Origin of the sequence: Microlunatus antarcticus (assembly GCF_014193425.1) — a bacterium.
Taxonomy (GTDB): Bacteria; Actinomycetota; Actinomycetes; order Propionibacteriales; family Propionibacteriaceae; genus Microlunatus; species Microlunatus antarcticus.
In genome coordinates this window covers 796,652-909,295 of sequence record NZ_JACHZG010000001.1, presented here as the reverse complement: position 1 = coordinate 909,295, position 112,644 = coordinate 796,652, and the positions used below count along the sequence as shown (strand labels likewise).

At 72.9% G+C, this 112,644-nt stretch carries 111 protein-coding genes, 1 tRNA gene and 1 pseudogene (2 of these 113 only partly in view); 40 read left to right on the top strand and 73 right to left on the bottom strand.

From position 1 onward, the window contains the following. Window positions 1–337 carry the start of an SDR family NAD(P)-dependent oxidoreductase gene (locus FHX39_RS04220; protein ID WP_183336935.1) on the bottom strand. It extends 398 nt beyond the left edge of the window, so only the first 337 of its 735 coding nucleotides appear in the window; its start codon is at window positions 335–337; the stop codon falls past the left edge of the window. 138 nt (window positions 338–475) lie between these two features. On the opposite strand from FHX39_RS04220, the gene FHX39_RS04215 reads away from it, so the two are divergent. Beyond that, a complete protein-coding gene (locus FHX39_RS04215; protein WP_183336934.1) occupies window positions 476–1,069 on the top strand; it encodes a TetR/AcrR family transcriptional regulator in 594 nt (197 codons plus the stop codon). Here FHX39_RS04215 and FHX39_RS04210 read toward each other — a convergent pair. The 5 genes from FHX39_RS04210 to FHX39_RS04190 all read right to left on the bottom strand — a co-directional run bounded on the left by FHX39_RS04210 (window position 1,066) and on the right by FHX39_RS04190 (window position 5,619). Then, window positions 1,066–1,443, bottom strand: coding sequence for a hypothetical protein (locus FHX39_RS04210; RefSeq protein WP_183336933.1), 378 nt, complete (start codon window positions 1,441–1,443; stop codon window positions 1,066–1,068). The genes FHX39_RS04215 and FHX39_RS04210 overlap by 4 nt on opposite strands. A 138-nt stretch (window positions 1,444–1,581) precedes the next feature. After that, window positions 1,582–2,514 (bottom strand): carbohydrate ABC transporter permease, encoded by a 933-nt coding sequence (locus FHX39_RS04205; RefSeq protein WP_408631479.1) that lies wholly within the window; start codon window positions 2,512–2,514, stop codon window positions 1,582–1,584. After that, window positions 2,514–3,596: a carbohydrate ABC transporter permease gene (locus FHX39_RS04200; RefSeq protein WP_183336932.1), complete on the bottom strand. Its 1,083-nt coding sequence runs from the start codon at window positions 3,594–3,596 to the stop codon at window positions 2,514–2,516. Before FHX39_RS04200 ends, FHX39_RS04205 begins: the two co-directional genes overlap by 1 nt. 82 nt (window positions 3,597–3,678) lie before the next feature. Next, window positions 3,679–4,968: an ABC transporter substrate-binding protein gene (locus tag FHX39_RS04195; protein ID WP_183336931.1), complete on the bottom strand. Its 1,290-nt coding sequence runs from the start codon at window positions 4,966–4,968 to the stop codon at window positions 3,679–3,681. Window positions 4,969–5,298: 330 nt separating this feature from the next. Continuing rightward, window positions 5,299–5,619, bottom strand: a complete 321-nt coding sequence (locus FHX39_RS04190) for a DUF3618 domain-containing protein (RefSeq protein WP_183336930.1) — start codon at window positions 5,617–5,619, stop codon at window positions 5,299–5,301. A gap of 101 nt (window positions 5,620–5,720) precedes the next feature. On the opposite strand from FHX39_RS04190, the gene bcp reads away from it, so the two are divergent. Next, window positions 5,721–6,197, top strand: coding sequence for a thioredoxin-dependent thiol peroxidase (gene bcp / locus FHX39_RS04185; protein WP_183336929.1), 477 nt, complete (start codon window positions 5,721–5,723; stop codon window positions 6,195–6,197). A gap of 38 nt (window positions 6,198–6,235) precedes the next feature. Continuing rightward, a tRNA-Leu gene (locus FHX39_RS04180) sits at window positions 6,236–6,317 on the top strand. Here FHX39_RS04180 and FHX39_RS04175 read toward each other — a convergent pair. From FHX39_RS04175 to FHX39_RS04125, 11 genes are all read right to left on the bottom strand, one after another. After that, window positions 6,268–6,777 carry a dihydrofolate reductase gene (locus tag FHX39_RS04175; protein WP_332836931.1) on the bottom strand — a complete coding sequence of 170 codons (510 nt, stop codon included), beginning with the start codon at window positions 6,775–6,777 and terminating at the stop codon, window positions 6,268–6,270. The two genes, FHX39_RS04180 and FHX39_RS04175, sit on opposite strands and share 50 nt — an antisense overlap. 55 nt (window positions 6,778–6,832) lie before the next feature. After that, window positions 6,833–7,627 (bottom strand): thymidylate synthase, encoded by a 795-nt coding sequence (locus FHX39_RS04170; RefSeq protein WP_183336928.1) that lies wholly within the window; start codon window positions 7,625–7,627, stop codon window positions 6,833–6,835. Further along, entirely contained in the window at window positions 7,624–8,259 is a 636-nt protein-coding gene (locus FHX39_RS04165; protein WP_183336927.1) for a non-canonical purine NTP pyrophosphatase, read from the bottom strand. The genes FHX39_RS04170 and FHX39_RS04165 overlap by 4 nt, the downstream gene beginning before the upstream one ends. Window positions 8,260–8,261: 2 nt before the next feature. After that, window positions 8,262–8,984, bottom strand: coding sequence for a ribonuclease PH (gene rph, locus FHX39_RS04160; RefSeq protein WP_183336926.1), 723 nt, complete (start codon window positions 8,982–8,984; stop codon window positions 8,262–8,264). A gap of 57 nt (window positions 8,985–9,041) precedes the next feature. Continuing rightward, window positions 9,042–9,851: an MBL fold metallo-hydrolase gene (locus FHX39_RS04155; RefSeq protein WP_183336925.1), complete on the bottom strand. Its 810-nt coding sequence runs from the start codon at window positions 9,849–9,851 to the stop codon at window positions 9,042–9,044. Beyond that, window positions 9,851–10,657, bottom strand: a complete 807-nt coding sequence (gene murI / locus FHX39_RS04150) for a glutamate racemase (RefSeq protein WP_183336924.1) — start codon at window positions 10,655–10,657, stop codon at window positions 9,851–9,853. The genes FHX39_RS04155 and murI overlap by 1 nt, the downstream gene beginning before the upstream one ends. Before the next feature lie 36 nt (window positions 10,658–10,693). Continuing rightward, the gene (locus FHX39_RS04145) at window positions 10,694–11,137 is read right to left on the bottom strand and encodes a VOC family protein (protein ID WP_183336923.1); all 444 of its coding nucleotides are present in this window, start codon (window positions 11,135–11,137) and stop codon (window positions 10,694–10,696) included. A gap of 79 nt (window positions 11,138–11,216) precedes the next feature. Continuing rightward, window positions 11,217–12,167 (bottom strand): PLP-dependent cysteine synthase family protein, encoded by a 951-nt coding sequence (locus FHX39_RS04140; protein WP_183340893.1) that lies wholly within the window; start codon window positions 12,165–12,167, stop codon window positions 11,217–11,219. Beyond that, on the bottom strand, window positions 12,164–12,454 hold the full coding sequence (locus FHX39_RS04135) for a MoaD/ThiS family protein (RefSeq protein WP_183336922.1): 291 nt from the start codon (window positions 12,452–12,454) through the stop codon (window positions 12,164–12,166). Before FHX39_RS04135 ends, FHX39_RS04140 begins: the two co-directional genes overlap by 4 nt. 71 nt (window positions 12,455–12,525) lie before the next feature. After that, the gene (locus tag FHX39_RS04130) at window positions 12,526–12,972 is read right to left on the bottom strand and encodes a M67 family metallopeptidase (protein ID WP_332836658.1); all 447 of its coding nucleotides are present in this window, start codon (window positions 12,970–12,972) and stop codon (window positions 12,526–12,528) included. Between the two features lie 10 nt (window positions 12,973–12,982). After that, window positions 12,983–14,041 (bottom strand): LLM class flavin-dependent oxidoreductase, encoded by a 1,059-nt coding sequence (locus FHX39_RS04125; protein WP_183336921.1) that lies wholly within the window; start codon window positions 14,039–14,041, stop codon window positions 12,983–12,985. A 61-nt stretch (window positions 14,042–14,102) separates the two neighbouring features. Here FHX39_RS04125 and FHX39_RS04120 point away from each other — a divergent pair, with 61 nt between their 5' ends. From FHX39_RS04120 to FHX39_RS04110, 3 genes are read left to right on the top strand one after another with little or no spacing between them, the layout of a single operon-like run. Next, the gene (locus FHX39_RS04120; protein ID WP_183336920.1) at window positions 14,103–14,585 is read left to right on the top strand and encodes a hypothetical protein; all 483 of its coding nucleotides are present in this window, start codon (window positions 14,103–14,105) and stop codon (window positions 14,583–14,585) included. Between the two features lie 25 nt (window positions 14,586–14,610). Next, on the top strand, window positions 14,611–15,435 hold the full coding sequence (locus FHX39_RS04115; RefSeq protein WP_183336919.1) for an MBL fold metallo-hydrolase: 825 nt from the start codon (window positions 14,611–14,613) through the stop codon (window positions 15,433–15,435). A 32-nt stretch (window positions 15,436–15,467) separates the two neighbouring features. After that, a complete protein-coding gene (locus FHX39_RS04110) occupies window positions 15,468–16,904 on the top strand; it encodes a carotenoid oxygenase family protein (protein WP_183336918.1) in 1,437 nt (478 codons plus the stop codon). A gap of 1 nt (window position 16,905) precedes the next feature. Here the strand turns inward: FHX39_RS04110 and FHX39_RS04105 are convergent, their stop codons facing one another. Then, a complete protein-coding gene (locus tag FHX39_RS04105) occupies window positions 16,906–17,349 on the bottom strand; it encodes a hypothetical protein (RefSeq protein WP_183336917.1) in 444 nt (147 codons plus the stop codon). 120 nt (window positions 17,350–17,469) lie between these two features. Between FHX39_RS04105 and FHX39_RS04100 the strand changes: the two genes are divergently transcribed. After that, the gene (locus FHX39_RS04100; RefSeq protein ID WP_183336916.1) at window positions 17,470–18,480 is read left to right on the top strand and encodes a Rossmann-fold NAD(P)-binding domain-containing protein; all 1,011 of its coding nucleotides are present in this window, start codon (window positions 17,470–17,472) and stop codon (window positions 18,478–18,480) included. Window positions 18,481–18,558: 78 nt separating this feature from the next. After that, on the top strand, window positions 18,559–19,917 hold the full coding sequence (locus tag FHX39_RS04095) for an esterase-like activity of phytase family protein (protein WP_183336915.1): 1,359 nt from the start codon (window positions 18,559–18,561) through the stop codon (window positions 19,915–19,917). Here FHX39_RS04095 and FHX39_RS04090 read toward each other — a convergent pair. Beyond that, window positions 19,901–20,794, bottom strand: a complete 894-nt coding sequence (locus FHX39_RS04090; protein WP_183336914.1) for a LysR family transcriptional regulator — start codon at window positions 20,792–20,794, stop codon at window positions 19,901–19,903. The two genes, FHX39_RS04095 and FHX39_RS04090, sit on opposite strands and share 17 nt — an antisense overlap. A gap of 83 nt (window positions 20,795–20,877) precedes the next feature. Here FHX39_RS04090 and FHX39_RS04085 point away from each other — a divergent pair, with 83 nt between their 5' ends. Next, window positions 20,878–21,771, top strand: coding sequence for an EamA family transporter (locus tag FHX39_RS04085; protein WP_332836657.1), 894 nt, complete (start codon window positions 20,878–20,880; stop codon window positions 21,769–21,771). A gap of 118 nt (window positions 21,772–21,889) precedes the next feature. Here FHX39_RS04085 and FHX39_RS04080 read toward each other — a convergent pair whose 3' ends face one another. From FHX39_RS04080 to clpS, 6 genes and pseudogenes are all read right to left on the bottom strand, one after another. After that, window positions 21,890–22,714, bottom strand: coding sequence for a carbohydrate ABC transporter permease (locus tag FHX39_RS04080; RefSeq protein ID WP_183336913.1), 825 nt, complete (start codon window positions 22,712–22,714; stop codon window positions 21,890–21,892). Next, entirely contained in the window at window positions 22,711–23,640 is a 930-nt protein-coding gene (locus FHX39_RS04075; RefSeq protein ID WP_198423255.1) for a carbohydrate ABC transporter permease, read from the bottom strand. Before FHX39_RS04075 ends, FHX39_RS04080 begins: the two co-directional genes overlap by 4 nt. After that, window positions 23,637–24,941 (bottom strand): ABC transporter substrate-binding protein, encoded by a 1,305-nt coding sequence (locus tag FHX39_RS04070; RefSeq protein ID WP_183336912.1) that lies wholly within the window; start codon window positions 24,939–24,941, stop codon window positions 23,637–23,639. Before FHX39_RS04070 ends, FHX39_RS04075 begins: the two co-directional genes overlap by 4 nt. A 44-nt stretch (window positions 24,942–24,985) precedes the next feature. Beyond that, window positions 24,986–25,456: pseudogene (locus tag FHX39_RS21990) on the bottom strand (NUDIX domain-containing protein). 43 nt (window positions 25,457–25,499) lie between these two features. Beyond that, entirely contained in the window at window positions 25,500–26,075 is a 576-nt protein-coding gene (locus tag FHX39_RS04060) for a DUF2017 domain-containing protein (protein ID WP_183336911.1), read from the bottom strand. Between the two features lie 15 nt (window positions 26,076–26,090). Continuing rightward, window positions 26,091–26,408, bottom strand: coding sequence for an ATP-dependent Clp protease adapter ClpS (gene clpS, locus FHX39_RS04055; protein WP_332836656.1), 318 nt, complete (start codon window positions 26,406–26,408; stop codon window positions 26,091–26,093). A gap of 100 nt (window positions 26,409–26,508) precedes the next feature. Between clpS and FHX39_RS04050 the strand changes: the two genes are divergently transcribed. Genes FHX39_RS04050 through FHX39_RS04030 form a run of 5 tightly spaced genes read left to right on the top strand, consistent with a single transcriptional unit; the run spans window position 26,509 to window position 30,130 of the window. Further along, window positions 26,509–27,897 carry a nicotinate phosphoribosyltransferase gene (locus FHX39_RS04050; protein ID WP_269778588.1) on the top strand — a complete coding sequence of 463 codons (1,389 nt, stop codon included), beginning with the start codon at window positions 26,509–26,511 and terminating at the stop codon, window positions 27,895–27,897. Beyond that, complete coding sequence (locus FHX39_RS04045; RefSeq protein WP_183336908.1) at window positions 27,894–28,502, top strand: isochorismatase family protein; 609 nt, start codon at window positions 27,894–27,896, stop codon at window positions 28,500–28,502. Before FHX39_RS04050 ends, FHX39_RS04045 begins: the two co-directional genes overlap by 4 nt. Window positions 28,503–28,505: 3 nt before the next feature. Further along, window positions 28,506–29,108 carry a maleylpyruvate isomerase N-terminal domain-containing protein gene (locus tag FHX39_RS04040; protein WP_183336907.1) on the top strand — a complete coding sequence of 201 codons (603 nt, stop codon included), beginning with the start codon at window positions 28,506–28,508 and terminating at the stop codon, window positions 29,106–29,108. A 49-nt stretch (window positions 29,109–29,157) separates the two neighbouring features. Continuing rightward, entirely contained in the window at window positions 29,158–29,385 is a 228-nt protein-coding gene (locus FHX39_RS04035) for a hypothetical protein (protein ID WP_183336906.1), read from the top strand. 10 nt (window positions 29,386–29,395) lie between these two features. Further along, a complete protein-coding gene (locus FHX39_RS04030) occupies window positions 29,396–30,130 on the top strand; it encodes a hypothetical protein (RefSeq protein ID WP_183336905.1) in 735 nt (244 codons plus the stop codon). 69 nt (window positions 30,131–30,199) lie between these two features. Here the strand turns inward: FHX39_RS04030 and FHX39_RS04025 are convergent, their stop codons facing one another. After that, on the bottom strand, window positions 30,200–31,081 hold the full coding sequence (locus FHX39_RS04025; RefSeq protein WP_183336904.1) for an RDD family protein: 882 nt from the start codon (window positions 31,079–31,081) through the stop codon (window positions 30,200–30,202). A gap of 389 nt (window positions 31,082–31,470) precedes the next feature. Here FHX39_RS04025 and FHX39_RS04020 point away from each other — a divergent pair, with 389 nt between their 5' ends. The 4 genes from FHX39_RS04020 to FHX39_RS04005 all read left to right on the top strand — a co-directional run bounded on the left by FHX39_RS04020 (window position 31,471) and on the right by FHX39_RS04005 (window position 36,374). Then, window positions 31,471–32,847: an extracellular solute-binding protein gene (locus tag FHX39_RS04020; RefSeq protein ID WP_183336903.1), complete on the top strand. Its 1,377-nt coding sequence runs from the start codon at window positions 31,471–31,473 to the stop codon at window positions 32,845–32,847. 146 nt (window positions 32,848–32,993) lie between these two features. Next, on the top strand, window positions 32,994–33,959 hold the full coding sequence (locus FHX39_RS04015; protein ID WP_183336902.1) for a carbohydrate ABC transporter permease: 966 nt from the start codon (window positions 32,994–32,996) through the stop codon (window positions 33,957–33,959). Window position 33,960: 1 nt separating this feature from the next. Next, complete coding sequence (locus FHX39_RS04010; RefSeq protein ID WP_183336901.1) at window positions 33,961–34,866, top strand: carbohydrate ABC transporter permease; 906 nt, start codon at window positions 33,961–33,963, stop codon at window positions 34,864–34,866. Beyond that, window positions 34,863–36,374, top strand: a complete 1,512-nt coding sequence (locus tag FHX39_RS04005; RefSeq protein ID WP_183336900.1) for a mannitol dehydrogenase family protein — start codon at window positions 34,863–34,865, stop codon at window positions 36,372–36,374. Before FHX39_RS04010 ends, FHX39_RS04005 begins: the two co-directional genes overlap by 4 nt. 19 nt (window positions 36,375–36,393) lie before the next feature. Here FHX39_RS04005 and FHX39_RS04000 read toward each other — a convergent pair whose 3' ends face one another. Together FHX39_RS04000 and FHX39_RS03995 are read right to left on the bottom strand one after the other, a co-directional pair. Beyond that, complete coding sequence (locus FHX39_RS04000; RefSeq protein WP_183336899.1) at window positions 36,394–38,148, bottom strand: DEAD/DEAH box helicase; 1,755 nt, start codon at window positions 38,146–38,148, stop codon at window positions 36,394–36,396. A gap of 22 nt (window positions 38,149–38,170) precedes the next feature. Then, complete coding sequence (locus FHX39_RS03995; protein WP_183336898.1) at window positions 38,171–39,574, bottom strand: MFS transporter; 1,404 nt, start codon at window positions 39,572–39,574, stop codon at window positions 38,171–38,173. 71 nt (window positions 39,575–39,645) lie between these two features. On the opposite strand from FHX39_RS03995, the gene FHX39_RS03990 reads away from it, so the two are divergent. Further along, entirely contained in the window at window positions 39,646–39,945 is a 300-nt protein-coding gene (locus FHX39_RS03990) for a DUF3039 domain-containing protein (RefSeq protein ID WP_183336897.1), read from the top strand. 357 nt (window positions 39,946–40,302) lie between these two features. On the opposite strand, the gene FHX39_RS21655 is transcribed toward FHX39_RS03990, so the two are convergent. Then, on the bottom strand, window positions 40,303–40,437 hold the full coding sequence (locus FHX39_RS21655) for a hypothetical protein (protein WP_269778507.1): 135 nt from the start codon (window positions 40,435–40,437) through the stop codon (window positions 40,303–40,305). A 288-nt stretch (window positions 40,438–40,725) separates the two neighbouring features. Between FHX39_RS21655 and FHX39_RS03985 the strand changes: the two genes are divergently transcribed. Then, the gene (locus FHX39_RS03985; protein WP_183336896.1) at window positions 40,726–41,259 is read left to right on the top strand and encodes a SixA phosphatase family protein; all 534 of its coding nucleotides are present in this window, start codon (window positions 40,726–40,728) and stop codon (window positions 41,257–41,259) included. An 18-nt stretch (window positions 41,260–41,277) separates the two neighbouring features. Here the strand turns inward: FHX39_RS03985 and FHX39_RS21985 are convergent, their stop codons facing one another. The 3 genes from FHX39_RS21985 to FHX39_RS03970 are packed head-to-tail and all read right to left on the bottom strand — an operon-like array spanning window position 41,278 to window position 48,182. Next, on the bottom strand, window positions 41,278–42,153 hold the full coding sequence (locus FHX39_RS21985; RefSeq protein WP_183336895.1) for a transglutaminase family protein: 876 nt from the start codon (window positions 42,151–42,153) through the stop codon (window positions 41,278–41,280). Further along, window positions 42,150–44,852 (bottom strand): circularly permuted type 2 ATP-grasp protein, encoded by a 2,703-nt coding sequence (locus FHX39_RS03975; protein WP_183336894.1) that lies wholly within the window; start codon window positions 44,850–44,852, stop codon window positions 42,150–42,152. Before FHX39_RS03975 ends, FHX39_RS21985 begins: the two co-directional genes overlap by 4 nt. 12 nt (window positions 44,853–44,864) lie before the next feature. Next, window positions 44,865–48,182: a transglutaminase family protein gene (locus FHX39_RS03970; protein ID WP_183336893.1), complete on the bottom strand. Its 3,318-nt coding sequence runs from the start codon at window positions 48,180–48,182 to the stop codon at window positions 44,865–44,867. 255 nt (window positions 48,183–48,437) lie between these two features. On the opposite strand from FHX39_RS03970, the gene FHX39_RS03965 reads away from it, so the two are divergent. The 4 genes from FHX39_RS03965 (at window position 48,438) to FHX39_RS03950 (ending at window position 55,622) form a co-directional block, all read left to right on the top strand. Continuing rightward, window positions 48,438–50,018 carry an amino acid permease gene (locus tag FHX39_RS03965; protein WP_198423253.1) on the top strand — a complete coding sequence of 527 codons (1,581 nt, stop codon included), beginning with the start codon at window positions 48,438–48,440 and terminating at the stop codon, window positions 50,016–50,018. A gap of 67 nt (window positions 50,019–50,085) precedes the next feature. Next, window positions 50,086–50,946: a glutamate ABC transporter substrate-binding protein gene (locus tag FHX39_RS03960; RefSeq protein ID WP_332836655.1), complete on the top strand. Its 861-nt coding sequence runs from the start codon at window positions 50,086–50,088 to the stop codon at window positions 50,944–50,946. Window positions 50,947–51,126: 180 nt separating this feature from the next. Continuing rightward, window positions 51,127–53,739, top strand: a complete 2,613-nt coding sequence (locus FHX39_RS03955) for a PQQ-dependent sugar dehydrogenase (RefSeq protein WP_183336892.1) — start codon at window positions 51,127–51,129, stop codon at window positions 53,737–53,739. A 38-nt stretch (window positions 53,740–53,777) separates the two neighbouring features. Beyond that, window positions 53,778–55,622 carry a putative nucleotidyltransferase substrate binding domain-containing protein gene (locus tag FHX39_RS03950; RefSeq protein WP_183336891.1) on the top strand — a complete coding sequence of 615 codons (1,845 nt, stop codon included), beginning with the start codon at window positions 53,778–53,780 and terminating at the stop codon, window positions 55,620–55,622. A 316-nt stretch (window positions 55,623–55,938) separates the two neighbouring features. Here FHX39_RS03950 and ahcY read toward each other — a convergent pair whose 3' ends face one another. The 3 genes from ahcY to FHX39_RS03935 are packed head-to-tail and all read right to left on the bottom strand — an operon-like array spanning window position 55,939 to window position 59,007. Next, window positions 55,939–57,375, bottom strand: a complete 1,437-nt coding sequence (gene ahcY, locus FHX39_RS03945; protein ID WP_183336890.1) for an adenosylhomocysteinase — start codon at window positions 57,373–57,375, stop codon at window positions 55,939–55,941. A gap of 53 nt (window positions 57,376–57,428) precedes the next feature. Then, entirely contained in the window at window positions 57,429–58,412 is a 984-nt protein-coding gene (locus FHX39_RS03940; protein ID WP_183336889.1) for a cation diffusion facilitator family transporter, read from the bottom strand. A 13-nt stretch (window positions 58,413–58,425) separates the two neighbouring features. Then, window positions 58,426–59,007, bottom strand: a complete 582-nt coding sequence (locus FHX39_RS03935) for a TetR/AcrR family transcriptional regulator (RefSeq protein WP_183336888.1) — start codon at window positions 59,005–59,007, stop codon at window positions 58,426–58,428. A 79-nt stretch (window positions 59,008–59,086) separates the two neighbouring features. On the opposite strand from FHX39_RS03935, the gene FHX39_RS03930 reads away from it, so the two are divergent. After that, window positions 59,087–60,190 carry a saccharopine dehydrogenase NADP-binding domain-containing protein gene (locus FHX39_RS03930; RefSeq protein ID WP_183336887.1) on the top strand — a complete coding sequence of 368 codons (1,104 nt, stop codon included), beginning with the start codon at window positions 59,087–59,089 and terminating at the stop codon, window positions 60,188–60,190. Next, the gene (locus tag FHX39_RS03925) at window positions 60,187–61,266 is read left to right on the top strand and encodes a zinc-binding alcohol dehydrogenase family protein (protein WP_183336886.1); all 1,080 of its coding nucleotides are present in this window, start codon (window positions 60,187–60,189) and stop codon (window positions 61,264–61,266) included. The genes FHX39_RS03930 and FHX39_RS03925 overlap by 4 nt, the downstream gene beginning before the upstream one ends. Here the strand turns inward: FHX39_RS03925 and FHX39_RS03920 are convergent. From FHX39_RS03920 to FHX39_RS03905, 4 genes are all read right to left on the bottom strand, one after another. After that, on the bottom strand, window positions 61,235–62,260 hold the full coding sequence (locus FHX39_RS03920; protein ID WP_183336885.1) for an SIS domain-containing protein: 1,026 nt from the start codon (window positions 62,258–62,260) through the stop codon (window positions 61,235–61,237). The two genes, FHX39_RS03925 and FHX39_RS03920, sit on opposite strands and share 32 nt — an antisense overlap. Before the next feature lie 33 nt (window positions 62,261–62,293). Further along, window positions 62,294–62,491 (bottom strand): Trm112 family protein, encoded by a 198-nt coding sequence (locus tag FHX39_RS03915; RefSeq protein WP_183336884.1) that lies wholly within the window; start codon window positions 62,489–62,491, stop codon window positions 62,294–62,296. Window positions 62,492–62,556: 65 nt separating this feature from the next. Next, window positions 62,557–63,921 (bottom strand): phosphohexomutase domain-containing protein, encoded by a 1,365-nt coding sequence (gene manB / locus FHX39_RS03910; protein WP_183336883.1) that lies wholly within the window; start codon window positions 63,919–63,921, stop codon window positions 62,557–62,559. Window positions 63,922–63,948: 27 nt separating this feature from the next. Continuing rightward, window positions 63,949–64,317 carry a DUF3499 domain-containing protein gene (locus tag FHX39_RS03905; protein ID WP_183336882.1) on the bottom strand — a complete coding sequence of 123 codons (369 nt, stop codon included), beginning with the start codon at window positions 64,315–64,317 and terminating at the stop codon, window positions 63,949–63,951. A 77-nt stretch (window positions 64,318–64,394) separates the two neighbouring features. On the opposite strand from FHX39_RS03905, the gene FHX39_RS03900 reads away from it, so the two are divergent. Beyond that, entirely contained in the window at window positions 64,395–64,835 is a 441-nt protein-coding gene (locus FHX39_RS03900) for a metallopeptidase family protein (RefSeq protein ID WP_183336881.1), read from the top strand. Between the two features lie 175 nt (window positions 64,836–65,010). Here the strand turns inward: FHX39_RS03900 and FHX39_RS20935 are convergent, their stop codons facing one another. The 4 genes from FHX39_RS20935 to FHX39_RS03880 form a co-directional block, all read right to left on the bottom strand. Then, window positions 65,011–66,840 (bottom strand): DUF5719 family protein, encoded by a 1,830-nt coding sequence (locus FHX39_RS20935; protein WP_183336880.1) that lies wholly within the window; start codon window positions 66,838–66,840, stop codon window positions 65,011–65,013. Next, the gene (locus FHX39_RS03890) at window positions 66,837–70,202 is read right to left on the bottom strand and encodes a glycosyltransferase (protein ID WP_183336879.1); all 3,366 of its coding nucleotides are present in this window, start codon (window positions 70,200–70,202) and stop codon (window positions 66,837–66,839) included. Before FHX39_RS03890 ends, FHX39_RS20935 begins: the two co-directional genes overlap by 4 nt. 121 nt (window positions 70,203–70,323) lie before the next feature. Next, window positions 70,324–70,581: a WhiB family transcriptional regulator gene (locus FHX39_RS03885; RefSeq protein WP_198423589.1), complete on the bottom strand. Its 258-nt coding sequence runs from the start codon at window positions 70,579–70,581 to the stop codon at window positions 70,324–70,326. 309 nt (window positions 70,582–70,890) lie between these two features. Continuing rightward, window positions 70,891–71,595: a hypothetical protein gene (locus tag FHX39_RS03880; RefSeq protein ID WP_183336877.1), complete on the bottom strand. Its 705-nt coding sequence runs from the start codon at window positions 71,593–71,595 to the stop codon at window positions 70,891–70,893. Between the two features lie 49 nt (window positions 71,596–71,644). Between FHX39_RS03880 and cofD the strand changes: the two genes are divergently transcribed. From cofD to FHX39_RS03865, 3 genes are all read left to right on the top strand, one after another. Further along, window positions 71,645–72,637, top strand: a complete 993-nt coding sequence (gene cofD / locus FHX39_RS03875) for a 2-phospho-L-lactate transferase (RefSeq protein WP_183336876.1) — start codon at window positions 71,645–71,647, stop codon at window positions 72,635–72,637. Continuing rightward, window positions 72,634–73,551 (top strand): coenzyme F420-0:L-glutamate ligase, encoded by a 918-nt coding sequence (locus FHX39_RS03870; RefSeq protein ID WP_183336875.1) that lies wholly within the window; start codon window positions 72,634–72,636, stop codon window positions 73,549–73,551. Before cofD ends, FHX39_RS03870 begins: the two co-directional genes overlap by 4 nt. A 113-nt stretch (window positions 73,552–73,664) precedes the next feature. Then, entirely contained in the window at window positions 73,665–74,480 is an 816-nt protein-coding gene (locus tag FHX39_RS03865; protein WP_183336874.1) for a DUF3105 domain-containing protein, read from the top strand. 123 nt (window positions 74,481–74,603) lie between these two features. Here the strand turns inward: FHX39_RS03865 and FHX39_RS03860 are convergent, their stop codons facing one another. Next, complete coding sequence (locus FHX39_RS03860) at window positions 74,604–75,683, bottom strand: mannose-1-phosphate guanylyltransferase (RefSeq protein WP_183336873.1); 1,080 nt, start codon at window positions 75,681–75,683, stop codon at window positions 74,604–74,606. Window positions 75,684–75,772: 89 nt separating this feature from the next. Here FHX39_RS03860 and FHX39_RS03855 point away from each other — a divergent pair, with 89 nt between their 5' ends. Continuing rightward, window positions 75,773–76,489, top strand: coding sequence for a TIGR03089 family protein (locus tag FHX39_RS03855; RefSeq protein WP_183336872.1), 717 nt, complete (start codon window positions 75,773–75,775; stop codon window positions 76,487–76,489). 22 nt (window positions 76,490–76,511) lie between these two features. Here FHX39_RS03855 and FHX39_RS03850 read toward each other — a convergent pair whose 3' ends face one another. After that, window positions 76,512–76,769, bottom strand: a complete 258-nt coding sequence (locus tag FHX39_RS03850) for a hypothetical protein (protein ID WP_183336871.1) — start codon at window positions 76,767–76,769, stop codon at window positions 76,512–76,514. A gap of 87 nt (window positions 76,770–76,856) precedes the next feature. Here FHX39_RS03850 and FHX39_RS20930 point away from each other — a divergent pair, with 87 nt between their 5' ends. Next, on the top strand, window positions 76,857–77,225 hold the full coding sequence (locus FHX39_RS20930) for a TfoX/Sxy family protein (protein WP_183336870.1): 369 nt from the start codon (window positions 76,857–76,859) through the stop codon (window positions 77,223–77,225). 111 nt (window positions 77,226–77,336) lie between these two features. On the opposite strand, the gene FHX39_RS03840 is transcribed toward FHX39_RS20930, so the two are convergent. From FHX39_RS03840 to FHX39_RS03785, 12 genes are all read right to left on the bottom strand, one after another. Continuing rightward, a complete protein-coding gene (locus tag FHX39_RS03840) occupies window positions 77,337–78,830 on the bottom strand; it encodes a CoA-acylating methylmalonate-semialdehyde dehydrogenase (RefSeq protein ID WP_183336869.1) in 1,494 nt (497 codons plus the stop codon). 34 nt (window positions 78,831–78,864) lie between these two features. Next, window positions 78,865–79,758, bottom strand: coding sequence for a sugar phosphate isomerase/epimerase family protein (locus tag FHX39_RS03835; protein WP_183336868.1), 894 nt, complete (start codon window positions 79,756–79,758; stop codon window positions 78,865–78,867). 22 nt (window positions 79,759–79,780) lie between these two features. Next, window positions 79,781–80,782, bottom strand: a complete 1,002-nt coding sequence (locus tag FHX39_RS03830; protein WP_183336867.1) for a Gfo/Idh/MocA family protein — start codon at window positions 80,780–80,782, stop codon at window positions 79,781–79,783. After that, window positions 80,779–81,696 carry a TIM barrel protein gene (locus tag FHX39_RS03825; protein WP_183336866.1) on the bottom strand — a complete coding sequence of 306 codons (918 nt, stop codon included), beginning with the start codon at window positions 81,694–81,696 and terminating at the stop codon, window positions 80,779–80,781. Before FHX39_RS03825 ends, FHX39_RS03830 begins: the two co-directional genes overlap by 4 nt. 69 nt (window positions 81,697–81,765) lie before the next feature. Continuing rightward, entirely contained in the window at window positions 81,766–83,670 is a 1,905-nt protein-coding gene (gene iolD, locus FHX39_RS03820; RefSeq protein ID WP_183336865.1) for a 3D-(3,5/4)-trihydroxycyclohexane-1,2-dione acylhydrolase (decyclizing), read from the bottom strand. Further along, window positions 83,667–84,548 carry a 5-deoxy-glucuronate isomerase gene (iolB, locus tag FHX39_RS03815; protein ID WP_183336864.1) on the bottom strand — a complete coding sequence of 294 codons (882 nt, stop codon included), beginning with the start codon at window positions 84,546–84,548 and terminating at the stop codon, window positions 83,667–83,669. Before iolB ends, iolD begins: the two co-directional genes overlap by 4 nt. After that, window positions 84,545–85,426, bottom strand: coding sequence for a Cgl0159 family (beta/alpha)8-fold protein (locus FHX39_RS03810; RefSeq protein WP_456299347.1), 882 nt, complete (start codon window positions 85,424–85,426; stop codon window positions 84,545–84,547). The genes iolB and FHX39_RS03810 overlap by 4 nt, the downstream gene beginning before the upstream one ends. A 62-nt stretch (window positions 85,427–85,488) precedes the next feature. Next, window positions 85,489–86,535, bottom strand: coding sequence for a 5-dehydro-2-deoxygluconokinase (gene iolC / locus FHX39_RS03805; RefSeq protein ID WP_183336863.1), 1,047 nt, complete (start codon window positions 86,533–86,535; stop codon window positions 85,489–85,491). 136 nt (window positions 86,536–86,671) lie between these two features. Further along, a complete protein-coding gene (locus FHX39_RS03800; protein ID WP_183336862.1) occupies window positions 86,672–87,061 on the bottom strand; it encodes a tautomerase family protein in 390 nt (129 codons plus the stop codon). Window positions 87,062–87,116: 55 nt separating this feature from the next. Then, the gene (locus FHX39_RS03795; protein WP_183336861.1) at window positions 87,117–87,710 is read right to left on the bottom strand and encodes a hypothetical protein; all 594 of its coding nucleotides are present in this window, start codon (window positions 87,708–87,710) and stop codon (window positions 87,117–87,119) included. A 151-nt stretch (window positions 87,711–87,861) separates the two neighbouring features. Next, window positions 87,862–88,860 (bottom strand): glycosyltransferase family 2 protein, encoded by a 999-nt coding sequence (locus tag FHX39_RS03790; protein WP_183336860.1) that lies wholly within the window; start codon window positions 88,858–88,860, stop codon window positions 87,862–87,864. A 34-nt stretch (window positions 88,861–88,894) separates the two neighbouring features. After that, window positions 88,895–90,430, bottom strand: a complete 1,536-nt coding sequence (locus FHX39_RS03785) for an LCP family protein (RefSeq protein WP_332836654.1) — start codon at window positions 90,428–90,430, stop codon at window positions 88,895–88,897. 173 nt (window positions 90,431–90,603) lie between these two features. Between FHX39_RS03785 and FHX39_RS03780 the strand changes: the two genes are divergently transcribed. After that, the gene (locus FHX39_RS03780) at window positions 90,604–91,887 is read left to right on the top strand and encodes an LCP family protein (protein ID WP_183336859.1); all 1,284 of its coding nucleotides are present in this window, start codon (window positions 90,604–90,606) and stop codon (window positions 91,885–91,887) included. A gap of 36 nt (window positions 91,888–91,923) precedes the next feature. Here FHX39_RS03780 and FHX39_RS03775 read toward each other — a convergent pair whose 3' ends face one another. From FHX39_RS03775 to FHX39_RS03745, 7 genes are all read right to left on the bottom strand, one after another. After that, complete coding sequence (locus tag FHX39_RS03775) at window positions 91,924–93,576, bottom strand: hypothetical protein (RefSeq protein ID WP_183336858.1); 1,653 nt, start codon at window positions 93,574–93,576, stop codon at window positions 91,924–91,926. A 76-nt stretch (window positions 93,577–93,652) separates the two neighbouring features. Then, on the bottom strand, window positions 93,653–95,152 hold the full coding sequence (locus FHX39_RS03770; RefSeq protein ID WP_332836653.1) for a lysyl oxidase family protein: 1,500 nt from the start codon (window positions 95,150–95,152) through the stop codon (window positions 93,653–93,655). Window positions 95,153–95,450: 298 nt separating this feature from the next. Further along, window positions 95,451–96,623, bottom strand: a complete 1,173-nt coding sequence (locus FHX39_RS03765; RefSeq protein ID WP_232530573.1) for an acyl-CoA dehydrogenase family protein — start codon at window positions 96,621–96,623, stop codon at window positions 95,451–95,453. Window positions 96,624–96,644: 21 nt separating this feature from the next. Then, window positions 96,645–97,442: an EI24 domain-containing protein gene (locus tag FHX39_RS03760; RefSeq protein WP_183336856.1), complete on the bottom strand. Its 798-nt coding sequence runs from the start codon at window positions 97,440–97,442 to the stop codon at window positions 96,645–96,647. Further along, window positions 97,423–97,935, bottom strand: a complete 513-nt coding sequence (gene purE / locus FHX39_RS03755; protein ID WP_183336855.1) for a 5-(carboxyamino)imidazole ribonucleotide mutase — start codon at window positions 97,933–97,935, stop codon at window positions 97,423–97,425. The genes FHX39_RS03760 and purE overlap by 20 nt, the downstream gene beginning before the upstream one ends. Then, on the bottom strand, window positions 97,928–99,103 hold the full coding sequence (locus FHX39_RS03750) for a 5-(carboxyamino)imidazole ribonucleotide synthase (protein ID WP_332836652.1): 1,176 nt from the start codon (window positions 99,101–99,103) through the stop codon (window positions 97,928–97,930). Before FHX39_RS03750 ends, purE begins: the two co-directional genes overlap by 8 nt. Window positions 99,104–99,137: 34 nt before the next feature. Then, window positions 99,138–100,082 carry an NADP-dependent oxidoreductase gene (locus tag FHX39_RS03745; RefSeq protein WP_198423252.1) on the bottom strand — a complete coding sequence of 315 codons (945 nt, stop codon included), beginning with the start codon at window positions 100,080–100,082 and terminating at the stop codon, window positions 99,138–99,140. Window positions 100,083–100,293: 211 nt separating this feature from the next. Here FHX39_RS03745 and FHX39_RS03740 point away from each other — a divergent pair, with 211 nt between their 5' ends. After that, window positions 100,294–101,130 carry a DUF4394 domain-containing protein gene (locus tag FHX39_RS03740; RefSeq protein WP_183336853.1) on the top strand — a complete coding sequence of 279 codons (837 nt, stop codon included), beginning with the start codon at window positions 100,294–100,296 and terminating at the stop codon, window positions 101,128–101,130. Window positions 101,131–101,178: 48 nt separating this feature from the next. On the opposite strand, the gene FHX39_RS03735 is transcribed toward FHX39_RS03740, so the two are convergent. From FHX39_RS03735 to FHX39_RS03720, 4 genes are read right to left on the bottom strand one after another with little or no spacing between them, the layout of a single operon-like run. Beyond that, entirely contained in the window at window positions 101,179–101,628 is a 450-nt protein-coding gene (locus FHX39_RS03735; protein WP_332836651.1) for a GtrA family protein, read from the bottom strand. After that, the gene (locus tag FHX39_RS03730; protein WP_183336852.1) at window positions 101,625–102,137 is read right to left on the bottom strand and encodes a PH domain-containing protein; all 513 of its coding nucleotides are present in this window, start codon (window positions 102,135–102,137) and stop codon (window positions 101,625–101,627) included. Before FHX39_RS03730 ends, FHX39_RS03735 begins: the two co-directional genes overlap by 4 nt. A 57-nt stretch (window positions 102,138–102,194) precedes the next feature. Continuing rightward, complete coding sequence (locus tag FHX39_RS03725) at window positions 102,195–102,656, bottom strand: globin domain-containing protein (protein ID WP_332836650.1); 462 nt, start codon at window positions 102,654–102,656, stop codon at window positions 102,195–102,197. Window positions 102,657–102,710: 54 nt separating this feature from the next. Beyond that, window positions 102,711–103,547 (bottom strand): biotin--[acetyl-CoA-carboxylase] ligase, encoded by an 837-nt coding sequence (locus FHX39_RS03720; protein ID WP_183336850.1) that lies wholly within the window; start codon window positions 103,545–103,547, stop codon window positions 102,711–102,713. 125 nt (window positions 103,548–103,672) lie between these two features. On the opposite strand from FHX39_RS03720, the gene FHX39_RS03715 reads away from it, so the two are divergent. The 4 genes from FHX39_RS03715 to FHX39_RS03700 are packed head-to-tail and all read left to right on the top strand — an operon-like array spanning window position 103,673 to window position 106,683. After that, window positions 103,673–105,190 (top strand): acyl-CoA carboxylase subunit beta, encoded by a 1,518-nt coding sequence (locus FHX39_RS03715; RefSeq protein ID WP_183340871.1) that lies wholly within the window; start codon window positions 103,673–103,675, stop codon window positions 105,188–105,190. Then, window positions 105,187–105,444 (top strand): acyl-CoA carboxylase subunit epsilon, encoded by a 258-nt coding sequence (locus FHX39_RS20925; protein WP_198423251.1) that lies wholly within the window; start codon window positions 105,187–105,189, stop codon window positions 105,442–105,444. Before FHX39_RS03715 ends, FHX39_RS20925 begins: the two co-directional genes overlap by 4 nt. A gap of 4 nt (window positions 105,445–105,448) precedes the next feature. Then, window positions 105,449–106,051 carry a DUF937 domain-containing protein gene (locus FHX39_RS03705; protein ID WP_183336849.1) on the top strand — a complete coding sequence of 201 codons (603 nt, stop codon included), beginning with the start codon at window positions 105,449–105,451 and terminating at the stop codon, window positions 106,049–106,051. Further along, window positions 106,048–106,683, top strand: coding sequence for a Maf family protein (locus tag FHX39_RS03700; RefSeq protein WP_183340867.1), 636 nt, complete (start codon window positions 106,048–106,050; stop codon window positions 106,681–106,683). Before FHX39_RS03705 ends, FHX39_RS03700 begins: the two co-directional genes overlap by 4 nt. A gap of 33 nt (window positions 106,684–106,716) precedes the next feature. On the opposite strand, the gene FHX39_RS03695 is transcribed toward FHX39_RS03700, so the two are convergent. Further along, entirely contained in the window at window positions 106,717–107,937 is a 1,221-nt protein-coding gene (locus FHX39_RS03695; RefSeq protein WP_332836930.1) for an Nramp family divalent metal transporter, read from the bottom strand. A gap of 132 nt (window positions 107,938–108,069) precedes the next feature. Here FHX39_RS03695 and FHX39_RS03690 point away from each other — a divergent pair, with 132 nt between their 5' ends. Together FHX39_RS03690 and FHX39_RS03685 are read left to right on the top strand one after the other, a co-directional pair. Next, window positions 108,070–109,332 (top strand): multidrug effflux MFS transporter, encoded by a 1,263-nt coding sequence (locus FHX39_RS03690; protein ID WP_332836649.1) that lies wholly within the window; start codon window positions 108,070–108,072, stop codon window positions 109,330–109,332. A gap of 153 nt (window positions 109,333–109,485) precedes the next feature. Next, window positions 109,486–110,307, top strand: coding sequence for an SDR family oxidoreductase (locus FHX39_RS03685; protein ID WP_183336848.1), 822 nt, complete (start codon window positions 109,486–109,488; stop codon window positions 110,305–110,307). Window positions 110,308–110,337: 30 nt separating this feature from the next. Here FHX39_RS03685 and FHX39_RS03680 read toward each other — a convergent pair whose 3' ends face one another. The 4 genes from FHX39_RS03680 to FHX39_RS03665 all read right to left on the bottom strand — a co-directional run. After that, window positions 110,338–110,934 carry a methylated-DNA--[protein]-cysteine S-methyltransferase gene (locus FHX39_RS03680; RefSeq protein ID WP_183336847.1) on the bottom strand — a complete coding sequence of 199 codons (597 nt, stop codon included), beginning with the start codon at window positions 110,932–110,934 and terminating at the stop codon, window positions 110,338–110,340. After that, window positions 110,931–111,566 carry a methylated-DNA--[protein]-cysteine S-methyltransferase gene (locus tag FHX39_RS03675; RefSeq protein WP_183336846.1) on the bottom strand — a complete coding sequence of 212 codons (636 nt, stop codon included), beginning with the start codon at window positions 111,564–111,566 and terminating at the stop codon, window positions 110,931–110,933. Before FHX39_RS03675 ends, FHX39_RS03680 begins: the two co-directional genes overlap by 4 nt. 108 nt (window positions 111,567–111,674) lie before the next feature. After that, window positions 111,675–112,100, bottom strand: coding sequence for a ChaB family protein (locus FHX39_RS03670; protein ID WP_183336845.1), 426 nt, complete (start codon window positions 112,098–112,100; stop codon window positions 111,675–111,677). 181 nt (window positions 112,101–112,281) lie between these two features. Continuing rightward, window positions 112,282–112,644, bottom strand: partial view of a DEAD/DEAH box helicase gene (locus FHX39_RS03665; protein ID WP_332836648.1) — the final stretch only. It continues 2,124 nt past the right edge of the window; only the last 363 of its 2,487 coding nucleotides appear in the window; its start codon lies beyond the right edge, outside the window; its stop codon occupies window positions 112,282–112,284.

The following is a 112,644-nucleotide window of genomic DNA, read 5'->3' as shown; positions in this document are numbered from 1 at the left end:
GTGCGTTGAGCGCGAAGGCCCGCTCGAACTGCTCCTCCGTGATCTCGCCGAGGGGCGCCGGCTCCCCCGTCCCCGCACTGGCCCACAGCACGTCGATCGACCCCTGCTCCCGCCGCACGGTGTCGTACAGGCGGTCGAGGTCGTCCAGGTCGGAGGCGTCGCCCTGCACGGCGGTGACGTTGCGGCCGATCAGGCGAACCGCGTCGTCCAGCGCCTCCTGCCGCCGGGCCTGGATGACGACGTGAGCCCCCTCGTCGACGAACAACCGGGCGCCCGCCAGCGCCATACCGGTCGATCCTCCGGTGATCACCGCGACCTTGCCATCGAGCTTTCCCACGAACACTCCTTCTGCAGCTGGGCGTCCGGTGCCGTCGACCCACTTATGTACACCGAACCGTTTCTTCACCGTAGCCGTCGATCGGCTGCCGGACAACTAGGTACACCGATTCGTACCCGGCACGGCTAGGCTGGGGCCGTGGACGAGGTGGAGAAGGGCCCTCTGGGGCAGCGCCGCGGCCGGGGCGCTCGTGAGCGGATCCTCGGCGCGTCGCAGGAGCTGTTCCGCGACCAGGGCATCAACCGCACCGGCATGGACCAGCTGTGCGCGACGGCCAAGGTGTCCAAGCGGACGGCGTACCAGCACTTCGGCGGCAAGGACGAGCTCGTCGCCGAGTACCTGCGCCGGTTCGACCCCGAGGTGATGTCCGGGGTGTTCGACCGCACCGACCTCACCCCGCGCGAGCGCCTCCTCGCCGCCTTCGAGCTGCCTGCGGCCACGCCCCTGTGCCCCTACATCGGGGCGGCCGTGGAGCTGCACGACCCCGGGCACCCCGCATCCGTGTACGCCCGCGACTACAAGACCGCTGTGGCCGCGCGCTTCGCCGAGACCGCCCGCGAGGCCGGCGCCGCTGATCCCGAGCAGCTCGGCGAACAGCTGGCGCTGCTCCTCGACGGAGCGGCGGCCCGCACCCGGGTCCTCGACCGTGAGTCGTTCTCGACCGCCGCCGCCATCGCCACCGTCCTGATCGACGGCGCCGTCCCCTCGCCGCCGAGCCGCCGAGCCGGCTAGAGCCCGCTGACGTCGACGACGGTCTCCTGGCCGCCGGCCCGCCGCACCTCGCAGTCGTAGTAGCCGCGGTCGGGCCCGCCGGCCCGGGTGAAGTCCACCTCCCCGGACACGTGGAAAGTGCCGTTCCGGTCGCTCCCCGCGGTCCTCGTGACGAGCGGTGGGTACCGGTCGAGGTCGATGTCGGTCGTCCCCGTGCCGAGGCGGGCCGTCACGGCCGCGTCGCACGCCTGCGTGACGGCGCGCTTGGTCGCCGCGGCCCCGAGCCCGGTCGCCAGGGCGACGGCTCCCCCGACCAGGACCAGAGCCACGACGGCGACGAGCACGACCGCCCAGACCGGGAACCGACGAGGGCGTGCAGGTGCGGGGATGCTCACCCCGACAGGCTGCTCGACCGCGCACGTCCGGGGATCCGCCGGCCCGCACCGTTGCCCGATCGTGACGCACCCGGGAACGCCGCAGGCCCGGTCACCGTGAGGTGACCGGGCCTGCGGGACGAGCGGAGGTGCGGGGTGCTACTTGACGCCGCCCGCGGTGAGGCCGGCGACGATGCGGCGCTGGAAGAGCAGCACCGCGACCAGGAGCGGCACGGTCACGATCACACCGGCGGCCATGATCGTGCCGTACGGGGTGTCGAAGCCGGTCGTGCCGGTGAACTTGCTGATCGCCACGGTGGCGGTCTGCCGGTCCTGGGCCTGCAGGAAGGTGAGCGCCAGCAGGTACTCGTTCCAGGACCCGATGAACACGATGATCGCCGTCGTGAACACGCCGGGCGCCGCGAGCGGCAGGATCACCTTGCGGAAGGCGACCCCCGGGGTGCAGCCGTCGACCATGGCGGCCTGCTCCAGCTCCACGGGGAGCTGCTTGAAGAAGGCCGTCAGGTTCCAGACCGCCAGCGGCAGCCCGAAGCTGAGCCCCGGGATGATGACGGCCTGGTAGGTGTCGATCCACCGCGGGAACCACTGGAACGGCTCCGTGCTGGAGAACATCTTCAGCAGCGGCGGGATCAGGACGACGATCGGGAACATCGAGCAGGCCATGATCAGCCAGAGGACCGCGCCCTTGCCCTTGAAGGTCAGCCGTGCCAGCGCGTACGCCGCCACGATGCCGAACAGCAGGGTGAGGATCGTCGTCGTGCCCGAGACGATCAACGAGTTGATCAGCGACCGGCCGAAGTTGTTCTGACCGGCGAAGACACCCGTGAAGTTCTGGACCGAGATCGGGTTCGGGATGAACTCCGTGCTCCGGCCCTGGCTCGGGTCGCGCAGCGCGGACACGATCATCCAGTAGAACGGCAGGATGCAGTAGAGGACGATGACCGCCATCCCGACGTAGGAGGCGACCATCCCCACCCGGGCCTTCGGGCTCTGCTTCTCCCGGGCCAGCGCCGCGACCTCGTCGGCCGAGAGCGTGCTCTGCGTCTGCGGAGGCGTGGTGGTGGTAGCCATCAGTGCGCCCCTCCCATCATCTCGAGACCGGGCGCAGCCGCGTCGGGGGCCTTGCCGTCGTTGCCGGAACCCTTCTTGCCCTTCTTCTTCTTCGGCATGCCGGTGTCACCGATCACGTCGGCGCCGAGGACCTTGACGAAGAGGAAGGCGATCAGCAGGACGTAGACGAACAGCACGATCGCGTAGGCCGCGGCGGGGCCGTACCGGGTCTGCGTCGCCTCCAGGTAGGAGAACACGGAGACCGTCTCGGTGCGGTACTTGCCGAAGCCGATCATGCCGGCGGGCAGGTCGAACATGCGCAGGGTGTCGAGGGTGCGGAAGAGCACCGCGACGACCAGCGTGGGCTTGACCAGCGGCAGCGTGATGCGCGTGAACTGCTGCCACACGGTGGCCCCGTCCACCTTGGCCGCCTCGTAGACCTCGGCCGGGATCGTCTGCAGGCCCGCGAGGGTCAGCAGGCCGATGAAGGGCGCGGTCTTCCAGGTGTCGGCGATGACGACGGCCCAGAACGAGGCCCCGGTGTCGGCGGTCCAGAGGATCTGGCTGCCGATGATCCGGTTCATGACGCCGTCGGCGTCGAAGATCAGCTTCCACATGAGGGCCGACACGATCGTCGGGATGGCCCACGGCACGAGGATGCCGGCCCGGACGAGCCCACGGCCCCGGAACGCCTTGGACATGATCAGCGCCATCGCGACGCCCAGGATCGTCTCGAGGATGACGCAGACGATCGTGATGGCCGTGGTGTTGAGGAACGCGTTGACGAAGCGGTCGTGGGTGCCGAAGGAGCCCTGGACCGGGTTCGTCCCGGCGAAGATCGACGTGAAGTTGCCGAGCCCGACGAAGCGCTCGCCGCCAGCGACCATGCCGGTGGTCGGGTCGACGCCGTTGTTGGTCTGGAAGAACGACTCCCGGATCGACATGACCACCGGGATGCCCGCCACCACGAGGATGACGAGCAGGGTCGGAGCCAGGAGGATGTACGCGAGCCGGCCCTGGCCGTCGCTCAGGGCGTTCTTCTTGTGCTTGTGACCGTCTTCCTTGACGGTCGTGACGCGTGGCTCCGCCGTGGCAGTCGCCATGCGGTCACCTCCCTTGGTGAGAAGACCCGCGGTCCCCGGCCCGGCTGAGCCGGACCGGGGACACGAAGGACGAAACCGGTTGTTACTTGATCAGCGTCTGCAGCTTGGTCTGCAGGCCCTGGAGCGCAGCGGTGGCGTCGGCCGTGCCGCCGCCCGCGCCGGTCTGGATGGCGCCGTACGCCGCGTCCTGGATGGCCAGGGTGACGTCACCGTACTCAACGGCCTTCGGGCGCGGGATCGCACCCTGGATCGACTTGAGCTGGGTCGGCATGAAGGGGAACTTCTTGACCAGGTCGGAGTCGGTGTAGAGCTTCTCCAGCGTCGGCGACTGCGAGGTCGCGAGCGTGTTCGACTTCTGGATCTCCTCCGAGGCCATGAACTTCACGAAGTCGACGGCCGTGCCCTTGTTGTCGCCGTTGGTCGTGATCGCCAGGTTGTGCCCGCCGAGGCTCGAGACGCCCGGGCCGGTGATGCCCGGCAGCGGGGCGACGTCGAACTTGCCCTTGACGACGCTGTCCTTGTCGCTCTGGGCCAGGTTGTACACGTAGCCCCAGTTGCGGTGGAAGATCAGCTGCCCGGCCTCGAACGCGGTACGACCGTTCTCCTCGCGCCAGGTGACGGCCGCCTTGGGGATGTCGCCGTTCTTGAACCAGTCGGCCAGCGTCTGCAGGCCCTTGGCCGCCTCGGGCGTCGCCACATTCGGCTTGCCGTCGTCGCCCACGATGACGCCGCCGGCGCTGTGCACGGCCTCGTCGAAGTTCACCGTGAGGCCCTCGTACTTGTCGTACTGGCCGGCGAAGCAGTCGAGCTTGCTGTTGTTCTCGCCCGCCTTGATCTTGTCGCAGTCGGCCTTCATCTCGTCGAAGGTGGTCGGCGGCGCGGTGATGCCGTACTTGTCGAGCAGGTCCTTGCGGTAGTACAGGAGCCCACCGTCCGAGGTCGACGGGTAGGCGTAGAGCTTGTTGAAGTACGTGGCGCCGGTGACGGCGGACTGCAGGAAGCCGGTCGTCGGGAACTGGTCGGCCGGCAGCGGCACGACGTAGCCCTTGGCCGCGAACTCCGAGGTCCACACGACGTCGACGCTGATGACGCTCATGGCCGGGTTCTTGATCTGGGTGTTCTGGATCATCTGCTGACGCTGCTGGTCGGCGGAGTCCGGGAGCTCGTGGAACGTGACCTGCCCGTTGGGGTGCTGCGCGTTGAACTGGGCGATCAGCTTGGGCAGGTTGCCGGAGCTGTCCTTGCCCTGCCAGTACTCGATGTTGCCCTGCTTGGAGAAGTCGACCGCCGGGGCGGAGGAACCGGTGCCGGAGCCGGTGCCGGTGCTGCTGCTGCCGCAGGCGGCGGCCACGAGCAGCGCGCTGAGGGACACGGCTGCGACGGCAGCTCGGCGCCCAGAACGTACGAAACGCATACAGGCCTCACTTCATTGTTGAGAACGCACCCGTATCGGGTGGTGTGCTGTCGAGCCACACTAGGGGCTCTGCATCACACCAGCACAAGCCGTACAACGATTTCGTCAAGATCGTTATGGAACCCGTAACACGGCGAACGGGCCCGAAGGAAGACCCGGAACCAGGCCGGATCAGAAACTATCTGCGGTCCGCCGACGTCGCCGCACTACTTAATCCTTTTAGCGACGAATCGCGCAGAAGAGCCCGGACGACGGGCCGGACGTCAGCGCCGGCGAACAGCCCAGACGTCAGCGCCGGCGACGGGCGAGGAGCGCGCGCAGCGTCAGCACCACGGTGATGGTGCCGGCGACGACCGAGGCGAGCTTGACCACGTGGTCGGTGCGGACGTCGCCGCGGGAGTTGAACAGGTAGGCGCGCGCGTCCTCCTTGCGGGCCTGCACGGCCGCCTGGATCCGCCCGACCGTGCGCTCCTTGATGCGCTTCGGGTGCACCTCGTCGATCAGCTCCGAGATGGACGCGGCGAGGCGGTCCCGGTTGGCGCCGAGATCGGCCTCGATCTCCGACTTCGACCGACTGGTGAGGCTGGGGCCGCTGGGCTGGGTCGCCACCTGTCCTCCTGACTGCTCGCGCGTGGGACCGACCGCGTCACCGCGGTGGTGCGTCGCAGCCTAGTGGTTGTCGGTGCGGCCGGGTCACTAAGGTTCGGGTCATGACGCGACTGGACGCCGGCGACCCCGCCCCCGCCTTCACCCTCCCCGACGCCGACGGCCGCGAGGTGTCGCTCGCCGACTACGCCGGCAAGCGCGTGATCGTCTACTTCTACCCCGCGGCGCTCACCCCGGGCTGCACGACGCAGGCCGTCGACTTCACCGCCGCGATCAACGACCTCGGGAACGCGGGCCTGCACGTGCTCGGCGTCTCGCCCGACGAGCAGGCCAAGCTCACGCAGTTCCGCGAGCGCCAGGCCGTCGCCTTCCCGCTCCTGTCCGACCCGGACCGGACCGTCCTGGGCGCGTACGGCGCCTTCGGGGAGAAGCTCCTCTACGGCAAGCTCGTCGAGGGCGTCATCCGCTCGACCTTCGTGGTCGACGTGGACGCCAAGGGCGCCGGGACCGTCGCCGTCGCGCAGTACAACGTGCGCGCCGCCGGCCACGTCGACAAGCTCAAGCGCGAGCTCGGCGTCTGACCGCCCGCGGGCGGCGCGCCACTAGGCTCGTCGTCCGAGCCGGAGTGGTGGAACGGTAGACACGCAGGATTTAGGTTCCTGTGCCCGCAGGGCGTGAGGGTTCGAGTCCCTTCTCCGGCACCCACCAGCCCTCGGGACGCACGTACGACACGAAGGCGTACGCCGGGGTGCCGTCGGCCTCCCCGTGCTCCTCGCGGGCCGCCTCCCGCCAGACCGCCGGGTCGACGGCCGGCAGCAGCACCGAGCCCTCCGGGTCGAGCGCGACCTCGGTGAGCTCGAGCCGGTCGAGCCGGTCCCAGGTGGCGGCGTAGACCTCGCCGCCGCCCGCGACCCAGACGGTCTCGGCCTCTCGACCGACGGCCTCGTCCAGCGCCCAGGCGATCGTCGGCGCGGTCAGCACGCCCTCGCCGCGCCACATCCGGTCTCGGGTCACGACGATCGTCGTGCGGCCCGGGAGCGGCCGCCCGATGGAGTCGTACGTCTTGCGGCCCATGACCAGCGTGTGGCCCAGCGTCAGCTGCTTGAAGCGGCGCCAGTCGGCCGGGATGCGCCAGGGGATGTCGCCGTCGGAGCCGATCACGCCGTTCCGGGCGACCGCCGCGATCCCGACCAGCGCGGGAGTGCTCACGAACGCCTCATACGGCGATCGGCGCCTTGATCCCCGGGTGCGGGTCGTAGCCCTCGATGCTGACGTCGTCGAGGGTGAAGCCGTCGATGTCGTGGACGTCGGGATTGAGCACCAGCCGCGGCAGCGGGCGGGGCTCGCGGGTCAGCTGGAGCCGGGCCTGGTCGAGGTGGTTGACGTAGAGGTGGGCGTCGCCGAGCGTGTGCACGAAGTCGCCGACCTCGAGCCCGCACACCTGCGCCACAAGGTGGGTCAGCAGGGCGTACGACGCGATGTTGAAGGGCACGCCCAGGAACACGTCGGCCGAGCGCTGGTAGAGCTGGCAGGACAGTGCGCCGTCGGCGACGTAGAACTGGAACATCGTGTGGCAGGGCGGCAGCGCCATCTCGTCGAGCTGGCCGACGTTCCAGGCGCTGACGAGGTGGCGGCGCGAGTCGGGGTTGGCCTTGATCCCGCGGATCACCTCGGCGATCTGGTCGACGTGGCGCCCGTCCGGCGTGGGCCAGGACCGCCACTGGGAGCCGTAGACGGGCCCGAGCTCACCGTCGGCGTCGGCCCACTCGTCCCAGATCGTCACCCGGTTGTCGCGCAGCCACGCGACGTTGGTCTCGCCGCGCAGGAACCACAGCAGCTCCGCGACGACCGACCGCGTGTGCACCTTCTTGGTCGTGAGCAGCGGGAAGCCCGCGCTCAGGTCGAAGCGCATCTGGTAGCCGAAGGTGCTCAGCGTCCCGGTGCCGGTCCGGTCGCCCTTGGCCACGCCGTGGTCGAGCACGTGGCGGACGAGGTCGAGGTAGGTCTTCATCCCTGCACCTCCTTCGCGAGCTCGTCGAGCAGCACCGGCACCATCGCCCGGACCGCCTGCCCGCGGTGGCTGATCCGGTCCTTGTCGGCCGGCGGCATCTCGGCCGTGGTGACCGCGTACCCGGTGGCCACGAAGAGCGGGTCGTAGCCGAACCCATTCTCACCGACCGGGGCCCGGAGCAGCCGGCCGTCCATCCGGCCCGTCGTCGTGCGCTCGCGGCCGTCGGGCAGGACGAGAGCGACGGCCGCCTCGAAGTGTCCCGTCCGGTCGGGGTCGTCGACGTCGTCGAGCTGGGCGAGCAGCAGAGCGTTGTTGCTGGCGTCGGTCGCGTCCGGGCCGGACCAGCGGGCCGACCGGACCCCGGGCATGCCGTTGAGGACGTCGACCGCCAGCCCGGAGTCGTCGGCCAGGGCCGGGAGGCCGGTCGCCGCGACGCACGCGCGCGCCTTGAGCAGCGCGTTGCCCACGAACGAGCGCTCGGTCTCCGCCGGCTCGGGGTAGGGCGGCAGGTCGCCCAGCCCGAGCACCGTGACGTCGGCGCCCGCCGAGGCGACCAGTCGCCGCAGCTCGACCAGCTTCTTCGCGTTGTTGGTGGCCAGGACGACGGTGCGTCCGGCGACGTTCGGGGCCACGCTCAGCCGGCGAGCGCCGCGCGCTGCAGCTCGGTGAGGCGCGCGGTGCCCGCGACGCCGAGGTCGAGCAGGGTGTCGAGCACCTGACGGTCGAACGGCTGCCCCTCGGCGGTGCCCTGGACCTCGATGAAGCGGCCTGTGCCGTCGGTGACGACGTTGAGGTCGATCTCGGCCACCGAGTCCTCGGAGTAGGCGAGGTCGAGCATCGGGGTCTCCCCCACCACACCGACCGAGACGGCGGCGACGGAGCCGGTGAGCGGCTCGCCGTTCAGGGCGTTGCGGTCCCGCAGCCAGCTGACCGCGTCGGCCAGGGCGACGTACGCACCGGTGATCGAGGCCGTGCGCGTGCCGCCGTCGGCCTGCAGGACGTCGCAGTCGAGGACGATCGTGTTCTCGCCGAGTGCGCGGTAGTCGATCACCGCGCGCAGGCTGCGGCCGATGAGGCGGCTGATCTCGTGCGTGCGCCCGCCGATCTTGCCCTTGACCGACTCGCGGTCGTTGCGGGTGTTCGTGGCCCGCGGCAGCATCGCGTACTCGCTGGTGACCCAGCCGAGCCCCGAGCCCTTGCGCCAGCGGGGCACGCCCTGGGTGACGCTGGCCGCGACGAGCACGCGCGTCTGGCCGAACTCCACCAGCACCGAGCCCTCGGCCTGGCCGAGCCAGCCCCGGGTGATCTTGACCTCCCGGAGCTCGTCGGGTCGGCGGCCGTCAGCGCGGGTGGTCATGGGGCCTGAGCGTAGGCGGCGCCTCCGACAGAAACCCAGCCAGACGAGGGCCCGGGGTCAGGGACCGACGTCCCAGACCCCGCCGGTGACGGCGAGCGAGACCGGGCCCGGGAAGTGGGGCCGCGCCTCCGTCAGCACCTGACGGGGCTCGTGCCACGGCGGGACGTGCGTCAGGAGCACCTCCCCGACGCCGGCCCGTCGCCCGGCGTCGGCCGCCTGCGCGCCGGTCAGGTGGACCCCGGACTGCAGGTCGGGGCCGGTCAGGAACGCCGCCTCGACGAGGAGCAGGTCGACCCCGTCCCCGTCCTCGCCGCGGGCGAGGTCGACGAGGGCGTCGCACGGGCCCGTGTCGCCGGAGAAGACCAGCGACCCCCCGCCGCTGATCGTCTCGGTGAGGCGGACCGCGTACGCGTCGACGGGGTGGTCGACCCGGGCGGTGGCCACGCGGAAGGGACCGACGGTCTGCTCCGGGGCCCAGGTGCGGTAGTCGAACCACTCCGCGATCGACGTCCCGGGCTCGGCCGGACGGTCCTCGCGCGGGGCGACCTCGTACGCGCGGGCCAGCCGCTCCCCCGCCCCGGCGGGCGCGTAGACGGGCGGGCGCGGCCAGGGCGCGGTGGCGGAGTACCGGCCGGCGACGTACGCGCCGCACAGGTCGAGGCAGTGGTCGGGGTGCAGGTGGCTGAGCGTGTAGGCGTCGATCGTGCGCGGGTCGACGTAGCGCTGGAGCGCGCCGAACGACCCGGGCCCGAGGTCGAGCACGAGGCTGAAGGTGCGGCCCTCGTACGGGGCCTGGACGAGGTAGCAGGAGGCGGGCGAGGCGGGGCCCGAGGTGGACCCGCTGCAGCCGACGACCGTGAGGCGCATCAGAAGAGCTGCTCGACGTCGCTGACCAGGCCGTTCATGAGCCGGGCCCCGAGGCGCTCGAAGGCCTCCGGGTTGCCGGTGGTCAGGAAGCGGTGGGTGCTCGCCCGCGGCTCGCCGTGCGTCAGGCCGCGGCGCGTCAGCTCGGCGTAGACGGCCTTGGCGCCCTCGTCCGCGCTCGAGACGAGCGTGACCTGGTCGCCGAGGACGAGGGAGATCACCCCGGTCAGCAGCGGGTAGTGCGTGCAGCCGAGCACGAGCGTGTCGACGCCGGCCGCTCCGCCGAGCAGGGCCAGGTACTCCTCGGCCGCCGCGAGCAGCTCGGGACCACCGGTGATGCCGGCCTCGACGAAGGGCACGAAGCGGGGGCAGGCGACCGTGGTGACGTCGATCGTCGGGGCCGCCGCGAAGGCGTCGTCGTAGGCCTGCGACGTGGCCGTGGCCTCGGTGCAGATGACCCCGACGCGACCGTTCCGGGTGGCGGCGGCGGCGCGCCGAGCCGCGGGCGAGATGACCTCGACGACGGGCACGGAGTAGCGCTCGCGGGCGTCCCGGAGCACGGCGGCGCTGGCCGCGTTGCAGGCGATCACGAGCGCCTTGACGCCCTGCTCGACGAGGTGGTCGAGGCACTCGAGCGCGTACTCGCGGACCTCCGCGATCGGCTTGTCCCCGTAGGGGCACCGGGCCGTGTCACCGAGGTAGACGATGTCCTCGTACGGCAGCAGGTCGATGACGGCCCGGGCCACCGTGAGCCCCCCGAAGCCCGAGTCGAAGATGCCGATCGGAGCCTCGGTCCCGGGTGGCGTCACGGTGGGTGATCCTAGTGGCGCGGTGCCCCGCGCAGGTCAGCCCTGGGGGCAGCAGAGCTCGAGGTTGATGTCGTCGGGGTCCTGGAGCGACAGGATGACCATCGACCCGATGTCCTGGATCTCGCCGTGCGTGACCCCGTCTTCCTTCAGCCGCTCGGCGGCCTGGTCGAGCTCGGCGCGGGTGTCCACGAGCAGGCCGAGGTGGTCCAGACCGACGCGGGTCGAGGCGAAGCGGTCGCCGGGCTCGGCCACCGGGCGCAGCCCCAGCACCTGGTCGCCGAAGGAGAAGACGACGCCGCCGTAGAACTTCGTGCGGTCCTCGCTCACGCCCGGCTGACCGAACTCGTCGGAGAAGTCGATCACCGGCTCGCGCCCGAGGAGGGTGGTGTAGAACGCCTTCGACCGGGCGATGTCGGTGACGGTCAGGCGCAGGTGGTGGATGCCGCTGGGGACGACGGGTTCGACGGATGACTGGCTCATGAACCCAGTCTGCGTCCTCCCGACGTCGTCCACCGGCGGAGTCCAGTCGCGCGCGACCTTTCTTGGGCTGAACCTGGGCCTAGGCCCAGACCTGGGTGTCCAGGTAGTCCTCGGTCGAGTCGAGGTCGGTGTTGTACGCGCCGGTCGAGAGGTACTTCCAGCCCGCGTCGCAGATGATCAGCGCGATGTCCGCGCTCTGCCCCGCCTTGACCGCCGCGGCGGCCTGAGCGAGTGCAGCGTGCACGATCGCCCCGGTGGAGAGGCCGGCGAAGATGCCCTCGCGCTCCAGCAGCTCGCGGACGCGGCGTACGGAGTCGCGGGCGCCCACAGAGAAGCGGCGGTCGATCATCGTCGCGTCGTACAGCTCGGGCACGAAGCCCTCGTCGAGGTTGCGCAGGCCGTAGACGAGCTCGCCGTAGCGGGGCTCGGCGGCGATGATCTGCACGCCCGGCTTCTGCTCGCGGAAGAACCGGCCGATACCCATCAGCGTGCCGGTCGTGCCGAGACCGGCGACGACGTGCGTCACGGTCGGCAGGTCGGCGAGGATCTCGGGGCCGGTGGTGCGGTAGTGCGCCTCGGCGTTCGCGGGGTTGCCGTACTGGTAGAGCATCACCCAGTCCGAGTGGTCCGCGGCGACCTCCTTGGCCACGCGGACCGCCTCGTTCGAGCCGCCGGCGGCCGGGGAGGACACGATCTCCGCGCCCCACATCGCCAGGATCTGCTTGCGCTCGACGGACGTGTTCTCCGGCATCACGCAGACCATCCGGTAGCCGCGGACCTTGGCCGCCATGGCCAGCGAGATCCCGGTGTTCCCGCTGGTCGGCTCGAGGATCGTCGCCCCGGGACGCAGGCGGCCGTCGGCCTCGGCCGCGCGGATCATCGCCAGCGCCGCACGGTCCTTGATCGACCCGGTGGGGTTGCGGTCCTCGAGCTTGGCCCAGAGCCGGACGTCCTCGCTCGGCGAGAGCGAGGGCAGCCCGACGAGCGGGGTGTTCCCGACGGAGTCCTCGAGGGAGGCGTAGCGCGTCAGCGCGAGCCCCCGGCGACGGCGGGGAGGACGACGACGACGTCGCCGTCGGCGACCGGCGAGCTGAGCCCGCCGCTGAAGCGGACGTCCTCGTCGTTGACGTAGACGTTCACGAAGCGACGCAGGCTGGTCGAGGTGTCACCCGCGTCCACGATGCGGCTCTTGAGCCCGGGGTGGCGGCCCTCGACGTCGTCGATGACCTCCGCGAGGGTGGTCCCCTGCCCGGAGACGGCCTTCTCGCCGCCCGTGTAGTTCCGCAGGATCGTCGGGATCCGCACCTCTACCGCCATCGCACGCACCCTTTTCTACTTGCTTCTGCTTGCCGATCAGATCCCCGAGTCGAACGCCCCGCCCCGGGGGGCTATTCCGGGTCGAGCACGTCCGCGACGTCGGCGACGAGCTCGATCTCCTCCTCGGTGACCACGCCGTCGAGGATCCGGAACGACCGGACCGACACGGGCCCGGGCTCCCTCCCCGACTCGGCGGTCGAGACCAGGACGTAGTGCGCCTGCGGCTCGGCCGCGTACGCGACGTCGGTCCGCGACGGGTAGGCCTCGGTCGCGGTGTGCGAGTGGTAGACGACGACGATCTCCTCGTCGTCGTCCCACATCTGCTTCGCCACCGCGAGCTGCTCGCTCGGGTCGAAGCGGAAGAAGGTCGGCGAGCGGTCCGCGTTGATCATCGGGATCAGCCGGACCGGGGTGTCGGAGCCCTCGGGTCCCCCGATCACCCCGCACGCCTCGTCGGGGTGGTCGGCACGGGCGTGGGCGACCATCCCGTCCACGAGGGCCTGACCGATGCGCAGCACGGGACCAAATCTAGGCGGCGGGGCGCCAGCCGAGCAGCGGTCCCAGATGCGTGGCCATGTCGGTGAGGATCTGGACGTAGTCCTCGGGCTCGAAGGTGAACGGCAGCGCGAACGCGACCTCGTCCACCTCGCGGAACGCGACGTCGGCCCGGAGCTGGGTCGCGAGCTCCTCCGACGTCCCCACCAGGTCGGGGGCGAAGAGCATCTTCGCCGGGCCCTGCGGCGTCCGGGTCCGCTCGAGCCGCGAGGCCGCGTACGCCTCGTACTTCTCGCGCTGCGCGGGGGTCGCCGAGTCCGTGGGCAGGACCACGAGGCCCTGGGAGACCCGGGCGTCGTCCCCCGCGGGGTGGGCCGCGCGGAAGGCCCGGATCTGCGCGAGCTGGAGCGCGGCGAAGTCGTAGCCGCCCTCCGGCTCGTCCTCCCCGCCCTCCCACTTGAGCACGCTGCTGGTCAGCAGGTTCATCGCGTGCTCGCCCGCCCAGGTGGCCGAGCGCAGGCTGGCGCCGCCGTACCAGAGGCGCTCGCGCAGCCCGGCCAACTGCGGCTGCACCCGGTCGGAGAACACCTCGATGCCCCGCGTCCCCGAGAACGTGCTCGCCTGCGCCCCCGACACGAAGGCCAGCAGCCGCTCGACGCGGCCGTAGCCGAAGTCCTCGACGTCGGCCGTGTCCGGGTAGAGGGAGTCGCGGACGTCGTCCCACGCCATCGGCGGGCCGACGCTGACGCCCGGGTTGAGCCGCCCGCCGGACAGCACGTCGACGGTCGCGAGGTCCTCGGCGAGGCGGAGCGGGTTCTCCCAGGCCAACGGGATGACGGCTGTGCCCAGGTCGATCCGGGAGGTGCGCTGGGAAGCGGCGGCGAGCACGGCGACGGGCGAGGAGATCCCGTGCTGCAGGTGCCGGTCGCGCAGCCACGCGCTGTCGAACCCGAGCCGCTCGCCGAGCTCGATCATCTCCAGCGTCACCGTGTGGCCGGGGCCGGGGTCGGCGGCGTCGAAGAGCCCGATGGTGAGGAAGCCGAGCCGCCGCAGCGGTCGGTCCCGGGTCGGCTCGACAGGCTCGGCAGGCATGCCCTGAACGCTATCTCGCGGCTCCCTCCGCCGGGGTGGTCGCCAGACCTAGGCTGAGGTCGTGGCCTGGGCACCCCGGTGGCTGCGCGCCCGGCCGGCGGTCCTCGTGGACCTGCCGCCCTCCGCGCCGTCGGTCGACGAGCGGGCCCGGCTGCGCCGGGTGGCCGCCGAGGCGGTGATCCTGCAGGACCGGGCCGAGGCGGTGCTGGTCGCCGTGCGCACGCACGGCCATCTCGGCACCATCGCCCCGCTGGGCGGCCCGCTCGTCCGCCGGTTCTTCGCGCTGCGCGAGGAGCTGCCGGAACGCTGCGTCGACCCGGACGACGAACGCCTCCGGAACGTCCTCGACGTCGCCCTCCACAGCCACGCGCTGGTGGTCGCGATGAGCATGGACCTCCTCGCGTACGAGTGGCGCTCCCCCCGGCTGCTCGACGTGGTCAGCCGGATCGAGGGCCTCGGGGCCGCCGGGGTGGCGCTCGACGCCGCGTACGCGGAGCTCGCGTACCCCGCCGGAGCGCGTCCCGCCCAGCCCCTGGCGGGCTGACCGCGCCGGGGGCAGACTCCCGAGCATGACCGTCTGGATCTGCCGGACCTGTGCCGTCGAGCAGCCCGACACCGTCGCCCCACCCGGGTCCTGCGCCGTCTGCAGCGACGACCGGCAGTACGTCCGTCCGGACGGCCAGCGCTGGACGTCGATGGTCGAGCTGGTGGCGGAGGGCCATCGCGGGTCGGTCGCCGAGGTCGAGCCGGGTCTGCACGGGATCACGGTCTCCCCCGGCGTCGGGATCGGGCAGCGGTCGCTCCTCGTCCGGACGCCCGCCGGGAACCTGCTGTGGGACCCGACGGGCTACGTCGACGACGCCCTCGAGGCGGCCGTCCGGGAGCTCGGCGGGGTCGCGGCGGTCGCGTCGAGCCACCCGCACATGTTCGGGGCGCAGGTCGAGTGGGGCCGGCGCTTCGACGCGCCCGTGCTGGTGCAGGACGCGGACCGGTCGTGGGTCCAGCGGGAGGACCCGTGCATCCAGGGCTGGGGCGAGTCGGTCGAGGTGCTGCCGGGCGTCACCCTGCACCGGATCGGCGGGCACTTCCCGGGCAGCGCCGTCGCGCACCTCGTCGGCGCGGACGGGTGCAACGTGCTCCTGACCGGCGACACGGTCGCCGGGACACCCGACGAGCACTGGGTCTCGTTCATGCGCAGCTTTCCCAACCAGCTTCCGCTGTCCGCCGCCGTGGTGGGCCGGGTCGCCGACCGCGTCCTCGCGCTCGACTTCGACCGGCTCCACGACAACTTCGGCGGGCGGGTCCTGGCCGACGCGCACACCTGGGTGGAACGTTCCGCGGAGCGCTACATCGGCTGGGTCCGCGGCGACTTCGACCACCTGACGGAGCCCTGACCCCCACGAGGCAGCCTGACTAGGCTCGGTCGATGGACGACTTCCGGTTCGGCCTGGCGGGGCTCGACACCGAGGTGGCGGACGTCGACCTGGAGGTCCGCGGAACGCTCCCGGCCTGGCTGCGGGGCACCCTCGTCCGCAACGGCCCGGGCCGGTTCAGTGCCCAGCCGGGCGGACGCGGCGAGCAGGCGCACCACTGGTTCGACGGCCTGGCGATGCTCCAGCGGTTCCACGTCCGGGAGGGTCGCGTCAGCTACGCGAACCGCTACGTCCGGAGCCCGGCGTGGCGCGCAGCCTCCGAGACGGGGGCGTACGCGTACGCCGAGGTGGGCACGGTCCCCACCCGGTCGTGGGCCGAGCGGGTCCGCCGCTTGGGGCGGCCGCCCGAGACCGGGACGAACGCCGTCGTGAACGTGCTGCGGATCGGTGGTCGGCACGTCGCGGTCACCGAGACGCCGGACGCGATCCCGTACGACCCGCTCACGCTCGAGACGCTCGACCCGATCGGTTACGCCGACGACCTGCCGGGCGACTGGGCCTGCGCCCACCCGCACCACGAGGCGGACCGCGGCGGGGCGGGGCGCGGAGCGCTGACCGGCTTCACGATCGAGTACGGGCGCCGCAGCACCTACCACGTGTACGAGCTCGCCGACGACAGCCTGGAGCGCCGGCTGGTGGCGAGCGTGCCGGCGGGGCGGCCGGCGTACATGCACTCGTTCGCGCTGACGCCGAGGTTCGTCGTGCTCGTGGAGTACCCGCTCGTCGCGAACGCGCTCTCGCTCCTGGCCGGGCGCTCCCTCGTCGACAGCTTCGACTGGCGCCCGTCGCTCGGCACGCGCTTCACCGTGGTCGAGCGGGCCAGCGGCGCGGTCGTGTGCCGCAGCGTCGCCCCGGCCTTCTTCTGCTACCACCAGGTCAACGCGTTCGAGGACGACGGGGCGCTGCTCGTCGACCTGCCGTCGACGCCCGGCGAGCAGGCGATGCACCAGTTCGACCTCGACGCCCTGCGCGGTCCCGGTCCGCGCACGCCGGCCGGGGAGCTGCGCCGCTACCGCGTGCCGCTCGACGGCGGGCCGGTGACCTACCGGCTGCTGAGCACGACGCCGCTCGAGTTCCCGCGGATCGCCTACGAGTCCCGGCTCGGCCGGCCCTACCGCTACGTCTTCGGCGTCGGGACGCCGGGGAGCCTGACGACCTCGTTCTCGGACCGGCTGGTCAAGGTCGACGTCGAGGACGGCAGCAGCCGGACGTGGGCGCAGCCGGGCTGCTGGCCGGGCGAGCCGGTCCTCGTCGCCGACCCGTCCGGGCACGAGGAGGACGCGGGCGTCGTGCTCTCCCTCGTCCTCGACTCCCGGACGCGTACGTCGTTCCTGCTCGTCCTCGACGCGGCCACGTTCCGCGAGGTCGCCCGGGCCAAGCTCCCGCACGCGGCACCGCTGGGGTTCCACGGGCAGTGGTACGCGGGCTGAGTCAGCACCTCGGCTCGAGCACGCCGTCCGCCTGGCAGTAGAGGGTCGGCCCACCCGGCTCCTCGGCCACGAGCGCGCGGTCGCCGGTCGTCCGCAGCACGGTCCCCCGCGGCAACCGTGTCGCCGTCCCGTCCGGCCACGCCCCTGGCGCGACCCGCCAGCCGTTCGGGTTGTCCATCTCCCCGATCGAGCAGGTGACCGTTCCGGTCGCGTCCCCCAGGACCCAGTCGGGTCCGTCGTCCACCTCGACGTACGTGCGGCCCGCCCAGGTCACGACGTCGGCGAAGTCCTCCGCCGCGTTGGTCGTCCCCCTCACCAGAGCTGGGCAGGCCGCGTCGACGACGACCGGGACCTCGCGGTGCGTGAGCCAGAAGGCGACGGACGCGGCGGCCAGGACGACGGCCGCGAGCACCACCACCAGCACCCGCCCGCGCCGTTTGGTCACGTCTCGATCGTCGTCCTCCGGTCCAGACGGCGCCAGCCCGGGCGGTGATCGTGATGGAACCGGTTCCGCCCTGCGTGAAGGCGCTGGCCACGGGCGCCGCGGGTGGGGTTCAGTCGAAGCGTGCGGATCCTGGTGCTGGGCGGGACGGCGTGGTTGAGCCGTGAGGTGGTCCGGCGGGCTCTGGCGGGCGGGAACGCGGTGACGTGCCTCGCCCGGGGCACCTCCGGCTCTCCGCCTTCGGGCGCCACATGGGTCGAGGCCGACCGGACCTCGCCCGCCGCGTACGAGGCCGTCGCATGCACGTCCTGGGACCTCGTCGTCGACGTCGCGCGCCAGCCGGGGCACGTGCGCGGGGCGGTCGGGGCGCTCGCCGGGCGCGCGGCGCACTGGGTGTTCGTGTCGTCCGGGAACGTCTACGCCGACCACCGCACGGTCGGCGCGGACGAGTCGGCGACGCTGCTGCCGCCGCTCGCGGGGGACGTCATGACGGACATGACCGTCTACGGCGAGGCCAAGGTCGCGTGCGAACGTCTCGTGCTCGACGCCCTCGGTACGGACCGTGCGCTGGTGGCGCGGGTCGGGCTGATCGGCGGTCCGGGCGACGAGTTCGACCGCACGGGGTACTGGCCGGCGCGGTTCGCGGACCCGTCCGGCAGCGACGGGTCGGTGCTGGTGCCGGACGAGCCGGACCTGCCCACGTCGGTCGTCGACGTCCGCGACCTCGCTGCGTGGCTGCTCGACGCGGGCGCTCGGCGGCTCACCGGGACGTACGACGTGGTCGGGCCCAGCCTGGGTCTGGCCGAGCACCTGGACGTCGCGCGGCGGGTGGCCGGGCACACCGGCCCGGTCCGGGCGGCGTCGCCGGCCTGGCTGCTGGAGCAGGGGGTCGAGCCGTGGATGGGGCCACGGTCGCTGCCGCTGTGGCTCGCCGACCCCGACTGGCGCGGGTTCAACGCCCGCGACGGCGCCCGGGCCCGCGCCGCGGGGCTGGTGACGCGGCCGCTGACGGAGACGCTGGCCGACACCCTCGCGTGGGAGCGGACGCGACCGCCGGACCGCGTCCGACGGGCCGGGCTGACCGCCGACGAGGAACGGGCGCTGCTGGCCGCGCTGGAGGCCACCGGCGGCTGACCGTACGGGGTCCGGGCCTCCCCGGACGTCACCTGCGGGCCACCCCACGTTCACCGAGGAGGCCTAGGTTCCCGGCTCGTGACTCCTCGTCGAACCCTCGTCCTCGGCACCCGCGCCCTCCTGGTCGGCGGCCTCACGCTGGCCGGTGCCGCGACCGCCGCCCCGGCCCAGGCCGCGCACCCCTTCGACCCCGCGAAGCAGACCTCGATCTCGCTGCGCGTCTACACCGAGAAGGTCTCGCCCATCGGCACCGCCGGCGGAGTGCGGGTCAGCGGCGACGGCTTCGGCTCGGCCGTCGCCCCCGTGCCCGGGCACAAGAACCAGGTGTACGGCCTGACCGACCGTGGCCCGAACGTCGACGGCCCGAACGACAGCAAGATCGAGCCGTTCCCGGACTTCACACCGGCCATCGGCCGGTTCACGCTGAAGGACGGCAAAGCGAGGCTGACCAAGACGATCAAGCTCCGCGCGAAGGACGGCACCCCGTACAACGGCCAGGTCGACCCGCAGGCCTCGACCGGCGAGACGATCACCGACCTGGACGGGAAGGTCCTGCCGCCCTCGAGGTACGGGTACGACTCCGAGGGCCTCGTCGCGCTGAAGGACGGCACGTTCTGGGTGTCGGACGAGTACGGGCCGTTCATCACCCACTTCTCGAAGAAGGGACGCGCGATCGCGCGGCTGTCGCCCTTCGACGGCACCCTGCCGCGCGAGCTGGCGCTGCGGACGCCGAACCGCGGCATGGAGGGGCTGACCATCACCCCGGACGGGAAGACGCTGGTCGGCATTATGCAGTCCGCCCTCACCCAGGCCGACGCGGGCAAGCCGAAGTCGGTCGCGGTCACGCGCATCGTCACGGTGGACCTCAAGACCAAGAAGACGCACGAGTACGCGTACGTCCTCGACAACCCCAAGGAGCTCGGCACCGCCGTGAGCGAGATCGGCGCGCTCTCGGCGACCCGCTTCGTCGTGGACGAGCGCGACGGTGAGTTCGGTCCCGGGGCGGTCAAGAAGCTCTACGAGGTCGACCTCGCGCCGGCGACCGACGTCGGCCCGCGCACCACCGCCGGCGCGTACGACGCGACGACCGGCGTCCGCCTCGGCGGGAAAAGCCTCGAGGCGGTCGCGGGCACCGGCGACGTCGCGGCGACGACGACCGCGCTGACCGCCGCCGGCGTGACGCCGGTGTCCAAGAAGCTCTACCTGGACCTCGGGGCGCTCACCGCCGCCACCGCACCGGGCGGGACGTTCTTCGACCACGACAAGATCGAGGGCGTGGCCGTGCTCGACGGCGGTCGCAAGATCATCGTCTCCAACGACAGCGACTTCGGGATCTCGGACAGCACGGGCGACGCGGCCCCCTTCGGGCTGGTGGCCAAGAAGCGTCCCGACGGGACCGTCGACACCGGCGAGTTCCTGGTCATCGAGCGGCACTGACCGCCAGGCGGTCGAGCAGCAGGCGCAGCGGCGCCCACTGCTCGCGCCCGAGCCGGGTGACCGCGTAGGCGGTCATCGTCACGGGCGGGTCGTCCAGCGCGAGTAGGCGGGTCCCGGGCGCCGAAGGGCGCCCGGACGGCAACAGCCCGATCCCCCGCCCCGCGACGATCAGGTCCTCGACCAGGTCGAGGCTGTCGATGCGGTGGGTGATCCGCGGGGTGAAGCCGGCCAGCGCACCGAGCGTGCCCACCGCCCGTTCGTCGGCGGTGTTGCGCGAGTTGACGATCCAGTCGTGCCCGGACCACCGCCTCAGGTCGCGGACGGGTGAGTCGGGGTCTGCACCGCTGGCGTCGGCCGGCACGGCCAGCCCCCACGCCGTCGTCCAGAGCGGGACCGCCCTCATCGTGCTCGGCAGCGGCGCCGGGGCCAGGTTGTAGTCGTAGGTCAGCGCGAGGTCCAGGTCGTCCTCGGCCAGCAGCCCGAGCGCCTCGAGCGGCTCGTGCTCCCGGACGAGGACCCGCACCTGCGGGTGGCTCGCCTCCAGCTCGGCCATGACCGGCAGCAGGCGGCTCCGGACGGCGGTCGCGAACCCGCCGACCCGCAGCGTGCCGGACGGCTCCGCCTCCGGGTCGAGGTCGGCCCGGGCCGTGTCGACTGCGGCCAGGATGGTCACGGCGTGGTCGGCCAGGCGCAGGCCGGCCGGGGTGAGGCGTACGCGGCGCCCGTCCGGCTCCACGAGCGGTGCGCCGACCTCCCGGGCCAGGGCGGCCACCTGCTGCGAGACCGTCGACGTCGTCAGCCCGTGGGTCTCGGCCACGGCCCGCATGGAGCCGAGCCGCGACAGCTCGAACAGGAGTCGGAGTCGCCGCAGGTCCATGCGGCCATTGTTCATGGAACGTGAACGGTGGGTCCGGCTCAACCACGTGGACGCGAAGGGTGCCCCCCGTCTTGACTGGGGTCGTGAGCACCACCACCTCGTACGCCGTCGCCGGCCGGACACGTTCCGGGGCGGCGATGGCGACCACCTCCATGCTCTGCGTCCAGGTCGGTCTCGCGGTGTCGGTGACCCTGATCGACCGGGTTGGTGCCGAGGGTGCGGCGTGGCTCCGGCTGGTCTGGGCGGGGGCCCTGTTCCTGGTGATCGGCCGGCCCTGGCGGCTGCGGCTCAGCCGTTCCGCCCTGGGCGCGACGGTCCTCCTCGGGGTCGCGACCGCGTCCGTCACCCTGCTCTTCATGGCCGCCGTCGCCCGGCTCCCGCTGGGCACCGCGAGCGCCCTCGAGTTCCTGGGGCCCCTCGGCGTGGCGGTCGCGCGCGGACGCGGGACGGGTCGGTTCGTCTGGCCGCTGTTCGCCGCCGTCGGCGTGCTCCTGCTGACCGAGCCCTGGGCCGGGACTGCGGACCCGGTCGGCGTGGGCTTCGCCCTCGCGGCGGCGTGCTGCTGGGCCGCGTACATCCTCCTCACCCAGCGGGTCGGCGACCAGGTGCAGGGGCTGGCCGGCCTCTCGGTCTCGATGCCGGTGGCCGCCCTCGTGGCGACGGTGACCGTCGGCCCCTCGGTGTTCGGTCGGATGACGCCCGAGCTGCTGCTGGCCGGCCTCGGCCTGGCGGTCCTGCTGCCGGTCGTGCCCTTCAGCCTGGAGATGCTCGCGCTGAGGCGCCTCAGCACCGCGGCGTTCGGCACCCTGATGTGCCTCGAACCGGCCTTCGCGCTCCTCGTCGGCCTCGTCCTGCTCGACCAGGTCCCCCGGCCGCTGGCCGTGGTGGGGATCGCCTTCGTCATCGTCGCCGGGGTAGGCGCCGAGCGGACCGGCGCGCGTGACGTCATCACGCCGGAGGCCGCCGTCAGCACCTAAGTCCGCGGCACACCTTGCTCCTCCGGGCACACCCTGCTCTCCTCGGCACACCCTGCAGGGTGTGCCGACCTGAGGACGGTGTGCCGGCAGAAGCAGGGTGTGCCGGCCGGGCCTGACGTCAGCGGAGGCCGCTCCTCGCGAACCCCTGGACGAAGTAGCGCTGGAAAACCAGGAACAGCACGACCATCGGCGTGACGTTGATCAGCGCGAACGCCATCGTCGCCCCGTAGTCCGGCCCGAACTGCCCCTGCAGGTAGAGCAGGCCGATCGGCAGGGTGAAGAGCCGGTTGTCCTGCAGCGCCACGAGCGGCCAGGCGAAGTCGTTCCAGGTGCTCAGCAGGCTCATGAAGAACAGCACCGCGACGAGCGGCTTGGACATCGGCAGGACGATCCGGGTGAACACGCGGAAGTAGCCCGCCCCGTCGATCCGGGCGGCCTCGATCAGGTCGCGCGGGATGGCGAGGATGAACTGCCGCGCCAGGAACAGCCCGAACGCCGACGCCGCGGTCGGCAGGATCACGGCCCAGTAGCTGCCGTACAAGCCCAGCACCGTGACCAGCCGGAACAGCGCGACCATGATCACCTGCACCGGCAGGGTCAGCGTCGCGAGCGCCGTGAGGAACAGCGCGTTGGACCCGCGGAACCGCAGCTGCGCGAACGCGTAGCCGCCCAGCAGGTTCACCACCACGGTGATGATCGCCGTGGTCAGCGCGATGGCGACGGAGTTGCCGAACCACGTCGCGACCGGGAAGGCCGAGAGCACGCGGGCGAAGTTCTCGGTCGTGAGCGCCCGCGGCCAGAGCCGGACGGCCGACCCCAGCAGCTCGGACCGGCTCGACAGCGCGACGACGACCATCCAGTAGAGCGGGAAGATCACCACCAGCGAGACGACGACCGCCGCGAGGAGCCGGACGACGTACGGGCCCCGCCGCGTGCGCGTCATCCGCCCACCTCGTCGCGGCTGCGGTTGGTCCGCCACTGCACGAGCGTGAAGGCCATCGCGAGCACGAGCAGCACCATCCCGATCGCCGCCGCGTAGCCCTGGTCGCGGGTGTCGAATCCGGTCTCGTACGCGTACGTCACGAGGACCGACGTGGCGTTGCGCGGCCCGCCGCCGGTGAGCACGAAGACGATGTCGAAGACCTGGAACGAGTAGATGACGTTCAAGATCAGCAGGAAGAACGTCGACGCCCCGAGCAGCGGCACGGTCAGGTGCCGGAACTGCTGCCAGCGGCCCGCGCCGTCGAGCACGGCCGCCTCGTACAGGTCGGGCCCGATCCCCTGCAGGCCAGCGAGGTAGATCAGCATGTTGAAGCCGACCCGCCACCACAGCGTCACCAGGACCACCGAGGAGAAGGCGGCCCCGCTCCCCGACTGCCAGGACACGGCGGGCAGCCCGACCGACTGCAGCAGCTTGTCGAGCACGCCGCTGTTCTCGTCGAAGACCAGGACGCCGAGCAGCGCGGTCGCCACCCCGGAGATCGCCATCGGCAGGATCAGCACCGACCGGAACACGCCCCGCGCCGGCAGCACCGAGTTGAGCAGCACGGCCGCACCGAGGCCGAGGGCCATCGACAGCGGCGTGACGAGCACCGTGAACGCCGTCGTGTTGATCAACGAGCGCCAGAAGAGCCCGTCGCCCAGCAGCCGGGCGTAGTTGTCGAGCCCGGCGAACGTCCCCGACCCGAAGCCGTCGGTGCGCTGCAGGCTGATCACGAACGCGCCGACGAGCGGCACGAACACGAAGAGCCCGAGCAGCAGCAGGTTGGGCGCGAGCAGCACGTACGCCGCCCGCGCCTCGCCGCGGATGTGGCGGGGGCGCGCTCGGGTCCCTCCTCGAGCCGCTGCTCGGCTCGCGGCCTGGGTCACTGCGCGCCGGTGGCCGCGGCGATGCCCTTGGTCAGCCCGGCGATGGTCGCCTCGGTGCTCTGCCCGCCGACGAACGCCTGCTCGAGCTGGTCCTTGAACACGGTGATGATCTTGCTCATCACCGGCGAGGCGACCTGGCCGGAGTCGCTCGCCCGCACCTGCGCGGCCTGGCCGAGGAAGACAGGGGTCGTCTCCGGACGGACGGTGAAGCTGATGCCGTTCTCGACGAGGTCCGCGCGGGTCGGCAGCAGCGACGCCGCGGTGCAGAAGCTCTTCATCGATTCGGACTCGGTGACGAAGTCGAGGAACTTCGCGGCGAGCGCAGGATCCTTCGCCTTCGCCGTGGCCACGAGCGCGTTGCCGCCGAAGTCGCTGCCCGCCCGGACGTTGCGCGGCGCGAAGGTCGTGCCCCACTCGAAGTCGGCCGTCTTGTCGGCGTCCGGGACCATGAACGCGCCGCCCCAGACCATCGCCGCGGTCTGGGAGTACCAGGTGTCGGCCGCGTACGTCGTGGACTTCACCGAGTCGTTCGCCGGGACCAGCTTGTCGGTGAAGAAGCGCTTGCTGAAGTCGATCGCCGCGCGACCCGCGTCGGAGTCGATGGCCGGGGTCTTCAGGTCCTCGCCCAGGAACCGGCCGTCAGCCTGGAAGAGCAGGCTCAGCCAGCGCGTGACCCCGTTGCCCTGCCAGTTGTAGGCCATCGGGAACTTCGAGCCCGGCAGCGAGCTGCGCAGCTTTCCGGCGACGTCCAGCAGCTGCGGCCACGTCCAGGCCTGGCCGACCTCGGTCGGCACGGACGTGACGCCCGCCGCGTCGAGGAGCGTCTTGTTGTAGAGGATCACCGAGGTGTCGGTGTGGTGCGGGACGCCGTACGGCTTGCCCGCGTTCTGCACCGCGGCCCAGGCCTGCGGGGTGAAGCGGTCGGCGAACCCGGCGGGCAGGTGCGGCGTGAGGTCGAGCAGCTGGCCGGCGCCCGCGTAGCTGCCGAACGTGTAGTACGGCACCCGGAACACGTCCGGCGGGTTGCCCGCCTGGATCTGCGCGTCGATGTTGGAGAACATCTGCTCGTACGGCACCGCGTTGAGGTTGATGGTGGTGCCGGCGTTGGCCTGCTGGAACCGGGCGATGACGTCCCGGAGCCCGGCGAGCTCGGCGTCGGTGCCCCAGGTCGTGAAGCTCAGCGTGCCCGCCTGCTGGCTGGGCTGGGAGCCGGCGGGGGCGAAACCGCCGCAGGCGGCGAGCGCCAGGGGCGCCGTGAGCGCCGCGGAACCGGCGAGGAAACGTCGACGCGAGAAGTCCATGAGCGGTGATTCTCGGGCACGGGCCGTTCCGGTTGCGGGGCCACCTACCCGGAATCCGCCAGCCGCGCCCTCAGCGTCGGCCACGCACGGGCGAAGCCGCGGTGCAGCAGGCGCCGGTCGACCTCGTCGACCGCCACCCAGCCGAGGGCCTCCGACTCCTGCTCGACCACGAGGGTCACGTCGGCGACGAGCTCGCTCAGTACCGTGGTGTAGCTCCAGCCGCCGCGGTCGTCGACGTACGGGTCGTCGAGCAGGCGGACGGCGTCGGCGGGCAGCCCGGTCTCCTCGTGGGCCTAGCGCAGCGCGGCGGCCACCGCGTCCTCGTGGCTGTCGCGGGCACCGCCGGGGATGCCCCAGGTCCCGCCGTCGGCGGTCCAGGCCGCCCGGTGCTGCAGCAGGACGAGCGGAGCGCCCGGCTCCCGCCGGTCGACGACGAGCAGGCCGGCGGCGCCGAAGAGGCCCCAGTGCCGCTGGCCCTGGGCGTCCACGACCCAGCCGTTGCCGTCGTGGAGCATCAGCGCCTCGCCCCGGACGTCACAGGCCACGTCACCGCTCGCCTCACAGGGCGCCGACCATCGTCTCCTGGGCGAAGCCGAGCCAGTCGTAGACGCTGACCATGTAGCTGCGGGGGTCGGACTCGTCGAGGTCGGCCAGCTGCTCGGCCGACTCCGCGTCGGTGACGCCGAGCCGCGTCGCGACCGCGATGCGGACGGTGGTGAGGGTGCGCAACCAGGCCTCGACGTGCTCGGGCGCGACCCGCAGGTCGGTGCTGCCCGCCCGGGTGGCGTCGAGGTCCTCCAGCACCACGCCCGCGTCGGTGACCTTCGTCGTCCGCAGCCCGCGCTCGGTGAAGCGGCGGAAGTCCGACGACGCGTCGGCGTCGTGGGGGTAGGCGTTCGGGAACATCCGGCGCAGCACCGGGTCGTCCGACACCTCGGGCTCGTCCGGGTCGACCTGGAGCCCGGCCGTCAGCGCCTCGAAGGGGTCGGCCGACGGGTCGGGGGTGGCGAAGCCCTCGGGCTCGCCGTCGGACACAAGCTCCACGACCTGGCGGACCAGCGAGGTGAGCAGCTCGACCTCGTACGGGCTGAGACCCGTGGTCAGGACGCCGCGCCTGCGGACGAACTTCTTCATGTCAGCGTCACCGGCTCAGTCGTCGGACTTGTCGAGCGTCGCCCACAACCCGTACTCGTGCATGGCGGTGACGTCACGCTCCATGGCCTCGCGGCTCCCGCTGCTCACCACGGCCTTGCCCTCGTTGTGCACCTGCATCATCAGCCGCTCGGACTTGGCCTTGGCGTAGTGGAAGTAGGTCGAGAAGACGTGCGCCACGTACGACATGAGGTTGACGGGGTCGTCCCACACGATCGTCACCCAGGGGACGTCGGGGACGACCTGCTCGAGCGGACGCTCGGCGACCGCCGTGCCCCCGGCAGGCGTCACCGCGGGCGATCCGGTCTCCGACACGGTCCCCATGATGTCAGGCCGTCCTCGTACGCTGACGCGCGTGACCGACGGCGCAGCCAGCACGACCCCGCCCGGACCCGCAGCCGGACCGGCGGCCGCGCTGGACGGCGAGGCGCGCCGCGCGCGCTTCGGCCCCCGCGAGGCGCCGACGACCGCGCTGCTCACCGACCAGTACGAGCTGACGATGCTGCGCTCGGCCCTGCAGGCGGGGACTGCGGAGCGCCACTCGGTCTTCGAGCTCTTCGGACGGCGGCTGCCGGACGGTCGCCGCTACGGCGTCGTGGCCGGCGTCGGGCGGGCCCTCCGGGCGCTGCGGCAGTTCCGCTTCGACGACGAGTCGCTCACCTTCCTCACCGAGAACGACGTCGTCGACGACCGCACGGCCACGTGGCTGGCCGGCTTCGCGTTCCGCGGACAGGTCTGGGGCTACCCCGAGGGCGAGATCTACTTCCCCGGCTCGCCGCTGCTCGTCGTCGAGGGCACCTTCGCGGAGTGCTGCGTGCTGGAGACCCTGCTGCTCAGCATCTACAACCACGACTCCGCGATCGCCTCGGCCGCCTCGCGGATGACGCTGGCCGCCGACGGGCGCCCCTGCGTCGAGATGGGGTCGCGGCGCACCCACGAGCTGGCCGCCGTGGCGGCGGCACGGGCGGCGTACGTGGCGGGCTTCGACGCCACGTCCAACCTCGAGGCCGGACGTCGCTACGGGGTGCCGACCACGGGGACGGCCGCGCACTCCTTCACCCTGCTGCACCGCGACGAGCGGGAGGCCTTCACCGCCCAGCTCGCGGCGCTCGGCGAGGGCACGACCCTGCTGGTCGACACCTACGACGTCGAGAACGCCGTCCGGACCGGTGTCGAGCTCACCGGCGGACGGCTCGGCGCGGTCCGGCTCGACTCCGGCGACCTGTCGGTGCTCGCGGTCCGCGTCCGGGGCCTGCTCGACTCTCTCGGCGCGACGAGCACCCGCATCGTGGTGACGAGCGACCTCGACGAGAACGCGATCGCCTCGCTGTCGGGCGCCCCGGTCGACAGCTACGGCGTGGGCACGGCCCTGGTCACCGGCAGCGGCCACCCGACCTCCGGCTTCGTCTACAAGCTCGTGGCCCGGGCCGACTCCGACGACCCGGACGCACCGCTGGTCGCCGTGGCGAAGAAGAGCCAGGACAAGGTGTCGGTCGGCGGCCGCAAGTGGGCGCTGCGTCGCATCGACGCGAACGGGGTCGCCGAGGCCGAGGAGATCGGGGTGGGCGAGCCGCCGGTCGACGACGGCAACGACCGGGCCCTGCTCGTGCCCCTGGTCGTGGACGGCGAGATCGTCGGCGAGGAACCGCTCGCCGCGGCCCGCGCGCGGCACGCCGCCGCCCGGGCGGAGCTGCCGATCGAGGCCCGCAAGCTGTCCAAGGGCGAGGCCGTCATCCCGACCCGCTGGAGCGGGGCCGCGGCCCCGGTCGTCAACCCCTACGCCCCGGAGGGGGACCGCGCGTGAGCACCGGGAGCACCACCTCGACCAGCAGCACCCCGACCGGCAGCACCCGTACGGCGCTGGTCGTCGTCGACGTGCAGCGCGACTTCTGCGAGGGCGGGTCGCTGGCCGTGGCCGGCGGGCTGGCCGTCGCCGCCGGGGTCAAGGAGCTGCTGGCCGGGGACCACGGCTACGACGCCGTCGTCGCGACCCGGGACCACCACATCGACCCCGCCGGGCACTTCTCCGACCACCCCGACTTCGTCGACACCTGGCCGCCCCACTGCGTGGTCGGCACCGACGGGGTCGAGTTCACCGACCCGCTCGCCACCGGTGACTTCGACGCCGTCTTCGACAAGGGCGAGTACACCGCCGCCTACTCCGGCTTCGAGGGACGGGCCGCCGACGGTGCCGGTCTCGCCGCCTGGCTGCGGGCGCACGACATCGACCGCGTCGACGTCTGCGGCATCGCCACCGACTTCTGCGTCCGGGCGACCGCGCTCGACGCCGCCCGCGAGGGCTTCTCGCCCACGGTGCTCTCCGCCCTGGTCGCCGCCGTGGCGCCCGAGCGGGTCGAGGACACGTACGCGGCCTGGCGAGCGGCGGGCGTCGGCACCCGCGAGGGCTGAGCCGTGCGGGTCGCCCACGCGGAGGGCCGGGCCGCGTTCCTCGAGGCACTCGACGGCTTCCTCGCCGCGGCGGAACCGCTCGACGACCACGCGCTCCTCGCGGCGTCGGGCTGCTGGGGCTGGTCGGTCGTCGACGTGGTGACCCACGTCCGGCTCGGGCTGGAGGAAGTCGCCGTCGCCCTGCTCGAGGTGGGCCGGACCGACCGGGCGCCCGACCTCGACGCCGCGACCTACTGGGGCAGCCTGCCGTCGGTCGGCCGCGCCGACGAGATCGCCGGGCTGCTGGCGATCCGCCGGCTCGCGTCCGCCACCCGGGCCCCGACCGGAGCCGTCGCGCCGCTGCGCACGGTGACCGCCGCGCTGTCGTCGGCGGTGGGTCGGCTGGACGACGGGGTGCTCGCCTTCCAGGCCGGGGTGCTCACCACCGGCGACCTCTGCGCCACCTGGGCGGTCGAGCTCGCCGTGCACCAGCTCGACCTGGCCCGGGAGCTCGACGTCCCCCCGCCCAGCGCCCTGGCCCTCGGGCTGGCCCGACGTACGGTCGAGGCGTCTGCCGCCGCCGGGCTGCCGCGGCCCGAGTTCGCCGGACGGGTGCCCGTCCGGTGACCAGGGACCTGTGAACCTCAGCCCCGTGACCCCCGAGAGGACCTGACCCGTGGAGATCGACCCGAAGCGACGCGCGGAGCTGGGCCAGTACGGCCGGCTCTGGCTCCTGGCGCTGCCCTGCGCGGCGGCGGGGGCGTACGTGGTGTCGCGGACCGACGACCTCGTGCTGGGGGTGCTGGCGTTCCTCGTCGCCCTGGCCGTGCTGGGCCCGTTCCTGTGGGTCTACGAGCGTCGCCGCAAGCGGCGGGACCAGGCTCCCCCGGCCCGACGTCCGTAGGGTTCCGGGCATGGACGTCTTCCGCTCGCTGCTGCACGTCGCCCCCGCCACCGGCACCGCCGTGGACGCGGCGACCTACCGGGCCCTGCTCGACCGCAGCGACGGCTGGGCCGTCGGCCCGCTGGTCGTGGGCGACGAGCGGCTCGCCGGCCTCGACCCCGACGTCGCGGTCAACGTCCTGACCAGCGGCGGCGCGGGCAGCGTGGCCGCCCTCGCCCGCCGGGCGGACGGGCTGCGGCTCGTCGCGGTGGAGACGGTGCTGCGCGACCTCGACGACCTGGCCGGCAACGCGGCCCGGGTGGTCGCGGCGGCGGCCGGGCTGCCGGACGGCGTAGAGGTGCTGGTCGGCCTCCCGGCCGGCGCCGGGCTGGTCGACGCGGTCGAGGTCGTGGAGGCCGCGGGCCTGCACGGCCGGCTCGACCTGACGGGTCACCGCGGTGCGGCCGAGCAGATGTCCGTGCTCGTCGAGGCCGACCTGCCCTTCAAGGCGACCGGTCTCGGCGCCGAGACCTTCGGCCCGTACGGCGTGGTCGCGGTCCTGATGGCCGTCGAGGCGCTCGTCGACGGCGCGGAGGCCGAGGACGCCGAGCAGCTCCTCGCCCAGCCCGACGAGACCCGCTCGCGCCTCGCGCTCGCCGCGTGGGACGACGCCACCCAGGCCCGGATCCGCCGCCGCCTGCGCGGGGTCGACGACGCCGACGTCGCGGCGACGCTGGACCGGCTCGCCGCCGCCGACCTGCTCTGAGCCACGCCGACCACTTCGTGGCCCTTCGACAGGCTCAGGGAGCGCTCTCCAGCGAGGCCGCCGACCTGCTCAGCCGCCCTGGCGCGTCCGGATCACCTGGGTGCGGGCGGCGAGGTCGTGCAGGGTCTGACGCTTCGGGTGCCACAGCGGCAGCAGGACGTCGGCGACGGTGAGGATGCGCAGGCTGAGCGCGCCGGGCAGCACCCAGAGCAGAGCGCGGACGACCACCGTCGACCACCCCAGCCGGGCCGTGGACCGGCCCTCGTCGACCGGGACCACCTTCAGCCCGCAGGCCAGCAGCCCGAGCGTCGCGCCGCGGGTCCGCAGGAACGGCAGGTGGTAGGCCATGCCGATCGCGAAGGTCACGGCCGTCACGAGCAGCTGGTCCGTGCCCGTCATCATGGCGGCGAAGTTCGGCGTCGCCGGCGGGGGCGCACCCGCCTGCGCGGCGGCCAGCGCGGCGTTCCAGAACGTGCGAACGGCACCGAGCAGGTCGCGGTAGAAGGGCAGCGTGAGCAGCCCGGACACCGTCCCGACGAGCGCGGCGTCGATCAGCCCGGCGAGCGCACGCCACCACCAGCCGGCCAGGGGCACGCCGTCCGCGGTCCGGGCCGCCTGCCGGGAGGCGGGCTGCTGCGCGCCCCCGTAGTACGCCGGCTGTCCCCCGTACGGCGTGGGCTGGCTCCCGTACGGCGTGGGCTGGCTCCCGTACGGATCGGGCTGGCTGCCGTACGGCGTGGTCTGCCCCCCGTACGGTCCGGGCGGTGCGGCGGGCGCACCGGGCGCCTGCCGGTAGGCCGGGGGGACCTCGGAGTCGCGCGTGTTCCGCGACCACTGCCAGCCGTCCCAGTAGCGCTCGCGGGCGAGGTCGAGCGGATCGGGGTACCAGCCGCCGGGAGCCGCGTGGCGGCCGGGAGGAGCCGGCGGTGAGCCCACCGGGATGTCAGACATGGGCGTCATCCTAGTTTCCGGGTCGGTCGGTCCCCGATTCCAACCAGGTGGGCACGCGACCCGCCCGAATTAGCCCCGGTACCGATCCGATAACAAAGACTCGGGCAACACGCGCAACGGTCTGGTCACAGCCGGTCCGGTCGGATATACCTAGACCCAGCAAGGGCAGCCGGTGACGGCCTGCGGAGCGACGTGTACTGATCAGCGTGAGATCGGGACGGGACGACGGGTCGGGCGCGAGGCGCCGGGACCCGGGCGGACCGGCCTGGACGGACGCGGGCGGGCCCGGGCTCTGAGGCGCGCGGGCTGTCGCTCCGCGTCGGAGCCGGTCCCTCGGACCGGCCTCCGGGCGGGATCTCCGTCCGTTGTTCCAGAGAAAGAGTTCCCAGATGCGCTTGACGTCCAAGCTGGTCGCCGCCGTGGGCCTGTCCACCGTGCTCGCCGCGACCGCCGCGTGCAGCGGCGCCGGCGGTGCCGGTGGAGTCGGAGGGGGTGGCGGTGGAGCGAGCGACAACTCCATCAACGTCCTCATGGTCAACAACCCCCAGATGCTCGCGCTGCAGAAGCACATCGGCGAGTTCACCAAGCAGTCCGGGATCACGGTGAACTTCACCGTCAAGCCCGAGAACGACATGCGCAACCAGGCCGCGCAGGAGTTCGCCAACCAGTCCGGCCAGTTCGACGTCGCGACGCTGTCGAACTTCGAGGTGCCGATCTACTCCAAGAACGGCTGGCTGACGCCGCTCGACGACATCCCCGCCTACAAGGCCGACACCACGTTCGACCAGGCCGACATCTTCCCGTCGATGACGAAGTCGCTGACGGGTCCGGACGGCAAGCTCTACGGCGAGCCGTTCTACGGCGAGTCGTCCTTCCTGATGTACCGCAAGGACATCGCGGAGAAGGTCGGCGTCAAGTTCAACGAGACCCCGACCTGGGACGAGGTCGCGGCCGCCGCGGCCAAGATGGACGGCGCCGAGTCCGGCATGAAGGGCATCTGCCTGCGCGGCCTGCCCGGCTGGGGCGAGGTCTTCGCCCCGCTGACCACCGTGGTCAACACCTTCGGCGGCACCTGGTTCGACAAGGACTGGAACGCCCAGGTCAACGCGCAGCCGTTCAAGGACGCGACGACCTTCTACACCGACCTCGTGAAGGCCCACGGCGAGGCGGGTGCGGCGCAGGCCGGCTTCGCCGAGTGCCTGACGGCGACCACGCAGAGCAAGACGGCGATGTGGTACGACGCCACCTCCGCCGCCGGCTCGCTCGAGGCGCCGGACTCCCCGGTCAAGGGCAAGATGGGCTACGTCCAGGCCCCGGTCAAGGAGACCAAGGCCTCCGGCTGGCTGTACGCCTGGTCGTGGATGATCGAGAAGAAGAGCACCAAGGCCGACAACGCCTGGAAGTTCATCTCCTGGGCGTCGGGCAAGGACTACGAGAACCTCGTGGGCCAGCAGGACGGCTGGGCCACGGTGCCCGCGGGCAAGCGTGAGTCGACCTACGCCAACGCCGACTACATCAAGGCGGCCGGTGCCTTCGCCGAGCCGACCAAGACGGCGATCGAGTCCGCCGACCCGACGAACCCCGGCGTCCAGCCGCGGCCCACGGTCGGCATCCAGTTCGTCGACATCCCCGAGTTCACCGACTTCGCCACCAAGATCAGCCAGGACATCTCCGGCGTGATCGCGGGCAAGACGACCGTGGACGAGGCGCTCGACAACGGCCAGAAGCTCGCGCAGGCCGCGGGCGACAAGTACAAGGGCAAGTAGCCCTCTCCGAGGTCGGGTCGCACCTCCGCTGGTCTCGACCAGCGGGGTGCGGCCCGGCCTCGACCCACTTCCGGACGTCCCCGGCCCCGCGCCGGGGACGGGTCACCGGACACCTCAGACCCTGAAGCACACGCGAGGAGCAGCGCATGGCCACCGCCACCGCCACACCGCCCGACCAGACGGCGCCGGCCCCGAAGAAGACCAAGGTCCCCGAGCGCAGCTTCGGCGAGCGCTGGGGCGACAAGAAGGGCTGGGCGCGGCGCGTGCCGCTGCTGCCGGCCCTCGCGTTCATCGTGATCATGACGCAGCTGCCGTTCGTGGCGACGATCCTGGTGTCGTTCACCAACTGGAACGCGAACTACCCCGACGAGATCAAGTTCGGCACGCTGCAGAACTTCGTCACCGTCTTCACCGACGCGGGCCTGCGCCAGAGCGTCTTCTTCACCATCCTGCTGACCGTCACGGTCGTGCTGGTCTCGCTCGCCTTCGGCCTCGGGATCGCGCTGCTCCTCAACCGGAACTTCATCGGCCGCGGCGCCGTGCGCACGATGATGATCGCGCCGTTCCTGGTGGTCCCGGTGGCCGCGGCCCTGCTGTGGAAGCACGCGATGTACAACCCGGAGTACGGCCTCTTCAACGGTCTGCTCACCCAGGTCTTCGGCGCGAGCGCCCCGCAGCCGGACTGGATCACCGACTTCCCCCGCCTCGCGATCATGGGCGAGCTGATCTGGCAGTGGACCCCGTTCATGACCCTGATCCTGCTGGCCGGGCTGCAGTCCCGGCCCGGCGACGTCATGGAGGCCGCGCAGGTCGACGGGGCGAACGCCTGGCAGACCTTCGCGAACATGACCATGCCGCACATGCGCCGCTACCTCGAGCTGGCCGGCCTGCTCGGCACGATCTACATCATCCAGCAGTTCGACTCGGTCTTCACCCTGACCGCCGGTGCGTACGGCACCGCGAACCTGCCGTACACGATCTACCAGACGCTCTACAACGCCCAGGACTACGGCCTGGCCTCGGCCCAGGGCGTGATCGTCGTGATCGGCACGATCATCATCGCGACCTTCGCCCTGCGCACCGTGTCCAGCCTGTTCGAGGAAGGGAACTGACATGACGACCGCATTGGCCGCCAACCCGTCGAAGACGGCCGCCGAGAAGCGTGCGTCGAACGCCCGCGTCCGCAACAACCGCCGCGGCAGCAAGGGCGGCATCTTCCTCGGCCTGCTCGCCTGGGTCATCGGGATCATCTTCGTGTTCCCGGTCTTCTACATGCTGCTGACCAGCCTGCACTCGGAGTTCGACGCGGCGACGAACCCGCCGAGCTTCTTCGCCCCGCTCACCCTCGACGGCTACCGCGAGTTCTTCGGCGCGTCCTCGGGTGCCAGCCCCTGGCCGCCGCTGATCAACTCCGCGACCGCCTCGATCGTCTCGACGATCGTGGTCATCCTGCTCGCCATCCCGGCCGCGTACGCGCTGTCGGTGAAGCCGGTCGAGAAGTGGACCGACGTCATGTTCTTCTTCCTGTCGACCAAGTTCCTGCCCGCGGTCGCCGGCCTGCTGCCGCTCTACATCATCGCCAAGACGATCGGCGTGCTCGACAACATCAACTTCATCGTCATCCTCTACACGGCGATGAACCTGCCGATCGCGGTGTGGATGCTCCGCTCGTTCCTGGCCGACATCCCGGTCGAGCTGTTCGAGGCGGCCTCCATCGACGGCGCCGGGCTCATCCGCACACTGCGCAGCATCATCGTCCCGATCATCTCCCCCGGGATCGCGGCCACCGCGCTGATCTGCTTCATCTTCAGCTGGAACGAGCTGCTGCTGGCCAACACCCTGACCAGCATCGTGGCCCAGACGGCCCCGGTCTTCCTGACCAGCTTCGTCACCTCGCAGGGCCTGTTCCTGGCCAAGGTCTGCGCGGCCGCCACCGCCGTGTCGCTGCCCGTCCTGATCGCCGGCTTCGCCGCCCAGGACAAGCTCGTGCAGGGCCTGTCGCTCGGGGCGGTCAAGTGAGCCCGGAGCAGTCCGCCCCGGTCGCGCTGAATGCGAAGACCGTCGGCTCGCTCGACGTCCCCGGACCCACGTACGACCGCAGCCAGGTCACGACGGGCATCGTCCACTTCGGCGTCGGCGGCTTCCACCGCGCGCACCAGGCGATGTACCTGGACCAGCTGATGAACTCCGGGCTTGGCCTCGACTTCGGCATCTGCGGCGTCGGCGTCATGCCGTTCGACCTCAGGATGCGCGACGCGCTGGTGTCGCAGGACTGCCTCTACACGCTCGTGCTCAAGGCACCCGACGGCACGTGGACCCCCCGCGTCATCGGCTCGATCGTGGAGTACCTCTACGCCCCGGACGACCCCGAGGCGGTCATCGAGAAGATGGCCGACCCGGCCACCCGGATCGTCTCCCTGACGGTCACCGAGGGCGGGTACAACTTCTCCCCCGTGACGGGCAGGTTCGACGCCGAGAACCCGCGGGTCAAGGCCGACCTCGAGCCGGGAGCCGTCCCGGCGACGGTCTTCGGCCTGGTCGTCGAGGCGCTGGTCCGTCGGCGGGACCGCGGCGTCGTGCCGTTCACGATCATGTCCTGCGACAACATCCAGGGCAACGGCCACATCGCGGCGGAGGTGTTCACCGCGTACGCCCGGCTCAAGGGCGAGGCGTCGGGGGACGCCGGGCTGGGTGACTGGATCACCGCCAACGTGGCGTTCCCGAACTCGATGGTCGACCGGATCACCCCGGTGACCACCGACGAGGACCGGGCGCAGGTGGCCGAGCGCTTCGGCATCACCGACGCCTGGCCGGTGGTCTGCGAGCCGTTCACGCAGTGGGTGCTCGAGGAGCACTTCACCGACGGCCGGCCGCCGTACGACGAGGTCGGGGTCGAGGTCGTGCCCGACGTCGAGCCGTACGAGCTGATGAAGCTGCGCCTGCTCAACGCCAGCCACCAGGCGCTGTGCTACTTCGGCTACCTCGCGGGCTACCGCCTGGTGCACGAGGTCTGCCAGGACCCGCTGTTCGCGACGTTCCTGCTCGACTACATGAACCGGGAGGCGACGCCGACGCTGCAGCCGGTGCCCGGCGTCGACCTGGAGGCCTACAAGCCGCAGCTGATCGAGCGCTTCTCCAACGCCGGGGTGCGCGACACCGTCGCCCGCCTGTGCGCGGAGAGCTCCGACCGCATCCCGAAGTGGCTCGTCCCCGTCATCGCCGAGAACATCGCCGCCGGTCGCGAGGTGACCCTGTCGGCCGCGATCGTGGCCAGCTGGGCGCGCTACGACGAGGCCGTCGACGAGCAGGGCGAGCCGATCGAGGTCGTCGACCAGCTGGCCGACCAGCTCAAGGCGCTGGCGGCCCGCCAGTCCGAGGAGCCGCTGGCCTTCGTCCAGAACACCGACCTCTTCGGCGACCTGGCCGAGCAGGAGGCGTTCACGAAGCCGTACCTGGCAACGCTCGCCTCGCTCCACGAGCGCGGTTCGCGGGCGACCCTCGAGGACCTGGTCGCGTCCGCGCGCTGAGCCTCGCGCCGGCGCTCCCCTAGGAGCGCCGGTGCGTCGCCCAGCCCCGGATCGTGGCGATGCGCCGCTCCAGGTCGTCCGCGGAGGCGACGGCGGTGGGCGGGCCCCCGCAGGTCGTGCGCAGCTCGGCGTGGATCACGCCGTGCGGGCTGCTCGTGCGGTGGTGCCAGGCGGCGACGAGGCCGTTCAGCTCGCGCCGCAGCTCCTTGAGGCGCTCCGCCGTCGTCGCGTCGGGCACGGCGGAGGGGCGTACGGTCCCCCGCGACTGGGAGTCCTGGTGGCGCCGCAGCAGGTCCTTGACCTGGTCGGGCTCCAGCAGTCCGGGCAGCCCGAGGTAGTCCTGCTCCTCCGCGCTGCCGCTCTGCGCGGCCATGCCGAACTCGCCCCCGTCGAAGACGACCCGGTCGAAGTCGGCCTCGCTGGCGAGCGCCGCGAAGCCCCCGCCCTCCGGGCGGTCCTCCTCGGTCAGCGTCCGCTCGGCCTCGGCCAGCAGGCTGTCGTCCAGCCCGTCGTCGTCCTTCCCGGCCGGGGCGCGGAGCACGTGGTCGCGCTCGCGTTCCATCTCGGCGGCGTGCAGCAGCAGGTGCGGCACGCTCGGGACGAAGACCGACGCCGTCTCGCCGCGCTTGCGGGCCCGGACGAAGCGGCCCACGGCCTGGGCGAAGAACAGCGGGGTCGACGTCGAGGTCGCATAGACCCCGACCGACAGCCGGGGCACGTCGACGCCCTCCGACACCATCCGGACGGCGACCATCCACCGGGCGTCGGAGTCGGCGAACGCCTGGATCCGCTTGCTCGAGCCGGGCTCGTCGCTCAGCACGAGGACGGGTTTGGTGCCGCTGATCTCGGTCAGCAGCTCCGCGTACGCGCGCGCGACGGTCTGGTCGGTCGCGATGACCAGCCCGCCCGCGTCCGGCACGTGCGCCCGGACCTCGGTGAGCCGGGTGTCGGCCGCCCGGAGCACGGCGGGCATCCAGGAGCCGTGCGGGTCGAGCGCGGTCCGCAGGGCCTGGCCGGCGAGGTCGCGGGTCATCGGCCCGCCGAGCCGGGCGCTGACCTCGTCGCCGGCGCTGGTGCGCCAGCTCAGGTCGCCGGAGTAGGCCATGAACAGGACCGGCCGGACGATGCCGTCGGTGAGGGCCGCCGCGTAGCCGTACGCGTAGTCGGCGCGCGAGCGCAGACCCCCCGCCGAGTCGGCCTCGTAGCGGACGAACGGGATCGGGTTCGTGTCGGAGCGGAACGGCGTCCCGGTCAGCATCAGGCGGCGCGTGGCCGGCTCGAACGCCTCGCGCACGGCCTCGCCCCAGCTGAGTGCGTCGCCCGCGTGGTGCACCTCGTCGAGGATGACCAGGGTCTTGAAGCCCTCGACCCGGATGCGGAGGGCGAGCGGGTTGGCCGCGACGGCCGCGTACGTGAGGGCGATCCCGACGAAGTCGCGCGACGCCTTGCCCTGCCGGACGCCGTACTCGGGGTCGATGGCGAGGTGGATGCGTTCCGCGGCCTGGGCCCACTGCACCTTGAGGTGCTCGGTCGGCGCCACGACGACGACCCGGTCGACGCGGCGGCGGGCCAGCAGGTTGGACGCGACCGCGAGGGCGAAGGAGGTCTTGCCCGCGCCGGGCGTGGCGACGGTGAGGAAGTCGCGCGGCTCGTCGGCGAAGTACTGCTCCAGCGCCGCCGTCTGCCAGGCGCGCAGGGCACCGGCGGTCCCCCACGCCGCCCGGCCCGGGAAGGCTGGGGGCAGCCCGGTGGGGCTGAGCTCGGGCTGGGACATCCGACGAAGTTTAGGTGGAGATCTAGTCGGTCGGGTCGCTGACCGGCCCGACGCGCAGGGACGCGAGCATGCCCAGCACGGCCACCACGCTCATGCTCAGGAGCACGGCGCCGAAGGTGGTCGCGAGGTTCCCGGTCGGGTGCAGGAAGCCGAAGATCGTCCCGGCCAGGCCGACGAAGATGCTCGACCCGAGCGCGTCGCCGAGGTTGAGCGAGGAGCCGTTGCGGCCCTGGGCGTCCTCGGGCGAGAGCGTGATCGTGGCCAGCGAGGTGCTCGCCGTGGCGAAGCCCATGCCCAGGCCCGCGAACACCCAGGCCACGGCGATGAGCGCGTACGGGAGGGTCGGCACGAGGGCGATCACGCCCGCGAGGGCGAGGCCGATCGCCACGTTCAGGCAGCCGATGGTGATGAGCTGGTCACGGCGCAGCGGGAGCCGGCGGTTGGCCTGCAGGAACGACCCCGTCGTCCAGCCGATCGCGCCGACGGTGAGCGTCCCCCCGGCGAGCAGCAGCGGGACGTGGCGCTGCTCGACGAGCATCAGCGGCAGGAACGCCTCACCGCCGAAGTACGCGCCCGGCAGCAGGCTGCGCGCCAGCACCACGCTGGAGAGGCCGCGGCCCAGCCGCAGGAACCCGGCCGGCATCAGCCGGGGCAGACCGAGCCCGAGCAGCCCGAGGGCCACGACGAGCAGCAGCACGGACCACCAGTCGAGCCGCTGGCCCGCCGTCTGAAGCGCGGCCGCGTCGACCGCGACCGCGAGGGCCGCCCAGATCGGCGCGGGGCGCAGGCCCGACCCCTCGCCCTCGGCCACCTCCGGCATCGGGATGCGCATCATCACGCGCAGGGTCGGCAGCACCATCGCGCCACCGATGACGGCGAGCGGGAGGTCGGCGAAGAACACCCAGTGCCAGGAGAGGTGGGAGGTCAGCCAGGCCGACACGGGCGGGCCGACGAAGGACGGCAGCACCCAGGCGGTGGAGATGAAGGTGAACAGGCGCGGTCGCTGGGCCGGGCGGTAGGCCTTGGCCACCATGACGAACATCGCGGTGTTGAGCGCTCCGCCGCCCAGGCCCTGGACGAACCGGCCACCCACGAGCTGGAGCATCGTCGTGGCCGTGCCGGCGACGACGAGGCCCACGGCGAAGACGCCGAGCCCGACCAGCATCGGGCGGGACGGCCCGAGCCGGTCGCAGATCCGCCCGGTGATGACGGTCGACAGCAGCATGCCGATGACGAAGAGGGAGAACGCCCAGGCGTAGTAGCGGATCCCGTTCAGGTCCTGCGCCGCGACCGGCATGGCCGTCGCGACCGCGATCGCCTCGAAGGCGATGGACACGGTGAGGGTGCAGAGCCCGATCGTCAGCCGGCGCTGCGACAGCGGCAGCGGCGACCCCAGCTCTGCGGGCATCGTCTCGGGCTGGCTCACTGGGCCAAGTTCACCACAGTTCGCGGCCTCGGCAGGGTGCCGGCTTCGGCGGACGTCTCTAGAATGTCGGCGTGAGTCAGCAGACAGCACCCGGGGCCGAGACGATCGTCGACGAGCGGACCGAGACGCGCGAGTTCCGCGTCGAGGACGGCGACCACGAGAAGTTCGCGCACTACGTGCCGAAGGAGAAGCTGACCGAGGCGATGGTCATGGGCACGCCCGTGGTCGCCCTCTGCGGCAAGACCTGGATCCCCAGCCGCGACCCCGAGCGCTTCCCGGTCTGCCCGGAGTGCAAGGAGATCTGGGAGGGCCTCAAGCCGGGCAAGCCCGACAAGGGCTCGGGCGGCTTCAAGGGCGGCAAGGACAAGTAGGGCCGCTCGCCCCCGCTGCGTACGCGGGCTGTCGCGTCTTCGGACCAGAGCCGGGAGACGCAGCCCGCAGGACGCAGCACGTACGCGTCTTCAGACCAGAGCCGGAAGACGCGGCCCACAAGACGCAGCACGTACGCGTCTTCAGACCAGAGTGGGAAGACGCGGCCCACAAGACGCAGCACGTACGCGTCTTCAGACCAGAACCGGAAGACGCAGCCCACAAGACGCAGCACGTACGCGTCTTCAGACCGGAGCGGGAAGACGCGCAAGGCGGGTCGACGACGCGGCACGATGATGCCGCACCGGTCTGAAGACGCCGCACAGCCGGCGCGCAGAACGACGCGCGAGTGAGACCGCTCAGCAGCTCTGGGCGAAGACGGATCGAGCCAGGGCGGCGCTGCGGGCCGGCTCGATCGCGCAGTTGATCTGACCGGTCGCCGGGTCGCCCTCGGCGGTGAAGGTCCAGGTCTGCTCCGGGCCCGCGCACTGCACGACGGCCTGGGTGGTGACCAGGCTGGAGGCGTTGTCGACGGCGTACGTCCCCGGTGAGCTGAAGGGTCGCTTCGTCGGGTCGGTGCCCTCGTCGGGCGCGGCCGGTCGTCCGCTACGGACCGACGCTCGTGCGGCCGAGGCCGGTCACCGTCACCGAGGCGCAGGTGACCTGGACCCCGCTCGACCAGGACCAGGCCACCGGTGCGCCGCACGAGGACTCCGTCGCCGGCACGCCTGCGGGTCATGGGCCGAGCTCCAGGGGTGGGGACCCGGCTACCGTCTAGCCCCATGGTCACCGCCCGGGCTGAGGACACGCCCCCGCTGCGCCGGCTCGTCCTGCTCCGCCACGCCAAGTCGTCGTGGGACGGCGACCTCGCCGACGTGGCCCGACCGCTCTCCCCGCGTGGCCGGCGCGACGCCGCCGCCGCCGGGCACTGGCTGGCCGAGCACGTCGGCCGGCCCGACCTGGTGCTGTGCTCGACGGCGGTCCGCACCCGGCAGACCTGGGACCGCGTGGTCGAGGCCGAGCCCGACGCCCTCGGAACGGTCCCGGTGCGGTTCGAGAGCACGATCTACGAGGCCTGGTCCGACACGCTCCTCGACCTCCTGCACGCGCTGCCCGCCACCGTCACGACCGTCGTGCTCGTGGGTCACGGACCCGGCCTGCCAGACCTGGCCCAGCGCCTCAACCGCGTCTCCGGGGACGGCCCGCTGGGCAAGTACAAGACCAGCGGCATCGCCGTCTTCGCCGTCTTCGGGTCCTGGGACGACCTCGGCCCGGGCAACGCCGCCCTCACCGCGTACGAGGCCCCGCGCGGCTGAGCCGGGCGAGGACAGACGTCAGGCCGGTGCCATGTCGACGGAGACCTTCATCGTCGAGTTCTTCGACTCGGTGAAGATCACGCCGCGCACGGGCGGCACGTCGCCGTAGTCGCGCCCCCAGGCCACCGTCGCGTGGGAGGCGTCGGTCAGCCGGTCGTTGGTCGGGTCGAGATGCAGCCAGCCGGCACCGGGCACCCAGACCCCGACCCAGGCGTGGCTGGCGTCCGCGCCGACGAGGCGCGGCCGGCCGGGCGGCGGGCGGGTGGCGAGGTAGCCGCTGACGTAGCGCCCGGCGAGGCCGAGCGAGCGGAGCCCGGCCACCATCACGTGCGAGAAGTCCTGGCAGACGCCGTGCCGCTTGACCAGCAGGTCCACGACCTTCTCGCCGATGATCGTGGAACGTGGCCGGTAGGCGAAGTCGTCGTGCACGCGGTGCATGAGCTCGGTCGCCGCCTCCCCCAGCGGGCGGCCGGGGGTGAAGGACACCCGCGCGTACGCCTCGACCTCGGCCGGGACGTCGACGTACGGCGACGGGAACGTGAAGTCCGTCGCCTCCCACGCGTCCGGCTCGTCGGTCCGCACGGTGGGTCGCGCATCCTCCCAGGGGACGGCGAGGGCCTCGGGCGGCAGCACCGGCGGGACCACGTCGACGACGCTGACCGCGCGCACCACGAGCTCGGTGTGCGGATTGGTGACGTGGAACGACGACTTGGTGTTGCCGTAGAGGTCGGTGTGGGAGAGCAGCGTGCCCGGGGTGGGCTCGATGCTCAGCTCGCACGACTGCACGTCCTGCCAGGGCAGCGCGCGCGGCGTGAGGTGGAACTGCCCGAAGCTGCCCGTCACGTCGGCGTCGTAGTCGTAGCGCGTGACGTGCTCGATCCGGTAGCGCGTCACGGGGTGCTCCCCTCCTGCTCGCGCGCCCACACGGCCAGCGCCTGCTGACGCTGCAGGGACTGCTGGGTGGGCGGCGGCTCGTGGTAGTGGTCGCGCACGGCCGTGGACAGCTCGCGCAGGGACCCGTGCAGGTCCGCGCAGAACTCCTCCAGCGCGTCGCGCCGCCCCGGCGTGCCCGGCAGGGCGTCGCCCGCCGGCGGCAGGACGGTGCCGAGGGCGACCGGGTCGGCCAGCCGCACGGTCTCGACCAGCCGGTCCAGCAGCCGGAGCGGCCGGGCCGTCGGCGAGGTGTTGGGGATGGCCCGCAGGTCGGCCTGCATGCGCTGCAGCTGGTAGGCCACCGAGCGCGGGTTGGACGCATCGACGACCAGCAGCTCGACCACGGCCGGCACCCCGGAACGTCCCCGGTAGCGCCGGCGGAACGTGACGATCGACTCGCTCGACGTCAGCGCGGCCTCGAGCACCGCCCGGTCGACGTCCGGGCCGTACGAGTCGACGAGCGTCGTGCGCAGCAGGCTGAGCACCTGCAGGGCGCGTTCCAGGCCGCGACCGGTGTCGAGCAGCAGCCAGCCGGGGTCGCGGACCATGTTCTCCCCGGCGATGCCGGAGAGGGCGAGCAGCCCGGACAGGACGCGTTCCCCGGCCTCGTTGAGATGGAGGCCCTGGTCCTGCGGCTGCCGGCCGAGCGCCTGCAGCGCCCGCTCCGCGTCGGCGAGGACCATCCAGACGTCCTCCGACAGCTGGTCGCGCACGCCCTGGGCGTTCACGGTGAGCGCCTGGAGCGACTGCGCCACCGACCCGGGGCGGCGACGGTCGAGCATGAGCGACCGCAGCTCCGGCATGACGGCCGCGCGCCGCTCGACGGGGTCGTCGGGCAGCGCGAGGAAGCCCGGGTAGGTGGTGCTGACGTGGGTCAGCGCCTGCAGCAGCACGTCGAGGGCGTGCCCGGGCCGCACGTCGACGTCGGTCTCGATGCTGACGGTCCGGCTGGCCAGGACCAGGCGCAGCAGGTCCTCCGCCCGCTCCGCGTAGCGACCGAACCAGTAGAGGTCGCTCAGCACGCGCGGCACCATCGCCGCCGTCGCCGCCCCGGGCAGCACGGCGCTGCCCTCCTCCGCCCGGCTGCGGGTGGTGGCGACCCGTGAGGTCGGGCCCGCCTCGCTGCGCACGACCCAGACGTCCTTGGCCACGCCGCCGTCGGGCGACGTCACCAGGGGTCCGCGATCGGCCGCGTCCTCGTCGTTCGTCCGGGCCAGACCGCCGAGCATGGCGGTGTAGGAGCTGCCGCTGCGCACCGCGAACGTGCGCAGCACGACGCTGCGCCGGACCAGCCCGGCCGAGCCGGCGGCCGGGTCGTCGGGGACGGTCGGCGCAGACGAGAGCGGCAGCACCTCCTGGCCCACGAAGTGGTGCGGGGTCGCCTCGATCCGGGCCACCAGCCGCTCGCGCTGCTCCCGGCTCAGGGCGCCGCCGACCACGCTGCGGGCGTGCCCGCGGCTGACCGGGCGCACGACGAGGTCGTCGAGGTGGGCGAGGACGTACGCCCGCCCCTCGTCGTCGCCGCACCACCAGGTGTCGACCGACGGGAGCCGCAGCGGCTCGCCCAGCAGCCGCTCGCACAGCTCGGGCAGGAAGGGCAGCAGCGCCGGGTTCTCCAGGACGCCGGAGCCGATCGTGTTGACCACGCTCACGGTCCCCTGCCGCACGCACTCCAGCAGCCCGGTGACGCCGAGGCGGGAGCCGCCCCGGAGCTCGAGCGCGTCCATCCAGGTCGAGTCGACCCGGCGCAGGATCACGTCGACCTGCTCGAGCCGGCCGAGCACCCGCATCCAGACGCGGCCCTCGCGCACCAGCAGGTCGCTGCCCTCGAGCAGCGGGTAGCCGAGCAGGGAGGCGACGAAGGCCTGGTCGAACGCGGTCTCGGAGTGCGTGCCCGGGCTCAGCACGACGACGCGCGGGTCCTCGACCGTGCTCGGGGCCGACTCGACGAGCGCCACCCGCATCGCCTGGAAGAACGGCGTCAGGCGGTGCAGCCGGGCGGCATGGTAGAGGTCGGGCAGCACCCGGGAGACGACACGCCGGTTCTGCATGGCGAAGCCGGCGCCGGACGGGGCCTGCGTCCGGTCGGCGATGACCTTCCAGGCCCCGCTCGCGTCGCGCCCGAGGTCGGTGCCGGTCATGAAGAGCCGCTGGTCGACCACGCTGTCGGCCCCCACGACGGGCCGCAGATACTCCTCGTGGTCGAGCACGGCCGCGGGCGGCAGCTGGCCGCGGGCCAGCAGCCGGCGCGCGCCGTACAGGTCGGCCAGGACCGCGTCGAGCAGCTCGGCGCGCTGGACGACGCCGGCCTCGAGCGTCGCCCACTCGCGCTCGTGCAGGACGAGCGGCAGCGGGTCGAGCCGCCAGGGCCGGGGCTGCTCGAGCGCCGCCGGGGCGGGCGGGGCGTCGGTCGGCGCGTCGGCGATGGAGCGCGTCGACGCGGGGCTCGGGGTGTAGGTGACGTTGTCGTCCTCGAGCAGCCGCGCGACCTCCCGGCGGGCCGAGGCGAGGTCGTCCGACGCCTCGGCGAGCCCGTCGACGAGGTCGGCCCAGGCCGGGCGCGGGGCGCCGTCGGGGCCGACGAGCTCGTCGAAGCCGGCCCCCGCCTGCTCGGCGTCGGGCTGCCGCGCGGCCTCGAGGTAGCGACCGAGGAGCGTCATGGGGTGCCCACCTCAGCGACCCCAGGACGTGGGCACGCGACGGCGCAGGTCGAGGGTCACCGGGTAGTCGGTGCCGTCGTTCGTGCGGCGAAGCAGCTCGGCCTCGAGCGCGGTGACGTCGATCTCGCCGGCCGTGTGCCCCATCGCCTCGAAGCGCCGGGCCCGGCGGGCCTCCGCCTCGTGCGCGTTGACCGGCGGGGTGTCGTACGAACGACCGCCCGGGTGCACGACGTGGTAGGTCGCCCCGCCCAACGAGACGCGGTTGGCCCGGTCGACGACCTCGACGCGCAGCGGGGCGTCGATCTCCAGCGTCGGGTGCAGCGAGGACCACGGCTTCCAGGCGCGGAAGCGGACGCCGGCCACGTACTCCCCCGGCGTGCCCGTCGGCGTCATGGGCACAGCGACACCGTTGCAGGTCACCAGGTGCAGCTCCGGGGCGAAGCCCGAGACCAGGACCTGGATCCGCTCGGTCGAGGAGTCGACGAAGCGCGCGGTCCCGCCGGAGGTCGCCTCCTCGCCGAGCACGTTCCAGGGCTCGATCGCCTGGCGCAGCTCGAGGTCGACCGAGCCGGCGCGGGCCACGCCCAGCCGCGGGAAGCGGAACTCGGCGTACGGCGCGAACCAGGACTCCTCGATCTCGAAGCCGTGGGCGCGCAGGTCGGCGACCACCTCCCCGAGGTCGGCCATGGCGAAGTGCGGCAGCAGGAACCGCTCGTGAAGGGCGGTGCCCCACCGCACCAGCGGCGCGGAGAACGGCTCCTCGGCGAAGCGGGCCACGAGGGCGCGCACGAGCAGCGCCTGCACCAGGGCCATGTCGGGGTGCGGCGGCATCTCGAAGCCGCGCAGCTCCAGCAGGCCGAGCCGCCCGCGGGCGGAGTCGGGGCTGTAGAGCTTGTCGATGCAGAACTCGGCCCGGTGCGTGTTGCCGGTCAGGTCGGTCAGCAGGTGCCGCAGCGCCCGGTCGGTCATCCAGGGCAGGCCGCGCCGCCGCGCCTCGGGGTGCTCGGGGTCGTCCTCGGCGGGCGGGGTGTACGTCTCGATCTCCGCGAAGGCGATCTCCATCTCGTACAGGCTCTCGGGCCGGCCCTCGTCGAACCGCGGCGCCTGGCTCGTCGGGCCGACGAACCGACCGGAGAAGACGTACGACAGCGACGGGTGACGCTGCCACCAGGTCAGCATGCTGACCAGCAGGTCGGGCCGGAGCAGCATCGGCGAGGTCGCCGGCGTGGCTCCGCCGAGGGTGATGTGGTTGCCGCCGCCGGTGCCCGAGTGGCGCCCGTCGATCGCGAACGTCTCGGTGCCGAGGCGCTGCTCGGCGGCGAGCGCGTACAGGGTGTGGGTCAGCTCGCTGAGGTCCTCCCAGCTGCTGGTGGGGTGCAGGTTGACCTCGATCACGCCCGGGTCGGGGGTGACGAGCAGCTGCGTGACACGCGGGTCCGGCGGCGGGCCGTAGCCCTCGAGCACGACGCGGGCCCCGGTCGCCGCCGCCGCCCGCTCGACCAGGCCGACGATCTCGAGCCAGCGCTCGAGCTGCTCGTCCGGTGGCAGGAAGACGTGCACGTACCCGTCGCGCGCCTGGACGACGATCGCGGTGCGCGTCGGCACCTCGACCGGGTCGACGACGACCGCCTGCGGGCGGCCCACCGAGGCGGAGAGGTCCGGGGGCGGGGAGACGTACGACGGCTCGCCGACGTAGTCCGGGTCGCGCCACGCGACCGAGCTGAGCGGCAGCCGGGCGCCGGCCGGGGAGTCACCAGGGACGAGGACGAGCCGGCCGCGGCGGGTCCGCCAGGCGGGGCTCGCCCAGACGTCGCCGAACCAGGCCGGCACGATCGGCAGGGCCCAGGCGACGGGCTCGGTGGCGGCGTCGAGCGTGGCGACGACCTCCGGGTCGGCCGACTCCGGGTCCAGCTCGGGCCGCGGGCCCTCGGGCCGGCGCACCTCGACGGCGAGCACGGCGAGCGGGTCCTCGTAGCAGCCCAGCGGCTGGTCGGCCGGCAGCCCGAGGTCCGTCGCGATCGCCGACGCCAGCGCGCGCGCCTGCCCGGCCGCGTCCGGGCTCGCCTGCGTCTCGTCGAACGGGTCGACCAGGCGGGCGGGGTCGCTCCAGACCGGGGTGCCGTCCGGGCGCCAGATCAACCCGATCTGCCAGCGCGGCAGCGGCTCGCCCGGGTACCACTTGCCCTGGCTGCGCTGGACCAGGCCACCGGTGGCGTACCGCTCGGCGAGCGCCCCGGCGAGCCGGTTGGCCGCCAGCCGCTTCTCCGGGCCGTCGGCCGCCACGGTCCACTGCGGGCTCACCATGTCGTCGCGCGACACGAAGGTGGGCTCGCCGCCCATGGTCAGCGCCAGCCCGGCGGCGCGCAGCCGCTCGTCCACGGCCGCGCCGGAGCGCTGCAGCGCCTCGACCTGCCCGGGCGCGTACGGCTTGGTGACGCGCGGGTCCTCGTGGATCCGGCGCACGGTGTTGGAGAAGGAGAAGTCGACGTCCGCGGGCCCGGTGGCGCCGGTGATCGGGGCGGACGACGCCGGGGTCGGCGTGGCCGAGAGCGGGATGTGGCCCTCGCCCGCGAACAGCGCCGACGTCGCGTCCAGGCCGATCCAGCCGGCGCCCGGCACGTACACCTCGGCCCAGGCGTGCAGGTCGGTGAAGTCCTCCTTCGGCCCGCCCTGCGCCGGGTCGTCGGAGGAGAGCTGGACGAGGTAGCCGGAGACGAACCGGGCGGCGAGCCCGAAGTGCCGCAGCGCCTCGACCAGCAGCCAGGCCGAGTCCCGGCACGAGCCGATGCCCCGCTCGAGGGTCTGGTCCGGCGTCTGCACGCCGGTCTCCATGCGGACCGAGTAGGCGACCCGGCCGGTCACGAGCCCGTTGAGCGCGCCCAGGAAGTCGACGGTGCGCTGCGGGGTGGACAGGTCGAGCGGGAGCCCGTCGAGCCAGCCGGTGAACAGCGGTCCGGGGGCGTCGTCCGGCTTGGCCAGGTAGGGCCCGAGGTCCGCGGCGAGCTCGGCGTCGTAGGTGAAGGGGAAGGTCTCGGCGTACTCCTCGACGAAGAAGTCGAACGGGTTGATCACCCCGAGGTCGACGACCAGGCCGACGGTGATCTCCAGCTCGCGCGCCAGCGTGGGGAAGACGAGCCGGCCCACCCAGTTGCCGAACGGGTCCTGCTGCCAGTTGAGGAAGTGGTCGGCCGGGGTGACCGTCAGCGAGTACGCCTCGACCGGCGTCCGGGTGTGCGGCGCAGGCCGCAGCCGGACCGCGTGCGGGTACAGCTGGGTCGGCGCACCGAACCGGTACGTGGTGCGGTGCTCGAGCGCGACCTTGATGCTCATCGGCCTCTCTCCTCTTCCCCTGGATCCTCCGCCGACGACCGCGCACCCGTGCGAGACCCCGGTGCACGACCCTAGCGGGGCCGGCGACGCCGGACACCTCCCCGCGGCGGAGGTGAACGACGCGCGAACATCCGTACGACGGACCGTTACACGCAGGTCCTTGCCAAGCGGGAACCCAGCCGACAGTGTGCTCGTTGAGGCACCCCTGTCTTCCCCCACACCGACCGCACGGTCACGACCCCCCTCGAGGACGATATGAGCCAGGACACCAAGGCGACCGACGCCACCGAGCCTGCGGAGACCGAGCACACGGGCCTCGACGCGGAGCAGGCCGGCTACCAGCAGACGCTCAGCAGCCGCCACGTCCAGATGATCGCCATCGGCGGCGCGATCGGCACCGGGCTGTTCCTCGGCTCGGCCTCGCGGCTGCACAGCACAGGCCCCGCCCTGATCATCAGCTACGCCGTCGTCGGCGTCATCGCCTACTTCCTGATGCGGGCCCTCGGCGAGCTGGTGCTGCACCGCGCCACGTCGGGCGCCTTCGTCTCGTACATGCGCGAGTTCTTCGGCGAGAAGTGGGCCTTCGTCACGGGCTGGGTCTACTGGCTCAACTGGGCGCTGACCGGCATCGCCGAGCTGTCCGCGGTGGGCCTCTACATGCAGTACTGGTTCCCGACGCTGCCCACCTGGATCACGGTCCTCGTGGCTCTCGTGGTGGTGCTCTCGATCAACCTGCTGTCGGCGCGCGCGTTCGGCGAGTTCGAGTTCTGGGCGGCCATCCTCAAGGTCGGCGCGATCGTGGTCTTCCTGCTCGTGGGCCTGGTCGTCGTCATCGGCGGGTTCGACATCGGCGGCCACAAGGCCGGCTTCCAGAACCTGTGGAGCAACCCGGGCGGCTTCTGGCCCTCCAGCGGTGACTACAACTGGTACGGCCCGATCCTCGTCATGTCCGGCGTCGTCTTCGCCTACGCCGCGATCGAGATGGTCGGCGTCGCCGCCGGCGAGATGGCCAACGCCAAGAAGGAGGTGCCGAAGGCCGTCAACGCGGTCATCTTCCGCATCGCCGTCTTCTACATCGGCTCGATCCTGCTGCTCGTCTGCATGCTGCCGACGCAGGACTACACCGCGGGCACCAGCCCCTTCGTCACCGTCTTCGAGCGGCTCGGCCTGAGCTGGATGGGCGCGCTCATCCAGGCCGTCCTCATCGTCGCGGCCATGTCGAGCCTCAACTCGGGCCTCTACTCCACCGGCCGCGTGCTGCGCAGCCTCGGCATGAGCGACCAGGCGCCGAAGTTCACGCTGAAGATGAGCAAGTCGGGCGTCCCGTACGCCGGCATCCTCATGACCTCGATCGTCTTCGTCCTCGGCTCGGTGCTGAACGCGCTCACCCCGGACGCCTTCGAGATCGCGGTCGAGGCGACGTCGATCATGATCCTCTGGACGTGGGGCACGATCTTCGCCTGCCAGATCCGGCTGCGGCAGCTGAGCGACCGCGGCGTCGTCCCGGCCAGCCCGTTCCAGGCCCCGGGATCGCCCTACACGAGCTACGTCGGGCTGGTCTTCCTGGCCCTCGTGCTGATCGGCCTGGCGGTCTCGGGCTGGCAGAGCTCGCCGGAGTTCCTGCACAAGACGAGCTTCCTCGTCGTCGTGTTCGGGATCCCGCTCCTGATCCTCGCCCTCACCATCGGGTGGCGCGTGGTCAAGCCCAAGGTCGTGGAGAACACGAACGACCGGCTCAAGGCGGTCTGGTCGCTCAACGGCCCGACCTACGGCTCCGACGTCAGCCCCGACGACCTGGACAAGGACAAGCAGGACTCCACCCAGCTCCCCGGCTGAGTCGGACCGGCAGCAACCCACCTGAAGCAACCCACCTGAGCAGCACCCTGAGCAAAGGAGCATCACGGTGAACGCACAGCGGACCCGCCGGGCCGGACGGATCGCGCTCGCGACCGTCGGCTCGGCCCTCCTGGTCACGACCCTCGCCGCCTGCGGGGGGACCGCCGAGCCGAACGCGTCGCCCTCGCTGGTGCCCGGCGCCTCGAGCGGCGGGAAGCTCACCATCGGCATCCCCGTCGACGAGCCCGGGATCGGGATGAAGGACGGTGACACCTACACCGGCTTCGACGTCGAGACCGCGACCTACGTGGCCAAGGCCCTCGGCGTGCCGGCGGAGAACATCACGTTCGTCGAGGCGGAGGGCGACACGCGTCAGCAGCTGCTGACCTCCGGCGGTGCCGACCTGATCGTGTCGACCTTCTCCATCACCGACGAGCGCAAGCAGGTCGTCGACTTCGCCGGGCCGTACTTCGACGCCGAGCAGGACCTCCTGGTCCGGCGCAACGAGGAGGACATCACCGGCCCGGGGACGCTCAACGGCCGGAACCTGTGCACGGTGGCCGGCACGACCTCGGCCGACAACATCCTGAAGGACCACCGCGGCAAGGTCACGCTACTGGAGAAGCCGCGCTACTCCGAGTGCGTGGCTGCCCTGGCCGCCAGCGAGGTCGACGCCGTCACGACCGACGACGTGATCCTCGCCGGCTTCGCGGCCGAGCCCCAGTACAAGGGCAAGCTGCGCCTCGTGGGCCGGGGCTTCTCGAAGGAGAGCTACGGCATCGGGGTCAAGAAGGGCGACACCGAGATGGTCACCAAGGTGAACGCCGCCCTCAAGGAGTACGTCGCGGACGGCTCCTGGAAGGCCGCGTTGAAGAAGACGGTGGGCCCGTCCGGCTACGACCTGCCGAGCCCGCCCGAGATCGACTGACCCTCACCCTGCTCCGCCACGCGGGCGCGCTCCTCGACCTCCGGTCGGGGGACGCGCCCGCGTGGTCGTTGTTCCTGAGTCGAACCTGAGTTCTACTGGACGCGCGGGTGGCCCGGGGGGGCTGGGCCCGCGTCCTTCCTCGCGGACCCCGGTCCGCCCGAGAGAACTCAGGTCCCGCTCATGCTCAGACGCCTGCTCGTCACCCTTCCCGCCCTCGCTCTCGTGGGGGTCTCCGTCCTGTCCGCCGCACCGGCGGAGGCCGCACCGAAGCTCCCGGCCGGCTTCTCCCTGGTCGGCTACGACAGCGGGCAGGACGACTACGAGCTCACCAACTTCTCCTGGCTCCCCGACGGCAGCCTGCTGACCATCGGCAAGGAGGGCACGATCACCTTCGTGCCCGACGGCGGCAAGGCGCGCAAGATCGGCAAGGTCCCCGGCGTACGGGCGGTGGACGACCACGGTCTGCTGGGCCTCGCGCTCGCCCGTGACTACGCCTCGACCGGTCACGTCTACCTCAGCTACGACAAGGGCAAGGTCGGCGGCACCGGGCACGCCATGCTCGAGGAGTGGCAGGCGCTGCCCGCGGGCTCGCCGACGACCTTCACGAAGTCGAAGACCGTGGTCGACGGCGACGACACCTCGCCCAAGATCACCGAGACCGGCACGACCCACGGCCCGGACAGCGTGGTCACGGCGCCGGACGGCTCCCTCTACTGGAGCATCGGCGACAACGCGGGCAACAACGGGGACCCGAAGGCGCTGCGCGCCCAGGACCTCGACGACGCGCACGGCAAGATCCTGCGCGTCACGCCGGACGGCCGGGGCGTGAGCACGAACCCCTTCTACGACGCCGACAAGCCGTCGTCGATCCGGAGCATGGTGTACGCCTACGGCTTCCGCAACCCGTTCCGCTTCAGCATCGACGCCCGCTCCGGGCTGCTCAACGTCGGCGACGTCGGCTGGCGCAACGTGGAGGAGGTCAGCATGATCGGCTCCGGCGCGAACGCCGGCTGGCCCTGCATGGAGGGCGCCCGGCGGACCAGCTTCGGCACGTACGCGACCTGCAAGGCCCTGTACAAGAAGAACAAGGACGTCCGCCCGATCTGGACCTACACGCACTCCGGGCGCGGTGCCTCCATCACCGGCGGCGCGCTCTACACGGGCTCGGCCTACCCCGCGAAGTACAAGAACTCCTACTTCCTGGGCGACTACACCCGCAACCAGGTCTGGACCATGGCCGTCGACGCGAACGGGAAGATGACCCGCAAGCCCGAGGGCGGCGGCTTCATCAAGGGCGCCGGCGGACCGGTCGCGTTCCACGCGGGCCCGAACGGCGACATGACCTACGCCGACATCCTGTCGGGCAAGATCCAGCGGATCGTCTACGGCAGCGGCAACCGCAAGCCCACCGCCGACATCACCTTCAGCACCGACGCCGACCGCCGTACGGTCTCCTTCTCCGCCGCCGCCTCGTACGACCCGGACGGCGACAAGCTGACCTACGCCTGGAAGTTCGGCGACGGGTCCACGGGGACCGGCGAGACGCCGAAGCACACCTACACCGGCACCGCGGCCCAGAAGGTCAGCGTGACCGCGACCGACTCGATCGGGGCGAGCGACTCCGCCGAGGTGACCGTCTACCCCGCGAACCACTCCCCCGCCCTGTCGGTCACGACGCCCGCCGCGACGAAGCTCTTCAAGGTCGGTGAGCCGGTGAAGCTGTCGGCGACCGCGACCGACGTGGAGGACGGCAAGCTCGACGTCACCTACGAGACGATCCTGCTGCACTGCCCGTTCCCGAACAGCTGCCACCTGCACCCCGACGGCCGCACCACCGGGGGCTCGTACAGCAAGGACTTCACCGACCACGGCTCGGACACGTCGATGCAGATCACCGTCTCGGCGACCGACGAGCGCGGCGCCAAGGTCTCGAAGGTCTACCTCGCCCGGCCCAACCTCCGCACGGTCACCGTGAAGAGCAAGGTCCCGGTCAACATCGACGGCGTCACGACCTTCTCCTCGCGCGAGGTCGAGGCCCAGGAGGTGCAGCTCGACGCCCCCGAGACGTCCGGCTACCAGCACTTCGTCAGCTGGAGCGACGGCGGCAAGGCCAACCACACGTTCGTCATGCCGGACCGCGACGTGGCCCTGACGGCCACGTACAAGACGTTCATCGAGGAGAAGTACGCCGCGCTGGGCGGGGCGAAGTCGTTCCTGGGCAAGACGAAGGGCGCCGAGTACAGCAGCACCGGCGGGCGGAGCCGCACCTACCAGGGCGGTCGCCTCATCTGGAGCGAGGACACCGGCGCGCACGAGGTGCACGGCCTGATCCTCAAGAAGTTCCTGGGCTCCGGCGGCATCGCCAAGCTCGGCTTCCCGACCGCCGACGAGGTCGACGTCAAGGGCGGCCAGGCGTCGGTGTTCGAGGACGCCCGGATCTACCACATCACCAAGGGCAAGACCTCGGTCAGCCGCGGGGCCATCCTGACGAAGTACCTCGACGCGGGCGGCCCGAACGCGTACGGCCTGCCGGCGACCGACGTGAAGAAGGTCAAGGGCGGCGAGTACGAGGGCTTCACCGACGGCCGGTCGATCTACTGGTCGAAGGCCCACGGCGCCCACTTGGTCTACGGGCTCGTCCGTCAGGAGTACAAGCGGGCGGGCTACGAGAAGTCGTGCCTCGGCCTGCCGATCAAGGACGAGTACGCCGTGGACGGCGGTCGGCGCGCCGACTTCGTGGGCGGCTACATCCTCTACGACCGCGAGTCCGGCAAGACCAGCACGCACTGCTGATCCCCCGCCACGCCCCCCGTGCTGAGAGCATGGGGGGCGTGGACGCGGTGGCGCTGAAGGACTTCCTGGCGGGGCACCCGCCCTTCGACTCGCTCGACCGGTACGCGCTGACGACGCTGGCCGAGGCGGCGCAGCTGCAGGACGTCCGGGCGGGCGAGGTGGTCGTCGATGCCTTCGCGGAGCCCACCGTCGAGGTGTTCGTCGTGGTGGCCGGCCGGGTCGGGCTCTGGAACGAGGCCGACCAGCTGGCCGGCCCGGCGCAGGAGCGGCTCGAGCCCGGCGGGCTCTTCGGCTTCTCCGCGATGCTCACGGGCCAGCCCGTCGGGCCGCGCGCGGTGGCGCTGCGCCCCACGACCGTGGCCCGTCTCCCGGAGGCGGCCGTGCTGCCCGCGTTCACGTCACGCGGTGGGACGCGGTTCCTGGCCAGCGAGGTGTCGACGGCGCTGCACCGGCGGGCGGCGCCGACGTACTCCACGGTCTCCGACCTGCTGCGCACCCCTCCCCTCGTCGTGGCCGGCAGCGAGCCGGTGCGCCGGGTCGTGGAGGCCATGTCCGAGCGGGACGTCGGCTACTGCGTCGTGACGATGGCCGACGGACGGCCCGGCCTGCTGACCGACCGGCTGCTGCGCGAGGCCGTCCTCGTCCCCGGACGTCCCATGGACACCCCCGTAGGCGAGGTCGCCGACCCCGACCCGGTGCTCGTCGCCCCGGACGACTCGGTCACCGAGGCGGTGGTCGCGATGCTGGACCGCGAGGCCGAGTACCTCCTGGTCGCCGACCGGAGCGGGACGGTCCGCGGGGCCGTGTGCCCGCTCGACGTCGTGGTCGCGACCGGGACCGCCGGCACGGGGCTGCAGGAGCAGCTGCGCCGGGCACCCGACGCCGACACCCTGGCCGCCACGGGCCGCCGGCTCCCCGCGCTCTTGGCCGAGCTGCTCAAGGGCGGGCTCGGCTCCGCCCGCGTCCTGGCCGTCTACTCGGCCCTGGTCGACGCCTGCCTGCGTCGTGCCATCGAGCTGGTGCTCGACGCGCACCCGGATCTGCCGCGGCAGGGCTTCACCTGGCTGTCGATCGGCAGCAACGGCCGCCGCGAGGCCGTCCCGAGCTCCGACGTCGACTCGGCCGTGTCCTTCGACGACGGCCTGCCACCGGCCACGGTGAAGGAGTTCCGCCGGGCGTTCGCCGAGGTGCACGACCTCCTCGCCCGGGCGGGGCTGGGCCACGACCGGCACGGGGCGGCCGCGTACCGACCCGACTTCTCGCGGACCAAGAGCGAGTGGCGCAAGGCGGCGCAGGGCTGGCTGGACAACCCGATCGTCAACCAGGGCGCGATGATGACGTCGCTGCTCGTCGACGCCCGGCCCGTCTGGGGTGACACCGGCCTGCCGGCCGTGGCGCGGGTCTTCAACGACCTGCGCGCCCACCCGCTGACCATGCAGCTGCTGCTCAAGGAGACCCTCGCCTACCGCGCTCGCATGCGGTCGGTCCGCGACCTCCTGGCCCGTCGGCCGGAGACGTTCGACATCAAGGCGCACGCGCTGCTGCCGATCACCAACATCGCCCGCTGGGGCGCCCTCAGCGCCGGGGTCGCCGCGCTGCCAACGCCCGAGCGGCTGCGCGAGTCCGGCACGAGCGAGATGCTGCCCGCCGCGCAGGCACGGACCCTGGCCGAGGTGTTCGAGGTGCTGCAGGGCTTGCGCCTGGAGGCGCAGCTCGACCAGATCGCGCGCGGCGAGCGACCCTCCGACGTGCTGCGCCTGGAGCACCTGTCCCCGCTCGACCGCAGCGTGATCGCCTCGGCCGTCCGCGAGATCGCCGGCGTCCAGCGGCGGATGGACAACCTCACCGCCTGGCTCCCCACCGACGAGTGGGCCGTCTCCTAGCCCGCGCTCGTACGCGGGGCGTTCGCTCGCTCTTGGTGCGTTCGCTCGTGCTGCAACCCGCGCGAAGCTCACGAAGGCGAGCGAACGTGGGGCGAGGGTCGGGTGGGAGACCGGCCAGACGGGTCGACCGTACGAGCGCCGCAGCGGTCCAGCCCTGCACGGGAAACTGGCACTGACCACGGCAGATCTGCCGTGGTCAGCGCCGGACTTTCACGTGAACGTGAAAAACCTCGGACTCGTGGGGAGGATGGGGACGAACGTCCCGGGCCTCATCATGCGGGGCGCTCGAACCGAGTGCGAGCCCCGGGCGTACGGGTCAGTAGCGGTAGTCGTCCGTCTTGTACGGGCCCTCGGGCTGGACGCCGAGGTAGGAGGCCTGGTTCGGGGTCAGCTCGGTGAGCTCGACGCCGAGGGCCGGGAGGTGCAGGCGGGCGACGAGCTCGTCGAGGTGCTTGGGCAGCGTGTAGACGCCGAGGGGGTACTCCTCGGGCTTGGTGAAGATCTCGACCTGCGCGAGCACCTGGTTGGTGAACGAGTTGCTCATCACGAAGCTCGGGTGGCCGGTGGCGTTGCCGAGGTTCATCAGGCGGCCCTCGCTCAGCAGGATCACCGAACGCTCGTCGTCGGTCCCGGCGTCGAAGACCCACTGGTCGACCTGCGGCTTGATGTTGACCTTCGTCGCGTCGACGCGGCGGGCCAGGCCGGCCACGTCGATCTCGTTGTCGAAGTGCCCGATGTTCGACACGACGGCCTGCGGCTTCATCCGGCTCATCTGGTCGGCGGTGATGACGTCCTTGCAGCCGGTCGCGGTGACGTAGATGTCACCCTCGGCGAGCGCGTTCTCCAGCGTCGTCACCTGGAACCCGTCCATCGCGGCCTGCAACGCGCAGATCGGGTCGACCTCGGTGACGATCACCCGGGCGCCCTGGCCGCGCAACGCCTCCGCGCAGCCCTTGCCCACGTCGCCGTAGCCGCAGACCACAGCGACCTTGCCACCGATGAGGACGTCGGTCGCGCGGTTCAGCCCGTCGATGAGCGAGTGCCGGGTGCCGTACTTGTTGTCGAACTTGCTCTTGGTGACCGAGTCGTTGACGTTGATCGCCGGGAAGAGCAGCTTGTGCTCGCGGAGCATCTCGTACAGGCGGTGGACGCCGGTGGTCGTCTCCTCGGTCACGCCGCGGATCGAGCTGGAGATGGCGATCCAGTCGACGCCCTGCTCGATCGTCTTGGCGATGAGGGCGTAGAGGACGTGGAGCTCCTCCGGGTCGTCCTCGGTCGCCTCCGGCAGGACGCCCGTCTTCTGCGCCTCGACGGCCAGGTGCACGAGCATCGTGGCGTCGCCGCCGTCGTCGAGGATCATGTTCGGCAGCTCGCCGTCGGGCCAGCCGAGCACCTCCCGGGTGCAGTCCCAGTACTCCGTGAGCGTCTCGCCCTTCCAGGCGAACACCGGCACGCCGCCCGGGGCCTCCGGGGTGCCGTCGCCGACGACGAGGGCCGCCGCGGCCGCGTCCTGCGTCGAGAAGATGTTGCAGCTCGCCCAGCGCACGTCGGCGCCGAGGGCGACCAGGGTCTCGACGAGCACGGCGGTCTGCACGGTCATGTGGATCGACCCGGCGATCCGGGCCCCGGCGAGCGGCTGCTGCTCGGCGAAGCGCGTGCGCATCTCCATCAGGCCCGGCATCTCGTGCTCGGCGAGGGAGATCTCCTTGCGACCCAGCTCGGCGAGCGAGAGGTCGGCGACGCGGTAGTCCATGGGCGCCAGCCTAGTGCGGGCGGACCAGCCGGACGGGCCGCTCGCCCGGGGGCTCAGTGGCCCGCGGGACCCGGACGTTCCGGTCGGGCCGCGGGGGTGTAGTCCTCGCGGTAGACGTCCGGCTCGAGGTAGAGCGAGGTCACCATCGGCTCGGCGGCCCGGATGGCCACCTCGGCCCGGTCGATGGTCTCGGCGATCTCGACGGCCCGCTCCGTGGGGCTGACCGCGAACTTGGCGGCGACGAGGATCTCCTCGGGGCCCATGTGCATCGTCTTCATGTGGATGACCCGCTCCACGCCCTCGGTCCCGGCCAGGGCCGCCTCGATACTGCGTACGACCTCCGGACCCGCCGACTCGCCGAGCAGCAGGCTCTTGGTCTCGATCGCCAGCGTCACGGCCACGGCGACGAGCAGCAGCCCGATCAGCGCGGTGCCGAGCACGTCGAACAGCCCGTTGCCCGTCACCAGGGTCAGCAGGATCCCGACGAACGCGAAGGCCAGGCCGATCAGCGCGGCGAAGTCCTCGAGCAGGACCACCGGCAGCTCGGGCGCCTTGGCGGAGCGGATGAACTTCGGCCAGCTCTGCTGGCCGCGGGTGCGGTTGGACTCCCGGATCGCCGTCCGGAAGGAGAGGCTCTCGGCGATGATCGCCGCGCCCAGGACGACCAGGGGCACCCACCACCAGCGACCCTCCGCCAACGAGTCCGCGTGACCCAGCCGGATCTCGTGCCACTTGTGGTACGCCTCGTAGAGCGCGAACAGACCGCCGACGCTGAACAGCACCACGGCCACGATGAAGCCGAAGATGTAGCGCTCACGCCCGTAGCCGAACGGGTGCTCCGCCGTCACGCCCTTCTTCGCGCGCCGGCCGCCGACCAGCAGCAGCACCTGGTTGCCGGAGTCGGCCACCGAGTGGATCGCCTCGGCGAGCATGGAGGACGCCCCGGTCAGGGCGAAGGCCCCGAACTTGACCGCCGCGATGGCCAGGTTGGCGGACAGCGCCGCGATGACGGCCTTGTTGCCACCCTCTGTGCTCACGGGGCTGATCCTGTCAGACCTGAGGGACGTCGCCGGCCGTCAGCACGCCGCGCAGCCGGGTGAAGCACTCGGCGACGACCTCGCCCATCGGCCGCTCCACCGGCTCGGCGAGCCAGGCCTCGAGGGCCACGTGCAGCACGAGGACGGTGAGCTCGGCGAGCAGGGCGGCCTCCAGCTCCTCGACGCCGCGGGCCACGAGCGCCGGCCGGATGACGCGGACGAGGTCGTCACGCTTCTGCGCGTCGCGCTCGCGCAGCGCCGGCTCGGCCAGGATCACGTCGCGGCGCCGGCGGACCTCCTCCCGGCGTCCGTCGAACCGGGCCGCGGCCGTCTGGCGCAGGCCCCCCTCCAGGAGGGCGACGGGGTCGAGGTCGGCCGGCGCGTCGGCGAGCAGCCGGCCGGCGAAGGCGGAGATCTCGTCGCCGGCGAAGAACACCTCACGCTTGTCGGCGAAGTGCCGGAAGAACGTCCGGGTGGTCAGCCCCGCCCGCGCGGTGATCTCCGGGACCGTCGTCGCGGCGTAGCCCTGCTCGACGAACAGCTCGAGCGCCGCCCGCTCCAGCCGGCCCCGGGCGTCCGGGCTCCACCTCGCCACCGTCCGATCGTAAGCGATGACACGACGTGCCATACTCGGAAGGAGATGACACCTCGTGTCATCACCGAGAAGGAGCGACATGACGGAGATCTGGGTCCTGGGTGGCACCGGGCGGGTGGGACGCGGCGTCGCGGACCGCCTCGCGGACGGAGGTGACTCCCCCGTCCTCGTGGGTCGCGACGCGGGTCGGCTGCGCGAGGCCGCCGCGGCGCGCGGCCACCGCACGTACGTCGCCCCGACCCTGGACGCGGCGACCGCCGGGATCCGCGAGGCCCGGCCCACGGTCGTGGTGAGCACCGTCGGACCGTTCACCCGCACCATGACGCCGGTCGTCGACGCCTGCCTGGCCGCGGGCAGCGACTACGTCGACCTCGCCAACGACCTGGCCGCCGTCCCGGCGCTCCTCGCCCGCGGGGAGGACGCCGTACGGGCGGGCCGGACGCTCGTGACCGGCGCGGGCTTCGGCGTGGCGGCGACCGAGAGCGTCGTCGCCTGGCTGTGCGCGGAGGGTCGCGACGCGGGCCGGCGCGCCGTCCGGGTCCGGACGGACATGGTGCCCTCGCTCGCCCTGCAGTCGGGCCCGCTCGGCGAGGCCCTGGCCGGCACCCTCATGGAGGGGCTGCCCGGGGTCTCCGGCGGAGGCCGCTTCCAGGGCCGACGGTTCGCGGACGGCCGGCTGACCCCGGCCCCCCTCGGCGGCGGCGTCCACCCGCTCGTCACCCCGGACGGCGACCACGTCAGCGCCGGGCTGATGCCGCTGGGCGAGCTGGTCGCGGCGCAGCGGGCCAGCGGGGCGCCGGACGTGGAGTCGGCCTCGAGCGAGGTGCCGCACTCCCAGCTGGCGCGGCTCGTGCTGCCGGCGGCGTCGACCCTGCTGGCCGTCGGTCCGCTCCGGCGGTTCGCCGCCCGCCGGCTCGCGGCCGTCACGTTCCCGGCCCGGCCGGCCCCCCGTACGCACTCGTGGGGCCACGCGGTCGTGACGTGGGACGACGGCACGACCTCGGAGGGTTGGCTGGGACTCGGCGAGGCCCAGGAGACGACCGACGCCCTCGTGACCGAGGTCGCGCGCCGGCTGCTCCGCGGCGACGGCCGCCCCGGCGCCTTCACCCCCGCCGCCCTCTTCGGCGCCGGCCTGGCGACCGCCGTCGGCGGCACCTACACCCGGATCGGAGCCGCGGCATGACCGCCACCCACCAGGCCCTCTGGGTCGACCGGCGCGGGACGTTCCGCGTCGGGCCGGCGCCCACCCCGACGCCCAGGCCCGGCGAGCTCGTCGTCGAGGCCCACGCCGTCGCGCTGAACCCGGTCGACGCGATGCCGGGGGTCGCCCGCCGCTTCGTCTACCCCTGGCTCCGCCTCCCCACCGTGCTCGGCACGGACGTGGCCGGCACCGTGGTCGCGGTCGGCGAGGGCGTCTCCCGGTTCCGGATCGGGGACCGCGTCGTCGGCTTCGCGAGCGGGCAGGAGAGGTTCCGGAACGACCCGGCGCACGGGGCGTTCCAGCACGTCGTCGTCCTCGCTGCCGACCTCACGGCCCACGTCCCCGACGAGGTGGCCCTGACCGACGCGGTCGTGCTGCCGCTGGCCCTGACCACCGCTGCCGCGGGCCTCTTCGAGCCCGACCAGCTCGGCCTGCCGCTTCCCGTCGGCACGCCCGTCAAAGCGGGCGACGAGCGGGACGAGACGGTGCTGGTCTGGGGCGCGGCGACCAGCGTGGGCAACAACGCCGTCCAGCTGGCCCGGGCCGCCGGCTACCGCGTCGTGGCCACGGCGTCCCCGCGCAGCGCCGCGCTGGTGCTCGGCCTCGGCGCGTCGGCGGTGGTCGACTACCGGGGACGTTCCGCGGTGGACGAGGTCGTGGCCGCCCTCGAGGGGCACACCCTCGCGGGGACCGTGGCGATCGGGGCGGGTTCGCTGTCCCGGACGATCCGGGTCGCCCGGCGAACGCAGGGCACCCGTCGCGTGGCCTCGGCCTACCCCAGCCCGGTCACCGCCGTACGCCGGCAGCTCGCGCGGCCGTACGGCGTCCGGGTCTCGGCGATCTGGGGCGGGTCGCCGGCGCGGTCCGCGGTCGGCCCGGCGATGTTCCGCGACGTCCTGCCGGTCGCGCTCGCCCACGGCCGCTACCGACCCTCGCCCCCGGCGGAGGTGGTCGGCGAGGACCTGGCGTCGATCCCGGCGGGCCTGGAGCGGCTGCGTGGCGGCGTCGCCGCCCGCAAGCTCGTCGTCAGGCTGCGGCGCGACCCAGACCCACGCTGAGGTAGACCGAGGCGAACATCCCGGTCTGCAGCAGCGCGGCGTAGCGGTCGACGTCGCTGCCGCGGCGGTGCTGCACCACGGACACCCGGATGTCGGCGCGTTCCGCGGCGGCGACGAGGCGTCCGTGGTCGGCCCGGATCATCGGGTCGTTGTTGCCGTCGTCGAGCAGGACGAGGCAGGGGCGGCGGTCCGCAGCGGCTCCGTCGGTGAACGGGTCGGCGAAGGGGTCACGCGACGTCGTGGCCTCGATGATCGGCAGCAGCTCGTCGGCGTCCGCGGCCAGCGCGGCCCGGCCGGTCGCCGCCCGCAGCGCCTCGGCCACGCGCCGGCTGGCCCGGGCGGCGAGCACGGAACCACCCCAGACGAGCGGCTGCGCGTCGGCCAGGCAGAGCGCGAGGTCCTTGGCCGGGTTCTCGGTGACGTCGGCCATCGGAGAGCAGTCGCGGGCGACCTCGTCCATGGTGTCGGCGACGCCGTCGGGGACCACGGCCGGTCCGAGGTCCATGCGGTGCAGCGCGGACAGCGCCACGACGGCGGCGGCCAACGGGTCCCCGGTGGCGGTGGGCAGCAGGATCGTCGAGGACCCGCCGGCGTGGTCGGCCACGACGGAGGCGGCCGGGCACGCGATCAGCAGCAGCGCGCCGCGACGTACGGCCTCGTGGACGGTGGCGACGACCGACGGCGGTGCGACGTCGCTGGCCATGACGACCACGAGGTCGAGGGCCCCCACCCAGCCGGGCAGCCCGTGGCGGGGCCAGGCGACGAACGGCACCGGGCAGACCGGCTCGAGGATCGCGCGGATGAAGCGCGCCTCGCTGCCCGCGGCGATGACCGCCCGCGGCCGCGGCTGCCCGAGCAGCTGGTCGAGCGGGTCGTCCGCGTCGGCGGTCTCCCGGCGTACGCGCGAGCCGGCCCCGGCCAGCCGGCGCAGGATCGGGTCGGCCCCGGCCAGCGCGGCGGGGTCGTCGAGCGCGGCGTCGTCGAACACGGTCATCGCACAGTCACCGTCGCCGGGAGGTCACGGGGCTCACGCCTCGTCGCCGGCACCGGGGCGACGGGCCTCGTCGATCAGCAGCACCGGGATCTGGTCGCGCACCGGGTAGGCCAGCCCGCAGTCGGGCGTCTGGCACACGAGCTCGTCGCGCTCGTGGTCGACGGCGAGAGGGCCGTGGCAGTTCGGGCACGCCAGGATCTCCAGCAGCTCGGGGGCGAGCTCGACCGCCATGACGTCTCCTCAGGTCCCGCGGGCCGACAGCCCGACGACGGCCGATCCTAGTGCGCGTGCAGGCGTCAGCCGCGGATGATCGCCAGCGCCTCGTCGCGCAGCGCGGCCATCTGCTCCTCGGTGCGGGCCTCGACGTTGAGGCGCAGCAGCGGCTCGGTGTTGGAGCGGCGTACGTTCACCCACCAGTCCGGCCCGTTCACCATCAGCCCGTCGAGCCGGTCGGCCTCGCCGCGGCCCGCGAACGCGGCCGCCACGGCCTCGATGATCGTGCCCGGGTCGTCGACGGTCGAGTTGATCTCGCCCGACGCGGCGTAGCGGGTGAAGTCGGTGACGAGAGCGGACAGCGGCGACGTGCTGCGCCCGGCGACGGCCAGGACGTGCAGCGCGGCGAGCATGCCGGTGTCGGCGCCCCAGAACTCGCGGAAGTAGTAGTGCGCCGAGTGCTCGCCGCCGAAGACGGCGTCGTGCTCGGCCATGGCGGCCTTGACGAACGTGTGGCCGACCTTCGTCACGACCGTCGTGCCGCCGTTCTCGGCGACGACCTCGGCGACCGAGCGGGAGGTGATGTTGTTGACCACGACGGTCGAGCCGGGGTGGCGGCCGAGCTCCTGGCTGGCGATCAGGGCGGTGACGGTCGACGGGCTGACCACCTCGCCCCGCTCGTCGATGATGAAGCAGCGGTCGGCGTCGCCGTCGAAGACGAGGGCGAGGTCGGCGCCGCGCTCGCGCACGGTGGCCTGGGCGTCGACGAGGTTCTGCGGCTCGAGCGGGTTGGCCGGGTGGTTGGGGAAGTTCCCGTCCGGATCGGTGTAGAGGCCGATGATCTCGACCGGCGGCCCGTCGGCCCCGCCCGGGAACACGGCCGGCAGCGTGTGCCCGGCCATCCCGTTCCCGGCGTCGGCGACGACCTTCAGCGGGCGGATCCCCGTGAGGTCGACCAGCCCGTGCAGGTGCGCCGCGTACGCGCCCAGCACGTCGTTCTCGGAGCGGGTCCCGCGGGTCTCGGCCTTCGCGGCCCCCCGGCCGGCCTGCGCCAGCTCGGCGATCGTGACGAGCTCCTCGGGGGCGATGGGCCGCGCGCCCGGGTGGCAGAACTTGATGCCGTTGTACTTGCCGGGGTTGTGGCTCGCCGTGAACATCACGCCCGGCAGGCCGAGGTGGCCCGACGCGAACCAGAGCTCGTCGGTGCTGGCCAGACCCACGTCGACGACGTCCGCGCCGGCGTCCAGCACGGCCTCGACGAAGGCGGCGGACATGCGCGGGCCCGAGAGCCGCATGTCACGGCCCAGGACGACCGAGCCGCCGGCGAGGCCGAAGACCTCGACGAACGCGCTGCCCAGCGCGTACGCGCCGGCCTCGTCCCACTCGGGCTCGGAGCCCTCGGTGACGCCGCGGATGTCGTTGGCCTTGAAGATGAACGGGTTCAGCACGCGGCTGATCCTAGAGGTCGATCAGCCTCAGGCGTCAGGATCGGCCAGGACGGTGAGGTGACCTCGGCGACGCAGCTCGACGATGTTGGGCCGCGAGACGGGCGCCTCGACCGGCGTGGGGGCGTCGTACGACAGCCCGACCTCGCGCACCGCGTCGGCCAGCGCGAGGAGGTCGTCCTCGTCCGGCCCGACCGGGTCACCGCTGGCCAGCCGGAGGACCTCCCACCCGCGCGGGACCGAGAGGGAGTGGGCGTGGGTCTCGCACAGGTCGTAGCCGTGCGGCTCGGCCCGGGAGGCCAGCGGGCCGAGCACGGCCTGCGAGTCGGAGTAGACGTAGGTCAGGGTCGCCACCGCCCGGGCGGGGCACCCCGCTCGTGAGCACCGACGCATCCCCATTGGCGCGACGCTACCGCTCCGCGTGAGCGGGGTGACGGCGGCGCGCCACTGGCCGGTGCGGCACTAGCCTGAGGGCCATGTCGAGCCGCCGCGATCGCCACGGGCGCGGGCTGCGCGGCCCGCTCGTGCTGCCGAACGAGCTCGGCGTCCGCCGGGCGGCACCGCTGCGGCCGGCGACGCGGGTCGCGTTCTTCGACGACTGCGTGGGCGCCGCGGTCCAGCGCGTGTCGCGCCAGTGCCCCGAGGCGCTGGTCGGTCTGAGCGTCGGGGTCGAGGACGTCCCGAACTTCGACCCGGCGTGGGCCGGGGGCCGCGTGCCGCTGGCCTCGGCGGTGGAGGCGAGCGCGGCCCGGCCCGCTCAGGTCGTGCTCTACCGCCGCCCGCTGGAGCACCGGGCGGCCAGCCGCGAGGGGCTCCGGATCCTCGTCTACCGCACGGTGGTCGAGCAGCTCAGCGCCCTGACCGGCCGCAGCGTCGAGGAGATCGACCCCGACGGCGCCGGCTTCGACGACGACTGACCCTGTCGCGCACCGTCCCGCGGGCCACAGGAACCTCAGGTTTTTCACGTTCACGTGAAAAACCACCGCTGCGCACGGCAGATCTGCTGCGGTGAGCGCCAGTTTCTCGTGGTCAGCAGGACTTCCCCCGGGGTGCCAGGGGACGAGGGCGCACTGACGAGGTCGGACGACGAGGTCAGCGGCCGGCGGCCGGGTCCTGCTCGACGACCGGCGGCGGGCCGGAGGTGTCCGGGGATACCAGTGGGACCGAGGCCAGGCCGGCGACGTCGCCGTCGGTGTCGGCCAGGTCCACGCCCCCGGTGACGGACGAGCCCTCGGGGACGTCGACCACCACGTACGACGGGGCCGGCGAGGTGAGGCGGCGCGTGGCGCTGCCGCCCGCGGCGAGGAGGACGTCGCCGCCGCGCAGCTCGACCCCGGCAAAGCTGCGGACGGAGAAGTGCACGCTCACGTCGGTCGTCGCAGCGTTGGAGAGGACGAGCTCGGCGTCGACGTCGCGGGTCGTGGCGACCGCGCTGACGCCGGTCCGGACGAGGGCGGGCGTCGCCGGCTGCACGGCGATGTCGGCCTGGGCCTCGTCGCGCGCGCTGGTCGACACCACGGCGGCGGTGACGGGCTGCTCGCTGGTCAGCGCCACCCCGGAGCCGGTGCCGGCGAGACCGTCGGCCAGTGCCAGCGTTCCGGAGCTCTGCGGCCCCAGCTCGAGGGTCTCGGCCCCGACGGGCGCGAACGGACCCTGCAGCCCCAGGACGGAGACGGTCACGGTCGTGCGCAGCTCGCCGGGGTTGGTCACGACCAGCTCGCGGCTGCCTTGGTCCCCCGGGACGGCCGGGACCACGACCTGGGTGGCCGGTGCGGCCGCGGGGACGACCCAGTCCGCGCCGGCCGGCGCGTCGCCGGCGGTGCGAATGCGTCGGGCGGCCGCCGCAACCCGCCCCGAGGTGGCCTGCACGGAGACGGTGAGCGGGCCCTCGGCGTCGATCAGCCCGGACAGCGAGACGGACCGGCTCGACCGGGCCGGGACGTCGCTGCCGGCGCTGCCGGGGACGGCCACCCGACCGTTGCGGCCGTAGAAGGCGAGGTCGACGGTCGCCTCGGTGTCGTCGGGGTTGCTCAGCACCAGCTCGGTGCGGTCCGACGCCCCGGAGGCGATGCCCGGGAGCCACGCGGAGGTGGAGGGCACCAGGCAGGGCGCCGCCTCGAGCCCGGCCTCGGGCCCGTCGTCGGAGCGGCTCAGCACCGCGCCGACCGCGGTGGTGGCGATCGTGCCGCCGGCCTGCAGCAGCACGGGCGCGGCCGCGCCGGCGAGCGTCGCACCGCGGCCCTGCCGGTCGACCGTCGCGCCGCTCTGGTCCTGCCCGAGCAGCCCGAGCGTCAGGCGCCCGGTCGGGTCGTCGGTGCCGGTGTCCGTCGGACCGGACGCGACGGCGACCACGCTGCCGGTCACGGCCTTCGCCGTCGCGCTGGGCAGCGGGACGAGGGTGGGCGCGGTGCTCGGGGTCGCCTCGGGGACGGGGACGCCCGTGCTCGGCGTCGCGGACGGGGTGCCGGCCCCGGGGGTGAGGGTGGGGACGGCCGAGGTGCTCGGCGAGGCCGACGCCGTGACGCTCGGGCTCGCGGTGCCGCCGGGTGCGGCCGGGGCCTGGGCCGGCGTCGTGCTCGCCGCGCCGGGCGTCAGGGTGGGCACCGCACCCGGTGTGGTCGTCGGGACCGCACCGGGCGTCACCGTGGGGACGTCCGTCGGCGCAGGGGTGGGCACCGTGCTCGGCACGGTGGTCGAGGGCAGCGTCGTCGCGGTGGGTGCGGCGCTCGCCGACGGTGAGGCGCTCGCCCCCGACCCGACGGTGCCGACGGTGCAGATCGCGTCGGTCTGGCCCGCGACGGCGGTGCCGACCTGGCGCGCGTCCGGCTGCTGCGGACGGATCAGGGTGGCCGCGGCGACGACCAGGCCGAGCACGACGAGCACGGCGACGATCGCGAGGGCACGGCGTACGGGGCTGGTCACGAGCCCACCTCCGACAGGGTGGCCGCGCGGCGCGCGGAGAGGACGGGGTCACGGACGTCGGACCGGCGGATGCCGGGGGCAGCGAAGACCAGGGCGACCAGCAGCGCGAGCCCCTGGAAGGGCAGGAACCACGAGGCCGGGCTGCGCAGGGACCAGACCACGGTGCCCCCGGTGGCCGGCAGCACGAAGCCCTCCTGCCAGCCGTCGACGACGCGCGCCAGCCGGGTCCCGCCGAGCGTGGCGTGCCACCGCGGGTCGGCGGCCTCGCCGATCAGCAGGTGCCGTTCGCCGGAGCCGGGCGGCACGGCGGCGGGCGCCCGCGTGACCGGGACGACCGGGTCGGTCGACGCCGGGTCGGCGGGCACCACGGAGGCGCGGGCCACGGCCGGGTCGAGCTGCCAGACCACGGCGGCGCCGTTCCCGCTGGCCGGGCCGAGGCCCGGGGTGTTCCCGATCCGGGCCCGTTCCTCGTCGTCGGCGCCGCGGACGACCACGTACCCGACGCCGAGCCGGCGGAGCCGCTGGGTCACGTCGGCGTCGGCCGAGCCGGCCGACAGGCGGGAGACAGCATCGGCGACGTCGTCGCGGGCCGTGCTCGACCCGCCGAAGGCGTAGCCGCGGTCGGCGTCACCCTGGCGGGCGGCGCCCTGCCGGCCGCTGAGGACGCTGTAGCCCACGCCGCCGCCGCTCAGGTCCAGCGCCAGCACGCGCGGCTGCGCGTCGGACCGCATGGCGACGCTCACGTACGTGGGGAGCAGGTCGTCGGGGCTGCGTTCCACCGGTCCCCGGGCACCGGCCCAGAGCCACCAGACCCCGCCGCCGACGGCCACCAGGGTCACCGCGACCCCGGCCAGCACCGCGGCGGGCTGCACCCAGCTGAAGCTGCGGCCGGCGACCTCGCCGGTCACGCCGTCCGCGCCCACCGCTCCCGCGACCAGCAGCGCGGCGAACGTCACGAGCAGCAGCGCACCGACCCAGGGCCTGACCTGGGTGCCGAGCGGCGGCACGTCGACGACGAGGCGCGACGAGAGGACGGCGAGCATCAGGCTCGCGGAGGCGGTCACCCAGGCGGCGATGACGACGCGGTGGGCGGGACGCCGCAGCAGCCCGAAGAGCGCGAGGACCCAGACCGTGCCGAGCACGACCGCACCGAGCCACAGCGGCGGCAGCCCCGGACCGAGCCCGCGCCCGATCAGGAAGCCAAGCTCGTCCGGTGCGGAACCGGCCGCGTCGAGCGCAGCGTCGGGCCCCACCAGCAGCCGCCCGGGCGCGATGATCAGCGTGGGCCACCACGGCAGCCAGACCACCAGCGGCAGTCCGACCGCGATGCCGATGCGGCCGATCTTGCGGGGGGTGCGCCGCAGGGCGACGGCCCCGAGGACGCCCAGGACGACGGCGAGGATCATCACCGCGGGCTGGAAGGCCGACAGCACGACGAGCACGACACCCGCGCCCCAGCCGCCGCGCCACGCCTCGAAGGAACGCACCCGGCGCAGCACCAGGCTGCGGACGCCGAGGGCCAGCAGCGGGAGCCCGACCGCGAAGACGCTGACGGCGAGCCGGCCCTGGTTGGTCCCGGCCAGGAGCACGGGCAGCAGCGCGTACGTGCCGGCGAACCACAGCCGCACGCGTCGGTCGACCACGAGACGGGCGGCGATCGGGTACACGGCGAGCAGCGCCAGCGGCACGACGCCGCAGACCAGCAACGTGGTGAACCACTCGGGCTGGCCGAGCGCCAGGGTGGAGCCGAGGGCGGTCACGGCCAGCCAGGGCGGCGAGGTCTCCCCCGGCGCCCCGGGGATCGGGTGCCAGACGGCGGACCAGAGGTCGGCGAGCGAGTCGTACGCGGGCAGCAGCGCGGGCGCCGCGAGCGAGCCGGTCCCCAGCAGCCCACGCCCGGCGACGAACGACCCGAGCACCGCGACCACGAACAGCACGGCCCCCGGGCGCAACCAGGGGTGGCGGGGGGTCTCGTCGGCGACGGAGCTGAACTCGTCGGCGGTCAGCTCGTCGAGGGAGGCGCTGTCGACCTCGCCCGCGACCGACGCGTAGCGCTCGGACAGGGCGCCGCTGAGCATCTCGCCGAGGACCCGCAGGCTCGACCACCACGGCGGGCGCAGCGACCGGACCACCTCGGCGGTGCCGGGCGCGGGGTCGATGGAGGCCGTCCGGCTGCGCAGGGAGCGCAAGCGGTTGGGGTGCATCACGAAGGACCAGACCGCGGCCAGCTCGTCACGCGAGCGGCCCGGGGCCTTACCGAGCAGGTAGGCCAGCGCGAGCACCAGGCAGCTGAGCACGAGCCGGAGCCAGACCAGCGGCAGCGACCGCGTCGGGGCGTGGCCGGCGACGACGGTCATGCCGAGCAGCCGGTCGAGCGCACCGGGGTGGCGCCCGGTCAGCCCGCGCGGACGCAGCCCCGCCCGGCCGACCTGGCGGTGGGTCATCTCGGCGTCGGGGGTCGTCACGACGCGGTAGCCGTTGAGGTGGGCGCGCCAGCCCAGCTCCACGCCGTCACGGAACACGGGCACCGCGGGGTCGAGCCCGTCGAGGTCGCGCCACACCGACGTCCGCACGAGCATCCCGCAGGTGGAGACGCCCAGGCGTTCGGCCGGCTGGTCGCGCTGGCCCTGGTCGATCTCGCCGCGGTCCAGCAGCAGCTCACGGCGCCCGGTGGCGGAGATCGTGACGCCGACCTCGCTGAGCTGGTGGCTGCTCTGACGGCGACGCGGCAGCAGGAGCTTGGGGCCGGTGATGTCGATGTCCCGCTCGAGCGCCACGTGGGCGAGCAGGCGGTAGAGCGCGTCGGGCGCAGGGACGGCGTCGTCGTGCAGGAGCCACAGCCACCGGCGGTCGCGCGACCAGCCCGGGTGGTCGGCGAGGTCCCCGGTGCCGGTCAGCCCCGTGTCCAGCAGGCCCGTCGCGCCGGTCTCGGTCGACCCCGTCCGCACCGCGCGGTCCTGGCGCAGCGCCGAGGCCACGGCCTGGCCGAAGCCGTACGACTTCTTGCCGGTGTAGACGGCGTCGAGCAGCCCTTCCGCGCGCGCCCGCTCGAGCAGGGCGTCCGTGCTGTCGGTGCTGCCGTTGTTGATGGCGACGAGGCGGTCGGGACGCACGTCGAGCGCGCTCAGCCCCTCGAGGGTGGCGGGCAGCCAGCGCGCCGCGTCGAAGCAGACGAGGACGGCGGTGACGTCGAAGCGGGAGACGTCGAGCCGCTCCCCCTCGACGGGCTCAGCCGCGGCCCAGGCCCAGGGGTTGTCGTCGACACCCTCGGCGGCGGCGGGCGGGAGGTCAGACCAGCCGGCCTCCGAGACCCCGGCCCGGCCCCGCGAGCCCGAGGGCACGCGACGTACGCGCTCGGGCATGGGGACGACTCTCCTACGGGTGACGTGGTCACCCGCTCGGGCGACACGTCACTCTACGTGGACCGGCACCCCGGGACCCAAGTCCTGCGGAGACGCCGTACGCCCCGCGCCCGGGCGGCCGTCAGATGGCGCGCTTCTTGAGCTTGCGGCGCTCGCGCTCGCTCAGCCCGCCCCAGATGCCGAAGCGCTCGTCGTTCTCGAGGGCGTACTCCAGGCAGTCCCCGCGGACGTCGCACGACAGGCACACCTTCTTGGCCTCCCGGGTGGACCCGCCCTTCTCCGGGAAGAACGCCTCCGGGTCGGTCTGGGCGCAGAGCGCCCGTTCCTGCCATCCGAGGAGGCCCTCGTCGATCTCTACGTCCTCGACCAGTGCTAGCAACTCGTTCACGACCCCGCCTTTTCGACCCCGAGCTTTGTGGACCGGCGCCAGGCGGCTTCGCGGGCCGCACCGACTACCAGGAACGTCGTCGGCCCCTCGGGGCTCCTGCTGCCTGGGCACCGGGAGACCCCCGGACCGGCGATCGCTTGCGGAACAACATACGTGAAATTACATGCCTGTCAATACCTGTGAGCAGTGGAAGAATGCGGTGGCACGGCGTGGCGGGCGCTTGTGACTGGTGTGACAAAAGATACTGATGGGTCGTTTCGCGACTGGACCCCTCGTGGGGTAGAGCGTGTCGCCCGGACCTCAGGACGCGTTCGGCGAGCCGTCCCGCTCGTCGCGCCCGGGCGGCAGCGCCCGCGTCCCGTCCGGTGCGGCCGAGGGCGTCGACGGGTCCGTCGGCCAGCTCAGGTCACCAGCAGTGCCCCACTCCTGCGCGGGTGCACCGCGGGCCGCCTCCCCCGCCGTCCGCCACACCGCGCCCGCCGCCGCGTCGTGCGTCCAGGAGGGCTGCAGCTCGGGGTCCGGCGCGGTCTCCACCGGGCCGTCGTCCGCCTCCGCGGCAGCGTCCGCGGTGCCGAGCGCGGCCGTCGACGTCGGTACGGGCTGCGGGCGGGCGAGCACCAGCAGACCGGCGCCGACGAGGGCCGGGACCGCGAGGTCGGGCAGTCCCCAGACCAGGTTCCACCCCGCCACCGCCGCGTCCGTCAGGCCCAGCGCCACGAGCGTCGCGACGACCGACAGCACCGTCAGAGCGGCGCCCCAGACGGCGAGACGGCGACGGACGCCGACCTCGGGGCCGAGGAAGCACGAGGCGACGAGCACCCCGACCAGGACCGTCAGGGCGGCGTCGCTGCCGTTGGGCGCGAGCCGGGCCGCGGCCACCGCGCGCGAGCCGCCGGTGCCCACCACCTCCGACAGACCGAGCACGACCCGGGCCGCGGCGACCAGCGTCAGCACGGCCAGCGCGGCGACGGCGAGCGGCACCCGCAGGGGGCTGAGTCGGTCCACGCCTGAACAGTAGGGCCGCGGCCTCGTGGGCGGGTGGAAGGATCGAGCGGTGCAGATCGTGGTGCTCGCCGGTGGCGTGGGCGGTTCCCGGTTCACCGCAGGAGTCCGCCGGGCCTACCCGGACGCGACCGTGACGATCGTCGGGAACACCGCCGACGACATCACCATCCACGGGATGCGGGTCTGCCCCGACCTGGACACGCTGATGTACACCCTCGGCGGCGGGGGCGACGCGGAACGCGGCTGGGGCCGGCTGGACGAGAGCTGGCGCGCGATCGAGGAGCTGCGGGCATACGGGGCCGAGCCCACCTGGTTCGGGCTCGGCGACCGCGACCTGGGCACCCACCTCGTCCGGACCGGGATGCTCGCCGCCGGCGTGCCGCTCTCGGAGGTCACGGCGCGGCTCTGCGCCCGCTGGTGGGCGCACGACCCGGGCCTGCGCCTGCTGCCGATGACCGACGACCCGGTCGAGACGTACGTGGAGATCGCGGACGCCGAGGCGCCGGGTGGCCGCCGCTCGGTCCATTTCCAGGAGTACTGGGTCCGCCTGCACGCCGTCCCCGAGGCCCTCGCGCTCACGCAGGTCGGCATCGAGGCCGCGCGCCCGGCGCCCGGGGTCGAGGAGGCCCTCTTGGGCGCCGACCTGGTGCTGGTCGGGCCGAGCAACCCGGTGGTCTCGATCGGGCCGATCCTCGCCGTCCCCGGCCTGCGCGACGCGGTGCGGGCGACGCCCGCCCCGGTCCTCGGGTTCTCCGGGATCCTGCACGGCGCGCCCGTGCTCGGCATGGCGCACCGGCTGCTGCCGACCATCGGCGTCGCCGTCGACGCGGCCGCCGTCGGGCGGCACTACGGCGCCCGTACGGGGTCCGGCGTGCTCGACGCGTGGGTGGTCGACACCGGCGACGCGGGCTCGGCCGCCGCGCTCACGGCCGACGGCCTCCCGACCCTGGTGCACGACCTGGTCATGAGCACCCCGGACGCCACGGCCGCGTTCGTCCGCAGCGCGGTGGACGAGGTGCTGGAGTCGCGGGGACCCCGGTGAACGCGGGCCCGGGCCGGGCCGAGCTGCTCGTCGTCGGGCTCGCCGGGATCGGCGAGGTGGCGGCCGGGGACGACCTCGTGGCGACCGTGCTCTCGGCCGTCGACGCCGGCACCGACGGCCCGCTGCGCGACGGCGACATCCTGGTCGTGACGTCGAAGGTCGTGAGCAAGAGCGAGGGACGCGCCGTCGCCGCGACCGAGCGCGAGTCCGCCATCCGCGAGGCCGCGGTGCACACGCTGGCCCGACGTGGCCCGACCCGCATCGTCCGGAACCGGATCGGCCTCGTCCTCGCCGCCGCCGGCGTCGACAACTCCAACGTCGAGCCGGGCGAGGTGCTGCTCCTGCCCGTCGACCCCGACGCCAGCGCGGCGGCCATGCGGGACGGGGTCCGCGAACGGACCGGTGCCCGCGTCGGCGTCGTCGTGTCCGACACCCTCGGCCGCGCCTGGCGGATGGGCCAGACCGACGTGGCGATCGGGGCGGCCGGCGTCCGGGTGGTCGAGGACTACGCCGGGCGGCGGGACGCGTACGGCAACGACCTGCACGTGACCGCCGTGGCGCTGGCCGACGAGCTCGCCGCCGCCGCCGACCTGGTCAAGACCAAGCTCGCCGGCCGGCCCGTCGCCCTGGTGCGCGGCCTGGCGCACCTCGTCGGCGACGACGAGGGCACGGCCCGCGACCTCGCCCGTCCGCCGGAGCAGGACATGTTCGGCCACGGCGCCCAGGAGGCCGTCCTGGCGGCGGTGCTGGGCGCGGTCGACCAGCCCGGACGCTACGAGGCGCTGCTCGACCTGCCGCCCGACGAGCGCGCGGCCGCCCTGCTGACCGGGCCCGGCGCGCCGTCCCTGGAGCCCGCCGCCGCCGCGTTCGTCGAGCGACTGCTGGGCGTGACCCTGGCCCCGACCCGGCCCTGATCGATTCGTGACGGGGCCCGCGCACAGCGCGGCCGTCTAGGATCACCCTCGTCCGCGGGCCTCTGGGCCCGACCCGCGAGCCCCGCTCGCCCGCCGCCCGAGGAGCACCCCCCGTGACCCACGCCCCCCAGCCGAAACCGTCGGCGGGCCGTTCGGACGGCCAGGGCCCCGGCCCCAAGGGCAGTGCCGGCGGCAGCAAGAACGGCGGCGGCAAGGAGGGCGGCAACCGCCGGGACCGGCTCGCGTCGTTCGAGAAGGCCCGCAAGGCCGAGCAGCGGCGCCGCACGATCCTGCTGCTGTCCGTGTGCATCGTGGTCGCGGCCGCGCTGCTCGCCTACCCGATCTACCTCGTGGCCAAGGACTCGAAGGTCACCGCCGCCGGCCTCGCCGCCATCGGCGTACCGCTCGCCGACGCGGGCTGCGACCCGGTCCAGGAGAACCCGGCCACCGGCAACCAGGAGCACGTCGCCGAGGGCACCAAGGTCCAGTACGCGCAGTCGCCGCCCGACTCCGGCAAGCACTACCCGTCGCCGGCCGCGTTCACCAAGCACTTCTACTCCACCGACGACCGGCCCGAGGTCGAGACGCTGGTCCACAACCTGGAGCACGGCTACACGATCGCCTGGTACCGCGCCGACGCCCCGGAGTCCGACGTCACCGCGCTGCGCCAAGCCGCCGGGACCTTCGGCAGCGAGACGTACGACCCGACGCAGAAGTTCATCGCCGCCCCCTACTCGTCGACGGACGGCACGTTCCCGGAGGGCAAGAACGTCGTCCTCGCCCGCTGGACGGCCGACCCCAGCAACCCGGGCGACCAGACGCAGCAGAAGGGTGTGCGCCAGTCCTGCACCCAGGTCAGCGGCCAGGCGATCACCGACTTCATGGCCAAGTACCCCTACTCGAGCAGCCCCGAGCCGAACGCGGCGTGAGTTCAGAGCTCGCCTCGTGCGGGCTCACCTCTGCGCCAAGTGGTCACTCCGGGGCCTCTGGAAGCGCTTGCACACCGCCCGGACCGACCACTTTCGGGTGTCCGAGCGAAGCGGAGACAGAAGTTACGCGTACGAGGTGCCCAGGGTCGCGGTGACCTGGGCGAGGAGCTCCTTGATGCGCTCGGCCTCGCTCGTCGGGCAGACGAGGGTGATCTGCGGGGTCTGGACGATGACCATGCCGGACAGGCCGACCACCGCGACGAGGCGACCGTCCTCGGACTGGTTGATCACGACGTTGTCGTGGGCGTCGACCAGCACGCTGACGCCCTGGACCGCGTTCCCGCTCGCGTCCTGGGGCAGGTGCTCACCCAGCGCCGCGAAGCCGCCGACGTCGTGCCAGCTGATGGGCAGGCGGACCGCGACCACGCGGGCGCTCCCCTGCCCCTGCGACACCGGCTCCATCACCGCGTAGTCGACGCTGATCTTGAGCAGGGTGGGGTAGATCTCCCCCAGCCGCTCGGGCTCGGCGGCCAGGCGGACGAGCGCGGCGTACGTGTCGGGCTGGAGGGCCTCGACCTGGCGCAGCAGCGTGGCCGCGCGCCAGACGAACATGCCCGAGTTCCACCAGTACTCGCCGGAGCCCACGTAGTGCTCGGCCGTGGCCGCGTCGGGCTTCTCCTTGAACGCGTGCACCGTGCACACGTCCGGGTGGCCGGGCAGCTGCTCGCCCCGCTGCAGGTAGCCGTAGCCGACGTGCGGCGAGGTGGGCACCACGCCGAAGGTCACCAGCACGTCGGGCGACTCCTCCGCGACCGTGAACGCCTCGTCGAGGGCGGCCTGGAACGCGTCGACCGGGTTCATGATCTGGTCGGCGGTGACCACGGCCATGACCGCCTCGGGGTCGCGGGCGGCGAGGATCGCGGCGGGCCAGGCGACCGCGTTCAGCGAGTCGCGGCCCTCGGGCTCGCCGAGGATGTTCGCGGCGGGGAGCTCGGGCAGGTCGGCCGCCACGGTGGCCGCGTAGTCCGCCCCGGTGCAGACCAGGACGTTCGCGTCGGGCACCAGACCCTGGACCCGCTCGTACGCCAGGCGCAGCAGGCTCTTGCCGCCGACCACCTTCAGCAGCTGCTTGGGCATGTCCTGCCGGGACAGGGGCCAGAGGCGTTTGCCGGACCCGCCGGCGACGATCAGCACGTACCGCATGGGCAGAAGGCTAGGGGGAACGGGCGCCCTCCACGTCCCTGCCCGAGAACTGCCGCGGACGGCCCGCCCCGGCTGGGTACGCTCCGGGCGTGCCGCTGATCGCCGAGCTCCTCGCCCGTCGGGTCCGGTCCGCCGGCTCGGCCCCGCTGGTCACCTACTACGACGTCGACGCCGGGATCCGGACGGAGCTGTCGGGGACGACGTTCGCGAACTGGGTCGCCAAGACGAGCAACCTGCTGACCGACGAGCTGATGCTGGAGCCTGGGGCGTCGGTCGAGCTCCTCGTCGCCGCACGCCACCCCGGCCACTGGATGACGCTGGTGTGGGCGCTGGCCTGCTGGCAGACCGGCGCGACCCTCACCCTCGGTCGGCCCGACGAGGCCGCGCTCGTGGTGTGCGGGCCGGACTACGCCGACGTCGACCCGGGGACGGCCGAGCTGGTCGCCTGCTCGTTGCACCCGCTGGGCCTGGGGCTCGAGCCCCCCGTGCCGTCGGGCGTCGTGGACTACGCCGCGGAGGTCCGCGTCCAGCCCGACGTGTGGAACGTCAACCCCGTCGCCTCCGACGCCCCGGCCTGGCACGACCACGAGCGGGCGCTGGACCAGACCGACCTGCTCCTCGGCGGCCCGGTCCCGGCGCAGCGGCTCCTGGTGCGTTCCGGGGACCCGTGGGCGACCGTACGGGACGCCGTCGTCGTACCGCTGCGCGACGGCGGCTCGTCCGTGGTCCTGGCCGGCGCCGCCGACGACGAGCGCGCTCGGCAGATCGGCCTGACCGAGCGCGTGGACGCCGTCGTCAGCGACTAGCCGGACGCGACCGGCCGGATGATCAGACGGTCGTGTCGCCCGAGAGCCCCTGCTGGGCCCGGGTGACGGCCTCCGACGTCCCCTCGGGCGGGGCGTCCGTGGCGGGCGGGACGTCGTCCTCGGCGAAGTCGGACACCCCCGCCGCGACGCGGTCCTCCTCCACGAGACGCTCGAGCGCGTCGTCGTCCTCCCGGACCGGCATTCCGCCGTGCACCCGGCGGTCGTGGTGAAGACCGCCGTCCTGCTCGGGCTCCAGCACCTCGTCGAACGGTTCGGGCACGGGTCCTCCTGCGTCGTCGGGCTTGAGGGACCGAACGTAACCGACCCGGCGGGCGCGCTTCCGGCCACCCCCGGTCAGACTAAGTGGGTGCCGTACGACGTCGCGCTCGCGGACCGGATCCGCATGGTCCTCGCCGAGGAGCTGCTCGGCGGCGAGCTCGACGACGACGAGGGCGACCTCGGCCTCGTCGAGGAGAAGAAGATGTTCGGCGGCCTCGGCTTCATGGTGGCCGGCCACCTGGCCGTCTGCGCCGGCTCGAAGGGCGACCTGATGGTCCGCGTCGACCCGGCCGAGATCGACGCGCTCTGCGCCGACGCGGACGTCGAGCCGATGGCGATGGCCGGCCGCACCTCGAAGAGCTGGGTGAACGTCGCCCCCGAGGCCCTGACCGACGACGCCTTGAGCGCCTGGATCGAACGCGGCGTCACCGCCGCCCGCTCCGCCTCGCGCCGCTGACCCGGGCCCGCTCACCACGCGAAACTGGCGCTGACCCCACCGGATCTGGTGGGGTCAGCGTCAGTTTTTCACGTGAACGTGAAAAACCTGGGGCTCGTGGGGCGCGAAGAACTACTGGTTCTGCGGGAAGCCGAGGTTGATGCCGCCGTGGCTCGGGTCGAGCCAGCGCGACGTGACGACCTTGCCGCGGGTGAAGAAGTGCACGCCCTCGACGCCGTGGGCGTGGGTGTCGCCGAACAGCGAGTTCTTCCAGCCACCGAACGAGTAGTACGCCATCGGGACGGGGACCGGCACGTTGATGCCGATCATGCCGACCTTGACCTCGTTCTGGAACTGCCGGGCCGCGCCGCCGTCGTTGGTGAAGATCGCGGTGCCGTTGCCGTACGGGTTGTCGTTGATCAGCTGCAGGCCCTCGGCGTACGTGTCGACGCGGACGACCGCGAGCACCGGGCCGAAGATCTCGTCGGTGTAGATGCTCATGTCCGTCGTGACGTGGTCGAAGAGCGTCGGGCCGACGAAGAAGCCGTTGCCGTCGGCGTTGACCTTCGGGTCGCGGCCGTCGACGACGAGCGTCGCGCCCGAGGCCTCACCGGCGTCGACGTAGCCGGCCACGCGCTTCTGGGCCACCGAGGTGACGAGCGGGCCCATGTCGCAGCCGCGGGTGCCGTCGCCGGTCTGCAGCCCGACGGTGCGCTCGCGGATCTTCTCCACGAGCGTGTCGGCGACGTCGCCGACGGCGAGCACGGCCGAGATCGCCATGCAGCGCTCCCCCGCCGAGCCGTAGCCGGCGTTGACGGCCGCGTCGGCCGCGAGGTCGAGGTCGGCGTCGGGCAGCACGAGCATATGGTTCTTGGCCCCGCCGAGCGCCTGGACGCGCTTGCCGTGCGAGGTGCCGGTCTCGTAGACGTAGCGCGCGATCGGGGTCGAGCCGACGAAGCTGATCGACTGCACGTCGGGGTGGGTCAGCAGCCCGTCGACGGCGACCTTGTCGCCGTTGAGGACGTTGAAGACGCCGTCGGGCAGGCCGGCCTCCTTCCACAGCTGCGCCATGAACAGGGCCGCGGTCGGCACCTTCTCGCTCGGCTTGAGCACGACGGTGTTGCCCGAGGCGATGGCCAGCGGGAAGAACCACATCGGCACCATGGCCGGGAAGTTGAAGGGCGAGATGATGCCGACGACGCCGAGGGGCTGGCGCACCGAGTGCACGTCGACGCGGGTCGAGGCGTTCTCCGTGAACGCGCCCTTGATCAGGTGCGGGATGCCGCAGGCGAACTCGACGACCTCCTGGCCGCGGGCGACCTCGCCGCGGGCGTCGGAGAGGACCTTGCCGTGCTCGCTGGTGATGATCGCGGCCAGCTCGTCGGCGCGGGCGTTCAGCAGCTCGCGGAACGCGAAGAGGATCTGCACGCGGCGGGCGAGGGAGGTGTCGCGCCACTTCGGGAACGCCGCGGAGGCCGCGGCGACGACCGCGTCGACGTCGTCCTCCGACGCCAGGGCCAGCTGGGCGCTGACCTCGCCGGTCGCCGGGTTGGTCACGTCGCTGAAGCGACCGCCGGAGCCTTCGAAGGTCGCGCCGTTCAGCCAGTGGTGGAGGGTGGTGGCCATGCTGGGTTCCTGCCTGTCGGGTTGCTGATCGGATCTAGGTACGGGTGAGGGCGGCGGCCTGGTCGGCGCCGAAGTGCTGCGTCACCAGGCTGACGGCCGCGTCGCGCTGACGCTCGGAGATCGCGCGCGCGTCCTCCTCGAAGCCGAAGACGCAGCTGCTGATGACACCGTCGAAGCCGACGGCGGCGAGCGCGGCGAAGACCGCGTCGTAGTCGACCTCGCCGCGCCCGACCTCCATGTGCTGGTGCACGCGGACGGCGTTGCCGGGCGGGTTGGTGATGTAGCGCAGGCCGTGCGAGGCCGTGTGGTCGAAGGCGTCGGCCAGGTGCACGTAGCTCACCAGGTCGCCGGCCGCCTCGATGATCGCCGCCGGGCTGTGGCGCTGGTGGAACGCGTGCGGCGTGCAGTAGAGGAAGCTGACGCTCGGGTGGTTCAGCCCCCGGATCATCCCGACCGCGTCCAGGCCGTCCTCGATGAAGTCGTCCGGGTGCGGCTCGAGCACGAGCCTGATCCCCTCGCGCTCGACGATCGGCAGGAGCTCGTCCATCGACCGCAGGAACATCGCCTCGGCGGTCTCCGGGTCCTCCGGACGGCCGTTGAACTCGGAGTTGAGCACGTCCACGCCGAGGTCGACGGCGATCTGGATCGACCGCTTCCACGACCGGACGGCGGCCTGGCGCTGGCCCTCGTCGGGACCCGACCAGCGGTTGAGCGGGATGATCGAGGCGAAGCCGACGCCGGCGTCGGCGGCGACCTTCTTGAGCCGGCGGACGCCGGCGTCGTCGATCCGGGGGTGCCGGAAGAACGGGATGAAGTCGTCCTTGGGCGACAGCTCGATCCAGGCGTAGCCGAGGCCCGCCGCGATGTCGGGCAGCTCGTAGACGCTGCTCGTGGCGAAGAACATCTGCGCGTCGAGGGCCAGCCTCACGACGACGCCCCCTGCCTGCTGATCATGGCCGGGCCTCCATGACGACCGGCACCTTCTCACCGGTCCGGACGGCCTGCACGCCGGCCTCGCAGACCGCGACCGCGGCGTAGCCGTCCCAGACGCCCGGGCCGTCGATCGTGCCCTGCTTCGCCGCGGCGACCCACCGCTGCAGCTCGGTGTCGTAGGCCTGCCCGAACCGCTCGACGAAGCCCGGGGTGATCGTGCCGCCCCAGCGCCCGTCGGTGGTCGTGCGCACGAGGTTCTGGTCGAGCCCGATCATGGCGCTGCCGGCCTCGCCGACGACCTCGGTGCGGACCTCGTACGCGATGCCGCTGCGGACGTAGATCTCGTCGGTGACGAGGCGGCCCGAGGTGGTCTCGAAGACCACGATCATCGGGTCGTTCGTGCCCTCCGGCGCGGCCGAGGTGGCCACGCCGCGGAGCACCTGCACCGAGGTGATCTCCTCGTCGAGCAGGAAGCGGGCGACGTCGACCTCGTGCACCACGGAGTCGCGGATCATGAACTCCGAGTTGAAGTGCTCCGGCACCGTCGGGTTGCGGTGCGTGCAGTGCACGAGCAGCGGGTTGCCCAGCCCGCCCGAGGTGATCAGGTCGTGCAGGGTGACGTACTCGGCGTCGAAGCGCCGCATGAAGCCGAGCTGGACCAGTGGCCGGTCGAGCTTGGCCTCGGCCTGCACCAGCGCGTACGAGGACGCGATGTCGGTGGTCAACGGCTTCTCGCAGAGCACCGGCTTGCCCGCGTCGAGGCAGGCCTGGACCTGGCCCGCGTGGGCCGCGCCCGGGGTCGCGATCAGGACGGCGTCGACCTCGGGGTCGGCGATCGCCTCGAACGGGTCGGCGACGACCCGCGCACCGATTCGGGCGGCGACCTCTGCGGCCTTGTCGGCGGCGAAGTCGTTGACCACGGTGACCGTCGCGCCCTTGACCCGGGTGGCGAGCGCGTCCGCGTGGAACGCCCCCATCATCCCGACGCCGAGGACGGCGATCCTCAGGTCGGCGCTCACGCGCGGTTCCCGAGGTCGATCTGGGCGGAGCTGCAGGACTGCAGGTACGTCCGCGTGCGCTTGGCGATCGGCAGCGGCAGGTCAGCCGGGCACGGGTAGAGGTCGTGCTCGACGATGCCCATGATCGGCCGGTTCAGCGCAGCCAGGGCGTCGAGCACCGGGGGCATGTCCGGCACGCCGAGCGGCGGCTCGGTCATCGCGCCCATCCGGACGGCCTCGGGCCACACGATGTTCTTGTCCCGGACCTCCTCCATCACCTCGGGGCTGACCTGCTTGAGGTGCACGTAGCCGATGCGCTCGGGGTACTTGGTGATCAGCTCCACCGAGTCACCGCCGTAGTAGGCGACGTGGCCGGTGTCGAGGCAGAGGTTTACGTAGTCGGGGTTCGTGGCCTCGAGGAACCGCTCGATGTCGGGCTGGTAGCCGACGTGGCTCTCGGCGTGGCTGTGGAACTGGACCTTGAGCCCGTACTCCTCGAGGATCCGGCGGCCCAGCTCGTCGGTCTGGCCGGTCAGGAGCGTCCACTGCTCGTCGGTGAGCGTCGACGGCTCGAGGTCAGCGCCGGTCTTCTCGTCGCGGTACATCGCCGGGATGACGACGATGTGCTCGCCGCCGACGGCCTTGGTCAGTGCCGCGACGTCGGTCACCTGCTTCCACACGTCGTCCCACGAGCCCGGCCGGTGCAGCCCGGAGAACACGGTGCCGGCGAGCACGGTCAGCCCGTGCGCCTCGAGGGCGTCGGACAGCTCCCGCGGGTCCTTCGGCAGGTAGCCGTACGGGCCGAGCTCGATGGCCTCGTAGCCGGCCTCCACCACCTCGCGGAGGAAGACGTCGGCCGAGACCTGCTCGGGGTCGCTCGGGAACCAGACGCCCCAGGAGTCGGGGGCGGTTCCGATGGTCAGCTTGCCAGGCACGGCGTGGTGCTCCTTCTGCGGTGGAGGTGCGTACGGACGGGTCGAGACGGGGAGGTCGGGAGGGGCGGGTCAGGACGTGCGGGGCGGGGTGAGGAACAGCCGCTGCCGGGCCTTGTGCTCCTCGTAGGTGGTGCGCGCCCGCTGGGTGGACTCCAGCGTGGACGTGGCGCTGACCGGGACGTCCCACCACGAGTCCGAGGGCGGCGCGTCGATGAACGGGTCGGTCTCGACGTAGATCACGACGGGCTCGGACCCCGCCTTGGCGACCTTGATCGCGTCGGCGAGCTCGGCCATGGTCTGGGCCTTGATCACCTCGAGCCCGAAGCTCGCGGCGTTGGCCGCGAGGTCGACCGGCAGGAAGTCCCCGTCCAGGCGGTGGCTCTCCGCCCCGCGGGCGCGATAGCGGGTGCCGAAGCGCTGCGACCCGAGCGACTCCGACAGCGCGCCGATCGAGGCGTAGCCGTGGTTCTGCACGAGGACCGTGATGAGCTTGACGTGCTCCTGCACGACGGTCGCCAGCTCGGTGGCCATCATCAGGTACGAGCCGTCGCCGACCATGACGAAGACGTCGCGGTCCGGGCACGCCATGGCCACGCCCAGGCCGCCGGCGACCTCGTAGCCCATGCAGGAGTAGCCGTACTCGACGTGGTAGCCCTTCGGGTCGCGGGTGCGCCAGAGCTTGTGCAGGTCGCCGGGCATCGAGCCGGCCGCGCAGACGACGACGTCGCGCGGGTCGGACAGCTCGTTCACCGCGCCGATGACCGCGTTCTGGCTGAGCAGGCCCTCGCTCGTCTCCGGCTCGGCGAAGACCGAGGTGACCGTGGCCTCCCACTCGGCGTCGAGCGCGGTGTAGCGGTCGACGTAGGCCTGGTCGACGTGGTGCCCGGCCAGCAGGTCGGTGAGCGCGGCGAGGGTCTCGCGGGCGTCGGCGACGACGGAGAGCCCCGACTGCTTGACCGCGTCGATCCCGGCCACGTTGACGTTGACGAACGCGACGCCCGGGTCGGCGAACGCCGTCCGGCTCGCGGTGGTGAAGTCGGAGTAGCGGGTCCCGATGCCGATCACCAGGTCGGCCTCGGCGGCGACCGCGTTGGAGGCGGTCGTCCCGGTCGAGCCGATGGCGCCCAGGCACTGCGGGTGGTCGTAGAGGAGCGTCCCCTTGCCCGCCTGGGTCTGCCCGACCGGGATGCCGGTGGCCGCGCAGAAGGCGGCCAGGGCGTCGGTCGCCCCGGAGTAGTGGACGCCGCCGCCGGCCACGATCAGCGGCCGCTTGGCCGAGCGGATCGCGGCCGCCGCCTGCTCGAGCACGCGGGTCTCGGGCCGCGGGCGGGCGATGTGCCACACCCGACGCTCGAAGAGCTCGACGGGCCAGTCGTACGCCTGCACCTGCACGTCCTGCGGGAAGCAGACCGTCACCGCACCGGTGGTCGCCGGGTCGGTGAGCACCCGCATCGCCGACATCAGGGCCGGGGCGAGCTGCTCGGGCCGCCAGACGCGGTCGAAGTAGGTCGAGACCGGGCGGAACGCGTCGTTGACCGTGAGGTCGCCGGCGTACGGGTGCTCGAGCTCCTGCAGCAGCGGCGAGGCCGAGCGGTCGGCGAAGGTGTCCGCCGGGAGCAGCAGCACGGGCAGCCGGTTGATCGTCGCGAGCGCGGCGCCGGTGAGCATGTTGGTCGCGCCGGGGCCGACGCTGGTCGACACGACCCAGGTCTGGCGCCGCTCCTTCATCCGCGCGTACGCGACCGCGGAGTGCACCATGGCCTGCTCGTTGCGCCCGAGCACGTACGGCAGCAGGTCCGGCTGCTCGAGCTCGGCCTGCAGGAGGGCCTGGCCGATGCCGGCCACGTTCCCGTGGCCGAAGATGCCGAAGCACCCGGCGAAGAGCTTCTGCTCGACCCCGTCGGACTCGCTGAACTGGGCCCCGAGGAAGTTGATCGTGGCCTGCGCGACGGTCATGCGCACGGTGTTGCTCATCGGGTCTCTCCGGTCAGTCTGGGATCGACCGCCTGGTCGGCCCACGAGGCGCGGACCCAGGTCTGGTCGGGGTGGTCGGTGATGAGCCAGGCGCGCTTGCCGTCACCGGCGGCGGGCGGTCCGGCCATCACGTTCAGGTAGTACATCGGGTGGCCCGGGGCGGCGACGGCGGGGCCGTGCCAGCCGTGCGGGACGAGGACGACGTCGCCGTCGTGGACCTCCTCGGTCACCTCGATCGGGTGGCCGGGCGAGGAAGAGGTCCGCATGAAGCCGAGGCCCGGCTGACCCTGCGGGCCGGCGGCGATCTCGAAGTAGTAGATCTCCTCCAGCGCGCTCTCGGTCTCGCTCGCCTCGTCGTGCTTGTGCGCGGGGTAGGACGACCAGTTGCCGCCCGGGGTGATCACCTCGCAGGCGATGATCGCGCCGGCGTCGAGGGCCTCCGGCGTACCGAAGTTGCGGACCTGGCGGCTCGACCCGCCGGCGCCGCGCAGCTCGACCGGGACGTCGGCCGCAGCGCCGTGCCGGACGGGCAGGCGACGGTCCGTCCGGGCGGAGCAGAGCGCGAAGCGTCCGCCCCGCTCGCTCACGAGCGTCGCGGTCGTGCCCGGCGGCAGGTAGGAGAAGTCGGTCGGGCCGGCGAACACGTCCGCGCGCCCGGCGAGGTCGAGGTGGCTGCCGTCGGCCTCGACGGAGACGGCCCCGCTCAGCGGGACGACGAGGACCTCGTCCTCGCCGGTCGCGAACCCGTGCTCCTCGGCGGCCGCGAGGGTCACCACGTGGAGGCCTGAGTAGCCCCAGCCGGCCGACTCCGGCGTGATCGCGACGTCGTACCCGTCCGCACCGGCGGTGCCCGCGGGGAGGTAGTGGATCGAGGTCATCGCACCAGCCCGACCGCGGTGTCCACGGCCTTGGCGACGTCGTCGTCGGCCGGGTAGAGCATCGTGCGGCCCAGGACCAGGCCGCGCACCGACGGCAGCGCGAGCGCGGCCGACCACGCGGCGTACGTCTCGTCCGGCGCGTTCTCGGGGTCGCCGCCCAGCAGCAGCGTGGGCAGGGTCGTCGACGCCATCACGCGCTCCATCTCGGGCACGACGGGGAGCTTCATCCACGTGTACGCGCTGGAGGCACCGAGGCCGGACGCGATCGCGACGGACTTGATCACAGCGTCGGCGGTCAGGTCGTTGACGACCTTGGTGCCGTGCTTGGTGGGCACCCGACGCGACATGAAGGGCTCGACCATGGCGATGAGCCGGGCCCGGTTGCACTCCGTCACGACCTGGCCCTGACGCTCGAGCGTGGCGACGGTGCCCGGGTCGTCGAGGTCGATCCGGGTCAGCATCTTCAGCCCGTCGAACCGCGCCTCGAGCGTGCCCCGCACGTCGTAGCCGGTGTTGCGGTCGTCCATCTCGAACGACGATCCCTGGAGGCCGCCGCGGTTCAGCGACGCGAAGACGAGCTTGCCCTCGAGCGCGCCCAGCAGGAGCAGGTCCTCGGCGATGTCCGCCGTGGCGAGCAGCCCGTCGACCCCGGGCCGCGACAGCGCGGTGGCGAGCCGGTCGAGCAGCTCGAGGCGGTCGGCCATCGCGTTCTTCTTGCCGGACGCGCCCAGCGCCCCGCGGGCGGGGTGGTCGCAGGCGACGATCATCAGCTTGCCGTCGGCCCCGAAGAGGTCGCGGCGCTCGCGGTTCGCCAGCAGCTCGCCGATCCGCTGCGGCTCGCGGGCCCGGACCTCGTTGATCTCGGCCACCGAGGACACGAACCGGCCGTCGGACACGAGCCCGACCGCGGACGGGCGGTGCACGGTCGTCGAGGTGGCGGTCATCGGCCGGACCCGGCGAAGTGCGAGGCCAGCGAGTCCGCCAGCCGCTCGTTGGGGTCCCCGCCGGCGAGGAGGGTCTCGATCTCCTCCTGCGTCGGCATCGCCGTCGAGCACTCCAGCCGCGAGGCGACGATCGCGCCGGCGGCGTTCGCGTGGCGCAGCACCTTCTCCAGGGGCCAGCCCTCGAGCAGACCGTGAATCAGTGATCCTCCGAAAGAGTCGCCGGCACCGAGGCCGTTCAGCGGGCGGACCGGGATCGGCGGCGCCTCGACGCGCTCCCCCGACCGGGTCTTCGCCAGCACGCCCTTGGGGCCCTGCTTGACCACGGCCAGCTCGACGCCGGCCGCGAGCAGGGCGTCCGCCGCGCGCTCGGGCTCGGTCTCGCCCACCGCGACCTCGCACTCCTCGCGGTTGCCGACGGCGACCGTGACGTTCGGCAGCACCTTCTGGACCTGCTCGGTCGCGTGCGCCGGGGTGTCCCAGAACATCGGGCGGTAGTCCAGGTCGAGCACGGTGAAGGGCTTGCGGGCGCGGGCCTCGAGCACCTCGAAGTGGCTCTGCCGGCTCGGCTCCTCGCTGAGACCCGTCACCGAGAGCCACAGCAGCTCGGTGGCCCGCACCGCGTCGAAGTCGATGTCGGCGGGCGTGATCTGCAGGTCGGGGGCCGTCGGCTTGCGGTAGAACCACAGCGGGAAGTCGTCGGGCGGGAAGATCTCGCAGAAGGTGACCGGGGTCGCGTACGTGTGGTTGGTGACGACGAACTCGTCGCTCACGCCGAGGTCGCGCAGCGCGCGGCGGACGAAGCGGCCGAAGGGGTCGTCACCGACGCCGGTGATGATCGAGGTGCGGTGGCCGAAGCGCGCGGCCGCGACGGCGACGTTCGCGGTGGTGCCGCCGAGGTACTTGCCGAAGGTCTCCACGTCCTCCAGGCCCACGCCCACCTGCAGCGGGTAGACGTCGACCCCGGCGCGACCGAAGGTCAGCACCTGCAGCCCGTCGGGCGCCGTCCCGTCCACGTCGGCGGGCACGGCTGGCTGGCTGGTCATCGCTCTCCTTCGAGTACCCGACGCGCGGGGGTGGGACCTGGCACGAACCTACGATCACGGACCGACACTGTCAATCCTTTGTCCTGACAAATGCGGGGAGTCTTGCCGACTTCACAGGTGTTCCCGCGGTCGTCCCTCAGAGGTCGCCCTCGAGGAACTGCGCCCGACCCAGCCCGAAGGACCAGTCGGCGCGACCGTTCGCAGCGACGGACACCACGAGGTCGGTCGGGGCGACGCCGCACTCCGCCTCCAGCCGTTCCGCGAGTCGAGCGTAGAGCGCCTTCTTCTGCTCGTCGCTGCGCCCCTGCTGGAAGACCTGGACGAGCACGCGGTCGTCCGTCCGGTCGAAGCCCAGGCCCGTGTCCTGCAGGATCAGGTGGGTGGAGCGGTGCTCCTCGACGACCTGGTAGCGGTCCCGCGGCGGGGCGGCGAAGACCTCCTCGAGGACCTCCTGCACCACGTCCGCCAGCCGGCGCAGCTCGGCGGGCTCGCGCCCCTCGACGACATCGATCCGGACCAGCGGCATGACGACTCCTGACAGAAGTTTGTCAGGACAAAGTAGCAGAAGCTTCGTAGTCCCGCTACGGGGCGACGGTGCGCAACCGCGTGCAGCTGTCGGCCGTGTCGTAGTCGTCGGGCGTGCGCGACACCTTGTCGAGCTTGGCGTAGCCCTTGTACTGCTTCAGCTCCTCGAAGCTGCCGGCCACGTCGCGGCTGACGTCGGACAGCTTCTGGCTGTAGGGACCGAGCGCGTCCGCCAGCGCGCCGGTGCTGGAGGTGGGCAACGCTTCGGCCTCGTCCTGGAGGGCCTTGAGCTGGGTGTCGATCGCGGCGTACTTCGCCACGACCGCCGCTTCGATCTCAGCCCCCTGGTCGACCGATGGCTCACCGGCCTGCTTGACCCGTACGCCCGCGACGGTCGACGCGTTCACGTAGGCCCCGGCGCTGCTGACGACGGACAGCTTGACGTCGGCCGGTGCACCGCCCGCCTTCAGCACCTCCCGCAGCTGGTCGTTGCTCCGCGACAGGCTGCCCCGAAGGTCGGAGCCCGCCCCGCAGAACGTCCCGACCCAGGACGACGTGTTCCCGCCCCCGCCACAGGCGGCGAGCGGGGAGGTGACGGTGACGAGCGCAGCCACGACGGCGGCGCGGCGAAGGGACGGGGGAAGGTTCACGGGGTCTCCACGGTCGTCCGGCTGAGCCGGGTATCTGAGGCAGGAAGAGGAACCTAACCGGACAGCCGCTCGCAGGTCCGCGCTTCCGCACCTTTTCCACAGCGCGTTCAGGTGCGGAAGTGCGCACCTGGGCAACGACCCCGCCGCGTCCCTAGGAACGCGGGCGCCGCAGCCCGACCAGGAACCCGGCCCCCCACGACAGGTGGGTGACGGCGAGGACGAGGGGCAGGCGTACGCGGGCGGCGTCGGACATAGAGCGGGAGGTGACGGCGGAGCCGCCCAGGATCACCGCCGCGTAGCCCGCCGGGGCAGCCCAGGCCAGCCGGAGCAGCCGGGACCCCGTGACCGACCCGGCCAGGCCGAGCAGCGTGCCGCCGGCGATGGCGGCGGTGGCCAGCGGCGGGGCGAGGTAGCGGACGTTCGCGGTGTCGGGGTAGCGCCGGATGACCTCGCGGCGCCACTTGCCGGTGTCGTACATCTGCTTGGCCAGCGCCCGCACCGAGGAACGGGGCCGGTAGGTGACACGCAGGTCCGGGGAGAACCAGATCGTCCGCCCGCTGGCCAGCAGCCGGTGGTTGAGCTCCCAGTCCTGGGCCCGGTGCATGGTCTCGTCGAAGCCCCCGACCGCCTGCAGCGCCTCGCGCCAGAACACCCCGAGGAAGACGGTCTCGGCCGGCCCCGCCTGCGACTCCGCGAGGTGGAAGGAGCTGCCGCCGAGGCCGAGCTTGGTCGTGTACGCCGCCGCCACGGCCTCCTCGAAGGGCGAGGTCCCCTGCGCGTCCATGACGCCGCCGACGTTCGCCGCGCCGGTCTCGTCGAGCAGCTCGACGGCGCGGCGGATGTAGCCGTCGGTGAGCATCCCGTGCCCGTCGACCCGCACGATCACGTCGTGCCGGGCGGCGGCGACGCCCAGGTTCAGCGCGTGGGGCGTCCGCGAGGCCGGGTTGTCGACGACCCGGACCCGGGGGTCGACCGCGGCCAGCCGGTCGGCGATGGCGCGCGTCGCGTCCTTGCTGCGACCGACGGCGAGGACGACCTCGAGCTCGCCGGGGTACTCCTGCGTCAGGACGCCGGAGACGGCCGCCTCGAGGTGGAGCTCCTCGTTGAGCACCGGCATCACCACGGAGACGCCGGGCCAGCCCGCGCTCACGCCGTCGTCCTCCCCCGGGCCGCCGCCGGCCGGGTCAGGCAGAGCAGACCTTGGACAGGTTGGACGTGTCCACGCCCTTCTTCGCCGGGTCGGACGAGCTCGAGCTCGTCGAGGACTTCTTGGGCTTGGTGCTGGCCGACGCGTTGCCCGCCGGGACCGCGGTCGCGGACGGCTTGGGCTCGTCCATCGCCTCGGACTTGGCGATCTGCTCGGCGACGGCGGCCTGGATCTTCGGGAAGTCCGGGTCGGCCGGCTTCTTCAGCAGCGGCGGGACGATGGCCAGGCTGCCGACCGGCTTGGTCTTCGCCTTCTGCGCCAGGTCGAGCATCGTCGAGACCTGCGAGCTCGGGACGTCGGTGGCGACGATCTCCTTGCTCGCGCTGGCGATGCCGTTGAACTTGGTCAGCACGGTCAGCGGGTCGAGCTGGTTGAGCATCGCGTTCATCACGCACTTCTGCCGGACGATCCGGTCCCAGTCGCTGGAGTCGGAGCGCGAGCGGGCGAACCACAGCGCCTCCTTGCCGTCCAGGTGACGGTTCTTGCCCGCCTCGACGTAGCCGTAGATCGGGTGGGTGGGCCCACCGCCGATCGGGACGCGACGGTAGACGTCCATGTTGATGCCGCCGAGCGCGTCGACCAGGTCCTCGAAGCCCTTGAGGTCGATGAGCGACCAGTAGTTGATCGTCAGGCCGGTGACGCCCTCGATCGCCTCCTTGGTCGCCTGCGCGCCGGGGTTCTTGACCTTCGGGTAGAGCTCCTTGTGGCCCATCGCGTAGGTGTAGACGGCGTTGAGCATGCAGACGTCGTTGGGGCAGTCGAAGCCCTTGGGGAACTTCTTGTGCATCGGCGAGGACGCCGGGAACGGGGCCTTCTCCAGGTTGCGCGGCAGGCTGATCAAGACCGTACGACCGGTGGCCTGGTCGACGCTGGCCACGGTCATGCTGTCCGGGCGCAGGCCCGTGCGGTCGGCTCCGGCGTCGCCGCCCATGAGCAGGATGTTGATGCGGCCGGCCTTGGCGACCTTGTCGCCGCCGCCCGAGAACACGCTGCTGACGAGCTCGCGCTGGGCGGACACGACGTTGGCCGAGGCGATGAGACCGATCAGGACGGTGAAGGCGAGCCCGATGCTGAGCATCGCGAAGCCCAGGCGGTTGCGCCGCGCCATCTCCGGCGGGCGCGCGATGCGCCAGGCGTCGAGGAAGAGCAGCGCCCACCCGATGCCGAGCGCGACGAGCGCGCCCTGCACGATGCGCAGCGTCACCGGCCGGGTGATGACGGTGATGGCGGCGCTGTGCCAGACGAGCACGAAGAGGCCGGCCAGGACGGCCAGGACCCACAGGGCGGCCCACACCCGGAGCGCGGTCCGGCCGATCCGGCGGTTGCCCGCGGCGACCTGCGCCGAGCCGGGCAGCACCAGCGTCATGAGCAGGAACGTGAGGCCGCGACGGAGCTTGACCCGCTCGCTGCGCCGCTCCGCGGTCTGCAGCGAGTCGGTGATCAGACGGTCGCGCTCGGCGGAGCCGTCGTCGTCGCGCATGCCCTCGCGCTCGGGCGTCAAGGTGCTGGACACTCGGGTGGAGCCTCTCTGCCGACCAACGGTTTTCGGCCCGCCGGAACAGGCCGTCCGTCAGTATGGACAGGCACCGGGGTCAGTCGGGCCGTGCCACGCCGGGGTCCCGCGGACCGATGTGGTCAGGCCTGTGGTCTGACTCCGCGGAGCCCTCGCGCCGGTAGCCTCGACGCATGGCCAACCGCCACGAGGCCGACCTCGACTGGCTCTACGGGCGTGAGCAGCGCCGTTCCGAGCCCGAGCCGACGCGCGTGATGCCGGCACCCGCTGACCGTGGTGAGTCCCGCGCCGCTGCCGCTCCCCCCGCTGCCGCCGCTCCTCCCGCACCGCCCCGGCCTGCCGTCCGACCCACGCCTGCGGACTACCCACGGACGCCCGCGTACGGAGCGGGCTTCGCGCCGGACCCGCGCGGCGTGCCGCCGCAGGGACCCGGGGGCCCCTACGGTCCGGACGGGCCCGGCGGTCCTGGAGACGGGTCCCGCCGGCCGCGTAGACGGCGCCGCCCCGTCCGCACCTTCTTCCGCGCGCTCCTCGTGCTCGTGCTGCTCGGGGTGGTCTGGCTGGTCGGCGTGCCCGCGTACGCGTGGAGCCAGGTCGGCCGCGTCGACGACACCCCGAGCGGCAAGCGGCCCGGCGACCAGCCGGGCGAGACGTTCCTGCTCGTCGGGTCGGACTCGCGCGAGGGGCTCAGCAAGGCCCAGCAGAAGAAGCTCGGCACCGGCTCGGTCGCCGGGCAGCGCACGGACACGATCATGCTGGTGATCAAGCCGGCGACCGGCAAGCCCGTCCTGGTCTCGCTCCCCCGCGACTCCTACGTGGACGTCCCCGGTCACGGGCAGGACAAGATCAACGCCGCGTACGCGATCGGCGGTCCCGACCTGCTCGTGCAGACGGTCGAGCAGAACACGGGCCTGCGGGTCGACGGCTACGCCGAGGTCGGCTTCGGCGGCTTCGTCTCGGTCATCGACGCTCTCGACGGGATCCGGATGTGCGTCCCGTCGGCGATCAAGGACCAGGACTCGCACCTCGACCTGAAGAAGGGCTGCCAGACCCTCGACGGGACCACGGCGCTCGGCTACGTCCGGATGCGCAAGGCGGACCCGCGCGGCGACCTCGGCCGCGTCGAGCGGCAGCGCGAGATGCTCGCGGCGGTGGCCAAGAAGGCGGCGTCCCCGGCCACCGTGCTCGACCCCGTCCGCTACTGGCGGCTGTGCAACGCCACCGCGTCGGCGGTCAGGATCGGGCAGGACACGACGATCGTCGACACCGGGCAGGCGGCGCTCGCGCTCCGGACGGTCTCGGCCGGCGACGGGCTGACGCTCACGGTCCCGGTCGCGAACCCCGGCTACAGCACGCCGGTGGGCTCGGCGGTGCTCTGGGACGCGTCCGCGGCGTCGGACATGTTCGCCCAGATCGCGCGGGGCGACACCTCCAAGCTCGGCAAGTACGCGAAGTAGCCCCGTGCGGGGAAGAGCTCCTGGCGGCGACCGGCCCTAGAGGTACTGCCCGGTCGGCAGTCCTTCCGGCGGCTCGACCGGGTCGGGCAGGGTCCCCAGCGGGCTGCGCAGCAGGATCTTCCCGTTCTCCGGCCCCAGGGTCAGCACCAGCCAGGCCGCGCCCGTGGTGGTGCAGCTGACGACCGACGGCGGCAGCGGCCCGTACCGGTCGAGGACGGGTCGCAGCGCGGCCGGCGTCTCGACGGGCACGAGGTGGGCGGTGCTGTAGGCGAAGGCGAACGGTCCGGCCACCCACGTCCACCGGCGGCACTGGCATTCCGACTGCGCGGCCGTGAGCCGCGGGACGACGTAGCCGAGGCGGCGGTCCGGGACCAGGCTGGCCGCCCAGGTCACCAGGGCCGGGAAGAGGACGATCCAGACCAGGAACGTTCCGAGCGCGGGCGAGGTGATCCACCCCGCCGGCTGCCCGTGGGCCGCCGCGACGTCCCGGGCGGGCGGGAAGACGAGGATGCCCAGGACCAGGGCGAGGACCCCGAGGACGATCGGGAGCACCTTGCGGGTGCCGCCGAGCGGCACCTCGTCCGCGACCGACCGGGGCGCGAGGAAGAAGGCGCGGATGCCGATCTTCTCCGCGTACTCGCTCGCGACGCCGGTGTCGAAACGGTTGAGGCCGGGCTCGCGGGCGAAGATCTCGACGAGCCCGATGCCGATCCCCGCGAAGAGCGCGATCGTCGGGTAGCCGGTCACACCGCTGACGAGGAAGGCGATGGCGCCCAGGACGAGGAGCAGCACGCGACGCAGGCGGCGTCGGCCCTTTGCGCCCGGCGGGACGTACGCGGCCAGGGCGGCCTGGATCCGCGCGACGTGCGGGTTGGTCCGGTCGACGACGTGGAGCAGCAGGGCCGCGCCGTCCCGGTCGCCACGCATGCGCAGGAGCTCGGCGGTGTCCAGCACCAGCTGCGGGTCGGAGACGAACGACTCGGACGCGCTGTGGAGCAGGTCGGTGGCCACCCGCAGCACCCCGGCGGACTCCCGCACGGCGGTGGACGTCGGGTTGTCCCGGGGCGCACCCCAGATCTTCGTCCGGCCGGCCGGTCCCTCCGGCTTGGCCCGGGGCCGACGCCCGACCACGTCCGCGACGATGCGCGGCAGGACGCGACGCCCCTTGTCGCCCAGGCGTTGGAGCTGGCCGAGCGCAGCCTCGGACAGCCCGAGGTCCCCGCGAGCGTCGCCGACGCGGAGCAGGCAGTGCGCGAGGTAGCCCGCCCAGTCGGTGGCCGAGACCAGCGGCGCGACCTGGCGGAGCCAGGCCATGGCCCCGTCGTCGCCGAGCGCGGCCCGGCAGGTGGCGGCCACGAGGTGGTCACGACGGAGGTCGTCGTCCCCCGGCGGCGGCAGGACGAGGTCCGGCGGCAGCGCCGCGAGCGCCTCGCCGAAGCGCCGGGCCAGCATCAGCGCCGACGCCCGCCGCCCCGCGGCGTTCTCGTCGGGGGCGCCGGGTCGCTGCTGCGCCACCTGGAGCAGCTCGACGGAGAGGTCGTCGAGGTCGAGGTTGCCGGCCCCGCCGGCCCACTGCTCGGCGGCCGCCGCCACCCCCGTACGGCTGTCGAGGATCGAGCCGCCCACGAAGAGCCCGCCGTCGGCGGGTGGTGGGGCGAAGAGCTGCCTGGGGTCCTGCTCGGTCGTCACGGACAGCATTCTCACTGGTCCGGACGACCGAGCACGGAGTTTTCCCCAGACTCCTTGCGGGCTCTACGCGCTGCGGTCAGCGGTGCGCGAGCTCGGGCTCCTCGATCTCGACCGGCGGCTCGTCGATGACGCCGACCTTCTCGACGACGACGGTGCGCTTGTCCTTGACCCCGCCGATGACGACCTTGCGCAGCGACACGTTGTTCTTGGTGCTGCGCTCGTAGAGCACGGAGTCCGGGTTGGCCGCCACCTCGATGTAGTAGGTGCCGTTCTTCACCGTGGTCAGGTCGAAGGCCTGACCCTCCCGGAACTGCTCGTAGGTGTCGCCCGAGCCGGCGTCCAGCACCTCGCGGACCCCGAGCGCCTGCCGCCCGCCGCACGCGGTGGACAGGTCGGTGTTCTGCGGCCTCCAGCTGGCGCCCTTGACCGTGTAGTCGACCGCGTCGGTGTTGGCGAGGCAGAAGGCCTCCTTGCCGCTGACCACGCTCGTCTTGAGGTCGGCGCTCACCAGGCTGTAGCGCGCGAAGTCCTTGAAGTGCCAGTGCTGGTGGTGGTCCCGGGCGTCCCACTCCATGCCGCCGACGGGCGCGTAGCCCTTCTGCTTGCCGGACGCGGTGAAGAAGTACTGGTACGCGTTCATCAGGTCCGCGTCCTTGTCGTCACGGAACCCGTCGACCACGAGGCGGCCGGGGCCGGCGTTCCAGACGGTGGCGCTGAAGTTGAGGTAGCGACCGTCGGACACGATCCCCCACGCCGGCAGCGAGCGGAGGTCGGGCAGCGGACCGCTCGGCTTCACCTTCGACCCGGTCAGCTTCTTCGGCGCCTTCTCCACCTTCGCGCTCGCGGCGCGGTTCGGGTCCGCTCGCCGGCACCCGCGGGCCGTCCGGCAGTCGTCCTCCTTGACGTCGACGACGGTCACGTGGACGGTCGCCTGGGCCTTGACGACCGGGATGCGCAGCGCCTCGCGGTAGGCCGGGGTCACGCTGACCGTCGCCGTGTACGAGCCAGGCTTCAGGTCGGACAGGCCACCGGGCTCGTCCTCGCCGTCGTAGTAGTCCTCGTTGCCGGAGAGACTGGTCGCGTAGCCGGCCTGCAGGCCCCAGACCGCGCCCAGCGCGTACGGGTTGCGGGCGTCGCCGCAGCTCTGCGGGTAGGGCGAGGTGGCCGGCGCCTTCGGCGAGCGGCGGACGGGCTCGTACGAGTTCGCGCAGAACGACGAGGTCGAGGTCGTCACGACCTTGCCCTTGCTGTCGCGGAAGGTGGTGCGCGAGAAGTCCGTCAGCCCGGTGAGGTCGGCGGGCACCGGGAGCGTGCGGTCCTTGCCCTTGCGCACCAGCGTCGCGACGAGCGGGCTGCTGTAGTCCTTGCGCGTCGCCCGCACCTCGAAGGCCTGCTTGGGGTCGGCCACGGCGTAGATCCCCAGGTCGCCGTCGACGTAGACGCCGCCGTCGCCCTCGCCGTCGTCGTCCTCGACGTAGCGGTAGACGGTGACGTTGGACCGGGCGGCCTCGAGCGTGAGCGCGGGCCGTGTCGCGGCCCCCGCGGGCACGGCGCCGGCGGCCGCGATGGCGGTCACCGCCGCGGCGATCAGCAGTGATCGGGCTGTACGTCGCACGGTGCGTGGACGATCGTTCACGTAGGGACCCCCTGAGCCGGGGCCGGAGGGTTCCGGCCCGAGGGCTGAAGACAAGCACAGGTCACTGACAGGTTGCTCTTAGGGGCACGCCTATTCTCACGGAGCTCGCGAGATCAAGACCGTGGTCGTACGCGGGGAGAGCCGACGGGCTGACGCCGGGGCCGCCGCGCGGTAGGTTGCGGCGCCGATTCCGCCTCAGGACGCGCGGAAACCTACCTCTCGCGGGATCGCAGGCCCGTCAGCGCTTGAGCAGCTGGCGGGCCATGACGACGCGCTGCACCTGGTTGGTGCCCTCGTAGATCTGGGTGATCTTCGCGTCGCGCATCATGCGCTCGACCGGGTAGTCGCGGGTGTAGCCGTAGCCGCCGAACAGCTGCACGGCGTCGGTCGTGACAGCCATGGCCACGTCGGAGGCGAAGCACTTGGCGCTCGCCCCGAACCAGGTCAGGTCCGGGTCGTCGCGCTCGCTCCGCCCCGCGGCGGCGTACGTGAGCTGGCGTGCGGCCTCGACCCGCATGCCCATGTCGGCGAGCATGAACTGCACACCCTGGAAGTCGCCGACGGGATGGCCGAACTGCTGACGGCCCGCCACGTACGCCAGGGTCGCGTCGAGCGCGCCCTGCGCGATGCCGACAGCCTGCGCCGCGATGGTCACCCGCGTGTGGTCGAGCGTGCGCAGGGCCAGGGCGAAGCCGGCCCCGGGCTCGCCGACCATCCGGTCGGCCGGGAGCCGGACGTGGTCGAGGTAGACCTCGCAGGTGGGTGAGCCCTTGATGCCGAGCTTCTTCTCCGGCGCGCCGAAGGAGACGCCGGGGTCGTCGCGCTCGACCACGAACGCGCTGATGCCGTGCCCGCGCGGGGCGCTGGGGTCCGTCACCGCGAACACCGTGTAGAGGCTCGAGACGCCGGCGTTGCTGATCCAGCGCTTGGCCCCGTCCAGCACCCACTCGTCGCCGTCGCTCACCGCGCGGGTCCGCATGGCGGCGACGTCGCTGCCCGCCTCGGACTCGGAGAGGCAGTAGCTGACGAGCGCCTCGCCGCTGGCCACCCGCGGCAGGTAGCGCTGCCGGAGCTCCTCGCTGCCGGCCAGCATCCACGGCAGCGAGCCGAGCTTGTTCACCGCGGGCACCAGCGAGGTCGACGCGCAGGCCCGGGCGACCTCCTCGATGACGATCGCGGTGGCAAGCGCGTCGGCCCCGACCCCGCCGTACGCCTCGGGGACGTGGGGAGCGTGGAAGTCGCCGGCCCGCAGCGCCTCGTAGGAGGCCCAGCCGAACTCGGCCCGTTCGTCGACCTCGGCGGCGAGCGGCGCGACCTTGGCGTCGCAGAGCTCGCGGACGGCGGCCCGGAAGGCCTCGTGCTCCTCGGAGGGCCGGAACATGGCGGCGGCGTCCTCGACGGTGGGGACCATGCGGGCAGCGTACGCCCGAGGTTACCGGCGGGTAACTTGCGGCGACCGGCCGTCGGGGAGGTCGGTCGACTCGTTCAGGAGCTGCCGGGCGAGCAGCGTCCCGGCCGCCGTCGCGACGGGGAAGACGACCACCGCGACGAACGGGACCGAGAGCAGCAGGAAGCACGGGACGCCGAGCCCGAAGCTGCGCCAGCGACGGCGCCGCAGGGTCTCGCGGCGGCCCCGCAGGGTGAGCACGCCGCGACGTTCCAGCGGGCTGCCGACCAGCTCGGTGACCAGCATCCAGCCGCCGAACAGGGCGCCACCCACGGCCGCCGCGACCTGGCCGACGACGGGCACGAAGCCCGCGCCGAAGAGCACCAGCGCCCCGGCGAGCGAGACGAGGACGAGGCCGACGGACTGCCGGACGGCGCGGACGGCTCCGGTCCGCAACGGTTTCTCGACGGCCGGCGGCGCGTCCGGGAACGCCCGGTCGACCGCCTCGCTGATGGCGTCGTAGACCGGCGACCCGACGGCGAGGGTCAGGGTGCTGAAGACCAGCACCATGAGCAGCACGGTGCCCCCGACCAGCAGCGTCCCGACGACGACCCGGGCGGTGAGCGCCACTCCGGCGGACCACCCGGCGGCGAAGGGCGTGAGCGCGGACGTCAGCACGCCCAGGTGGTCGACCAGGACCACCAGCGCGACGACGAACAGGACCGAGGTCACCAGCGGCGGCAGCGCGCCGAGCCAGAAGAGCCGGGGCCGGCGCAGCAGGAACGAGGCGCCCCGGCCGAGCAGGCTCAGCCCGCCGACGGCCTCACCCGGGGTGGACGGCACGCCGCACCGCCTCGCCCTTCGCCTCCGCGCTGCGCCGCAGGTCGTCCTGGAACGTGAGCATGCGCGCGGTCAAGGCCGGGTCGCCCGCGGCGAGGATGCGGACGGCCAGCAGGCCGGCGTTGCGGGCGTTGCCGATCGAGACGGTGGCCACCGGCACACCGGCCGGCATCTGCACGATCGAGAGCAGCGAGTCCATCCCGTCGAGGTGCTTGAGCGCGACGGGGACCCCGATCACCGGCAATGGGGTGACCGCGGCGAGCATGCCCGGCAGGTGCGCCGCTCCCCCGGCCCCGGCGATGATCACCTCGAGCCCGCGCTCGTGCGCCGTCCGCCCGTAGGTCAGCATCGCGTCGGGCATCCGGTGCGCGGAGACGACGTCGGCCTCGTACGCGATCCCGAACTCCGCCAGCGCCACGCCCGCGGCCTCCATGGTCGGCCAGTCGGAGTCGGAGCCCATCACGATGCCGGCCCGCACGCGCGTGGGCTCAGGCATTCGGGTCCCCCATCAGGTAGCCGGCCGCGTGCCGCGCCCGTCGGCGTACCTCGACCAGGTCGTCGCCGTACGTGGTGACGTGCCCGACCTTGCGGCCCGGCTTCACCTCCTTGCCGTACAGCTGGACGCGGAGCCGGCGGTCGCGGGCGAAGCAGTGCAGCAGCGTGGAGGGCAGGTCGGGCTCGGCGCCGCCGAGGACGTTCGCCATCACCGTCCAGGGGTCGCGGGTCCCCGGGTCGCCGAGCGGGAGGTCGAGGACGGCGCGCAGGTGGTTCTCGAACTGCGAGGTGTGCGCGCCGTCGATGGTCCAGTGCCCGGTGTTGTGCGGGCGCATGGCCAGCTCGTTGACGACGACGGTGCCGTCGCGTCGTTCCATGAGCTCGACGGCCAGCACCCCGACCACGCCCAGCTCGGCGGCGACCTGCAGCGCGAGCGCCTCGGCCGCGACCGCCTGCTCCTCGCTGAGCCCGGGGGCGGGTGTGGTGGTCTCGACGCAGATCCCGTTCCGCTGGACCGACTCCGAGACGGGGTACGCCACCGCCTGCCCCGACGGCGAGCGCACGACCAGCGCGCTCAGCTCACGGGCGAAGTCGACGTACTCCTCGGCCAGGATCTCCGCGCCGGCGGAGAGCCCGCCGAGGGCGGCGAACGGCTCCCCGGCCTGCTCGGCGGAGTCGATCTTCCACACGCCCTTGCCGTCGTAGCCGCCCCGGGAGGTCTTGGCGATCACCGGCCAGCCGGTCTCGTCGCCGAAGGCGCGCAAGGCGTCCGCGTCGGCGACCACGCGGTAGGCGGGGCACGGGATCCCGGCGGCGCTGAGCCGGTCGCGCATGACGACCTTGTCCTGGGCGTGGACGAGCGCGTCGGGCCCGGGCCGGACGGCGACGCCCGAGGCCTCGAGGTCCCGCAGGATCCCGGTGGGCACGTGCTCGTGGTCGAAGGTGATCACGTCGCAGCGGGCGGCGAACGCCCGCAGGGTCGCGTGGTCGGTGTAGTCGCCGACGGTCACGTCGTGGACGACCTGCGCGGCGGACACGTCCGGTCCCTCGGCGAGCAGGGCGACCCGGATGCCGAGCCCGATCGAGGCCTCGTACATCATCCGCGCCAGCTGCCCGCCACCGACGATGCCGACCACGAACGGGCGGACGGGTGGGGCTGCGGTCGTCACGTCGCCGCAGCCTATCCGGACCGCGGACCCACGCTCACCCGAAGTCGAGCACGAGCCGCCCGCGGACGCCGCCCGCCTCGAGCCGACGGTGGGCCTCCGCCGCCTCGGCGGCCGGGAGCACGTCGGCCACGCGCAGGGTGACCTCGCCGGCCTCGGCCTGCGCCCGCAGCCGGTCCAGCGCGTCGGTGGCCTGCCCGTAGTCGCGCACCATCACCGGCAGCACCCGGACCCCGCGGGCCAGCTCGACGTCGGCGTCCTCGCCGCGGTAGCCGCGGACCGTCGTGACCACGCCGCCGTCACGCACGGCGGGCAGGACCTGGGCCCCCTGGACCGACCCGTCGGCCAGGCCGGCCACCCCGTCGGGGAACCGTTCCCGGACGGCTGCGGCGAACCCCTCCCCGCGCGGCAGCACGACGTCGGCGCCGAGGGAGCGCACCAGGTCGACGTCGCTCTCTCTGGCGTCGGCGACGACCGTCAGGCCGTCGGTCTTCGCGAGCTGGACGACGTAGCCGCCGAAGGAGCCCGCGGCACCGGTCACCGCCAGCACCTCACCCGGCTCCAGCGCCATCCGGTCGAGCGCGAGCCGGGCGGTGAGACCGTTCATCGGCAGCGAGGCGGCGGCGGCGTGGTCCACGCCCGCCGGGACCGCGACCACCGAGGCGGCCGGCAGCACGATCTGCTCGCGGTAGCCCCCGTGGCTGCCGGCCGGGATCACGATGCCCATCACGTCGTCGCCGACCGCCAGCCGCCCGTCGGTGCCGGGTCCGACCTCGTCGACCACCCCGGCCACGTCCATGCCCGGGATCCACGGCATCTCCTGCGGGGCGCCCGGCCGGGTGGCGTACGTGCCGTTGCGCGCGTACGTGTCGGTCGGGTTCACCGCGGCCGCGCGGACGGCGATGCGGACCTCGTTGGGTCCCGCGTGCACCTCCGGGACGTCCACCAGGTGCAGGGCCTCCGGCCCGCCGAACTCGGTCACTCCCGCTGCTCTCATGCCAGGTGCAAGGGCGCCGGACACCGTCGTTGTTCCTCGCCGGGAACCGGTGCGAGATGTCTCACGCGCGTCGGCCCGACCTCGCGAAAGAAGTTTCCGTCGCACCTCAACGCCAGCGCTGCCGGCCGCGTACACACCCGCAGTCGCCACCGGGCGACCCTCCGCCCGGGTCCGGGCGACCGAAGGGAACTGACCGATGAAGCTCCGCCGCGTCACCATCGCCATCGCCGCCGTCGCCGTCGCCGGCCTCGCCGTCCCGGCCACCGCCATGGCCGCCTCCGCCGAGGACGCCACCGGGCTGGCCGGCGACCGCCTGGTCCGCTTCGACACCGACAAGCCGACGAAGGCCAAGCGCACCAAGGCCATCACCGGCCTGACGGGCGACGCCTCTCTCGTCGGCATCGACCGCCGCGTCCAGAACGGCAAGCTCTACGGCGTGGGCAACGCCGGAGGCCTCTACACGCTGTCGACGAGCTCGGCCAAGGCCACCAAGGTCGGCCAGCTCTCGGTCGCGCTCGACGGCACCTCGTTCGGCGTCGACTTCAACCCGGCCGCCAACGCCCTGCGGGTCGTCAGCGACACCGGGCAGAACCTGCGCCAGCCCTTCGGCGAGGGCGACGGGCCCACCGTGCCGACGGTGACCGACGGTGCGCTCACGTACGTGCTCCCCACCGGCAACGTCCCCGGGACCGGCGTCGCCGGCGCGGCGTACACGAACAACGACCTGGCCGCCGCCACGGGGACCACGCTGTTCGTGCTCGACACCAACCTCGACCAGATCGCGGTGCAGTCCCCGGCCAACGCCGGCTCGCTCGCCGCGACCGGCAAGCTCGGGGTGGACGCCGGGGCCGGGGTCGGCTTCGACATCTTCTCCGACATCAAGTCCGGCCGGACCAACTCGGTCGAGGGCTACGCCACCGTGACCGTCAAGGGCAAGTCGTCCTTCTACACCGTCGACCTGCTGACCGGTGACATCGACAAGGTCGGCTCGCTGCCCTACGCGGTCACCGACCTCGCCGTCGACCTCGACTGACCCCGTGACGGGCTGCCGCCCGGGCCGGGGGGACCCCGGGCGGCGGCCTCACGCGATCTTGAAGATCAGACCCCGCTGCACGACGAAGTTGACCGTGGTCGCGATGCCCTGCGCGACCACGAAGCCGACGAGCTGCACCACCCGCAGCGACAGGTCCTGGGCCGAGAGCAGGTCGAAGAGGACCGAGAACAGGCCGACCTGGAGCGCGAACGTCACCGCGTAGAGGACGACCACGGCGGCGAAGCGGCGCCGGGACGGTTCCGCGACGAAGGTCCAGCGGCGGTTGATCAGGTACGCGGTCGTCGTGCCCGCGATGAACGACAGCGACTTGGCGGCGGTGTGGCCCAGCCCGAGATGCATCAGCAGCACGAGCAGGCCGAAGTCGACCAGGGCCGAGAGGCCGCCGGTCAGCACGAAGCGCACGAGCTGGGTGCGCAGCGGCAGCGCGGAGGCACGTTCCGTGACCGGCAGCTCGACCGGTTGGGGCAGGTGGCTCACCGGGCGCCTCCGGGGCCCGGGGCGGCGTTCAGCTCGCCGAAGAGCTGCTCCGACACCGCGCGCTGCACGTGCTGGACGTCGGGCACGTCGCGCAGCGCCACCGAGCCCTCCCCCGCGGTCTGGGCGACCAGCGTCCCGCAGCCGAGCACCCGGTCGCCCAGGCTGCGCTGCGTCGAGACGTCGTTGATCCGCCACAGCGGCAGGTCGACGCTCACCTTGCTCAGCACGCCGGTCCGCATGACCAGGCGACGGTTGGTGAGCGAGTACGTCGTGGCCCGCCAGCGCAGGAACGGGCGTACGCACGCCCAGCCGGCCAGCGCGCCGCCCAGCACGAGCACGACGACCTGGCCCAGCGGGCGGTAGTCGGTGGGGATCACCGCGGTGCCGGCGCCGACGAGCGCGCCGATGCCGATGAGCGCGAGCGCAGGGCCGACGAGCGCCTTGGCGTGGGTCCGCGTGTGCAGGACCTCGTACTCGTCGGCACCCAGCATCCGCGACGGCAGGCCCACGCCAGCCATGGTGGCACAGCGGACCTCTCCGGACGTCCGACTCGGGTCTTCCTCCGGTCAGCCCCTGACGAGGCCCTCCCACGACCAGCGGGGGATGCTCAGACCGCTCGGGACGTCGTCCGGCGAGTCCGGGTAGGCGGCCATGGCACCCCGGGTCGACCAGGCGAAGTAGTCGTGCAGCACGCCGCCGAGCCGGGTCTCGACCCCGACACCGACGTCGTCCAGCGCCCCGTCGAAGCAGGCCACGGCGCGGTCGTCCATCTCGGGGTGCTCGCCGTTCCCGGCGTGCATCCGCACCACGGCCGACTCGTCGCCGTAGCGGGTGGAGAAGGCGGCCGGGCCGCCGAGCGCCTCCCCGAGGTAGGCGGCGAGCCGTTCCGTGTGGTGCGGGTCGAACCCGTGGCTGAACGCGTGACCTACGACCTCGTCGACCACGACCCGCGCGTGCCACGCCTCGGCGAGGGCGAGCATCCCCGCCGCGCCGCCGGCGGCCTCGTACACGCTCGACGTCTCCGTCACCACCTCAATGTGGCACAGGAGAACGCCCAGAGACACCCCCTCGGCCGGTCCTGCTCAGCGCAGGTGGACGACGTCCCCGACGGCGAAGGTGCGCGGCCCGTCGGCGGTCTCGAGGACGAGACGGCCGGAGGCGTCGACGTCACGGGCCACGCCGTCGACCGCGGTGCCGTCGGACAGGCTGATGCGCACCTCGCGGCCGAGCGTCGCGCACCGCTCGCGGTAGGCGAGGGCCAGGCCTTCCGCCCCGATCCCGGGCACGTCGGCCACCTCCTCCCAGCGGCGCAGGATCCGTTCCAGCGAGCGCAACGTCGTCGAGATGATGCTCGTCCGGTGCAGCGGGAAGGCGCCCAGCCCGAGCTCGGCCAGCACCAGCGCCAGCGACGTGGCCGTCGGCACCGGCAGCTCCTCGGCGGTCAGGTGCACGTTGACGCCCATGCCGATCACGACGGCCGGGCCGTCGGGGGTCTCCACCCGCTCGGCGAGGACGCCGGACACCTTCCGGCCCAGCACCAGGACGTCGTTGGGCCACTTGAGGTCGGCCGGGAGGTCGGCCTCCTGCCGGATGCCGTCGGAGACCGCGAGCCCGGCCAGCAGGGGCAGCCAGGTCCAGCGCTCCGCGGCGACCTCGGGCCGGACCAGCACGGACATGGCGATGCTCGTGCCCGGGGGCGCGGTCCACGTACGCCCCATCCGCCCGCGCCCGGCGGACTGGTGGTCGGCGACCAGCACGCTGCCCACCGGCGCACCCTCCCGCGCGGCCCGGGCCAGGTCCGCGTTGGTGGAGCCCGTCTCGGCGACCACGTCGAGACTGGTCCACAGGCTGTCGGTGTCGACCAGCTCCGCGACGAGGGTGTGACGTTCGAGCGGATCGGCGGCGCGGGGGTCAGGCACGTGCCGACCTTAGCCAGAGAGCGGGGCTAGGGTTCCCTGCTGTGAGTCTCGACGCCGACGCTGCCAAGACCAGCCAGCCGAACATCCACACGACCGCCGGCAAGCTGGCCGACCTGGACACGCGGATGGACGAGGCGGTCCACGCCGGTTCCGCCGCGGCCGTAGAGAAGCAGCACGCCAAGGGCAAGCTGACGGCGCGCGAGCGGGTGGAGCTGCTGCTCGACCCGGACTCGTTCACCGAGCTCGACGAGTTCGCCCGGCACCGCTCGACGACGTTCGGCATGGAGAAGCGTCGCCCGTACGGGGACGGCGTCGTCACCGGCTTCGGCACGGTCGACGGCCGGCCGGTGTGCGTGTTCAGCCAGGACGTGACGATCTTCGGCGGCAGCCTCGGCCAGGTCTACGGCGAGAAGATCGTCAAGATCATCGACTTCGCGCTCAAGACCGGCTGCCCGCTGATCGGGCTCAACGAGGGCGGCGGCGCGCGCATCCAGGAGGGCGTGGTCAGCCTCGGCCTCTACGGCGAGATCTTCCGGCGCAACACCCACGCCTCCGGCGTCATCCCGCAGATCTCGCTGATCATGGGCGCGGCCGCCGGCGGGCACGTGTACTCCCCGGCGCTCACCGACTTCATCGTGATGGTCGACCAGACGTCGCAGATGTTCATCACCGGCCCGGACGTGATCAAGACCGTCACGGGCGAGGACGTCACGATGGAGGAGCTCGGCGGCGCCCGGACGCACAACACGAAGTCGGGCAACGCGCACTACCTCGCCGCGGACGAGGAGGACGCGATCGCGTACGTGAAGGGCCTGCTGTCCTTCCTGCCGCAGAACAACATGGAGGACCCGCCGGCCTTCGACGCCGACGTGGACCTGCAGGTCTCCGACGAGGACCGCGAGCTCGACACCCTCGTGCCGGACTCGCCCAACCAGCCGTATGACATGCACGAGGTCCTGCGCCACGTGCTGGACGACGGCGACTTCCTCGAGGTGCAGCAGCTCTTTGCCCCCAACATCCTCGTCGGCTTCGGCCGCATCGACGGACGTTCCGTCGGCGTCGTGGCCAACCAGCCGCTGCACTTCGCCGGCTGCCTCGACATCGACGCGTCCGAGAAGGCCGCGCGGTTCGTGCGGACCTGCGACGCCTTCAACGTCCCCGTGGTCACGTTCGTGGACGTGCCCGGCTTCCTGCCCGGCACCGACCAGGAGTGGAACGGCATCATCCGTCGCGGCGCCAAGCTGATCTACGCCTACGCCGAGGCCACCGTCCCGCTCGTCACGGTGATCACCCGCAAGGCCTACGGCGGCGCGTACGACGTCATGGGGTCCAAGCACCTCGGCGCCGACTTCAACCTGGCCTGGCCGACCGCGCAGATCGCGGTCATGGGCGCCCAGGGCGCGGTCAACATCCTCTACCGCCGCGAGCTCAAGGACCACCCGGACGCGGACGCCCGCCGGGCCGAGCTGATCACCGCGTACGACGACGAGCTGGCCAACCCCTACATCGCGGCCGAGCGCGGCTACGTCGACGCGGTCATCGCCCCGCACGAGACGCGCGCGGAGATCACCCGCGTGCTGCGGCTGCTGCGCAACAAGCGCGAGACGCTGCCGCCCAAGAAGCACGGGAACATCCCCCTGTGAGCGGAGCGAACGAGTCGGACGCTGTCAGCGACGACCTCGACCCGGCGCCGGAGCCGCTGTTCCGGGTCGTCCGCGGCACCCCGACCGACGTCGAGCTGGCGGCGCTCAGCGTGGTGCTGGCCGCCCGGACGCGCCCGACGGACGAGCAGCCCGAGACGCCGCAGGGGCCGACCGCCTGGGCCGCCTCGGCGCGTGGTGGCCGGACCCTCCCCCGACCCGGCCGTGACGCCTGGCGGCTGTCCGCGCGACACTGACCTCATGAGTGCCATCGACGACATCGTCGCCCAGCTGCCGATGAGCAGCCTCGCCGGACAGGTGGGCAGCGACCCGCAGACGACCGAGGCCGCCGTGCGGCAGGTCCTGCCGACCCTGCTCGGCGGGCTGCAGGCCAACGCGCAGGACCCGGCGGGCGCGAGCTCGCTCGCCGGTGCGCTGCAGAGCCACTCGCCGGACCTGGTGGACGGCGGCGTGGACCTCGGCCAGGTCGACCCGGCCGACGGCAGCAAGATCGTCAGCAACATCTTCGGCGGCCAGACCGACCAGGTCGCGCAGACCCTCGGCGGCTCGCTCGGCGGCCAGACCGGCCTCGTCGAGAAGCTCCTGCCGCTGCTCGCCCCGATCGTGCTGTCCTACCTGACCAAGCGCCTCGGCGGCCAGGCCCAGGCGGGCCAGGGCGGCGACCTCGCCGACGTCCTGGGCGGTCTGCTCGGCGGCCAGGGCGCGGGAGCCGGTGCGGGCGCCGGTGGCCTCGGCGGGCTGCTGGGCGGCCTGCTCGGCGGCAGCCAGGGCGGCCAGGGCGGCTCCTCGTCCGGCGGGCTGGCCGACGTCCTGGGCGGGCTCCTGGGCGGCGGACGCCGCTGAGCACCGCGGAGGGCTCGCACCGCGTACGGCTCGTCCTCGCGTCGGCCTCGCCGGCCCGGCTAGCCACGTTGCGCAGCGCAGGTCTCGACCCGGAGGTCATCGTGTCCGGCGTCGACGAGTCCGGAATCGAGGCCGCCACGCCGGCCGGGCTGACCGCGGAGCTCGCCCGCCTCAAGGCGGAGGCCGTCGACGCGACGCTCGACCTCGACGGCCGGACCACGGTGCTGATCGGCTGCGACTCGATGCTGGAGCTGGACGGACAGGCGTACGGCAAGCCCGGCGACGCCGGGGTCGCGGCGGAGCGCTGGCGCCTGATGCGCGGGCGGACGGGCGTGCTCAACACCGGCCACCACGTCGTCGTCCACGCGGGCGGTTCGCGGACCGTCCGCAGCGCCGTCGGCTCGACGCGGGTGACGTTCGCCGACCTCTCCGACGCCGAGATCGAGGCCTACGTCGCCACGGGCGAGCCGCTCGAGGTGGCGGGCGCGTTCACCGTCGACGGCCTGGGCGGGGCGTTCGTGGAGCGGATCGAGGGCGACCCCCACAACGTGGTGGGCATCAGCCTGCCGCTGCTGCGGTCGCTGCTGCGCGAGCTCGACGTCGCGTGGCCGTCGCTCTGGGCACCGGGCTGACCCTCGGCCCAAGACGGTTCACACCAGGACGGTTCAGCCCAGGACGGTGAGGACGACCAGGCTCAGGTTCAGCGCGACGACGATCCCGACGACGAGCCAGGCCAGCCGGATGACCTGGCGACCGGTGGGTGCCAGGCGCATCAGGTCGTGGTCGGCGGCGATGCGGACCAGCGGCACGAGCGCGAACGGGATGCCGAAGGACAGCACGACCTGCGAGCCGATCAGCAGCCCCGTCGGGTCCAGCCCGAGCGCCAGCAGGACCAGCGCCGGGCCCGCCGTCATGAGCCGCCGCACAAGCAGCGGGATTCGCCGGTGCAGCAGGCCCTCGGTGATCACGGCACCGGCGTAGCCGCCGACCGAGGTCGAAGCGAGGCCGGAGGCGAGCAGCCCCAGCGCGAACAGGGTCGCGACGCCGGAGCCCAGCCGGTCCCCGATCCCGGCCACCGCGTCGGGCAGGCCGTCGATCTCGAGGCCGTTCAGGGTGCTGGCCGCGACGAGCAGCATGCCGATGTTGACCGCGCCCGCGAAGACCATCGCCAGGGTCACGTCGAGCCGGACCCCGCGCAGCACGCTGTGCGCGTCGTCGCTGCGGGCCCGGCCGTGCCGGTCGCCGACGAGCGCGGAGTGGAGGTAGACCGCGTGCGGCATCACGGTCGCCCCGAGCATGCCCACGGCCAGCAGGGCGCTGTCCGGACCGGCGAGCCGCGGCACGAGGCCGTTCAGGGCCCCGACCGGGTCGGGCGGGTCCAGGAAGAGCCCGGCCAGGAAGCCGACCGCGACGACGGCGAGCATGCCCGTCACCACGCGCTCGAAGGTCTTCTGCCGCCGCCGGCTCTGCAGGAGCAGCAGCGCGGTGCTGACCGCGGTGGTGATGACCGCGCCCACGACCACGGGGATCCCGAAGAGCAGGTTCAGCGCGAGCGAGCCGCCGACGATCTCGGCGAGGTCGGTCGCCACCGCGACGATCTCGGCCTGCACCCAGAACGCACGTCGCAGCCAGGGCCGGTTCCGCTCCCCCACCAGCGCTGGGAGCGAGCGCCCGGTCAGCCAGCCGACCTTGGCCGACAGGTACTGCACCAGCCCGGCCATCAGGGTCGCCCCGACCAGCACCCACAGCAGCAGGTAGCCGTACGAGGCACCCGCGGCCGTGTTGGTGGCGACGTTGCCGGGGTCGACGTAGGCGACCGCGGCGACGAAGGCGGGACCGAGCAGGCGTGAGCCCGCGCGCAACCGTTCGATGCGCTCCCGCTGCACCAGCACTCGCCGCTCCCGGACGCTCGACCCACCTGACCCCTGCGGACCGCAGGGTAACCAGCGCACTGCATTCGGCGCAGGGCCTCCGAGAGACGGGTCCGTCGGTGGACAGACCCGCGGTTACCGTGACGCGTGCCTTCTGAGCCCGGGAACCCCGCCGTACGACGTGGTGCGGAGGTCCGGCTCGTCGTCGTGCTCGGGATGCTCTCGATGTTCGGGCCGATCTCGCTCGACCTCTACCTGCCGGCGCTGCCCGCCCTCGCGACGGACCTCGGGGCGTCCACCTCCGCCGCCCAGCTGTCGATCACCGCCTGCCTGCTCGGGCTCGCCACCGGGCAGCTCGTCGCCGGACCGCTGTCGGACCAGTTCGGGCGACGGCGGCCGCTGGTCGTCGGCCTCGTGATCTACCTGCTCGCGTCCGCGGCCTGCGCGCTGGCCCCGACGATCGAGCTGCTCGTCCTGCTCCGGCTCGTGCAGGGGCTGGCCGGCGCGGCGGGCATCGTCATCGCCCGGGCGGTCGCCCGCGACCTCTACGCGGGTCGCCGGCTGGTGATCATCTTCTCCCGCCTCATCCTCGTCAACGGGCTCGCCCCGATCCTGGCGCCCGTGATCGGCGGCCAGCTCGCGCTGGTCATGACCTGGCGTGGGATCTTCCTGGTGCTCGCGGGCTTCGGCGTGGTGCTGCTCGCCGCCGGGGTCTTCGGCGTGCCCGAGTCGCTGCCCGCGGAACGTCGCCGGGCCGGCGGGGTGCGGGACACCCTGCGGAGCTTTCGCACGCTGCTGCGGGACCGGCTGTTCGTCGCCGTCGTGCTGGCGGCCGGCCTCGCCGGGGCGTCGATGTTCGCCTACATCGCGGGCGCGACCTTCGTGCTGCAGCGGCTCTTCGGGCTCTCGGCCCAGCAGTTCTCGTTCGCGTTCGGCAGCAACGCGCTCGGCATCGTCATCCTGGGCCAGGTCGGGGCCCGGCTCGCCCACCGGTGGTCGCCGCACCGCGTGATGGCGCTCGGGCTGCTGATGAACCTGCTGGGGGCGGCCGGCCTGGCCATCACCGTGCTGGTCGGTCTCGGGCTGCCCTTCCTGCTGGGCTCGCTCTTCGTCATGGTCAGCGCCCTCGGCCTGGTCTTCCCCACCTCCACCGCCCTCGCCCTGGCCGACCACCCGGACCGGGCCGGATCCGCGTCGTCCCTGCTCGGGCTGGGTCAGTACCTGATGGGCGCGTTCGTCGCGCCCCTCGTCGGCCTCTGGGGCGAGGACACCGCGGTGCCGCTGGGGGTCGTCGCGGTCGTCTGCAGCGTGGCCGCGTCGCTGATCTTCTTCGGCGTCGCGATCCCGGCCCTGCGCCGCTCCCGCCTCGTCGAGCCGGACGAGGTGCAGGCGCCGCAGACCCCGGCCTGAGCGGCTTCGACCCCAGGGCAGCATAAGTATCGCGCGCGATCTATGAGTCCGCTGATAAAGCCGCGGCGAGGGCATAAAGCCTCGGACGGGCCGGTTGACGATTCTCGTGGCGGGACCGCGAGGTCCCGCCCTCGAACACGAGAGGAACAACCCATGCCCTCATCCAAGGTCTGGTTCATCACCGGTGCGTCTCGCGGCTTCGGTCGCGAGTGGACGATCGCCGCGCTCGAGCGTGGCGACCGCGTCGCGGCCACCGCCCGCGACACCTCGTCCCTCGACGACCTCGTCACGAAGTACGGCGACGCCCTGCTGCCGCTGCAGCTCGACGTCACCGACCGTGACGCCGACGTCGCCGCCGTGAAGCAGGCGCACGACCGCTTCGGCCGCCTCGACGTCGTGATCAACAACGCCGGCTACGGCCACTTCGGCATGGTCGAGGAGCTCACCGAGGCCGAGCTCCGCGCCCAGCTCGAGACGAACCTCTTCGGCGCCGTCTGGGTCACTCAGGCCGCCCTGCCCTTCCTGCGCGAGCAGGGCTCGGGCCACATCATCCAGGTCTCCTCCATCGGAGGGATCAGCGCGTTCCCGGGCATCGGCGCCTACCACGCGTCGAAGTGGGCCCTCGAGGGCATCAGCCAGTCCCTCGCCCAGGAGGTCGCGGGCTTCGGCATCTTCGTGACCCTCGTCGAGCCCGGCGGCTTCTCCACCGACTGGTCGGGCCCGTCGGCCAAGCACAGCGACGAGAACCCCGCCTACGACCAGGCGCACGAGGCCTCCCGCAACCGCAGCAGCGGCGCGGACCCGGGCGACCCGACCGCGACCGGTGCCGCGATCCTCAAGATCGTCGACGCCGAGCAGCCGCCGCTGCGTGTCTTCTTCGGCAAGGCCCCGCTCGGCATCGCGACGAAGGACTACGAGTCCCGCCTCGCGCTCTGGAACGAGTGGCAGCCCGTCTCGATCGAGGCCCAGGGCTGACCCGCTAGCCCCGGCCACAGACCGCTGAGGTCAACGCACGCCCTCCAGCTCGAGGAGGGCGTGCTTGGCCTCCTCTCCCCCGCGGTAGCGACCCATCGTCCCGTCCGACCGCACGACCCGGTGGCACGGCACCACCACCGGGATCGGGTTGGTCGCACAGGCGGTCCCGACCGCCCGCACGGCCCGGGGGCTCCCGCTCAACGTGGCCAGCCCGGCGTAGGACGTGGTGCGGCCGTACGCCACGTCCACCGCCAGGTGCGTCAGCACGTCCCGGCGGAACCCGCTCGACAACTGCCAGTCCAGCGCGACGTCGAAGCGGCGCCGTCGCCCGGCGAAGTACTCGTCGAGCTCCCGGGCCGTCTCGTCGAGGCGGCCCGGCAGCGGCAGCACCCGCGGACTCACTCGGTCGGCGAGCTCCTGCAGCACGGCGTCCTCCCCCTCGGAGGCGAACGCGACCCGGACCAGACCGGCCGGCGTCGCTGCCAGCAGCAGCCGCCCCACCGGTCCGTCCACGGTGCGGTAGCCGACGTCGACCTCACCCCGGCCGTCCGCCTCTCCCACCAGCCGGCCCAGCAGCCGCTCGAGGTGGCTGTCGGAGGCTTCGTACGCCTCGTCGAGACCGCTCACCCGTCGACCTCCGCCGCCGTGGACGTCTCGGGCGGGGCCGGAGCCCGGACCGGGGACGCCTTGACCGCGCCGGCTGCCAGCGCACCCTCGAGCTGCAGCAGCTGACGCTTGCGGTCGACGCCGCCGGCGTACCCCGTGAGCCGTCCGTCCGAGGCGACCACACGGTGGCACGGCACGACCACGCAGAGCGGGTTGCGCGCGACCATCTGGCCGGCCACCCGCGGACCCACCCCGACCGCGCGACCCAGCGCGGCGTACGTCGTCGTCTCGCCCCGGGGCACGGCGGCGACCAGGTCCCAGACCTCCCGGGCGCGCTCCGACCCGTCCGCCCGGACGGGCACGTCGATCGTCGTGCGGTGCCCGCTGACGTACGCGGCCAGCTGCTCGGACGCAGCCGCCAGCACCGGGTCGTCGGTCACCTCCACCGCCTCCCCGAACCGGGTGGCGTCCGGCTCGGGCCGGTGCTCGGGGAAGTAGACCCCGACCAGCGCGGCGCCCTCGCCGACCAGCGTCAGCTCCCCCAGCTCGGTGTCCACCGTCGTGTGCCTCCTCACGGGCACCGCACCCGCATCGACCGCCGGGCCCGCCGCCGCCGACCCGTCCACCGTCTCCACCGCCGCTGCTGCCGTCATCACGACCTCCTCCGCCGGCCCCGGACCGTCTCCGGGGCGCTGTCACGGGGTAGACGCCCGGACCGGGCAGAACGTGAGGTCGACCGCCACGTGACGGTCGTCACATCGCTAGTCGCCGCGGGCCTGCGCGGTGGCACGGTCGTTGAACTTCTGCAGGGCGTCGACGAGCTCGTCCTTCGTCATCGTCGACCGGCCGGAGATGTCGGCCTGCTGGGCGAGCTCGTAGAGGTGCTCCTTGGACGCATTGGCGTCCACGCCGCCCTTGGTCTCGCGCTGCGTGTCCGCACCGCCCGCGGCCTGGGCGTCCGAGGGCCCGTTCGACTCCTTCGGCTCCCAGTGGTCGCCGACCTTCTCGTGGGTGTGCTTCACCGCGGACCACGCGGTCTGGTGCGCCCGTCGACCGTCGCCGTACTGGTCCTCCGCCGAGGCCAGCGTCTCGGCGTACGTGTCCTTCGCCTTCTGGTCGGACCGCTCCAGCGTGCTGGGGAGACGGTCCTCCTCGATGCGCTCGGCCTCGCTGCCCTTCTTGGGCATGTGTCCTCCTCGACGTCGTCCCGACCGGGCCCATCGTCGCACCGGGCGCGTGGCCAGAGCCGCGCACGGTCGCGACAGCCGCCCAGGTCGGGGCCTGGGCGGCTGTTCGGGAGGTACGCGGCTGTCGCGGAGGTGCGCGGCTGCTCCCGCCGGCAGACCGGGTCCCGAGAAACCACCCCGCTCAGGCGCTGGTGAAGCCCTGCAGCCGGTTGACGGCGGTGACGTGGACGACCGCCTCGCCGGCCTCGTCGCTCGCCGCGAGGTCGACGTCGGCGCTGATGCCCCAGTCGTGGTCGCCGGCCGGGTCGTCGATGATCTGCCGCACGCGCCAGCGACCGGGCTCCTGCTGCACGCCGAACATGGCCGGACCGCGAGCGTTCGCCCCGGTGAGGATGGCGCTGTGCTCGGCGAAGTAGGGCTCGAGCGCCGCCACCCAGGCGTCGGCGTCCCAGCCGTCGGCCACGTCCAGCTCGCCGAGCGGCCAGTACTGCCGTCGGGCCGCCAGCTCCACCCGACGGAAGAGGGCGTTGCGGACCAGGACCCG

Excerpts from the sequence above, each read along its gene's own strand:
- FHX39_RS03840 (WP_183336869.1), bottom strand. The coding sequence starts at position 78,830 with ATGGCCACCACCCTCCACCACTGGCTGAACGGCGCGACCTTCGAAGGC.
- FHX39_RS03900 (WP_183336881.1), top strand. The coding sequence starts at position 64,395 with ATGTCGAGCCGCCGCGATCGCCACGGGCGCGGGCTGCGCGGCCCGCTC.
- iolD (WP_183336865.1), bottom strand. The coding sequence starts at position 83,670 with ATGAGCAACACCGTGCGCATGACCGTCGCGCAGGCCACGATCAACTTC.
- FHX39_RS03860 (WP_183336873.1), bottom strand. The coding sequence starts at position 75,683 with ATGCGGTACGTGCTGATCGTCGCCGGCGGGTCCGGCAAACGCCTCTGG.
- FHX39_RS04020 (WP_183336903.1), top strand. The coding sequence starts at position 31,471 with ATGCGCTTGACGTCCAAGCTGGTCGCCGCCGTGGGCCTGTCCACCGTG.
- FHX39_RS03705 (WP_183336849.1), top strand. The coding sequence starts at position 105,449 with ATGAGTGCCATCGACGACATCGTCGCCCAGCTGCCGATGAGCAGCCTC.
- iolC (WP_183336863.1), bottom strand. The coding sequence starts at position 86,535 with ATGACCAGCCAGCCAGCCGTGCCCGCCGACGTGGACGGGACGGCGCCC.
- FHX39_RS04170 (WP_183336928.1), bottom strand. The coding sequence starts at position 7,627 with ATGAAGACCTACCTCGACCTCGTCCGCCACGTGCTCGACCACGGCGTG.
- FHX39_RS03975 (WP_183336894.1), bottom strand. The coding sequence starts at position 44,852 with ATGACGCTCCTCGGTCGCTACCTCGAGGCCGCGCGGCAGCCCGACGCC.
- FHX39_RS03905 (WP_183336882.1), bottom strand. The coding sequence starts at position 64,317 with ATGGGGATGCGTCGGTGCTCACGAGCGGGGTGCCCCGCCCGGGCGGTG.
- FHX39_RS03965 (WP_198423253.1), top strand. The coding sequence starts at position 48,438 with ATGAGCCAGGACACCAAGGCGACCGACGCCACCGAGCCTGCGGAGACC.
- FHX39_RS03890 (WP_183336879.1), bottom strand. The coding sequence starts at position 70,202 with ATGCCCGAGCGCGTACGTCGCGTGCCCTCGGGCTCGCGGGGCCGGGCC.
- FHX39_RS04015 (WP_183336902.1), top strand. The coding sequence starts at position 32,994 with ATGGCCACCGCCACCGCCACACCGCCCGACCAGACGGCGCCGGCCCCG.
- FHX39_RS03925 (WP_183336886.1), top strand. The coding sequence starts at position 60,187 with ATGACCGCCACCCACCAGGCCCTCTGGGTCGACCGGCGCGGGACGTTC.
- FHX39_RS04025 (WP_183336904.1), bottom strand. The coding sequence starts at position 31,081 with ATGTCTGACATCCCGGTGGGCTCACCGCCGGCTCCTCCCGGCCGCCAC.
- FHX39_RS03915 (WP_183336884.1), bottom strand. The coding sequence starts at position 62,491 with ATGGCGGTCGAGCTCGCCCCCGAGCTGCTGGAGATCCTGGCGTGCCCG.
- ahcY (WP_183336890.1), bottom strand. The coding sequence starts at position 57,375 with ATGGACTACCGCGTCGCCGACCTCTCGCTCGCCGAGCTGGGTCGCAAG.
- FHX39_RS04145 (WP_183336923.1), bottom strand. The coding sequence starts at position 11,137 with ATGAGCCAGTCATCCGTCGAACCCGTCGTCCCCAGCGGCATCCACCAC.
- FHX39_RS04110 (WP_183336918.1), top strand. The coding sequence starts at position 15,468 with ATGGACGACTTCCGGTTCGGCCTGGCGGGGCTCGACACCGAGGTGGCG.
- FHX39_RS03970 (WP_183336893.1), bottom strand. The coding sequence starts at position 48,182 with ATGAGCATCAAGGTCGCGCTCGAGCACCGCACCACGTACCGGTTCGGT.
- FHX39_RS04155 (WP_183336925.1), bottom strand. The coding sequence starts at position 9,851 with ATGCGCCTCACGGTCGTCGGCTGCAGCGGGTCCACCTCGGGCCCCGCC.
- FHX39_RS03800 (WP_183336862.1), bottom strand. The coding sequence starts at position 87,061 with ATGCCGCTGGTCCGGATCGATGTCGTCGAGGGGCGCGAGCCCGCCGAG.
- FHX39_RS04090 (WP_183336914.1), bottom strand. The coding sequence starts at position 20,794 with ATGGACCTGCGGCGACTCCGACTCCTGTTCGAGCTGTCGCGGCTCGGC.
- FHX39_RS04135 (WP_183336922.1), bottom strand. The coding sequence starts at position 12,454 with ATGGCGGTAGAGGTGCGGATCCCGACGATCCTGCGGAACTACACGGGC.
- purE (WP_183336855.1), bottom strand. The coding sequence starts at position 97,935 with ATGCCTGAGCCCACGCGCGTGCGGGCCGGCATCGTGATGGGCTCCGAC.
- FHX39_RS04000 (WP_183336899.1), bottom strand. The coding sequence starts at position 38,148 with ATGTCCCAGCCCGAGCTCAGCCCCACCGGGCTGCCCCCAGCCTTCCCG.
- FHX39_RS03715 (WP_183340871.1), top strand. The coding sequence starts at position 103,673 with ATGGACGAGGCGGTCCACGCCGGTTCCGCCGCGGCCGTAGAGAAGCAG.
- FHX39_RS04030 (WP_183336905.1), top strand. The coding sequence starts at position 29,396 with ATGGACGTCTTCCGCTCGCTGCTGCACGTCGCCCCCGCCACCGGCACC.
- FHX39_RS04205 (WP_408631479.1), bottom strand. The coding sequence starts at position 2,514 with ATGGCTACCACCACCACGCCTCCGCAGACGCAGAGCACGCTCTCGGCC.
- FHX39_RS03670 (WP_183336845.1), bottom strand. The coding sequence starts at position 112,100 with ATGCCCAAGAAGGGCAGCGAGGCCGAGCGCATCGAGGAGGACCGTCTC.
- FHX39_RS03685 (WP_183336848.1), top strand. The coding sequence starts at position 109,486 with ATGCCCTCATCCAAGGTCTGGTTCATCACCGGTGCGTCTCGCGGCTTC.
- FHX39_RS03920 (WP_183336885.1), bottom strand. The coding sequence starts at position 62,260 with ATGACCGTGTTCGACGACGCCGCGCTCGACGACCCCGCCGCGCTGGCC.
- bcp (WP_183336929.1), top strand. The coding sequence starts at position 5,721 with ATGACGCGACTGGACGCCGGCGACCCCGCCCCCGCCTTCACCCTCCCC.
- FHX39_RS03780 (WP_183336859.1), top strand. The coding sequence starts at position 90,604 with ATGGCCAACCGCCACGAGGCCGACCTCGACTGGCTCTACGGGCGTGAG.
- iolB (WP_183336864.1), bottom strand. The coding sequence starts at position 84,548 with ATGACCTCGATCCACTACCTCCCCGCGGGCACCGCCGGTGCGGACGGG.
- rph (WP_183336926.1), bottom strand. The coding sequence starts at position 8,984 with ATGACCACCCGCGCTGACGGCCGCCGACCCGACGAGCTCCGGGAGGTC.
- FHX39_RS03740 (WP_183336853.1), top strand. The coding sequence starts at position 100,294 with ATGAAGCTCCGCCGCGTCACCATCGCCATCGCCGCCGTCGCCGTCGCC.
- FHX39_RS04115 (WP_183336919.1), top strand. The coding sequence starts at position 14,611 with ATGACCGTCTGGATCTGCCGGACCTGTGCCGTCGAGCAGCCCGACACC.
- FHX39_RS03930 (WP_183336887.1), top strand. The coding sequence starts at position 59,087 with ATGACGGAGATCTGGGTCCTGGGTGGCACCGGGCGGGTGGGACGCGGC.
- FHX39_RS04080 (WP_183336913.1), bottom strand. The coding sequence starts at position 22,714 with ATGACGCGCACGCGGCGGGGCCCGTACGTCGTCCGGCTCCTCGCGGCG.
- FHX39_RS04200 (WP_183336932.1), bottom strand. The coding sequence starts at position 3,596 with ATGGCGACTGCCACGGCGGAGCCACGCGTCACGACCGTCAAGGAAGAC.
- FHX39_RS03985 (WP_183336896.1), top strand. The coding sequence starts at position 40,726 with ATGGTCACCGCCCGGGCTGAGGACACGCCCCCGCTGCGCCGGCTCGTC.
- FHX39_RS03955 (WP_183336892.1), top strand. The coding sequence starts at position 51,127 with ATGCTCAGACGCCTGCTCGTCACCCTTCCCGCCCTCGCTCTCGTGGGG.
- FHX39_RS04070 (WP_183336912.1), bottom strand. The coding sequence starts at position 24,941 with ATGGACTTCTCGCGTCGACGTTTCCTCGCCGGTTCCGCGGCGCTCACG.
- FHX39_RS04125 (WP_183336921.1), bottom strand. The coding sequence starts at position 14,041 with ATGCCTGCCGAGCCTGTCGAGCCGACCCGGGACCGACCGCTGCGGCGG.
- FHX39_RS03675 (WP_183336846.1), bottom strand. The coding sequence starts at position 111,566 with ATGACGGCAGCAGCGGCGGTGGAGACGGTGGACGGGTCGGCGGCGGCG.
- FHX39_RS03765 (WP_232530573.1), bottom strand. The coding sequence starts at position 96,623 with ATGGTCCCCACCGTCGAGGACGCCGCCGCCATGTTCCGGCCCTCCGAG.
- FHX39_RS04060 (WP_183336911.1), bottom strand. The coding sequence starts at position 26,075 with ATGAAGAAGTTCGTCCGCAGGCGCGGCGTCCTGACCACGGGTCTCAGC.
- FHX39_RS04010 (WP_183336901.1), top strand. The coding sequence starts at position 33,961 with ATGACGACCGCATTGGCCGCCAACCCGTCGAAGACGGCCGCCGAGAAG.